The following is a 115,343-nucleotide window of genomic DNA, read 5'->3' on the forward strand; positions in this document are numbered from 1 at the left end:
GTCGGAGAGGGGTTGGGGAGAGGTTCATCGAACTCACGTTAATTTAGTGATCTAACGACACAAGTTAGTGATCTAACAACACAAGTTAGTGATCTAACAACACAAGTTAGTGATCTAACAACACAAGTTAGTGATCTAACAACACAAGTTTTTTTGTAGCGATCGCAAGTCAATTCCTTACCACAACATCAAAATGTCCATTTAAAGATTGACTAGGGTCAATTACTCTACCATTTTTTTATACTAAATCGTAGTCATCTAGGTGAGTATTCATAAAACCTCACGGGGCTGGAATAGCCCCGTTGCTGAAAAGTTTCACTCATCAGGAAGCAATGCGATTTCATGCAATATATGCAACAACTGATGAATTTCTTCGACAGTGTTGTAGTGTGCTAGTCCAATACGAAGTAAGCCGCCACTAGCTGCTACATCTAACTTCTCTATTAAACTGATCGCATAAAAATGTCCATGCCAAGTAAATATACCGCGATCGCCTAATGCTTTAGCCACACTCTCAGGAGTTTTCCCAGCCAGCCGAATTCCGACTGTGGGTGTTCGCCAAGCAAAGCGAGTTGGGTCAGTTATGCCATAAAAGCTGATTCCCGGAATTTCTAAAAGTCCAGGAATTAATTTGTGGCTGAGTTCCCGTTCGTATTGTTGAATGGCAGACATCGCAGTAACTAATGCTGCCCGGCGGCTGTGATAAGCCGAGGTAATGCTTGATGGCTCTGGTGATTTCAGAAACCGGGGACAGCTAAACGTTTGCAACCCTTCTTTGTCGGCTTCAATTAAAGCTGCAACTAACTCGTTATCAATTGAAGGTGAAACATGACAACCGAGTTTAGTTAAATAGTTAATTGCGGCAACTACTCCTGCTAACCCTTCATGATTAAGAGTACCTGTTTCCCAGCGCGAGGGAACTTCATCAGGTGCAGGTTTAACTTTATATGGTTGCAAACGTGCAAGAAGCTCTCGTTTACCATACAAAATACCGACATGGGGGCCAAAGAACTTATAAGCAGAACAGGCGAGAAAGTCGCAACCTAAAGCGTGTACATTAATCGGTGCGTGAGGTACATAGTGAACTGCATCAACAAATACCCAAGCACCTACAGCATGAGCTAAACGCACAATCGCTGCAACATCGCTAATTGTCCCTACAGCGTTGGAAGCATAACCGACAGCAACCAACTTTGTGCGGGGATTAATTAACTTTTCTAGTTCGCTCATGTCTAAGGTGCAATCATCAACATGAATGTCAACAACGCGGATAGTTACACCTTTTTCTTCTAAGGCATACCAAGAGGAAACATTAGCGTAATGATCAAGCCGCGTCACAATAATTTCATCACCTGGTTGCAGTTCTCGACCAATAGCACGACTCAACGCAAAGGTGAGGGTGGTCATATTCGCACCAAATACCACCTCATCACTACTGCATCCCAAAAAATCAGCGATCGCAGCACGTGCCGAGGCGATCGTCGCATCTGTTCGATTACTTGTTACAAAAGCACCATGAGCATTAGCATTTGACCTCACCAGATAATCACTCATCGCATCCAGTACTGCCCCCGGTACTTGAGTACCACCTGGCCCATCAAAGAAAATCGCCTGTTGACCGTTAACTTTTTGTGTCAATGCAGGAAACTGACCACGTATCCATTTTAGGTCGAGACGTTCCATAGCAGACTCCTAGGTTGATAATGTTTTACCTATATTTTGAGCCGCAGCAAAAGATTAAATTTGGTATTTTCTGAAAAGCAAAGGGTGGCTAAATATACAAAATTTATTAACAAATGCACCTTATCTTTACTTAAAGAATACCTAATATATCTCTGCCAGCTTTCAGCAAGCTAGCAGGTCATAACTAAAAAATATACTTCGCTGTCAGATTCAAGATAACTATTAATTCAACAAAAAGTGTTTCTTGTTAAATCTAGTTAATAATATTTAATTCTTAGATATAGATTTAGCAATAATTACTTGCTAGTAAAAATACTCAATTTTATCTATGTTTCACTGTATATTCATTGAAGAATCGACAATATAAGACTCTTTAGCCAAGTATTTTAGTATGGGATCAATTCACCACTAAAAATATAAACTTGTTTAACATCTCCAGAATGAAGGGTATTGTTCAGAGATTGCAAATATTCTTTGCATTTCATTTGATTTAAAAATTGACTATTAATGCAGTTCGTTAGAATGACTATAGTTCTTGCTCATAACTTTTGAAGCAATCTAATATTAGGTATCGTTATGCGTTTTACTAAAATTGCAGCTATCGTCATGGCTGCCAGTGTTGGTATCGGTACAATTTTTGGTGTTGCAACTCCTGCCTCAGCACAAGAAGTAATAACTTGTTCCAGCCAGAATAATCGCAGAAATACTTGTTCAGTACCTACAAGCGGCAGAGTCAGATTGATTAGGCAATTGTCTGATGCCAGTTGTAGAGGAAATTGGGGCTACAGAAGAAATCGTATCTGGGTGAGAAATGGTTGCCGCGCTGAGTTTGCAGTTGGCAATAACAGAAACGATAGGTATGACAGAAGAGACAGATATGACAGAAACGGTAGGTATGACAGAAACGATAGGTACAACAGAAACGATAGGTACGACAGAAACAATAGATATAACAGAAGAGACAGGTATGACAGAGAGGATAGTTATTACAGGAACGATAGATATGACAGACCAGATAACTGGATATATATACGCCGTCGCTAGAAGTTAACATACAGCCATCCCACGGCTTATGGCGATCGAGTTATCAGTTATCAGTTATCAATAAAGAATGAGGTGTTTATATGAAGGTGAAACACCTCACCATCCGCCGTGATCACTGTTTACTGTTTACTGTTCACTGTTTTCAGCGATCGCCATATCTTATGAAAATAATAATTATTATCATTTTGATTGTAGAAACTCTACAAGTTTTTATTTAGTTTTACCTCCTATTAAACCTTATTTACTCAAGCGTTAACCTTGAGATTGGTACATTAGGCACGAGAATGTACTGCTACTCAGGTATTTAAGAATGGTGCTTTCTGCACGCCAGCATCTGACTAAAGAGATATCTTTGGATATAAATTCCAGCAGATACATTACGTCAGACTTGATGCAATCAAGCCAAGTAAAGCAAAAATCTCAGGCTTTGTGGACAGCCTTAGTGTTACTCAGTGTCTTCTTTTGTGTGGAATTGAGTGTCGGAATTTGGAGTCACAGTCTATCACTACTGGCAGATGCAGAACATCTTCTCTCTGATGTGGCCGCTTTAGGTTTAGCAATTATTGCTTCTTGGCTATCTCAATCAATATCTAAACAAACTATCTTCAGCCGTTATCGCCCAGAAATTTTAGCAGCTTTGATTAACGGCATTAGTCTAGCTTGTATCGCAGGTTGGATTGTCAAAGAAGCGGTTGTGAGACTGCAATCTCCAGATGTCGAGATTCTGGGGATACCGATGTTAACAACTGCCTTGATGGGCTTGGGAATTAACAGCTTTAACGCTTTGTATTTGCATGGATGTAGCCATCATGACCTGAATATTCGGGGTGTGTTTTTGCATATCGTGGCAGATATCGCCAGTTCCATCGGTGCGGTGTTAGCTGCGATCGCCGTGCTGTGGTTAAACTGGACATGGGCGGATGGAGTCATTAGTTTATTAGTCGCAGCAGTCATCACTTTTTTTGCGGCTTATTTAGTAATTGAGAGTGTGAAATCGCTGCGGGGTCAAATTAGCGATATTACTAGCGGTACTTGTATGTGTAATTTACCACCAGAAATTTGTGGCGATCGCGATTTGGCAGAAAAAGCTTTATTCCCATCTTTGGAGGAACTGATCCGATGATTTCATTAGTGCAGAAATACTGGCTCCAGAAATACTGGCTCTTATTATGTTGGTTCGTAACTGGCATAGTACTGGCAACTTTAGTATCTTGGGGAACGGCAGAACCACCACTAGTTACTTCCCAACTAAACTATACAACCTTGCCAAACAACCCACCAGAATTTTTATCTAGCCACACGGAACCCAATTTCTACCAATAGTTAACTGCAAACACTTACTTAAATAACAAATCAAAGGCGCACTGCAATGATTTCATTTTTGGAAAAATATAGGCGAGTGCTTGGCTTTGCTATGGCTTGCCTTTTTTCTAGCACACTGCTGACATTTGCTAATCCTAGTTCTGCCTTAGCATCAGGCAACGGAATTAACGTCATCATCATGATTGGCGATGGTATGGGTTGGGAAATGGCGAGAGCCGCAGCATTAGCTAAAGGCACTCCCATGTATACTAGTGGTAAAGGCTCTGGTCTGAGCTTTCAAAACTTAACTGGATATGGGTTGGTCAGTACTTACGGCACAACAATTCAGGGCAATACACCAACTAATCCGACTCAAATACATTTAACAGGTAACTCTGCCCTAGATGGCTCTAATCCCTTGACTGGTAAAAGTCCGGAGCGACCAGACTTTTCATTCAAACCTACCCCCTTCAATCCAGGTATTTATTTTGATGGTGGTACTGAAGATCCTGGTAATATCACAGGTTACGACGTTAACAGAGGTGGCCCTGCTCCTTGGATTCCTCTCACACCTGCGAATCCTGGTAAATATGACAAAGAGTACATCAAGTATAGCTATCCCGACTCTGCTAATACTGCCACCACTTTATACACGGGTGTAAAGAGCTATAACAATGCGATGGGGGTAGACGTTTACGAGCAGAAGTTAAAAACCATCTTGGAAATTGGAAAAGAAAATAGCAAATCTACAGGTCTAGTTACCTCAGTACCTGTCAGTCATGCGACTCCCGGTGCTGCTGCTTCTTTTGTTAATCGTCGTAGCAAGTATGATAGTGTCTACGACCCTACTAAAACTAACCAAGACAGCATTCTGCAACAGATATTACTCAACTTCCAGCCCAATGTCTTGTTAGGTGGTGGACACCCCTTAGATTTTGAAAATAAAACTAATGTAGGCCCAACCTACAATTACAACTACATTACCCAAGATACTTACGAGCATTTACACAATAACCCCACTCCCACAACTAATCGCTACGGTTACACATTTGTCGAACGCGGCCCAAATGCTGCTCAGAAATTGCTAGACACAGCTAAAAAAATTGATCCTAATAAGGGAGGTAAGTTATTTGGCCTCTATGGCGCTCGTGGGCAAAATGGTAATCTTCCTACAAGTTCATCTAAAGGTGATTACAGTACCACAGGTTTAGATAACTTCTCGCTCTACACCTCTGTTGTTAGAGGCGCAAGTGGGACTCCTCCGGTTTGTCCATCTGGAAAGATCATTCCTGGTACTTATAAAGATTGTGTACCTGTGGTTGATAAAAAAGGCAATCCAATTGAACCAAACTTGCCCGCGCCTGATACAGTTCGTCCTCTGTCGCCTGGTGAAACAGACGCTAGCTTTATCGCTAGAGAAGTAAATGAAAACCCGACTTTGGCTGATTTGACAAAAGCTGCTCTGACTGTGCTTGGAAAAGACCAAGATGGCTTTTGGTTAATGGTGGAAGGCGGCGATATTGACTGGGCAGCGCATGACGATAACATAGATAACCTGATTGGTGCTGTGAACGACTTTGATAAAGCAGTCCAAGAGGTTATTACCTGGATTAATGGTCATGGTGGTTGGAGTAAAAATCTTTTACTAGTGACTGCTGACCACGACCATTATTTAACTTTGAATAATGACTTCGTATCAAGGCTTCAGCGTAATTCTAATCCTAATCAAGCCAGAGGATTGAAATATAACGCCAAGGAAATCACATACAACAAGCACAATCCTAAAGATGCTGGTCACTTCTGGGGTTCTGACCCAAGATACAAATATCTTTGGGGTAGCCACAGCCGTCGATTAGTACCTGTCTACTATCAAGGTGCTTATTCTTCAGCGCTAACTAAACTTTTGGGGCAGAATGTCCAGTTTACAGATAGCTCTGGTACTTATACTATCCCTGGCATTCGAGGTGTAGTAGACCAAAGCCATATCTTCCGAACAATGAAAGCTGCTCTGACAGGCTCCGCAGCTTAAGAGCTTTAACGCTTTTGATTGCAGAGATGTGTACCACAAAAACAGGGTGTGGGGTGTAGGGTGTAGGGGATGGAGAAAAAACTTTAGTTCTGGGTCTAAAGCCCAGTTAAAAAAAGATGTATTTCGACACACGAAGTGCGATGAAATGAGTGCATCCTTGTTTTCAATCCCATATTTTTAAACTTGGGTCACTACACCCCACACCCTTCCCCCTACACCCTTTTGAACGCATCTCTGCCTCTGCAAATTATTAAGGTAAAAATCATGTTCAGAAGATCAGCTGTTGCAACAATAGGAACTGTTTTAACTTTTGCTGTTGGGCAAACATTACCTGCCCAAGCTGCAATCATTAGATATGATTTCTCTAATACTGATAAAACTCTTGTCGGTAATTTTTCATTCGATCAAGCAGCTACAAAAGACCAATTAGTTACAGTTGCCGAAGGACTAAAGATTTTTGCTTCCTATGGTGGAAAGACATATACCGAAGCTAATGATTCTTTGGCATCAGTTTTTACCAACTTACAGGGGAAAATTCCCCCAAATCAGGGTTTGGGATTGCAATTTGTAGTGCCTGATGTTTTCACAGTCAACGCTGAAAATTTTATTGATGTCGCCACTGTTCAAACTGTTGCTTACACTGCCCATTCCATCCCAGAGCCAAGCGCCATGCTAGGGTTATCTATTGTTGGATTAGGTTTTTTGGTGGCTAAAAAGAAACACTTTGCTAAAAAGACGAAAGTTAGCTAAAGGCGTTGGCATAGTGATCGCTCAATAACATAAAATTGCACAATCAAGCAATCATTTTTGTAAGGTGGGCATTTGACCCACCTTATATGCTGTTAATAGATGAGTATGTAACCTAATGATTTAGGATTAAAGTTGAAACTCAGTAAGTAATTTAGGTCAGACTTGATGCAATCAAGCCAAGTAAAGCAAAAATCTCAGGCTTTGTGGACAGCCTTAGTGTTACTCAGTGTCTTCTTTTGTGTGGAATTGAGTGTCGGAATTTGGAGTCACAGTCTATCACTACTGGCAGATGCCGAACATCTTCTGTCTGATGTCGCCGCTTTAGGTTTAGCAATTATTGCATCCTGGCTATCTCAATCAATATCTAAACAAACTATCTTCAGCCGTTATCGCCCAGAAATTTTAGCAGCTTTGATTAACGGCATTAGTCTAGCTTGTATTGCAGGTTGGATTGTCAAAGAAGCTTTGGTGAGACTGCAATCTCCAGATGTCGAGATTCTGGGGATACCGATGTTAACAACTGCTTTGATGGGCTTGGGAATTAACAGCTTTAACGCTTTGTATTTGCATGGATGTAGCCATCATGACCTGAATATTCGGGGTGTGTTTCTGCATATCGTGGCAGATATCGCCAGTTCCATCGGTGCGGTGTTAGCTGCGATCGCCGTGCTGTGGTTAAACTGGACATGGGCGGATGGAGTCATCAGTTTGTTAGTCGCAGCAGTCATCACTTTTTTTGCGGCTTATTTAGTAATTGAGAGTGTGAAATCGCTGCGGGGTCAAATTAGCGATATTACTAACGGTGCTTGTATGTGTAATTTACCACCGGAAATTTGTGGCGATCGCGATTTGGCAGAAAAAGCTTTGTTTCCAACTTTGGAGGAACTAATTAAATGAACTCTTTAATTAGTCAACAGTTGAGCAATTACAGTAACTAAATCATCTGGTTCTACAGGCTTAGAAATATGCTTTTGAAAACCTGCTGTTATCGCCTGCTTTTCATTAATTTCTCCAGCATAGGCTGTTAATGCGATCGCTGGGATATTTCCGCCTTTTTCTGGTGGTAGCTTTCTCACTTGCTGCAATAACATATAGCCATCTATTTGTGGCATTCCAATATCACTTAACAAGATATTTGGTTGAAACTGGCTCAAAGCTGCAAGTGCTTCAATTGCGGAACCTGCCATTGCTACGTTTGCGCCTTCTTGTTCCAACACAAAAGCCACAAACTCACGGCTATCAGCATCATCATCTACTACTAAAACTTTGATGCCATTTAAGTCTAAAGCTTGCTCCATCTTTCTACCATCCTGATTTGTTGGAGATTGAGTCAGCATTAGTGGTAATCTCACTGTAAAGGTTGCTCCTCTTCCTTCTCCTGGGCTGTCAGCAAATACTGTACCACCATGCAACTCCACTAAATTGCGGACAATTGCCAGCCCTAAGCCTAAACCACCGAACTTTCTGGTTGTTGTACTATCAGCCTGACGGAAGTAATCAAAAACATAAGGGAGAAACTCTAAAGAAATGCCTTTGCCAGTATCGCTAACTTTAATTTGCGCCATAGAGTCAAAGCGTTCTAGTTTAATTTCTACTTGCCCTCCTGTTGGCGTAAACTTAATCGCATTCGAGAGTAAATTCCAAACAACTTGTTGTAAGCGGCTGGAATCGCCAGCAACTTCTCCTACATTCGAGGCCAGCATCGTTTGTATTTTTATTGACTTAGCTTCAGCCGCCAGTAGTACCGTTTCCATCGCGCCGCTAATTACCGAGGTCAAATCGACAGGGGTAACATTCAGATTCAATTTGCCTTGAAGAATTCGAGACACATCTAACAAATCTTCAATCAGTTGGGCTTGTAATTTGGCATTACGCTCGATAGTGTTTAAAGCTTCAGTTATCTTTGCTGGGTTTAATTTTTGGGTCTGGAGTAACCGCGACCATCCAAGGATGGGGTTGAGGGGTGTACGCAACTCATGGGACAGCACTGCTAAAAATTCATCTTTGATGCGGTTTGCCTGTTCTGCTTCTGCCCGTGCTGCTTGTTCTTGTTGCAATAAACGCTCTCGTTCAGCTTCTGCTTGCTTGCGATCAGTTACATCTAATATCAGCGATAATACTGAATTCATTCGCCCAAATTCGTCTTTCAAGCTGGAATTATACCACTCACAATGAACTATCGAACCATCCTTTCTGTAATTGCGGTTGTAGGAAAACACTTGCGTTTCTTCCCCAATTACAAGGCGTTCACAAGCTTTACCGACTGCCTCGGCATCTTCCTCAAAAACAAATCGTAACTCTGTTAACAGCTTGCCAACAGCTTCGTCTGCTGTCCATCCCAAGATGCGTTCTGCTGCCTCAGACCAACGAATCACGCGAAAGTCTCGATCCCACTCAATTACTCCCATTGGCGTGTTATCAACATGGAAATTTAACCTTTGTAGGGCTTGCCGCAGTTTTTCCTCAGCCTGTTTTCGTTCAGTAATATCCCGCCAAGCAATTACACCACCCCTTCTCTGTCCATCCTGATTCAGAATTGGCCCAGCATTGCAGAGGATGCTGATTTTTTCACCATTGGGACGCTGTATTACCCACTCCTCATCTGTGACAACTTCGCCATGTTTCACTGCACGGGTTAAGGGTAATTCCTCTGGTGTAGGGCGGGTAATGCCGTCAGCGCAGAAAAAACCCCACTTCTCTGGATGTTGGCTTGCCGGAATTCCTTCGATTATGTCAGGCGATCGCCCAATTAACTCCTGCCCATACTTACTCACACGGCGAATGGTGACATCTGGTGCATCGGCAATGGTAATACCTTCAGGAATGTATTCCATAATCGCATCGAGAATTTGCCTTCCTTCTCGCCATCCTACTTCTGCTTGCTTACGTTGGGTTAAATCTAAAAAGAAACCAATAATTTCTTGTTGTTGATCGTAGGGTTCTTGTAGTAAGACTGACCCAATCAGAATTGGTACGCGGGTACCATCTTTGCGGATGTATTCTTTCTCAAACGGCGTAGCAATGCCTGTGGTTCTCAGTTCTTCTATTGCTTTGGCATCCAAGGGCAAAAATTCTGGTGGAGTCATTTGCATCCATTGGATATTACCTGAGAGCAAATCTTCTCGGTTATAGCCAACCATATTGAGGAAATAATCATTGGCGTAGTGAATTCCTCCGGTAAAGTTACCGAAGGCCACACCAAACATATTAGATTCCACAAGGCGGCGGAACCGCTTTTCGCTAATACTTTCTAATGCTGCTACTAGCTTACTCTCGGCTTCTGGTGTTGTTTCTCTGTGATCTTTATGGGTTACAGTTGGTTGAGCAAAGCTACGGGCAACCTGTTCAACCAATTCTGAACGCGAAATTCCTTGCTTTTGAGCCTCTTGTTCTAGCAACTGCCAGGCAGTAGCGGTAAGTGTCACACTAAATCGCTGTTTGGCTTCAGATTCCCAATTACTAACAAATTTACCTGTGCTATCCCGCTTCATGAGGTACTTCCCGTATATATACACGGTCAATTCCATTCAATCTTATACCAATTTGAAAAAAGAATGCGACAGATGGAACCAAGGAAAGTCTTGCTAACTCTGAGTTTTTCAACTGCGAATTGCGAATTGCGAATTGGTATTACTTTTAGCTAAACAAAAATCTGTCTTGAGGCGGAGTAAGTTTAAATACTTAGGTAAGAGGTTTAGTTGTTGATATTTTGCTAGCATTAACCCCTAAATTATTTGTCTAAACTTAAACCTGAAACCTTGAAAATAACCAATAATCAGGCTTTTTCAGTTTTCTCGTCTTGACTTTTACTAAAAAATCCTGACAAAATTAGCGGATTGACCCTTACTATTGCGCTGTAAACTACTTTTACAGGAGTTCAATAGGTAAAAGCGGTCTTGGAAAAATTATTAAAAATATCGAGAATTATTGATACTTTTACAGAACGGATTGGTCGATATGCCAGTTGGTTAGTATTAGTAATGGTCATCCTAGGCGTATGGAATGTTATCGGGCGATATTTAGGGCGGATTACTGGTAACAATCTAACTTCCAACGCTTATATAGAAACTCAATGGTATATTTTTGATTTAATTTTTTTCTTAGGGGCAGCTTATACTCTCAAACATAATGAACACGTCCGCGTTGATATTTTTTATAGTAATTGGCCACGTCGGCGTAAAGCAATTGCAGACTTATTAGGAACTCTATTTTTCTTAATTCCTTTCTGCATTATGGTGATTATTTTTTCTTGGGATACTATTGTTGCATCATGGCAGATTCAGGAAGCCTCATCTGATCCGGGTGGATTGCCCCGCTACCCAATTAAAGCCATGATTATCGTTGGCTTTGTATTGGTAATTATCCAAGGAATTTCGCAAGCAATTAAAAATTTAGCAATTATTCAAGGCAGACTAGAACCCCAGGAGGAAAACCATGACACTGGATTATGAATGGCTGGGGCCACTGATGTTTGCTGGTGCTTTGGTTTTATTATCTTCAGGATATCCCGTAGCTTTTGCATTGGGTGGGGTAGCCATTTTATTCGGATTGTTGGGAATTGGGTTAGGTGTATTTGACCCGATATTTCTGACGGCGATGCCACAGAGAATTTTTGGCATTATGGCTAACTATACCCTGTTAGCAATTCCCTATTTTATTTTTATGGGAGCAATGTTAGAAAAGTCTGGCATTGCTGAAAGACTTCTAGAAACGATGGGGATTTTGTTAGGACGCTTGCGTGGTGGACTAGCGTTAGCCGTCGTGTTGGTAGGTGCATTATTAGCAGCAACCACTGGTGTAGTAGCCGCCACAGTTGTCGCAATGGGTTTAATTTCTCTACCAATCATGCTGCGCTATGGATACAACAAAGAATTAGCTACTGGTGTAATTGCTGCATCAGGAACCTTGGGACAAATTATTCCGCCGAGTGTGGTGTTGGTAGTATTGGGCGATCAACTGGGTGTATCGGTAGGGGATTTATTTATTGGTTCTGTGATTCCCGGTTTGATGATGGCTAGTGCTTTTGCGCTTCATGTATTAATTGTGGCTTTTCTCAGACCAGATGTAGCACCTGCTTTACCTAAAGAAGTTAGAGAAATTGGCGGTAAAGCCTTGGGTAAAAGGGTGATTCAAGTGATGATACCGCCCTTAATCCTGATTTTATTAGTATTGGGAAGTATATTTTTTGGCTTTGCCACACCCACAGAAGCAGGTGCAGTTGGTTGTGCAGGTGCGATCGCACTGGCATTGGCTAATCGTCAACTCAGTTTAGAATCTTTACGGCAAGTCTGCGATACTACCTTGCGAATCACCAGTATGGTGGTTTTTATCCTCTTTGGTTCCACAGCATTTAGCTTAGTTTTCCGGGGATTGAACGGCGATCAATTTATGTTTGATGTTTTATCCAACCTCCCTGGCGGAAAAGTCGGCTTTTTGCTGGTTAGCATGACCGTAGTATTTATCCTTGGCTTCTTCATCGACTTTTTCGAGATTGCGTTTATCGTAATTCCTTTATTTGTCCCAGTTGCCCAAAAGTTAGGAATTGACTTAGTTTGGTACGGTGTAGTTTTGGGTGCAAATTTGCAAACATCATTCCTCACACCTCCCTTTGGCTTTGCCTTATTTTACCTACGAGGTGTAGCACCACCAGAAGTCACAACCTCAGATATTTATCGCGGTGTAGTACCATTTATTTTGCTGCAACTTCTAGTGCTGGTACTCATCATAATTTTCCCTGGAATTGTCAGTTTCTTACCCTCATTAGGAGGATAAAATAAACTCTTAATTAACCCGAACTCAAGTTAATTACTCTCTGCGTAACTTTGCGTTAAAAATACTCCTGCTATAGAACTCTTGCAAAAGTGTTTTGTGGTATGATTAAGGGTTTGACAATTTGTAATTAATAAATTCGATTAGCAGTGAAATTTGGGAGAGCTAAACAGCTGACTTCAAAGAAATTTAAGCGCATGAGTGGAGTAAGCCGTCAAACCTTTGAATTAATGGTTGATGTAGTTAAAGCTGAGACTCAAAAGAAAAAGAAACCAGGTCGTACTCCGAAATTAATTATTGAAGACCAAGTTTTGATGGTTCTACAATATTGGAGAGAGTACCGCACCTATTACCATATCGGATTGGATTGGGGGCTTTCAGAATCCGCAGTATGTCGAACAGTGTATAAAATTGAAAACATTTTGATTAGTTCAAGAAAGTTTAGCTTACCAGGAAAGAAAGAACTATTAAAGATGTCTTCTCAAGAAGATTTGGTTGTGATGGATGTGACTGAAAGTCCAATTGAAAGACCAAAAAGAGGTCAAAAGAAATTTTTTAGCGGTAAAACTGGAGAACATACTTTAAAAACCCAATTAGTTATTCACCAAAAAACAAGCCAAATCATCTGTTTAGGGCATGGTAAAGGAAGAATTCATGATTTTCGATTATTTAAAACCAGTGGTGTAAGGTTTTGTGAATTACTAAAAGTTATAGCGGACAAAGGATATCAAGGCATTGCCAAAATTCATAAATTAAGTGAAACACCGATTAAGAAACCGAAAGGAAAAAAGTTAGCTAAAGAACAGAAAGAATTTAATCGAGAACTGAACCGATTAAGAATTGTTGTTGAACACGTTAATCGTCGTCTGAAGATTTTCAATATTTTATCTAACCAATATCGTAATCGTCATCGCAGATTTGGTTTAAGGTCTAATTTAATTGCCGGAATCTACAATTTTGAATTAGCTTTAAAAGCTTAAATAAAACTTCATTAATCCTGAAAATTCAGTCAATAAATAATTGCTGAATCAGGTTGTTATGTCAATTTTTTAGTTCGTTATTTTCTAGCAATAGATAATATTAGGAATTTTGTAAATTTTGGCTATTTGAACTTCTCTAACGTGCAGAAAAATAACCCTTTATTATACCAGAAAATATTTATGCAAGAGTTCTAGTAAAGATATTGGTACTGTGTACAGCAAATGACAATCTAAAGCTTGCAGTTGTTCGCTACGGTCGAGAAAAATTTGGTCGTGGTTTGTGCGTCCATCTTCTTGCGGTATGGGTACAATTCGGTCTAAGTTATCAGCAATTAATACTAGTTGAGAATATCCTGAAGGTAAGTTATTTTTAGCATCTTGAATAAACTCATTTAACGCTGCAATCAAAGTAACTGTATGGGGATTAATGCGTTCTCGAATTTTTTGGCGTTGAGTCGGTTCTGCTCGCAAATTTGCTGTTAATTTGGCGAATTGTGAAATCTGAGTTTCTATACTTAAGCTTTCTAAAGAAACTTCAGTTAATGCTACATCTTTTAAATCTTGCCAACGGTCTTTTAACCAATTCAATAAACTAGTCGGGGAAGTCTGTTTTTTTAATGCTTCTACTAAGTGGCGGGTACAAGCTAAAAGAATATCAGTATATTGAGCATCTTCTGGATCGATATCTTCTTCATCGGCGGGAAAATAAACTACAAAGCAACCTTGCTCATCTAAAAATTTCTGAAGCCGCAGCAATTCTGTAGATTTACCAGCACCGCGATGACCTGCATAAAGTTGCGAGGTCATTCTGTCTGAGTATAAAATCTCTCTGCCGATTTCTACTAATATGTCCCCGTCTCCCCGCACTTTTGTACAATCAACATAAGCGGGATCGCCTGCGGGTAAAGGGCGAAATGGGTCAAAAACATTGTATATCCGCTTTAAAAGCGCAAAATTCGAGGTCATAAATATGATCAGCTGAATTTAGCGTCATATTATCGCAAACTTACGGATATAGGTAGACAATTGAACGGTTGGAATTGTAAATCATCTTTGCAAATAAAGAATGACAAATGACGAACTGAACAGAGTATTGATGTATAGGACTCATATTTGATTTATGAAACACACGTAGGGTGTCTTATTGACGAGAGTACGGCACCAAGACCTGAAAGACGGTGCGTTAGGCTAAAGCCATAACACACCATACATATACTTAGATTTTTTCGATAATCAAATCGGATTTTTATATGCTTACAGGAACTTTCAGCAGCTATCAGAGTCTATAAGGTATTGTCTTTTGAGGGTTAAGCGTCTAACAATACATACTACAAGTTTTTAGCTAAATAGCGTTGTTATATTTATTTATATTTTCACGGCGAATGGTAGAGGATTAGTGGCTAAATTTCAATTTAAAATTCAAAGTTACCAATTACTCTGTTGGAAATTTGTGTATAGTTTATGCTTTCAATCAAGTGGAAGTTTTTTATAATTTTGGTACTCAGTATCTTTGCTACTGCTGGTACTAGTCTGTATATTACTTACCATCAAACTCCGGCAAATCTTGTAAGTACAGCAGATGAAGAGAAACCTCAATTTTCAGTCATGCATAATTCTGAAAATAGTGAGGTTTACCCTGAACGAGTTGATTATCAAACTATACCTTTAGATAGTCTAAATTCTGTGCTTCAAGGCAGTAATCCTACAAACTTGGCACTAAGTGTAATTGAAGATGTAGAGCCAGAAAAAGGAACTCATAAGATAGAGGTAGTTTATCCACAACACAACCAGGCTTTGGTAACAATTACGCATATCCCTGCCAAGCGCAAATCAGCCAAGTTTATTAAATATAGAGTAGAGATGAATACCTTTGGGCGATCGCTGTTAATTAGTTCTCCACCTGTTTGGCAAATTATTTGGGCTGGCTCCCAGATACAATGTAAAACTGGGAGTCGCCTTAACAAACAATGTAATTAGTCATTCGTCATTGGTCATTGGTCAAAGGACAAATGACAAAGGACAAATTTAGAGATCGCCGCGAATATCTTCGATAACTCCATCGCGTAGCACGATTTCGACTTGCATTTTGCTAATCAAGTTATCGCCACGTTCAACACGGAAAAAGCCTTCCATCTGAAATTGATTGACTTCTTGATCCAACTCCAGCAACTGTACTTGCTGAAGATTTTGCAGCATTTGATTTTTCTGTTCTAGAAATTCACTTTTCTTTTGGTTGACTTGCAGCTGGATATTGTCAATTTGTTGGAGGGTTTGGGGGCTGGGTGGTTGTATACTCTGCTTTTGAATGGCGGAGATCGCTCTTTGCCCTTCCATGTCAAGTTGTTGCAATTGCTGATCTAGTTGGTTGATTTGTGATTGCAATTGCTGCTGTACTTCCTCTTTCCACAAGGGAGTAACAATCACTTTGACATTAACGATGCGCTTTAAAAGCAGATTGGGGTTGGAGACATCCATATTTCACGTTCACTCTATAAAGTGTGTATTTGTAATTATCGGAACATACTGTTAATCAGGTCGTTGTAGCGATCTGCAACAATGTGTCGCCGGATTTTTAGAGTTTGGGTCATCAAGCCATTTTCAATAGAAAACGGTTCTAAAATCAGGCGGAATGGCCCAATGCGGTCATCTATACGATAACCAGGACGGTTCTGCACTTCCCGATTCAATTCTTGCCGATACAAATCCTGGATTATTTTACTCTCCAGGTTAATTTTTTCACCTGATGAACAGGTAATATTCTCATTTGGTATATCCAAGGATAGATTTTGGCTTTCGGCCCATTTTGCTAAGGCTTCGAGATTGGGGACAATTAAAGCACCGAGACTGCGCTGATCTTGCCCTACAAGCATGATTTGGTCAATATAAGGCGATCGCAAACAGGCATCTTCAATTGGCTGTGGCTCGATGTTTTCCCCGTTGGTCAAAACAATTGTATCTTTTGCCCTGCCAGTCAGCACTAAGTCATTGTCTGGTGTTAACCAACCCAAGTCGCCACTATCAAACCATCCTTCAGGATCAATGGCTTTTGCTGTTGCTTCGGGGTTTTGGTAATAACCCTGCATGATTTGCGGCCCCTTCAACAACACCAAACCTCGTTGTCCTGTTGGTAGAGGCTGGCGGTTTTCAGGATCTACAATTTTTACTTCTGTACCAGGAATTGGTTGACCGGATGAACCACGAAAATTCCGCCAAGGACGACGGGCATTAGTCACGGGAGAAGTTTCTGTTAAACCGTAACCTTGTAAAATTTCTACACCAATAATTTCAAAAAAGTTATCAATATGCCTTGGCAATGCACCACCACCACTAATAACTTGTTTGATGCGTCCACCTGTGGCTTCTCTCACCTTGGCATAAACTAGCTTTTCGCCTAAAAGATGAAACGGCAACAAAGTTAATGCTTGGGCTTTAGCTGCGGCTCGTTCAATGGCTGAAGCATTGACATGATCTAAACATAATCCTTGGGCAATGCGCTGCGCTTTGATATACTTTTCGCTCATGCCCAATAAAAAATTAATCAGGCGTTGCTTGCTTTGCGGTTGTTCACGAAACTGCTTTTGTACTCCTTCATAGATCGATTCCCACAGCCGAGGCACACCAATCATGAAATGAGGCTTAAATTCTTTTAAATCGCGTTTTACAGAACGCAAGTTAGTGTAAATTTGGGTGCAGCCTTGAGCGAGTAAAAAGTATTCACCACTACGTTCATAACTGTGCCAAGTAGGGAGAATACTTAAAACAATGTCGCCTGGTTCTGGTTGAACTATTGCCCGGAGGCTTTTCACTTGATGCATTAAATTGCTGTGCGACAACATTACACCTTTAGGTTTACCTGTAGTACCAGATGTATAAATTAAGGTTGCCAAGGAACTAGGATCTTGTTTGACTCGCACTAGGGTATGATTCCCACCAATTTCTTGTAACTGGGAAAAATTGAGGATTTTCAGAGAGTCGTCGGTTGGTGGGGTTTCATCAGAAAGCAAGATAACTACCCGAATTGGTAAATCATCTAAGCGATCGCGCAGTCTATTAAAGGTTTTTAAATCTTCAACTACTAAAACTGTACTGCCACTGTTGGCAATGATAAACAACAGTTCCTCTTTTTCGGCTTGGGAACTCCGTACTGCGTCAACTCCGCCAGCAGTCATGATGCCTTGGTCGGCAATGAACCAGCGAGGACTGTTATCAGCAATTAAAGAAATGCGATCGCCTACTTTGACTTCTAACGCTTGCAACCCAGCCGCAAATTGTTGAATTTGATCTGCTAAGTGGGCATAAGTAATTACTGTTTCTGGCTTAGAGTGCGGATTCTTCAACGCCACAATATTACCAAATTTTCTGGCGGCTAAAGGCCAAATCTCCGATAGTAAATTTACTTTTGAGTAATCTATCGCACTTTGTAATGCCTGACTTTCTCTGGGGCTGATGTTAGATAATATGGACGGCGCAGTTTCGGTGTTTGTCATACAACATTACCTAAAGTGTAGTAATTATTTGCCAGTTTATTCTGCTCTTAAGCTACGATATCCTTCCTTATTATTTACATCGCGGATTGTGTCAGCTATTTCACAAAATCCCCGGTTGTATTGATAAAAATTTATGTTAAAGTGAATTTATATAAACTGGAAGCAATGCATTCTCTAATCTCTGCTGAGACTGATGTTTGCCACGCAAAATAGTGACCACCTAAATATTCAATGGGGGTGATTACCTATAACTTTCCAAGATGCTGTGTTCTTAACCCTGATCAGTTCCGCCGCCTGTGTAGCCTTCCCTAAACTTCTTTCTACAATTCTGGCTAAGACAAAATCTCCTAAAGCATCTACAATTACGAATTCAGAAAACGCCAGAATAGAAATTACTGCTTTTCCCTACTGCACGGTTTATTCATTGACAGGTAGCCAATTTTGCAAATTCAGTCCGCGTTTTTGTTCTAGATGTTCTAGCTAATAATAGACAAAGACTTAGATCCCCGATTTCTTAAAGAAGTTGGGGATCTTGTTGTTCACTAAAAGTTTGTATCTAAGGAGACTGATTAAAAAGGGATAATTTTTTGCTTTTTATTCGCTATTAGTATCATAAAAATTCCACTCCCTATCAGCAGGAAATTCAGCAGTGTTTAACAATACGAGAATTTGATGCGATCGCTTTTAGATCTCCGACTTCTTTGAAAAGTCAAGGAGCTTGTGGTTTACAAAACTAAACATTGAACTAGCTTATAGATACCAAAAGAAAATCAAAATCGCTTATGTAACTCATTTGACTAATTATGTTTCACACTAGATAAATAACAAACAGATTTTTGAAGGAGAGCGTTTATATGAGTCTGATAGATGGGCTATTGCTGACGCTGCTGAATACTGTTGCTTGTCTGATGTTGCCAAAAATGTTGTCGGTAATTTTGGGAAACAAAACTAAATCAGAATCTCAATCAGTTATTGAATTACCAGCGTCGAGTTCTGAAATGCCTAATTTGATAGATGCAGTTTAAAAAAGCTAATTAATTGATTCAGGCGATCGCTAGGGGAATAATTACCTAAAAAGAAACTCAAGTTGATTTGATGATAATTATTTAATTTGTGTGATCGCCTTGTCATCTCAACTCATTTTATTTGCGCTTGTCCCGTCGCCACTTCTCTTTTACTAAACGAATTTCTTCAAAAGAATAGGCAGTGCCAAGTTGTTCTTTAAGTGGAGTCAAGGGAATATCGCCAAGAACTTCTAAAATCTGCCAAATTTTTTGATGACGTTCTAAAGGCACAATCTGGTTTATATCTACAGGCTGATTTTTTTCGATTAATTTGGCTAGATGACTCACAATGGTAGCTGGGCTAAGTTTTCGTTTTTTGGCAATTTCGCTAACACTTAAACCTTGTTGATGTAGCTGTAATGTTTGTAATTCTGTACCAGAAATTAAACTGACTGAGGGTATATCTTCAGCAGCTTGATTAACCGCATTTTTAGCATTACGATAAGCACGAATTTCTGCTAAAAACTTATCACCATATTGGGCAAGTTTATGACTCCCTACACCCGATAACTTGCCAAACTCAACTAAAGTTTTAGGTTGTACCTGTGCCATCAACTTTAATGTAGAGTCATGAAAGATAACGTAGGGCGGTACAGATTGTTCATCAGCTAATTGCTTACGCAGCGATCGCAATCTATATAATAGTTCTTCTGCCTCAGCCAACTTGGGATTATCTTCGATTAAAGTTAGTTTTGGCGTTGCAGAGATAGCGATTTCAACTTTGCGTTGTCGTCGCATGACTTCCCAACTGTGGGCATTTAATTTTAAAACAGAGTAACCATCATTAGTTTGTTCTAGCAAACCTTGATGTAAAAGCGATCGCCCTAACATTCGCCATTCATCAACGCTTCTATCTTTACCGATACCATAGGTAGAAAGCTTGTCATGTTCGTATTGCGTAATCTTTTGATTTTTTGCCCCGCGCAACACATCAATAATATGCAGCATCCCAAATCTTTCTTTGCAACGCGCCACACAAGATAAAAACTTCATGGCTTCAATTGTCCAATCTTCTACAGGTTTGGGATGACGACAATTATCACAATTGTTGCAATTTCCCAGAAACCTTTCGCCAAAATAACCTAGTTGAATTGTACGACGGCAATCTGTCCCTTCAGCGTAGTCTATCATTTGCCGCAGTTGTTGTTTAGCAATCAACTGTTCTTGGGCATCAGTTTTTTGGTTAATACTCCATTCAATAGTTTTGATATCACCAAAGCTGAAAAAGATAGTACAACGTGATGCTTCGCCATCTCTACCAGCCCTGCCAGATTCTTGATAGTAACTTTCTAAATTACGCGGAATATCATAATGAATTACTAAGCGGACATCTGGTTTATTAATTCCCATGCCAAAGGCGATAGTTGCCACCATCACCCGCGCATCATCTCGAATAAATCGCGTTTGATTATTGCTGCGTTCTTCGTCACTTAATCCGGCATGATAAGGAAGAACGGAAACTTTATCATTTTGCAGTTTAAAAGTTAATTCATCAACTTTTTTGCGAGTTAGACAATAAATAATAGCTGAACCGTCAATTTCTCGAATCAGTTCTAATAATTCAGCGTAAGCATATTTAGTTTTAGGACGGACTTCGTAATAAAGATTTTGGCGATTAAAACTAGCAATGTGAATACTAGGCTGCTTTAACCCGATTTGTTGAATGATATCCGAACGGACGCGTTCAGTAGCCGTTGCTGTTAATGCAATTGTTGGAACATTCGGATAACGCGATCGCAATGAGCGCAACTGGCGATATTCTGGACGAAAATCATGTCCCCACTCAGAAACACAGTGCGCTTCATCAATTGCAAAAGTAGAAATGCCAACTTGGTGATGTACTAAATCCAGAAACGGCAAAAACCTTTCACTCATCAGCCGTTCTGGGGCGACGTAGAGTAATCTTACCTTGCCATTGAGGATGGCATCTTCCCGCGATCGCACTTGATAAGGATTCAAACTACTATTAAGAAACGTCGCACTAATATTATTATTTCGCAGTGCTTCAACTTGGTCTTGCATCAACGCAATTAACGGCGATACCACTACTGTTAATCCCTTTTTGATTAACGCTGGTAGTTGAAAGCACAAAGATTTTCCCCCACCCGTTGGCATCACTACCAGCAAATCTCGATTTTGTAGCGCATCTTCGATAATTTTTCGCTGTCCCGGACGGAACTGATCGTAACCGAAGTGATATTTTAACGCTTGTTCGAGATTGGGATACTGAAGCATGGCGATGTCTACGACGGGCTACGCCTACGCATTTTTGGTGCTTTTTGCGTAGGTAGTGGATACCAAGATTATAAAAGCACAAAATCCTTTCTGTGCTTGGGTGTGAATTAAAATATGTGCAGGCATGACCCCAGCAAAACTTTACTAGGAGAAATAAAACAATGGTCAGCAGCCTGAAAGAACTGCTAAACGACACAGAATTATCACAAACTGACGACCCAGAGGAAAAATTTGTCACTACTGGCGTAAGCTGGCAAATGTATGAAGCCTTACTCGCCAAACTAGAAGATAACTCTCATTACCGCGTCAATTATATAGATGGAATATTAGAAATTGTGTCACCGTCTATCAGGCATGAAAATATTAAAAAACGTTTAGCTATTTTAATAGAACGCTATCTCTACTTAAAACGAATTCGATTCAACCCAATGGGAAGTTCCACTGTTAAAAAACAACTCAAACAAGCTGGAGTCGAACCCGATGAATGCTACGCCATTGGAGAGAAAAAAAATATCCCAGATTTAGCTATAGAGGTAATTATTACTAGTGGTAGCCTGGAAAAACTAAAAATTTACCAACGCTTGGGAGTATCTGAGGTGTGGGTTTGGCAAATCAATCAACTCAAACTTTATCATTTACGCGAAGAAACACCATCCCAGTTTTTAGATACTCATGGTTATGAACAGATTACTTTAAGTGAAATATTATCTGAACTGAATATTGCCTTATTAAAACAATGCGTTCAAATTTCTGATGATATTGAAGCGATTGACCAATTTGAACAAAATGTGTAAGTTCTAGGAATTTATGAATACAGGTTTTTAACAACGCCAAAAACTTTCATTCAATAATGTTTCAATATCATTAGGAAAAATTTTACTTAAATAGTGCTAATAAAAATGTGATCATTGCCACTAGCACTTTAACATTGATAAGTTTTGCTTTAGCATTACTAACAAAGGTATAAGGCTTTGCTGCTAACGTTCAAGCTGTTGTCACAAATGCTTTAACATTGATAAGTTTTGCTTTAGCATTACTAACAAAGGTATAAGGGTTTTCTGCTAACGTTCAAGCTGTTGTGACAAATGTTTTAACATTAATAAGTTTCGCTTTAGCATTCCAAACAAAGGTATAAGAATTTGCTGCTAACGTTCAAGTAGTTGTTACAAATGCTTCTGTTTTAATCACAGATAACAAAGCTGTTGTTGCTAACATACAAGCATTAGTAAAATATGCTTGTATGTTCATAACGCATACACGAGATATTTTTATCTATAGCTTTGCTACTACAAAAGTACTTAAATTATTCTTTTCAAGATAATTTTATTTAAGCTTCGCATTGCACGAGTAGCAAAATTAGACAGCAAATACAACAAGTACAACAGCAAGCAGAACGTTTTGCTGCAAAACTACGGGAGTTAAATATCGATCCAGATACTATCTAAAAATAGAATCAATTTAAGTTTTTGACCAATTTCCAGATCCCCGACTTCTCAAAGAAGTCGGGGATCTAATTATGGTTAAATCTACGTCGTCCATACTTGCAACAACAAATAAACGCAGACTTAGGTTATTTCCGTCACGGTTCAGAATTGTTGAGCAAAGCCATAGACTCAATTCGTGGCATAGTAGAAATAGAGTAAGCAGAACTCGATAGAGAACAAGCAGAACGCGATCGCTCTCTAGAAAACACCATCCCAATATTAGGTATCGGCTTTGGTGGTGGTGCAATTGTTTCTGGCGTAGTTGTTCAAAATATTGATAAAATCAACCAACCCCTAGCAACCATATCTCCAGATAATCAACCCCATCCTCTTTTTGCATCTTTACTTTTGAGTATCCTTGCTACTTTCTTGTGTACCGCCTTGGGTTGGTGGTGGATAAACAGACACAAAGACTATCCTAGAAATAACAAGTAAATTTACTAAATATTTATGACAACTATCTCAATTACCGATTCTCTAGTTCCTAATCCTGTACCAAAATCAGCAATAATTCGTTTAGAAAATATCTTTAAAATCTACGGCAGTGGAGAAACCGAAGTCAAAGCACTTAACGATGTAAACTTGACTATTACAGAAGGCGAGTATTGTTCAATTATGGGGCCTTCTGGTTCAGGTAAATCAACAGCCATGAATATTATCGGCTGTTTAGATCGTCCCACATCTGGACATTATTATTTAGATAACCTTGATGTTGCTCATATGGATGATAAAGCCTTGGCACACATCCGCAATAAAAAATTGGGGTTTGTCTTCCAACAATTTCACCTGTTACCCCAACTTACAGCCCTAGAAAATGTCATGTTGCCAATGGCATACGCTAATGTTAACCCGACAGAAAGACGCGATCGCGCAGTTGTCGCACTTACAAGAGTTGGTTTAGAAAAACGCCTCAACAACAAACCCACTCAACTTTCAGGTGGACAACAACAAAGAGTAGCGATCGCCCGTGCAATTGTCAATCGTCCTGTCGTGCTTCTCGCCGATGAACCCACAGGCGCACTTGACTCCCGCACAACTGGGGAAGTATTAGATATTTTTGGTGAATTAAATGCTAGCGGTATCACCGTCGTGATGGTGACTCACGAACCAGAAGTAGCGCGCCAAACCCAGCGCATAGTTTGGTTCCGTGATGGTCAAGTAGTACACTCTAACCTCACACCAGCCGATTTAACTCAAGTAGCTGGTTAGAGACTAGAGACTAGAGGTTAGAGGCTAGGAAAGATATACCTTCTATAATTCAGGACAGACTTTTAACCCTGTCACCTGTTTCCTGCTATATTAACTAGCCCCTAGCCCCTCTAAAGGCTTGATGTTTTGCCAGTTTCGGCTTGTGTTTCTATTGGTTTGACATCAGTGTAGCCCATTTCGCCAGCGATCGTTCTAAAAACTGACATTTGCTCTTCAAAATCTAATTCTTCTATTTGAGCGATCAAATCATTAATTGCATTATTTGGCTCATAATTATCTGGCAAGTCAACCACTGTCTTACCCATAGCTACTGCCCAAACATACCAAACTAACAGCTGATTATTTTCTTTGATTGCACCGTAAGCACGAGAATATTCTGTATCTTTGCGTTCAACAATATCCCGCATTACATTGAGTTGTTCTTCATCTGATAATTCCAAAAAATTGTTTAATAAAAGTGGTGCTAATTCAGGTTCAGCAGCAGCTGGCGCAGCAGGAGTAATGGATTCACCCATCTCTTCATAAACGAGATAAAACCATGCTAATTTAGCATCAGTATTTAAACTATTAAATGCTTGTACAACATTTTGAGTTTCATTGCTCAATGCTTGAGACGCTTTATTTTCGTAACTAGCTGTCATAATTTATCTCCGGGAAATTAACATATCAAACTAAGAGTTACCAGACTTTGATCATTATGATCTCCCTCCCAGAGAAAGAGTTATTTATATTGAAAATTAAAACTTATATCTATCTTGTAATAGAGGAATAATCTCTCCGCAGATGGCAGAAATACCTAAAGTTACCTGAGTATAATCGCCTCAGCATTTAATAAAATTACTCAAGGTGTTAAATTATGCCAGAAGATACAATAAAACCAAACCCAAATGAAGCTACTACTCATGATGCACAATTAGCCGCAGAACAAATGGCTAGTGGCGAAGAAAAAGTACAAAAAGTAGATTTTGATGCTGATTATGCAGCAGCACAGCAGTTCAGCGTTAGCGATGTAGATCGGACTCCCGAAGGCGCAGCAGCAGCCGAAGCTGCAACCGCAAACAAATTTGAAGTTCCAGAAGCAGAAGAGAGAAAAACAGAAGCGCAATCAACAGGAAATCCTGATGATTATTTAGAGTTAGCTAAAGAAGTTGGTGGTTCTCGCAGCGAAGGCGTATCAAATGTAAGTGATGATTTAATACAACAAGCTATAGAAAAGGGTCAACCTAAAAAATAAGCAACTGAAGTGTGAAGTATGAAGTCTGAATTATGATCTTTTAGGTTTCATTCTTCATACTTTATTTCTTGGGATTTGGCTATTCCTCTTTGACTTTGTATTTAACAACAGTTTTTCAGAATATCTAGCAGTTCGCTTGGGTGATGAATTAAATAATCTGGCTTTTGCTTAGATAATACTTCGGTAGAGTTAAATCCCCAAGTAACGGCAACAACTCTAATGTTAGCTTTTTTTGATGCTTCTATATCCCTAGTTTCATCACCAACGTAGATAACTGCTTGAGTAGGAATTTGCCTTTGCTTTAATACATTATTGATTATTGTAGTTTTGCCAAAAATAGTTACTCCAGAGTAAATAAAATCAAACAGATTATCTAAGTCATGGTTGTTAAGGAAAGCCGTCACATTTTCCTTAGAGTTAGAAGTGATAATTCCTAACTGATAACCTTGACTTTTGAGTTCTGTTAAAGCTTCTCGAATTCCTGGAATTGGGTGAAACTCGTGAATTTTATTTTTGAGTTCTGATTTAACTTTTTTGAGTAGAAAAGGAATTTTTAATAGAGAAACGCCTGAGTATTTAATAATTTCTCTAGAGGTCAAATTCCTTAAGTAAGCAAGTTGGTCAGGAGTTATTTGTTTGTAGCCAAACTCTGTAGCTAAACGATTGGCAATACCTATAAGAGCATCTACTGTATCCGCGATCGTGCCATCAAAATCAAAAACAATTACTTTCTGAGTCATTATTTCGCCTAGATGCGTCAAGATTAGCACGGGCATTCCGTCTGAGCATTTCTGGCTTAATCCGCCGCAAAGCTGATGCCGGAAATTGTCTGTCCCACTCCTCATCTGAGATTTTTGCTAATTCTACCAGCTTGGGTGCAATATTCCCAGGATAAGGTTGAAAGTCTGCCACGTCAGTTGTGCGGGCAAATCGCTGATTCCAAGGACAAACGTCTTGGCAAATATCACAACCAGCTACCCAGCCTTGTAGGTGTGGTGCGATCACTTCTGGTATTTCCCCGCGATTCTCAATTGTATGATATGCAATACAGCTATTGGCATCTACTACAAATGGTTGCGTGATCGCACCTGTAGGACAAGCTTCTAAACAACGTGTACAGCTACCACAATGTTGGCTATGGGGGCGATCGCATTCTAATTCTAAATTAGTCACAACTTCCCCCAAAAATACCCAAGAGCCATACTCTCTAGTAATCACATTCCCATTTTTGGCAATCCAACCAATTCCAGCTTTTTGCGCCCAAGCTTTATCTTGCACAGGGCCAGTGTCTGCATAATATCTAGCTTTAACTCCCTCACCCAGTGATTCTAACCAGGTAGTAAGTAGTTTTAGTTTCTTGTGCATCACCTTGTGGTAATCTCGCCCCCAGCCATAGCGGGAGATTTTAGCGTATTCTTCACCTTCCGGGCGTTGATGTGGAGTGTAGTAATTAAGCGCAACACACACAAGCGATCGCGCCTCTGGCATAACTAAACGAATATCTTGCCGCTTTGGGTTATCCATCCAGTTCATGTCAGCATGATAACCCAACGCTATCCAAGCTTGCAGCCTTTCAACTTCCGTATTATCACCCTCATCTACAGCAGCAATGCCCACTTTGTGAAAGCCTAACTCCAAAGCTTTTTCTTTGACTGCATCGCTGCTGGTAACTGAACACTGATTCATTTTTTTGAGCTAAATGCTGCCCATACTTGAGCGGTGTAACTCTACCTTACATAGTCAATGTTGCCAGAAAACATTTTACACCTCATCCATTTGTAAATTTTATTTGCAATTTATTAAGAAATAATGCAATATCGGAAAGCGAGACAAGGTTTAGGGAGGTTAGGATGCAAGAGTTTTGAATACATACACCCTTCCCCAAAACCTTGATTTGTCGTTGTTCGTACCAACCTCAATGAATTGCCAAAAGCTGTTTCTAGGAACAAATTCTTTCTTAAGAAGTACTTGAGCTTGGTAATTTACCTCAACAGCTGCTTTTTTTATAAATACTTTTATATTCCAATTAATTTCAGTTAACCTGATACAGGTAATTTTATGAAAGCTGCTGAATATCTAGAAAAGATTGAGATTGAAGGAATTACAGAACCCTGCATTCTAAATTACTTCACGACCTTAAATGCTGGAGAATTTATAGCAACAGCTGCACTGTTTGCCGAAGACGGAATAATGCGTCCACCGTTTGAGTCTGATATTGTCGGCCCAGATGCGATCGTATCCTACTTACAACAAGAAGCCCAAGGCGTTAAAGCTTACCCCAGCCAAGGAATAATCGAGAATTTAGAAAATCACCAAATCCAAGTTCAAGTGACAGGTAAAGCTCAAACTTATTGGTGTGGCGTGAATGCGATGTGGCTGTTTATCTTAAACGAACAACGACAAATTGTATACACCAGAATTAAACTCCTGGCTTCTCCTCAAGAGTTACTGGCTTTGCGTCCAGAAAATAGAGATTAGGGACTAGGGGCTAGAGGTTAGGAAATAAATCTTTTCATCTTTAGTTGTGAAATTTCTCATGAGTAGCTAGCTTGCAAAATTTCTGAGTGAAAGTCAAAAATACTACTTTTCCCTCTCTAAATCTAGCCTCCAGCCCCTAACCTCATTTCTCTTATTTCATCAATTCTGGAATCGTCACTTCTAGCTTTAAACAGTTAGCACCATCAACTTGTAACTGATACTCTACCTTATCCATTAACCGATTCATAATTAGCCATCCATAGCCTCCTTCTTGTTTGTCTAGAGGGTTGGGTTCTAAGTAGGTAGACATATCATAGCCTTCGCCGTAATCCCAAACTTCTAAAGCAATATCTCGTTCTTTCAGTTCTAACCGTAGTAATACTGGCAAATTTGCCTGCTCTTTGTGGGCATGACGAACTACGTTAGAGTAGGCTTCTACCAAAGCCAATCGTAAACGGCTTGATTGACGAGTCCAATCAACAGACTCGCCTAACTGGACTTTTAAGCATCCTAACAACCAGCTTTCGACGATATTTAAATAATTTAAATCACTTGGTACATGAAGCTCACTTTTCATTACTTATATAACCTCCAATGAAAGTATAGTTTGATCATCTTCTTGAACTTGGTTATCCGCTTGGATGCGAGCTAATAAATGATTCAGCGAAAGTGGTTGTGGCTCCATTTGTAGAAGTTGCCAAAGTCCTTGTTGATTTAACATAAAGTGGCTAACTGCCGGAACATTAGTATCAGCTTTGTTACCGTATTTTAGTATCTCATTTGATACTGTTGCTTCAGTAATCCCATCACTAGCTAGCAGTAAGGTATCACCTGAAGCTAAATGTAATCTGCCTGATTGGGCTTTCCAAGTTGGCAAAATACCTAAAGGAATACCCCGTTCTTTAAGATAGTTAGGTTGTTCAGATGAGATTGCTAGGTGTGACCAAAGTAGAGGGTAGATATGTCCAGCATTGGCATAGACTAGTTGCCTAGTACTAGGGGTATAACAAGCTAAGACAAGGGTAATGAAGCAATTATTGCTGGTTAAGTCATTACATAAAGCATGGTTGAGATTTTGGACGATTATATGGGGTTCGGCTGGTGTTTCTTGAGATAATTCGCGGCGTAGTACAGAAATTGCACTAGCCATAAATAAAGCCGCAGGTACACCTTTTCCAGAAACATCACCTACCGCCAACCATAAATCGCCTTTAGGATGGACAAATACTTCAAAAAAGTCGCCTCCTACCTCGCGTGCAGGATAACAGCAAGCTTGTAATCTGGCTCCTGGAATTTCAGGTAAAGTTTGACGGAGTAGATTATGTTGAATTTGGCGAGCAACTTCCAACTCGGCTCTAATTTGCTCTTGCTTTTCTTGCAGCCGTTGATAAAGTTTTGCCTGGAAAAGGGCTATGGCTGCTTGGTCAGCCACACCTGTGATTAACTGGATATCTTCTGCTGTCCAAGGGCTATCACATCCCCATTGGTCAAGGGCAAGTACAGCCAAGAGTTGTTGTTGGTAAGTAAGCGGTACAACTAAATGATTACAAGAGTTGCCTTCAAAGGTATCTTGACTAAGTTGGTAATCACGAGTTTCCAGAACCTTATCGAAAAGGCTTTTGTCAAACGCACAATTTACCAAAGAGGATTTTGAAGATTGGTATGAAAATTTATCATTTGTCAAGCGATCGCCTTCTACTGGGATCAATAGACAACAAGTAGCATCAAATGTTTGTCCAATAGTGGCGACAATTTTCTGCAACATATTGCCATAATCTAGGGACTCCCGAATGGCTGTTGTCACCTCATTAAATAAAGATTCTCGCCTTAAAGAACGACGTAACTCTTGGGTGCGTTTCTTGACTAGGCGATATGTTTCGGTAGCTTGTTCTACTAATACTTTTAGCCGTTCCGGATTCCAAGGTTTGGTGATGTATTTGAAAACTTGACCAGAGTTAATCGCATCTACCAAATCCTCAACATCAGTAAAACCAGTCAGTAAAATCCTGATTGTATCGGGAAAGCGTTCTACCGTATGACTGAGAAATTCAGTCCCATTCATTTCCGGCATTCTTTGATCTGAGATGATCACGGCCATCTCACCTTCTGTCTCTAATATTTCCAACGCACTTAGGGCATGATTTGCTTTAAATACTTGAAAATCTCGCCTAAAAGTGCGGTAGAGTAAATCTAAGTTATCTAGCTCATCATCAACAATCATGAGCTTCAGCTTTTCTACCTCTATTTCAGTCATACTTGACTTTTATTTCCAATACTTGTGTTGCGGGATAATGCAATTTTTATCCCGCCTAATTACAACCTACAAACAACTAAAAAGCCAGCCTTAATTATAGAATTTACCCACTTTGAACGTATAAATTTACTCAATGTAAGGTAATTATTAAAAACCAATTTCAGGGTGTAATCACCCTGAAACCTATTTATCCGACCAAGCCAGAACGCAAAGCACGTACTGCTGCTTGAGTGCGGTCATCAGCGCATAGCTTGTTTAAAATATTGCGGACGTGAGTTTTGACAGTTCCAACAGTAATATATAGTCGTTCGGCAATAACAGCATTGCTACAACCTTCGACAATCAACTGTAACACTTCTAACTCTCTTTCTGTCAGGGTATAAGGGTCAATTACCTCCTCATTTTCCCCAATGTCTTGGCTTTGGGGAGTATTTTTATTATCTGGAGAAATCGTTTCCTGTTTAGGTGAATTCTGTTGTGCCTGTTGTAACACAATTCTGGCGATCGCAGGATCAATCCAAGCGTTGCCATTGTAAGTGACTCTTACGGCTTCTAGCAAATTATCAAACTTAATATCCTTCATACAGTAAGAATCAGCCCCGGCAGCAAAGGCTGCTAATACTGCTTCTTTATTATCTCGAAGTGTTAAAATCAACACTCTGGTTACATCTTCACCAGTGGCAATAGCTTTAATTTCTCGTGTTAGGGCAATACCATCTTTATCTGGTAAACCAATATCAACGATCGCAATGTCTGGTTGTACTGTTTTTAACAACTTTATGCCATCCGCAGCATTGGCAGCTTCTCCTAGCACTTCAATCTCTTCTTTCTGCTGTAGTGCTGTCCGAATACCGACACGGGTGAGATCATGATCTTCAATTAAAACAATACGGATTTTATTCATTGTCAACTTCTGCGCGCTACACTAACTGAACTGTCAAACCAAGCTAATTAAAAAATCTTCATAGATATAGTTAAAAAACATTTATAAAAATAAATATATTTATAATATATCTATATAAATGTATTACCTAAGTAAGCCTATTGTTGATAACGCTGCCTTCTGGGTAGACCCACCTGGGATTGTCAAGACAGCCCGGCTTTATCTTAGATACAAGCACTGAACCTCAACGAATTTGATGACGTTTTCTATTTTGACAGGTGAGCAAACTCAAATTTTAGGATGATATTAGCTACCTCCAATGGTGGCGGAGAAATGCTGTACCTTGTAGGAGACATTTAAAGTCAAGTTAGTCTGAGGTTAGTGAAAAGCCAACCTACTTTTTTATGAGTATACTGGTTGAATTACAACAGAATTATATTTGTTAAATACTCAATGTAATCAAAACGATGCGATCGCTTGTAGAAATTGCGTTCGCATAGTTAGCGGTGCAACATTAGAGATAAATAATAGGTCTTTTTATAAGAAAAAGTTATTGTAATAAAAACTGGTATCCTGTCTTACTTTAATTGCTCACATCCTCTCAAAGAAATAACTAGCAGGCTTTTAAACCAAAATTTTGTTAACTATGACTTGCTTAAAATTCTCCAGGCGACTTATTAAAAAATTTGATAAACTATCGTTCTAGACAATTTGGTGTGAGGCTAATCATAGAGTAGGCTATGTCTAAACCGCCTAAAGTATTTTCCGTACTAGGAATGCCCGTCCATGTCATGAGTAACTATCCAGGCTGGTTGCTAGAATGCCTGCAACACAGCAGAGGCACTCATGTGGTAACACTGAATGCAGAAATGACCATGCAGGCAGAACGAAACAACGCTTTAGCAAAAGTAATTCGCGATGCGGAGTTAGTAATTCCCGATGGTGCGGGAGTAGTTCTTTATTTGCAATGGCTTTTTTGGCAAAAAGTTCAACGCTGTCCAGGGATTGAACTAGCAGAGACATTGCTGCAAGAAGTGGGACAGAAGCAAAAAGATAAAAAAGTATTTTTTTACGGTGGCGCACCAACAATAGCAGCAAAAGCAGCAGAGTATTGGCAGCAGCAAGTTCCAGATTTAAATATAGTAGGTACCCATTCTGGCTATCATTCACCAGAAGAAGAAGAACAATTACGCCAAACCCTTGTACAATTACAGCCTCAAGTAATATTTGTAGGTTTGGGAGTACCACGTCAAGAATTATGGATTGCCCAAAACCGTCATTTATGCCCTCAAGCAATTTGGATTGGTGTTGGCGGCAGTTTTGATATTTGGTCAGGTACAAAAACCCGCGCTCCCGCTTGGTTGGGTAATAATCATTTGGAATGGCTGTATCGCTTGTATCAAGAACCTTGGCGTTGGCGACGGATGTTAGCTTTACCAGAGTTTGCACTGAAAGCCTTTGTTTATCGGTTAACTGCGAAAGGTGCAATATAGGGAACAGGCCAATACTATTCGGTTAAGCATTTTTAACTTGTAATCTGGTTTTGGGAAAAGGTTAAAGGGGAAGGGTTAAAGGTTTTCTTCTACTTTTTCCCCTTCCCCTTTCCCCATTAACCGAAAGGTATTGGGGAACAGGCAACAGTGAAGAAGTTCCTATTCCCTTTTTTTATCGTGGTAAGTACTGAAAACTTCAAAAATTCTTAATTTTTGCTCTTGAACTTGAGATTCCTAGGCGATGCCTGGGAATCCTTATTTTTAAGGGAATCTTAAATTGAAATTTTTAAGGTGTTTAGCTCTCATCAAGTTTATATATTCTTCCCATGAGAACCGTGGTAAAAACTCCAGTTAAAACGGATACAACTTTTGCAGCAAAGGATACGACATCTCAACAGCAAAGTAATAGTAATAATCCAATCGTACAATTGCGTTCTGTCACAAAAACCTATGACAACGGTTGTCATGGTTTATTAGATGTAAGTTTAGAAGTTAAACAGAAAGAATTTTTGTTTATCACCGGGCCAAGCGGTTCTGGGAAATCAACCCTTTTAAAACTTTTATACGGTGAAGAGTTTCCTACCCAAGGTGAAGTCATTGTCTATGACTGTAATGTTACAGCTTTGAAAGGCGATCGCTTGTCACTGTTGCGGCGGCGTATTGGAGTTGTGTTTCAAGATTACAAACTTATCCCGCAAAGAACTGTCGCGGAAAATGTGACATTTGTCCTCCAAGCCCAAGGTTACACTCGCAAAGAAATTCAAAGGCGTTTAGAACCAACTTTGAAACTAGTAGGTTTGTTGTCTAAAGCTGACTGTTTTCCTGATCAGCTTTCGGGAGGAGAACAACAACGGGTGAGCGTTGCCAGAGCGATAGTTGGAACGCCACCACTGATTTTAGCTGATGAACCCACAGGAAACCTTGACCCCGATAATTCCTGGCAAGTGATCCAAATTCTCCAAAAGTTAAACTCTTTTGGCGCAACCGTGATTGTTACTACTCATGATGAACAACTGGTGCGTCGATGTAATCATCCTGTGGTGCAAGTCCGCAATGGCAGACTTTATCGGAAATAAGTATAAAGTAGGACATTGCCCCAGAGTTTGGTTAATAGTTCAAAACTTGAGATTTTTGGGTTTGAATTTTTAACTTGGCTGGTTTTAGGGGAGTAGCTGTGCTGGATGAGCGATTCTGTAGCCGATCTAAGATTTGTAAACTTTCAAATGCTGCGTCTCGAATTATCGCTTCTTCCTCTTTTGTGAGCAGAAGTTGTAAGCATTGGATACCTTCTTGCTGTAGTCCAGGATTAACTGGCTGACGAGAAATAAATTTAGTCAATTGACGCACAGCAATCAAACGTTTCAATGGATCTTGTTCGGTTAAATTGAGTAATAACTTCTCAAACAAGTCTGCTTCTTGATTGGTGTAACGGCTGACAATTTGCCACAGCAGCAAAACTAAAGTTAATAGCGTTCCCAAACCTTGCACAATTGCAGCAGTTGCAATCCAAGGGCTGTGAGAGTCAACCCAGATGGCAGCTGCCATATAAGTGCTAACAGTAGCAATACCACCACTACTAACAGCTAAGACTAACTGACGATTAGGGCCATTGAGAAATTTTTGGATTTCTGACCAACGCAATTGCCAGTTCCACGGCTGTAATGTGTAAGTGAATAGCATGACCCCTATCCCAACTACAAGGGACAAAAGCAGTTTCCAGTTCCAAAACAGCATAGCAATGACTACTGCCACAAGGCTCAGAACGCTGCCTGGCCCGGAAAAAGGCTTGAAATTTTGCTGCTTTGGACTTCCAACATTAAAAGCAGGAAGCGACCAGTTAGGGATCTGGTTAATTAGTTGCTGCAAAGAATACGAAGCCTTTGCCACGGTTTTTACCTAATTGTTGACGAGATTTTCTAATATATAACTTTTACCAGGGTTTAAGCACAGGTTGACAACTCCCCACCGGAGAACGGCAGGGATTCTTCCTTCATCCAACAATTAAATACAAAAATGAAAGTCATCCAGGGTGAATTGCCCATCAAATGCACAGAATGTGACAGAATGAATGTTCTTTGCTGTGACTGACAATAAAGTATTAGGAGGCACTGCTGAGTCAGAGTTAGCTAGATTCGCGCCAGGGAGTACGGTTTGAACTAAGAGTTGTCGATCGCGATCGTAAGCAGACATTACTAGACGCTGCGAACTAGTAACATAAGCACTAACAAAGTTCACAGGTTGTAAAAAACTAGCTTCGATATATCCGCTTCTGGGCGAACCCATCAATACTATCAGCCCTGAATGAGTAGGAAACGCAGGATTTGAAGGTTGGATGGCGATCGAATTTTGGAAAATTACTCCCCAATGCTCATACTGACGCTCTACGGGTTCAAAACATTTTAATTCTTCTAAGTTTAAACACACACAGGTTGGGACACCTACTCTAGCGGTCTCTAGAGTCTCTGCCAATTGTCCCTTCCAAGCTGAAGCTATATGCACATCGCAGTTTTCTAGTGCATATTTAGAATCTGCAAATTTTATTAATGTATCCGATTTAAGAGTAGCCTGCTGTACCACAACGCCCCGCCTTACCATTACCTAGAGAACACTTAGATAAGTAATTATATCTAAAGCTATTTTTGTTAAGCGCAGAATAGTTGTTAATCTTAAGTACTTTAACAATTCTGTAAGCTTACAATTATCGGTGAGTTTTCTGATAGATTACCACAAAAAACTGCTAGACCATTCTAACTAAAGTGATATAGGCTACTTATGCAAATGCTTTCCTAATCATATTTCCAGGCAAATATACCGCTAATTAGTGACAAAAAAAACACTGAATCTTTATAGGTAAACTAGTAATTTTACATCTACTTAATCTCACGGAGGCTAGAGGTTTGAGCGCAGAGAGTTAGCTAATAATAGAAATATGAAATGTCAAAGCTTGAGAGTCTAGTGTTTTGAGTTGAGCAAATAATTCGCAGCACTCAGTAATTAAATTTATTAAGTAAATGGCAAATACAATATATGTTTCAACCACAGGGATTTGAGCAACGCTCTATCATGTCATCGCTAGGGAGAATGGTGTACTATACCCAAACTGGCGCACTTTGGGAGAACAATAAGATCGCCACACCAGAAGCAGAAACTCTAGTATTTCTGCATGGCTTTGGCGGTGGATCTTCTGCCTATGAGTGGTCGAAAGTTTACCCGGCTTTTGCTAGTGAGTATAGAATTTTGGCCCCAGACTTAATTGGTTGGGGTAGATCAGAGCATCCAGTCCGGAATTATCAGATAGAAGACTATTTAACAACGATTCGGGAATTTTTTCAGCAAACTTGCACAGGCCCAGTGACGGCGATCGCCTCTTCGTTGACCGCCGCGTTTACAATTAGAGTAGCGATCGCTCATCCTGAATTATTTAAGTCTTTAATTCTAACTACACCTGCTGGACTTGCTGATTTTGGCGAAGACTACTCCCGCAGCTTTTTTGCCCAGGTAGTCAGCATACCTGTACTTGACCGATTACTTTACAGTACAGGCGTGGCAACCGAAGCTGGAATACGCAGTTTTTTAGAACAACGACAATTTGCCCAAGCTAATCGAGTTTATCAAGAAATTGTCGAGGCTTATCTTCAATCTGCCCAGCAGCCCAATGCTGAGTATGCGGCACTGTCTTTTGTTCGGGGTGACTTATGTTTCGACTTAGGCCTTCATATTCAACAATTGACAACGCCTACAGCGATTATCTGGGGGCAAAAATCCCAATTTACTGGGCCGGAAATTGGTCACCGTTTAGCTGATAAAAATCCTCAAGCTATTCGAGTGTTTCAACAGTTAGATGATGTCGGTTTAACACCGCAGTTGGAACTACCAGCAGTCACTATTGGATTAATTAGACAGTTTTTACCTTTATTAAATTAGTCAATGGTCAATGGTCAATGGACTATTGACCAAAAAAGGATGAAGTATAAAGAATGAAGACTTGCAGTAAGTACCGCCGATGATCATCCAATAATAGATAATTTCATACTTCATACTTCAGTTGACTATTACTTATCTTGTATTCTCACATCAATGACAGTGGCATTGAAATTGTAGTTATAGCCTTCTAACTCAAAAGGCATACCAATTTTGACCTTGCTGTTACCTAAAACTGGGCCATCAGGAGTGGCTTGAGCTTTACCTTCTAAAGTCAACAGCATATCTGTACTGAAGTTGTTGCTTCTAGGATCTGGTAATTCCTTAACAGAACCATCTGGTTGGGTAGCTGTGACTGTTCTCGGTAAAAGTTGAATAGATTTAATCCCAATCTGTCCATAAGGTTGATTGCGGATAATTACATTCGTTTTACCGCCTTTTTTAAATCCGTTGTCAAATAGCCTTTCGGGGTCGCGGACATTCAAACCACGAACTGCTAAATCTACCTCAATAGGTACTGTTTTTGTCCCAACTTGGGCAACAGAACCAGAGGTTCCAGGAAAAAAGAAGATACCAACTATGACTAGTAAAATTACGAGTGCAGCACCTAAGTCAAGAATATTAAGTTTGCCAAACAAGCGACCTTTGGAATCAAAAATAGCCATAAAAAATTTTCCTAAATTCAAACGAAGTAATTGATTGTTGTACCCAGGTTTATGAGAGACACGGCAATTTTTCCTACTGAGTTGAGACTTAAAAGTGGCAGGGTGTAGCAGTCTTGCGACAGTGTATCATACCAATTTTGAATTTTAGATTTTAGGGTAAAGGGGTTTAAGGGTGAAAGGGTAGAGGGGAAAACTAAGATTTATTACGTAGCTGCACGCCGTTATATCCAATTTCAACAACTAACCTTGATTCATAAGTACTTGATCTGGGTTAACACAGGCGATCGCAAATCGCATCGGTAGCTTAGGGTTGAAAATGCAACTTAAGCAAATCTAGATTCGTCTGGTTTTTTGTCAGATATATTCTGTTGTTGCGAAATTATCATCAGAAGGGAATTATGATGGCTTGGAAAGGTTTTTTGGCAAATTATCGTCAATGGCGGCGTAGTTGGTTATATCCATTTATTTCTGTGGTAGTCGCCATGAGTTTGTGCTTGACTACACCTGCACCAGGACGCGCTATAGATCTCTTACCTTTGTTGTTCCAAGGAGCGCAAATACTTCAGCTTTCTAATATATCCAGTCGCCAGGAAGTGGAACTGGGCAAGCAGATGAATGATCAACTGCGGAGTAGTGAAATTAGACTTTACCGCAATGCAGAGGTTAATCGTTATGTACAACAAATTGGTCAACGTTTAGCTGCAAAAAGCGATCGCCCCGATCTACCCTATACCTTCCAGGTAGTAGAAGACAACTCAGTTAACGCTTTTGCCACTTTGGGAGGTTTTGTTTATGTCAACACTGGTTTATTAAAAACTGCTGATAATGAAGCGGAACTAGCTAGTGTTATCGCTCATGAAATTGGTCACATTGGTGGTAAACACCTAGTTAAACAGATGCGACAAAGGGCGCTGGCTAGTGGTGTAGCCACAGCCGCAGGTTTAGACCGCAATCAGGCTGTAGCAATTGGTGTAGACTTAGCACTCAACCGTCCTCGCAGCCGCCAAGATGAGTTTGATGCTGATAAAAGAGGTTTAAGAACTTTAACCCGCGCTGGCTATGCTCAGTCTGCTATGGTTTCTTTTATGCAAAAGCTGCTCAAGGGCGGTTCTAGCTTGACTTTCTTGAGTACCCACCCAGCAACTAGCGATCGCATTACTAATCTCAGACGCGCGATTAAAGCCCAACCTAGCAAAGCGGGTTATGGATTGGATGAGTCTGCTTATCGAGCCAATATTCGACCGTTACTTTAATTGTGAATATCGCCAAACAAAGTGGAACCAACAATTATGCTCGCTGCTTATTGCGGCGAGCGGTAATTTGAGAAGGCTCAACATTAATTACCCCTTCGGCTAAGGGTAAGGTACGTAAGCAATTTTGAAAAACATTAACTTGATAAATGAGCTTATTTGTAATATCTAATCCCGTTAACCAACCACTACGAGGATGATAAGCACCAGTATCTATATCTAGCCATCCTCTTCCTTGGGCAAGTTTACCAGGTGTAACTCCTGGTAAAGTAAAGGTAATTGTATGACCAATAATAATTAACTTATCGGGAAAATAAGGCTCCTTCATACTGTGAAATTCGTCTCTAATCCAGCAGAACTGCTCGCTAGTTTGTTCTGCTAGAGTCAAAGAAGGGTCTAAACCTGCATGAGTTAACCAATAATCACCTAAATCTAAATAAGTGGGCAGAGCCTTAAACCAATCCAAATGGTCTTGGGGAATATTAGATGATTGGTAGCTGGTTAGGGTTGCTTGTCCACCACTGTACAGCCACGCTTGCAAGATTGGTGTAGGAACACTTTTCTGGGTGTAGATGTTTAATAACATCTGCTCGTGATTTCCTAGCAGACAGGGATAATTATTCTGTCGGACAAAATTTACTACATGGTAACTGTGAGGCCCACGATCAATTAAGTCGCCCAGAAAATAAACTTGATCCTCTGATGTCGGCGCGATCGCCTCTAAAAGCGTCATCAAGCCTTCATAATATCCATGCACGTCTCCAATAACTATTCGGCGTGGACTAGTGTCGCTCATCGGCTCTTAGCTAAATAATTTTGTTTAAGATTTTTGCTACAGTCTCAGATGTTGAGATTCCGCAAATAATAGGTAAAAACTACTTGACAAATTTAACTTTATTTTACTCATTTTCAGTAAAATACGCTCGCTCAGAAAAAGTTAGAGGGCAGTAAGTTATTAAACACTTAATTTGCAGTTTAGACCGCTCTTGTGCAGGGGAGAGGGTTTGAGTCTTTTATTCACAATTTCAATAGTGCAACTTGTAGGTGCAATAGCTTAGGAAAGAATTTAGCTGCGGCAAATTTGTTTCAAGTTAGCCTAGAATCTAGGGTGTTGTCCTATGTATTTACACAATGTCCGATCAGTTCTCTGCTGAAATTAGCGATCGCATCTGTAATCACATGAACGAAGATCATGCTGATGCGATATTGGTTTATGCACAGGTTTTTGCTGAGTTACAACAGGCAACGTCTGCTCAAATGCTGTCGATAGATGCTGAAGGTATGAATTTAACAGCCCAAGTCAATGGGGAACCTCAGCCAGTACGTATCACATTTGACCATGTTTTAGCTGATGCAGAAGATGCTCACCATACTTTGATTGCGATGGTAAAGCAGGCGCGGGTACAAGCTAAGTAGGACTTCTGTTTCCTACCTACACAGTATATTCACTACTCAACACATACTCTTATACAAGTAAGTCGGTGAGAAAAAACCTAACTATGTTACGAAAGAGTAACTAAGCTAAAAGCCTCTTCCCTCCTGACTTCTGCCTCCTGCCTTATCCTGACGATAAATATTCACGACGACCTACTTAGATAGTCAATTACTTACTACTAATGGTAGAAAACAATTAGCGATTTGCTATTAGCTATATGACAAATTTTCTCCAGCCGCCAAGATTACGCATTGGTGAAGACACCGAAGAAGAAAGACGCGCTACTTGGCTAGAACTGTTTTATGATTTGGTGTTTGTGGTCGCAGTCTCACAGGTAGCACACAATCTGAAAGAAGATATTTCATTATCAGGATTCCTCGGATTTGTCGTTTTATTTATCCCTCTTTGGTGGTCATGGATTGGCACCACTTTTTACGCCAACCGCTTTGACAGCGATGACATAATACATCGGCTGTTGATTGGCGTACAAATGTTAACGGCGGCGGCTATGGCTGTGAATATCCACCACGGCTTAGACGAAAGTTCTCCTGGCTTTGCTTTAGCTTATGCACTTGGTCGGGCTGTGCTGGTAGTAGAATACATCCGTGCGGGTATACATATTCCTTCGGCGCGTCCTTTGACAACTCGCTACGCCATTGGTTTTGCGATCGCATCTTCTCTCTGGTTAATCTCAGCATTTGTCCCCATCCCCTGGCGATTTGCACTTTGGGGATTGGGAATCATCATAGATTTTGCCACACCATTAACCGGACGCAAGTTTCAGATGGGGTTACTTCCTCACGCTTCTCATTTACCTGAACGTTTTGGACTGTTCACAATTATTGTGTTAGGAGAAGCGATTATTGCGGTTGTCGAAGGTGTTTCTCAGCAAAAATGGGATACGATCACCGTAATTTCTGCCATTTTTGGTTTAGCTATTGCATTTTCTTGGTGGTGGGTTTATTTCGATAACTTAGGTGGTACACCAATCGAAACAGCACGGAAACAGGGAAAAGTTGGTAGTGTTAATATCTGGCTTTACACCCATTTTCCATTAGTCATCGGGATTGCTGCGACTGGAGTTGGTGTTGAACAAATTTTGTTAAGTCAACCAACGGTAGCTTTACCAGATAACCAACGATGGCTGATTTGCGGCGCAGTAGCATTATGCTCCTTCGCCGTTGGTATTCTGCACAGATATGGAGTCATCCGCTATTGTAAAATCCGTTCTCTATATCGCTTTAGTGGCGCAGTTGTGCTGATTGCAATCGCTATTCTTGGCAAAGGTTTGCTACCTATTGCTGTTATCACCCTTGTCGCCCTAGTTTCTGCTGCTCAAGTCATTCAAGATTTGTATCAAAGTCGCCCAACTACTCGCCGAGCCGACCCTGAAATTTAATTTCCCCCCTGCTCCCCTGCGGCCTAAACATACTGTCTTGATTACTTAACAGTTTACTAATCTGCGATCGCCCACCGCACATAAGGCCGAGAAGCAACTACACTTTTATAAGTAATTAGCTGTCCAGGTGCGTTAATTTTACGTAAATCTACACGGAAATATGCTTTTTTATTCTTAAATTGCACGTTGTAGAAAGGATATTCTTGCCCTTGAGTTTGCCCAACACAAGAAGCATAATTACTGCGTAAAGGTGACACAAACTCGACAAACAATTTATTGTTAGATTTCACCAAATCGGTTGAATCTGCAAAGGCTGTAGTATCTGCCACTACAGTATGTTCTGCACCGCCTTCGTAAGGTAACGCCAACCACCACAGCCCAACTGTTTGGGGGCAATTTCCACTGGTGCGTTGTACCTTCAGCTGCACATTAGGTGCAGCCAAAGGGCCTGGTGCGGATTGTGCTTTTGCTGTAGAGGCGATCGCACCTGCTAAAAATAGGGGACATAAAATCCCACCAACATGAATTAATTTCATACTTCATATTTCAGACTTCATACTTTATTTGACTATAAAACTGTATCAAAAGTGTCTAATTAATTTTATTTAAAACTAACGTGTTTTCAGTTACAGTTAAGCTTCAGAAAACAGCGCAAGAATATTGTTAACTACCAATACATATTTCCTGCTGTTTCATGAAACCTCGAATTATTGTTTGCGGCTTAGGACGTACTGGATATAAAATCTTTCGTCTGCTGAGACAGCAGGGAGCATTGGTTGTGGGTGTTCATCACAAACCCATCCCTGGCGAATGTTCATCAGACATAATCATTGGTAATTTACACGCGGCGGCTACCTTAACAGCCGCAGGAATTCACCAAGCACAGACTTTAGTAATTACTGGTTCAGATGATGCTTTAAATTTAACAATTATGATGCAAGCACGGGTGTTAAATCCCAGAATTCGCATCATCAATCGCTTGTATAATACAAATTTGGGCGAACGTTTAGATCAAGCGTTACCAGACCACTTAAGTATGAGTGTTGTCGGTTTAGCTGCACCTTTATTTACTTTTGCCGCCCTCGGAAATCAAGCTATCGGACAAATCAAAATATTTGACCAAACTTGGCCTGTCCAAGAAGAATATATTGATGAAAACCATCCTTGGCTAGGATGCAATTTGAGTGAGTTGTGGGAAGAATCCGCACGGATGCCGATTTATTATCTGCCTGTAAAAGGAGAAATGAATTTAATCTATGGGGTGCTTTCTGGGGAAGAATTAGAAGTAGGCGATCGCTTAATTATTGCTATTCAACCGCGCATCCGTTCGATTCGCAGATCGTTAATTAAAAAATTTCTGAAAGTTTTTACTAGTTTGCGCCAGTTTCAGCAACATGGAAAATCGGTAGTAGCAGGTGCAGTTGTGCTGTTAGCAATTATAGCGATCGCCACCATCACCTATATGTCTACCGAACTGAGTTTATCTGTAGTCGATGCTGTATATTTTTCTGTGGGCATGATTACTGGCGCAGGCGGTAACGATAAAGTTGTCGAAAATGCCCCTAACAGTGTGAAATTATTCACTATCATTATTATGCTAATTGGGGCAGTAGCGATCGGTCTTTGGTACGCTATGCTGACCGATTTTGTCTTAGGTAGCCGCTTCAAGCAATTCTGGGATGTAGCGCGAATTCCCCAGCGTCATCATTATATTGTTTGTGGTTTAAGTGGTATTGGCAGCAAAATTGTCCAGCAACTCCATACCAGTGGCAATGAAGTAGTTGTCATAGAAACTGACTCGAATAATAAATACGTCAACTCTGTACGCGGCTTGGGTATTCCTGTCATTCAAGGTGATGCTAGTTTCCGTACTATCCTGCAAACTAGTAATGTTACTTCTGCGGCTGCTGTTTTGGCTGTAACTAGCAACGATGCTACTAATTTAGAAATTGCCCTCAAAGCTAAAGGTTTAGCACCGAAAATCCCCGTCATTGTCCATTATGCTGACCCTGATTTTGCCGGAATGGCACAACAAGTATTTGATTTTGAAGCCGTTCTCAGTCCCGCAGAACTAGCCGCCCCAGCCTTTGCTGCTGCTGCTTTGGGTGGACGTATTTTAGGAAATGGCATTACAGCCGATAAACTTTGGGTAGCCTTTGCCACGTTAATTACGCCCTCACATCCTTTTTGCAACCAGCTAGTCCAAGAGATAGCGGTACTAGCTGACTTTGTGCCTTTGTATGTAGAAACCAACGGACAGAAAGTTCGCGGCTGGGATTTACTGAAAACTAATCTGGGCGAAGGAGATGTTTTATATTTAACAATGCCAGCAAATCGTTTATATCAATTGTGGCGTGAAGAGAGAGTTTCCCCAATGTCAGGGTTAGGCGATCGCTGATAATAATGAGTTAAGTCATATTTAAGTTACTGGGTTAAATTAGTGAAACAATTCAGTATTTGACCTGTGATTTTAATAAATATGACGGAATCAATACCAATTAGAGGAAGACGTGGGTTTGAGTTTTCAGGAATTTACCCAAACTCTATAGGCATTCTTCTGGTAAAAGAATCTATTGAGGTAGTTAGCCCTGCAATTGCCAAAGTATTTGGTGGAGTTTTAGAAACTAATGTGTTAGGCAAAGAATATCCTTGGAGTCAGGAGCGATTCAAGCGAATTGTACTTCAATATCAAGGTCATGCATGGACAATCATTTATCCTTTAGGCCCCTGCATAGAAGCTGAAGTATGTGAAGTATCTAATATACTTAAAACTCACTGTATTTATATTGCTCATGAAGATACATCAGGATGGTTAATTTATAAACTATTTGACCAAGGAAAATGTATAGAAGAATATGGAACAGGTACTGATTATACTCAAGAAGTTTTGGAGATAGAACCAGAAAACCTTTTAGAACTAGTTTTAGAAAAAGAAGCCCAAGGGACACCTTTAGCATCTGGTTGGGATCCCAGACAATGGGATATTTATTTTGTAGAGGGTTATTCTTGCTATAAGTTTCGTAGTGAAGAATATACAACCACAAAAGAACAACTTTTAGACACTTTTAAATTTTTGGATACACTTCTGCGTAATCAAGATGCATGGCTACCTGATTGGGATTACTTACCTTGGTCAGAAGTATTGAATGCTGAGAAGGCTAACGCCGATGATTTTGTGCGTGTAGATGCATTACACTATTACATAAATCTAAATCAAGTATCTAATTAGAAATATTAACTATGACTGAAATAGTATTTTTAGTTGAAGATGCTCCCGATGGCGGTTATACAACTAGAGCTTTATGTGAGTCAATTTTCAGTCAAGCTGATGATCTGAAAACATGATAAGAAATAGTACGCGATACTGTTCATTGCCATTTTCCTGATGAGCAAATTCATCCAAAAATTATTCATTTTATAAATTAGGAAATGTCTCATTCATAGCGATTCCCATTCCTCTCTCGTAATATTAGCTTGACGTAATATTCTATTTAATAAACTTTGGCTTATATCTCCTGAATGTGGATTTGGGATTGTTAGCTTCAATTCATCTCTGACCATGTATTGATGTTTACCTCCTGAGTAGGGGCCATCAAAACCTAAGTCTCTCAAACAACGAATCAAATCTCGCCGATTAATCGGCCCAAAAGGTGGCATTAGGCAACCTCTTGATGTAAATTTAGGTCAACACCATTCAGTATTGGTAGAGTATGACCTAAACGCAATCCTAAAATAATCCATCCTTCGAGAGCGTCTTGCAAATCTTCTCGGCAAGCTTCTAATGTTGCAGCGTTAGCCCAAACACCTTGACAGTCTGGAATTTCGCCATAAAAAGTACCATCTTCCAGCAATTCATAAGTTGCTTTGTGCATTGCTGCTTGGATATAATTTGTCAACATTTGCTGCTGTTTAATTTTAGATAGCGATCGCAAATCAAAAGATAAAATAAAGTTCTTTATTTGTATTCTATCTTCAAAGGCTTTCCATCAACTCAATACACTTTTGTAATTGCAGCCGCATCGTATCAACATCAGCATGAAATCTCCGTCCATGTCCTGGTAATACCCACTCAAAAGTGTAATTAGCCAAGTTTCGCATTGATTTAATTTGGTCTGACCAAGAATACCAACAATAATCTCTAAATGCAGTTAATTGGTGCAAATCTTCTGACCAGTCGAGATGGTCGCCCGTAAACAGAAACTTATTTTTGTAGAGTAATACTGTGTGTCCTTTTGTATGTCCAGGGACAGGAATAATTAATAAATCTGGTGATAGGTTAAACGGTTCCAAACCTGTTAGCTGAATTTCCACATTGCGAGTGTTGCCGGAAATATCGTCAGCATGAAGGATGCGATCGCATCCAAAATGATCAGCATACTTTTGATGATCTGCGACATCATCTTTATGAGTCAAATACATATATCTAATTCCTCCCATTTCCTCCAACCTCTTCACTAAAGGAGGAGTAAATCGAGGAGAATCTACTAAAACATTACCTTCTGGTAACTGAATGAAATAACTAGCAGCAGCATAAGATTTTTCCGAATGATAGCCACAGTGGTAAACATTTTCGTCTACCAAAATTGGAAAAGATTTTTGAGCATCTTTGATATATTGTGGCTTTTCCATTGTACCAATGGAACTTGTAGGGCAAGCTAAAAGTGCTTGCAAGGCTGCTAATCTTTCTACTTCATTTGAAGGTTGATGATGTACTGCTGATTGTTCATCAACACGATAAAAAACTTCGGGAGTCATCCAGCGACAAGTATCACAATCAATACAACTAGTATCTACATAAAAATCGCCGTTAACATTTTGTGGGCGACGCAGATCTAAATGAGCCATGTTAAACCTCTTTTACCTAGCTTGTTGCTAGGGAGTAATCAACCCTAATGTCATCAAGCTAGCAAAAGCGGCTGTCAACTGAGAGTTACCGCAAGATGTAAATCTTTAGTTGTAGGGTGGGCGATGCCCACCTAACGAAATAATATTTACGCACCAATACCTGGAATTAAACGCTTTAAGGCACGTCCAGCAACGTCAGCATAGCGCAGTTCACCACAAAGTACTTTACCCATAACTTGAGTGCTAGAAGGACGTTTAATACCCATCTTATAGCCAACTCCAGGAAAGCGATAAAACGCACCAGCTAATTTTTGCGCCCAAGCCATTTCACTACCCCATTGTTCGTTCATGGCTTCGCTGTATTTTTCTAAAGCGTTAACCTCACCAGCAATTGCCCGACTGACGAATTCTGCTGCCATTAACCCACTAAAAATTGAGGGACGAATGCCTTCTGCTGTCATTGGGTCAACTACACAAGCGGCTTCACCAGCTAAAACAGCATTTTGGGTATGCAGTTTTTGATTACCATCCCACAGAGATAAGGGATGACCATATTGTTTACTAGTTTTGATGTCTACGTTAAAAGATTTGGCGTACTCATCCAAAATCTTTTTGAAGTCTTGGGGTTGACCGCCAATGAATGTACCTACACCAAAAGAATAGCCATCAGCTTTCGGAAAGTTCCAGATATAGCCGTTTTTGACTAAACCAAATTCAAAGTGAATTGTGGAATCAGTAACATTTGCTGGAACTTCTGCTTCTAATGCCCCTGCGAGGCGGCGTTTACGTTCTTTGAAGCCTAGCCATTTTGCCATCGGGCCTTTAGCACCATCAGCAGCAATTAGATAGCGACCTGTCACTGGGCCATCGGCTGTGTTTACTTGCCAATAGTCGCCTTTCAATTCAATTCCTGTTACTTCTGTATTGTCTTGCAATTCTGCCCCTTGCTTTTGGGCTTGCTGCACTAGGAAATGGTCAAAAACATCTCGCCGCACCATCCAAACAGGTTCTTTGGTGGCAATTTTTGCTTCTACAGGGTCGCCTAATTTCCAGGTAAAGCGGAAAGAATCAGCTTTGAGAGAAATTGCTGGGCTAAAATCAAAGTCAAACCATTGCGAGATCGCGGGTGATACACCACCACCGCAGGGCTTATATCTAGGTAGAATTTCTTTGTCTAAAACTAATACTGAGCTACCTTTCTTGGCTAAATGATATGCTGCTGTGCCACCCGCAGGCCCAGCACCGACGATAATCGTGTCATACATAAGGCTGAATGTTTGCTCCTGAATTAGTTGTTAGAGGTTAGAAACGAAAGATTTTTCTGTTGCGCTGCAATATCCCCGGCTTCTTGAAGAAGTCGGGGATATGACCACCCTGTATAAAAATGTAGCAGAGACGCGAAATTTCGCATCTCTACAACTTTCAGACTTTAAACAGTTGTGATGTCTTTCTCTTTTTCTGCCAATAATTCGTTGATTCTGGCAGTGTATTTGTCTGTAAGTTTTTGTAGTTTATCTTGTAGGTCTTTAGCTTCGTCCTCAGAGACTTCTGAGGCTTTTTCTTGTTTGCGAATTGAGTCAATCGCATCACGCCGAATGTTACGAATGCCTACGCGACCTTCTTCAGCATACTTGGCTGCCAGTTTAACGAATTCTTTACGGCGATCGCTTGTTAGAGGTGGAATGTTCAACCGAATTACAGAACCATCGTTACTGGGTGTTAAACCTATATCTGAAAGAGAAATTGCTTTCTCAATTAGGTTTAAGCTGCTTTTGTCGTAAGGCTGAATCAAAATCGTTGTTGCATCTGGCGTAGTGATATTTGCCAGTGATTTTAGGTGTGTTGGTGTACCGTAGTACTCAACTAACACTTTATCTAAGAGACTGGAATTAGCGCGACCAGTCCGAATAGTGTTAAAAGCTTGTTGAGTTGACTCAACAGTTTTTTGCATTTTACTTTGAGCTTCATCTAATTTCACAAGAACCTCCCACAAGGGTACCGATAGATTCTCCTAAAACTGCGCGGCGAATGTTGCCTCGCACTGTTAGGTCAAATACAAGAATTGGGATATTATTTTCCTTACATAAGGCAATCGCAGTACTATCCATTACCCTTAAATCTTGCGCCAAAACATGAGCATATGTGAGGCTGGTATAACGTTTGGCAGTAGGATGAAGTTGCGGGTCTGCATCATACACTCCGTCTACCTTAGTGGCTTTAAAAATCACTTCAGCATCAATTTCTGCGGCTCTGAGTGCCGCAGTGGTGTCAGTAGTAAAGAAGGGATTTCCAGAACCTGCGCCAAAAATTACCACCCGCCCTTTTTCAAGATGGCGGATGGCGCGGCGACGAATGTACGGTTCTGCTAACTCTTGCATCGCGATCGCAGTTTGGACGCGTGTCTGTACCCCTATTCGTTCTAACGAATCTTGCAGCGTCATGGCATTCATTACCGTGGCAATCATGCCGATGTAGTCAGCGGTTGCCCTATCCATTCCCGCCGATGCCGCTTTCACGCCTCGAAAAATATTGCCGCCGCCAACGACTATGGCGATCTGAACACCAGTGGCTATCACCTCTGCTACTTCTTGTGCTATCTCTTTGACCACTTCTGGATCAATTCCATAGCCCATGTTGCCCATTAAGGCTTCACCGCTCAGTTTAAGTAAAACCCGTCGGTAATTCGTTCCCATGAAGTTACGCTTTGTCGAAAAAGTTGCAATTGCCTCCAATTTAAGATAACAGTACAGTGACTACCTCTGTCTAGTTTCGCCAAATCAATGAAGTTCCGACTGGCTCTGTTTCTGGCAAGCTAACTGCTTGATTTTTAAATAAATAGGCGATCGCATTTCGCAAATATTCTTCCATAACAAATGATTGCGCTTGTAGATAACTGTCAATTTGCCCTTTGTAGCGCAGCACACCATTACTATCTATCAAAAACGCCATTGGTGTTTTAATTGCACCAAAACTTCGGGTCACGTCTTGAGTAGAATCCCATAGGTAAGGAAAGTTCAGCTGATGATGCTTGGCGAAAGCTTTCATCTGTTCAAAGCTTTCTGTAGGGTATTTGTTAGCATCACAGCCATTTATCCCAATTAGTGTAAAACCACTACCAGCAAACTCCGCCTGAATTTTTTTAAGCTTGTCTAAATACAAACTCACATAAGGACAGTGGTTGCACATAAAAACAACGCCAATTGCACTGTACATCTCTAAATAACGACTGAGATGATGCACCCGCTCGTCAATTCCTGGCAGTTCAAAATCCGGGGCGTAGTCGCCAATTGGAGTATAAATTCTTTCTAGAATATTCATCTTCGCCACCAGAAGGAACTAGAAAAATCTAGGTGAAATTTAGCGTCATTTTTTTTGTGCCAACCACCTGAGCGCCAATGCGCGATACCAAATGATTGTAGAGACCTACGGAGAAACAGTAAATTGTAATACTACTGAATATTACTTTGATGTCAATTTTGTTACTTAATATATTTATTAAGTAATTTTTGCATATACTTAATAGGTTGATGCTACATGATTTATCAAGAATTCTAAAATAGTTTTAATACTTATAATTTAAGTAAATAGAGTGACTAAGTTTGCTTCTCTATCTAGGGAATCTTTGTATAGTCTTTACAATATGCTTCTACAATTTAAAATAGATTGTCAAAATAGTTAATATTTATTAAGATTTATTACTAAATTTAAATGCTATGAAAACTTCTACAACTACATTGACAGCAGAAACTTGGATTTGGCAAGGATTCCCAATTTCTTATCACGCTCAAGGAACTGCTGGGCCAGCGGTTGTTCTAGTGCATGGTTTTGGAGCCTCATGGTGGCATTGGCGTAAAAATATACCTGTTTTAGCGGAAAAATTTCGTGTTTATGCAATAGATTTGATTGGCTTTGGTGGTTCTGCTAAACCTCAACCAGGCGAAAAAATTGTTTACACCTTAGAAACTTGGGGACAGCAAGTAGCAGATTTTTGCCGCGAAGTAGTGGGTGGGCCAGCTTTTTTAATTGGAAATTCTATAGGCTGTATTGTGGCGATGCAAGCCGCAGTCGTTGCGCCAGACATTGCTTTAGGAGTTGCGTTGCTTAATTGCTCTTTAAGATTATTGCACGATCGCAAACGCGCAACCCTGCCTTGGTCTCGTCGTGCTGGCGCACCGATTTTACAGCGTGTACTATCTGTCAAACCGATTGGGCAATTCTTTTTTAACCAACTTGCCAAACCAAAAACCGTGCGGAAAATTTTGCTGCAAGCCTACGCTAATTCAGAGACAGTGACAGACGAGTTAGTAGATATTCTGACATCGCCAGCAAAAGACCCTGGTGCGGTGGCTGTGTTCTTGGCGTTTACATCTTACTCTACAGGGCCTTTACCGGAAGACTTGCTGCCAATACTACCTTGTCCGGCAATTATTTTATGGGGAACAGCCGACCCTTGGGAACCAGTGCAACTAGGTCGAGAGTTAGCTAATTATCCTATAGTAGAAAAGTTTATTCCCCTTGAAGGAGTGGGACATTGCCCTCAAGATGAAGCACCTGAGTTAGTCAATCCAATTTTAAAAGATTGGATTCAGGAGCGATCAGCGATAGTTGGATAATATAGGCGATCGCACTTATGATTTTTGAATTACGAATTACGAATTACGAATTATCCCCACAATCTTCTACCAACTTTGCCTTTTAATCTTTCATGTGCATCTTCTAATAAAGCTGGAATATTTAATTTTTCAGGACAACGAGGCAAACAATCACCACATTCTGTGCAGCGATTAGCCTTCATTCCGGGAAACCAATGTCCAGCATTTTCAAACATTCCATAACGATATTGCCCGTAGTCTGTCATATCGTATGCTACAGCAAGATTACGCAAGCGTAATACTTCTGGAATATTGATATTTTCTGGACAAGGTAAACAAGCATAACATTGGCTACAATTTTCAGTTTCCAGAATTATTTTTTGATGATTTTCTAATCGCTGAAAAACAGAAATTTCTGTTGATGTTAACTCACCATCACTATCAGCAACTTGTAAAGGTTCAATTAATTCTTCTGGTTTAGCTGGCCCAATACTCAAAGTAGTAATGCGACTATCACTCAGCAAAAATCGATAGTTTAATTCCAAAGGCGAATAGGGCTGACATAAGTCTTTTAAGGTTTGAGGCGGGGTATAGAGTTGCCCTCCCTTATCTGCGGGGGAAATGATAAACACGCCCATATCTTTTTGGGCTGCTAATTGAATTGCTGGCGCGTTTCTTTGAAAGAAATAGTAATAATGCAGATTGATAAATTCAAAAAAATCTGTATTGATCGCTGCCAGAATAACTTCTAATGGGCCGTGAGTAGAAAAGCCAACGTGTCGCACTCGACCGTCTGCAAGGGCTTCCTGTACAGCTTGCATACAGCCGCCTTTGGCCTGCACCCAATCTAAATGTTCCCAAGTATTTAAACCATGAATTCCCAAACAATCTAAATAATTTAGATGTAGTCTTTCTAGAGATTCATCAATACACCGATGCATACTGTCAGCGTCGGCTGTAGGGGGAATTTTAGTAGTGATATGTAGTTGGGAACGAGGTACAGATAACCCGTTTTTAATCGCTTGACCGAGGTACTCCTCACTTCTGCCGTAACCTCTGGCTGTTTCTATATGATTAATACCTAGTGCTAAGGCTTTAGCGATAGTTAGTTGAGCATTTTTAGCATCAGCTAAATAACGCATTGTTCCCAAAGAAAAAACCGAGAGACGGAGATTTGTTTTTCCAAAACGGCGATATTGCATTGATGCAGAAGACAATTCTCAATCTAGAATTAAGTCCAAAATGGTATGAGATGAAGTGCGAAAAAGAAAGAATAAAAAATTTTTCTTGTTTCATTTTAAAATCTTCCTTGATCAGCACTCCGCACTCATTAGTTAGGAGTTTTTTAGCTATCGCCATTACCGAATCGCTTAATCAAATCCTCAGGACGGAGATTAGAGATAAATTCACGAAAGGCTTCTTGTTCTGCTTCATCAGCATCACGATCTACGGGTATTGAGGCATCAGCAATGACTTCTTCCATTACCCAAATAGGTGTGTTTGTCCGTAAAGCAACTGCGATCGCATCGCTAGGACGTGCATCAATTTCTTTTTTAACCTCGCCTTGCTGAACAATCAAAGCCGCATAAAATGTATCCTTCTGTAAGGAATGAATAATTACCTTTTCTAGAGTCATATTCCACGTCTCCAGAATATTGACAATCAAGTCATGAGTTAATGGTCTGGGTGGCTTTTGATTCTCCAGCGCACCCATTATTGCCCTAGCTTGTTCTTGACCAATGTAAATTGGTAAAGCACGCCGATCTGACGCATCTTTTAAAAGTACAATTGGGCTGCGGGTTATGGCATCTAATGCTATGCCAGCGACTTTCATTTCAATCATTGGCGAAGCCTCTACAATCCTGGGAAAGCTTGAGATAGGAGTAACATTCTATACTCTTTGTTTGTTGAGATGGACAAGGAATAAACATAGGCAGGTTTTCTATAATTGCTTCTATTAAACTCCTAACTTGCTGTGAACACCAGAGTAAGTTAAAGGAGCCTACATAGACAATAACCTTCTTAACCAAGTATGCCTTGAGAAAGAGAAGAATGTGTGATCAACCTTATAATAATAACGGTCAGAAATTATACTCAAAATGTCTTGCATTCTTGGAAGAAATACCAGTTGATTTTCGGCAAAATTAGGCAATAAATAGAGTTAGTTTCAAAGAAAAGCCGTGTTTACAGGATTAGTCCAAAGTTTAGGAACAATAAAACCCTTAGGGGGCGATTCTTGGCAAATTACTTGTTTAAGCCAGCCATCTAATGTAATTATGCAGGATTTAGCTTACGGTGACAGCGTTGCCGTGGATGGGGTTTGCCTAACAGTCGAAGAAATTTTAAAAGACGGGTTTATTGCCACTGCTTCTCCAGAGACTCTACGCCGTACTACTCTGGGGCTGGAGGAAACACAACAAAGATATGTGAACATAGAAGCTTCACTGCGGGTAGGTAGTAAAGTCGGCGGTCATTTTGTCATGGGTCATGTAGACGGCGTAGGTCGATTGCTAACAGCCCAACAAACAGCTACTTCTTGGGAAATGACTTTTACTGCACCTGAAGCGATCGCACGGTACATTGTCCCTAAAGGTAGCATTGCGGTAAATGGCATTAGTCTGACAGTAGCTGCCTATGAGCCAGAACTTTCACAATTTACGGTGGCTGTGATTCCTCTTACCTACGCTGATACCAATCTTCGCTATCTTGTCCCTGGCAGTTGGGTTAACTTAGAAGGGGACATTCTCGGCAAATATGTAGAAAAATTTCTTTACCCTGGTCAGCGACCTTCAACATCCACCGATGATGCTGGATTTCATGAAATTACACCCACATTTTTAGCAGAACACGGATATTCGTAGAAGTGTGAATGATGAAGTATGAAGTCTGAAAGATAAATTTCATACTTCACACTTCACACTTTATACTTATTAACTTCCTGGTTGACCAAGTACTTGGGCTGTACGTAAGGGATTTAACAATTGATTCAAGCCAGCTTGTAATTCTACACCAGAGTCAACTGCAACCCATCCGTCTTGTGTAAGGCGACGTACTTCATAGTGCAAGTGTGGCCCTGTGGAATTTCCGGTACTACCGACTCGTCCAATTACCATTCCTTGTTCTATCACTTGGCCAGGTTGCACAAAGATTTCGGACATATGACCGTAAAGGGTTTGTTGTGCAGAAGCATGATTGAGGATGACGGTTAAACCATATCCACCAACCCAGCCAGCAGTTTCTACTTGACCTTTAGCGGCGGCCAAAATTGGTGTACCCATAGGCGCACCTAAATCTGTACCAGCGTGGAAGCGGCGATTGCCTGTGATTGGATGTACTCGCCAGCCAAATAAGGAAGTAATTGGTGCAGGTATAGCGAGGGGATAAATCATTCCTGAACTATTGCTACGATAAGCGATCGCGGCTCCGCTAAAAGGTATTTGCGGCAGAACTGATGCCAGAGGAATATCGTAAGCTACGGTGCTGACGCGAGGTGCAAGGTTCCCCTCAATCATTGGTGGGGGTAAAGCACCAGCACTCGGTGCAACGGGAGTGGTACTGACTTTTGTACGGGCAAACTCACTAGGACTGGGGATAAAGCGATTAGAACGATAAGCAGTCTTCACTTCACCACCAGAAGCAACACGAGAAGAACGCCAGCTAGTGTTGTTACTAGTGCTAGCCAAGCGCCGGACTGGTGGCAAGTTAGCTAATTGAGTATTTTGACTTCTCTTCAGCCAGTTGGGGGCGGAATTAGTAGCAGAATTAGCTACAGGTTGATTGTATGCAGGGTTGCCGCCTCGGGTGCAAAAACTAGTGGATATTGCTTGTCCAGAGGGCAAAATTGTACGGCAACCACTAGAGCGATTTGTAATAATTACAGAATTGGGTGCTTGATAGGTAGTTGTTGTTGACGCACCGTAATCGTTGGGGTCAATGTAGGCGTTGTTGTAATCTGTGTTTTTCTCGATTGTCACGCCAGCCGTGCTGTTGTTATTTGCTGGTTGAGCAACTTCTGGAAGTTTTTCTGGCGTAATGCGAGGAACAACTGGTTTAGCTATTTCTGGCAGTTTTTCAGTTACAGATGGTTTAGCTATTTCAACTTTTGGTTGTTCTTCTCGAATACTTGCACTTGGCCTAGAGACTTCTAGTTTAGGTTTAGCTGTGCGGATACTGGCTGACCTTTTTTGAGAAGTTTCTACTTGAGTAGTGCGCCGAGGAGTGAAAACTGGCTCAACAGCTGCTTCTAATTTTGGTTGAGACTGTCTGAGTGGCTCTTTTGATTGTGCCACCTGTGGTTTGCGGAGTCTTTGTGATAGGTTAGCGCGGCGTTGAGAAAATTCTGGTTGCGCCTTGGGTGCTTCGGGGATAACAATATCTTTTTTTATGTAAGTTGTTTTACCTGCTGACTGGGAATTTTCAACAGGAACAATGTTATCTATTGATGTTTCTGTTTGAGCAAACACGAAGCCACTACTAAGTAGACTAAAACTACTCAGTAAACAGAGACTCTGTGCTGGCAGGGTAGATACAAAACGTTTTTTTGTCAAACCGTGCTTATTAGAGTCTTGGGAAGGATTATGGGCAGATGGATTGCGCTGCGTCATTGTTTCTCTCAGTTGTTTGAAATTTGGCTAAAGAGATGATGCCAGTGGTTTGTCTTGCCCAAAGAGCGAAATTAATAACAAACCTATAATTTAGATAGAAGATTTACGGTATCCCAGACTGATTGTACCGGGTTCAATATAAAGTTCTGTTGTGTTTATGTCTGTCTTATCATAAGTTTCCATAGAAACACGTAATTTACCCTGAGAAGTAACGCCGACTACAGTGCCTGCCAAGTTATCAATATATACTTTGTCACCTATATTGGAGAGAAGTCCCAGATAGCGAGACAAGAGTATGCTTATTCCTTCTTGAGCAAGGCATTCCATACCGGATTCTATGCCCCGTAAAACGGCCCAAGTGAGCATTTCTAGACAAGAAATCGGTTTGGTAATGTAGGAGGCTTGCCACATTTCTAGATTGATTCCAGTTTCGGGTACTGGGTTTTTCCAGTTAATGCCAACACCAATTACTGCTTGGGTAATATATCCATTATTTATTTTAGTTTCTGTCAAAATACCGCCTAATTTACGGCTATTTATGACTAGATCATTGGGCCATTTAATTCCCACATCCACACCAAGCTGATGCAGATGGGAAGCAATGCCCCAAGCACTGGCAAGAGTTAACTGATAACTGGCACTAGCTTCTAGTTTAGGGGCGATCGCCACCGAAAGGTATAATCCTCCAGTAGGAGAAATCCACTGGCGACCCCATTGTCCTCTACCCGCAGTTTGTTGTTTGGCAATGACTACAGACCAAGGTTTTGCTCCCTCTGCTAGTAAATTCCAAAGGGTTTGGTTAGTGGAAGCAACGCTATCAAATATATGTAGCGAAAATGGATAATTTTCCCCTTTGGTTTCTGTTTTTAGAGCTAATTCAAGTTTTTGGCAATCAAATTCCACTGGCATTCATCGAAATCCCGTTGTTCAAGTTAGCATTAATTGGCTGATTTTGATAAAAGAGACTAGGGGCTAGGAATTAGAGGCTAGAAAATATTTTTTAATGCTTAATTCCTAAAACCCAATATTTATTACCCTCTAATTAGGTTTAGGTTTAAGATGCACACTTGGCACTGGCGCAATTGGGAAGGACTGCCATACCTTACCTGTAGTCTTTTAGAAACTTGGCAACACGGCTTTTTTACTCACCAGTTTTGGCCGCGATCGCCTCAAGATTTAACACAAGTGCTGCACCCAGAAGCGTCAGCTTATCGTTTGAAACAAGTACATGGTAATACAGTTCTCACTCCACAAGAAGTGGACTCACACTTAAGCACAATTGCAGAAGATGAAGAATCTGCTTTTGCCTGTGCTGATGGTTTAATCACTGAGCAACCTTTACAAGCGGTGTGGGTAGCCAGTGCAGATTGTACACCTGTATTGATTGGAGACGTGCGAACTGGACAGGTAGCTGCATTACACGCGGGTTGGCGAGGTACATCTGCCAAAATTGTCCCGCAAGCGATCGCGCGGTTACAAGCACAAGGTAGCCAACTAGAAGACTTGAGAATTGCAATGGGGCCAGCGATCGCTGGTGAAGTGTATCAAGTTTCTGTTGAGGTAGCTGCGGAAATAGGAGCCAGTATCCTACCACATAACGACGCACAAAAAATTGTCCATACGTTACATGAAGTACCCAATTCTCCATTATTAGCCGACCCAGAACCAGGAAAGGTAAGAGTTGATGTGCGGCGAGTTAATGCTTTACAGATGGAAAACTTAGGGGTAAGTACCGAACAAATTGCGATCGCACCTTATTGTACTTACCAAACTCCAGAGCATTTTTTCTCTTACCGCCGCGACCAACAGAAAAAAGTCCAGTGGTCAGGAATTGTCAGTAATTTGTTATAGATTCTCATCAAACGTCAAAATTTTGTTAACAGGTTAAACATGAATTAGATCAATTCACTTCTGAGTTAATCTCCTTGTTTAACCTGTTATGGTTTCATCCTTAAACTTCTCTGTCATCAAGCTTTATTGTAAGCAGCTTCATACTAAATTCATATCGCGCACTCTGCATTCATATATTTGAAATTCTCTTATGAAATAATATGGTTGACTGTGCTTGCAATAAGATGGCTTGTCCATCTATTTTCCTTGCTCTGTTGTAATCGGTAAATAAAGATTATTTAGTACTTAGTTTTTAAAGTTTTAATATCTTGGACATCAAATTGCTACAAATATAGTTATATTACGGATAATTAATATTGAATTTATTACACTATTAAAAAAATAGACAAACTGAGTTTTACGTATAATCATTGTTCTCAGACAAATATAGTAAGGATATAGTTGAGAGAACAATGTTTATTTTAAATCTCATCAAAGCCATATGAAATAATAGAACCACAAATAAAGGCATTAATTGGCTTCATAAATATGTTAATAAGTGCCAATTATATATGCAATTTTAACAAAGAATAATTTGAGTTAATTTCTTAAAAGACCAAACCCAAGGCAATTAAAATAGCATTACTAAAAACGAAATAAAAATGATAAATAAGGAAATTTTATTAATAATTATGTTTAGCAGTTAAGACATTCTATTTTAGCAATCAAGTCATCAATTTATTTATTTCTTTAATGTATTGCTGAAGTTACAGATTAAAAAATGAATTACTAACTCTACTGGCAGAAGATATGCATTTTTTTCTTCCATGTAAAAAAGCAATACATTTTTTAGAAACTAAATAACTTCACTATTAGTGCGTAAGCTGTTATATTTTACTGCTCCGTATAAACGTTTATACGGAAAAATTTTGTTGAATCATAATACTTATTTCATCGAAATTTATCGTAAAAACCATAATTTTAATTTTATATCGAGTAGTGAAATTATATCAAAGCTTACTCAATAGGTGAATAGAAAGATTACGAAAACAATATCTGCAATTTTGAACTCAGGGATGTATCATGGAAAGCTTCATAACTGTAGCAGAAAATTCATATGAAGACAGTTTGCTTTGGAAACAATTTAGCTTACAGGATATAACGACTAATTCCTCCAATGGAGAATTATTAGATGAGTCAAAATTGATTTGTCTCAGTAATACAGACAACGCAACATCAGTAAAAACATCAGCGATTGTTAATAATTATTCTATTAGTTACGAAAGTGCAATTGTCTCTGAGTATCCGAGAGAAAATAGTCTAATAGAAGCAGAAATAATCTCTGTACAGCCGACTGTAAGCAAAACTCAAACTGCTGTGATTCCTGCACAAAAGTTACACCTTTCAGGTTATACTTACTCATTTTGTAAGCTACCGGCAGTAGATAAAAAACAAGCCCAGAAGCAACAGCAAACCCTGGCTGCATCAGGCACCTCATCAACAACTGGCTCAGGTAATTTAGATTTATCCCAAACATTTTTTCTTAATAGTTTAGCAGGGGCTAACCATACAATTTATTTAGATTTTACCGGGCATATTACCTCTGGTACTGGCTGGAATACAGACTTTACTAATGGGGCTAACATAGTCACTTCTGCCTTTGATTTTGACGGCAATACAGCCTCTTTTAGCTCGGCTGAACTTGAAAGAATCCAGTATATCTGGCAGCGAGTGGCTGAAGATTTTAGACCGTTTAATGTTAATGTCTCAACTCAGGCTCCAACAGATATTAATGATTTAATTAAAAGCGGTAGTAACGATACTCGCTGGGGTGTGCGTGTTGTTATTGGTGGTAGTGGTTCCAATTGGTTTGGTTCTATTGCTGGGGGAGTCGCCTATCTTGATTCTTTCAACTCATCTAGTGATACTCCCGCTTTCGTCTTTAGTGACGACCTAGGTGACGGTGAAAAATATACAGCTGAAGCTATCTCTCATGAAGTAGGTCATACTCTAGGACTCAACCATGATGGACGAATTAGTCCATCTGAGGAATATTACAAAGGACAAGGTAGTGGACAGACTGGTTGGGCATCAATTATGGGAGTAGGATACTACCAAAACTTAACCCAGTGGAGTAAAGGTCAGTATGCTTCTGCCGAAAATACTGAAGATGATTTGCAAATTATTACGACCAAAAATGGTTTCAGCTACCGGGCTGATGATGCTGGTAATACAATTGCCACAGCAAAAGCATTGACAAATTCTGGTACAACGCTAAGTGGTAGTGGCATTATCGAGCGCAATACAGATATTGATTACTATAGTTTTTTCACAGCTGCTAGTTCCATTACCATAACAGTCAATCCCTTTACTCGTGGGCCTAACTTAGACATTTGGGCAGGGCTATATAACTCTGGTGGTACATTAGTTGCATCTTCTAATCCAGCAGATTTACTATGTGCAAGCATCACAACCAGTGTCGCTCCTGGAACTTATTATTTAGCTATTGATGGCGTAGGAAATGGAGATCCTCTTTCTACTGGTTACACAGATTATGGCAGCTTGGGGCAATACTTTATTGAAATCATCAGTGATGACATCCTCAATGGTGGCCCTGGGAATGACATCCTTGATGGTGGTGCTGGTAATGATACCCTCAATGGTGGTGGTGGTATTGATATCTTAATTGGTGGTTTAGGCGATGATACTTACATAGTCGATAGCACCACAGATACAATTAGCGAAAATGCCGGAGAAGGCACAGATATAATTTTTAGCAGTGTCACCTTCAGCTTATCTGCCCTGGCAAACATCGAAAAGCTTACCCTAACAGGAACAGCTGGGATTAACGGCACTGGAAATACATCTAATAATGTCATCACTGGTAATAGTGGTAATAACAGCCTTGATGGCGGTGGTGGTAATGACACCTTGATTGGTGGTTTAGGCGATGATACTTACATAGTCGATAGCACCACAGATACAATTATTGAAAATGCCGGAGAAGGCACAGATACAATTTTTAGCAGTGTCACCTTTAGCCTTGCTGCCTTGGCAAACATCGAAAACTTTACTCTGACAGGAACAGGTGGGATTAACGGCACTGGCAATGCAGCTAACAACGTCATCACTGGTAACACTGGTAATAACAGCCTCAACGGTGGCGGTGGTAATGATACCTTGATGGGTAGCTTAGGTAACGATACTTACATAGTCGATAGTGCCACCGATACGATTATTGAAAATGCCGGAGAAGGCACAGATATAATTTCTAGCAGTGTTGCTTTCAGCCTTGCTGGCTTGGCAAATATCGAGAACCTCACCTTGACAGGAACAGCCGCAATTAACGGCACTGGCAATGCAGCTAACAACGTCATCACTGGTAACAGTGGGAATAACAGCCTTGATGGTGGTGCTGGTAATGACACCCTTAATGGTGGTGCTGGTAATGATACCTTGATGGGTAGCTTAGGTAACGATACTTACATAGTCGATAGTGCCACCGATACGATTATTGAAAATGCCGGAGAAGGCACAGATATAATTTCTAGCAGTGTCACCTTCAGCCTTGCTGCCTTGGCAAATATTGAGAACCTCACCTTGACAGGAACAGCCGCAATTAACGGCACTGGCAATGCAGCAAATAACGTCATCACGGGTAACACTGGTAATAACAGCCTTGATGGTGGTAGTGGCAATGATGTATTAACTGGGAAAACTGGAAAAGATACTCTCACTGGAGGACTGGGAGTAGACCGTTTTGACTACCGCAACTTAGGTGATTCCTTATTCAGTAATTTTGATGTAATTACTGATTTCAATGCTAATACTGGTAATGATTTATTACTGATTTCTACTACACGAGCAGGATTTTTTAATGCGGGAACTGTTGCCACTCTTGATACAAATGGCATTGTAGCAAGATTAACTACTGCTAATTTTGCTGCTAACTTTGCTGCTCAATTTACTTTTGGTAGCCGCTCTTTTATTGCCATTAATAATGGTACAGCAGGGTTTGATGAAACGACTGATGCTGTTATTGAAGTGACAGGATTAACTGGCATTCTGGGAATCAATAATTTCACAAAGTCATTGGTGTAGTTTGTTGATAAAGCCGTTATAAAATAATCGTGAACAAAAAGATGCCCGACTTTTTAAAGAAGTCGGGCATCTTAGCAAGTGCGATTTCTGTAAATCAAATATGATTGTTATATAAATTTATAGTTGTTATTACTTATTTAAAGTAATTAAAACTATTAAATTATTTTTTAATATATAAATCTACTATTTTGAGGGTCAAAAATTCGACATTTTAATAGCTCACACAGATTCTCAATTACTTTTAAATCACATATACCAATATGAGGAGAAACCGAAATAAATTTTATTGGTTTATCCTCTTCAAAATGAACTTTCCAGCGAGAGTTATTATCATCCTCACAGCATCCTGGTAAGTAATAATAACATTCATAAAATGAAACTGTAGGATATATTTCAGAAATTATATCGATTACTTTAGCTTTACTAGCAATTTCTAAAATATTATTTTCATTGATATCATCCATTGAGTTTACGTTAGGAGTAACTTTTATTAAAAAATAGCTAATACTCATAAATTGCTGCAATTTAACTCAAGGCTTCACTCAACAATTCACGGTGCATTAAGGCTCTATCTACTAAAGATTGAATTTTCTCTGATGATAACGCTTCGCCATTAGCGTAATGTTCAATCCAAGTTTTACTAATAATATTTGCATCATCTGGCAAACTCACCAAATCCCAGCCAGGCATGGCTAAATCTTCCATTAAATTATTAACTTTGGGATCGTAACTTAAGGCAAAACACCGACAACCTTCAGCAGCAGCCATAATTAAACTGTGCAGGCGCATTCCAATTATCATCTCTACACCGCGATACACGCCTTTTAAAAGTTGTGGATCTTCCAGACATAATATTTGGCTGACTTCGGGTAAATGTGGTTGGATTGTTTGAGCAATGCCTAGATCTTCACTTTTTTGAAATGGCAACAGTAAAATAAATGCCTGGGTAGCTTTTTGAAAGTCAACTAATGCTTTAGTCAGGTTAGCTAGGCGTGCTGGGGTGAGTTGAGGATGCGATCGCAATGTTACAGCAACCCTCGGTGCAGGTAAGTCTGCTAGTCCCGGTACTGGTTTTCCTTGCAACGCCCAAACCGGATCGGGTGCAATGATATGCGGAATTTGCCAATCAGATAATAAAGCAGCACTGGCGCGATCGCGTACACTAACTTTATTACAGCCGGCAAAGTTTCGCCTCGCTAACCAACGCGTTTGCGGACGCACCAATGGCCCAATACCTTGCGCCCAAGCAATGGTTTTCAAATCCATTGTTTGTGCCAATGTCATCAATCCCCCATAATACAGAGGGCTGATTGTACTAGTAACATCTTGAATCAAGCTACCACCGCCCCAAATAAAAGCATCACAGGAACGCAATGCTTTCAGTACAGGTAGCATAGCCATACGGTTGTAAGTTTCCACATTGTAGCGATCGCGCGTTTCTTCTGGATTGCCAGACAGCACAACAGGTGTAACATGAGATGGCAGCATTTGTAGAAGTGTTGCTAGTAAAGCTTCATCACCACCGTTACCTTTGCCGTAATAACCAGATAATAACGCCCGCATAGTTCCCATCTTTAGATTTTGGAATTTAGATTATCAACTTTTTCTCTATAGTTCATCGAATGTCAGCCATCTAGGCAACAAAAGATGAATTTCCTTGTGGGAAGATGAACTGAAGGAAGGATAAGAGGATGATTAACTCTTGACTTTTGACTTTTGAATTTTGACTTATTTATGCACGCCCTATCAATTCCCACTTGGATTATTCATATTTCTAGCGTTATTGAGTGGATTGCCGCGATTTGGTTAATCTGGACTTACGGCGAACTCACTGGTAATCGTAGTTGGTGGGGATTGTCCCTGGCCATGTTACCAGCTTTGGTCAGTGCTATGTGTGCTTGCACCTGGCATTATTTTGACAATGCCGAATCCTTAGAATGGCTTGTAACGCTGCAAGCTACCATGACTTTAGTTGGTAATTTTACGCTTTGGGCAGCTGCGGTGTGGATTTGGCGTTCCACTAAGTCTACTAAAAATGCCAATAATACTATTGCAGTCTCATCTATTAAATCAGAGCGATGATATCAAAAGAAACCCTATTTGCCCTTTCTCTATTTCCCTATTTGGGTTTCTTGTGGTTTATTAGCCGCAGTCCACAAATGCCACGTATAGCACTGTATGGATTTTACGGCACACTTGTGTTTGTTGGCATTACTATCCCGGCTGGTATTTACGCCCAAGTACATTATGGCGAGACTTTGGCAAATGTAGATTGGCTACATGGGGGTGCGGAAGTATTTTTAACTCTCGCCAATATTTTGGTAGTGATTGGTTTTCGCCAAGCTGTGAAGGAATTAAAAGACAGAAGGCAGGAGGCAGAAGGCAGGAGGTAGAAGGCAGGGAAAGAGTAATTTACTTAGCAAGTTTTCAAGTTAGTTTCCTCCCTACACCTTTACCCCCATTCCCGACTCCCCACTCCCTATTTTTTAAAAGGAAAATGAAATGGACGTTATTCCAGCAATTGATTTACTAGAAGGCCGTTGTGTGCGACTGTATCAAGGAGACTATGAGCGATCGCAAGTTTTTAGTGAAAATCCTGTTGATGTTGCGAAACAATGGGTAGATCAAGGTGCAACTAGATTGCACTTAGTTGATTTAGATGGCGCAAAAGCAGGTAAAGTAATAAACTTGAAGGCTATTGAAGCGATCTCTCAAGCAATATCGGTACCGATTGAAGTGGGTGGTGGATTGCGCGATCGTTCTAGTGTGCAACAGGTGTTTAACTTGGGTGTACAATGGGCGATTCTGGGAACTGTCGCCGTTGAACAACCCCAGCTAGTCCAAGAACTCTGTCAAGAATTCCCCCAACAGATTATTATCGGCATTGATGCCCGCAATGGGAAGGTAGCCACTCGTGGTTGGTTAGAAACCTCAGAAGTTTTAGCCACTCAACTGGCTGTACAAATGCAAGAATTAGGTGCAGCCGCCATTATCTACACAGATATTCACCGCGATGGAACTCTCTCCGGCCCTAATATTGATGCGTTGCGCGAACTGGCTAGTGCTATAGATATCCCTGTAATTGCTTCTGGTGGTGTCAGTTCTGTGACTGATTTGTTGAGTTTGTTAGCTTTAGAACCTCAAGGTGTTACAGGTGCAATTGTGGGACGTGCTTTGTATACTGGTGATATTTTACTGGAAGAAGCACTACGAGCGATCGGGCCAGGACGCATTCAAGACATCCCCCCAAACCTTGGCTTTTCTTCCTTTGCCTAAAATTGGGTGTGTTCAAAATCGCGGCTAAATCAACTAATGGGCCTATATTGTAGACATAAAAGGCGGTTTGTCTGAGTTTAGCCGCGTATATTTCCGGAACAGGGATTTACACTGCTGTAGGTAAAGTAGTAAATATTTTACAAACATTACAAACAGTGGGTGTATTCTAATGCGTCGTCCACAACCGCAGCCAAAAGGTAAGCCAATTCAAACAGAACCTGGTGTTGTCCGATCTACTAAAAAAAATGACCAAGCTGATCAAGCACCAATAAAGAAACTAGATGAAATAGAATAGCTAATTTATCTAAGTTTAAATACATTAACAATAATATTTACAAATTTTTTCAAAAATTATAATAATGGGTTTCCTCTGGAGTAGAGGCGCAAACACAATAGCGTCTCTTTTTTATTTGCTACTGTAATTTTTTTAACTAATTTCTGGATTCAATAATATTCTTATTGTATATAAACTTATAGTTAATTGCCGCAGTCTTATGTCTAGCCAGCAACCTAAATCTAAGCAACAAATTAAACAATCTAACCAAACTAGTACAAATCGTAAACAACCTCCTAGCAAAGGTAAACCAACTCAAACAGACAATTAATACTAATACTAAGTGGCGTTCAAAAATAGGATTTCTACTCCCCACTCCCTATTCCCAACCCAAATTAAGATCTTTGATTGCAACTTGGTATAAGCAATAGCATGATATTATGTAGCGGTGTGCTAGATACTCCGATAGTTTGTCAGTGAAATCCCTACCTAACACACCTTACAATGTTTTATTTTCTCCTAATTATTTATTTTTCACCTGGCTTTTTGCCTGTTCTAGTGCTATCTCTTTAATTGCTTGGTATGAGTTCACATTGGCATTACCTTCAATCGCTTTAACTGCTAAATCTTGAACTTGTTGCAATGCCGAATCTAGTTGTTTAGACAGGTTTTGTATCCGAGATTCTTGATTAGTAATAGTCTGTTCTAAAGATTGTAATCTCTGCTCATAAAAACGCTTTTGTCCTTCTACTTCTTTAGCAATTAAATCTGCTTTGACCTTGGCTTGATAATGGGCAATACCTTTGCCTTCTTCTGTAGCTTTTTTGATAGCTGCTTCTTTCTCTTTCGGGAAAGCCTCTACTTTAGCTTTAGCTTCTTCAAATTGCTTTTCTCTTTCCGCAATTAGTTTTTCTCGTTCAGCCCACTGCTTTTCTGTTTCTTCTTGAAATTCTTCTAGTTGTCTATATAATTCTTTCTGTCTTTGCTCATATTCATTAGTTTCTAATTTTCGTTGGAGTTCTAAATCATATTTGTACTCTGCTGTATCTCTTTGACGTGATTTATTGAGATTTTCATTTCGCTCTTTATTTGATTGTTTATATTCTTCTTGTTCTTTTTGCCAAGTAATGCGTTGCTCAAGTATTTCTTGAGATAAAACCTCATAACGTTGGTTATATTCTTCCTGATATGCCTTAGAATTATCTTCATAGGCTGTAATCAGTGTGTCTAATGTATCGTCTGCTATTTCTAAGTTATGTAGTTGCTTTAAGTCAGCAATTTCAGTTTCAACATTTTGCCTAATTTCTGCCAGTTTAGAAGCTTGGGTAGTTAACTGTTCTGATAACTCATTCGCTGCACTACCAAATCCCAATTGAATTTTAGCTAGGCTTTCAATTGTATAATTCATCTTTTGTTGGATAGTAGTTTGCTTGTTCATAGCTGGAGTTTGTTCTACCTTGGGCTTATCTTTATTTACAGTCTGGCTATCTTTTTGAATTTGATTTAGTTGGGTTTTTAATCCTGTGGTTTCTTTCGCTAACTCTTCATACGCTTGCAGAATCTCAGCTTTCGTATTCTTATCCGTGAGTTTTTTACTAGCCACACTCAACCTCCAAATACTCTAAATTTTTACGTTAAAAGTCTATTTAGCAGCAGAATTACCAAAAGCTCTCATTGCCAAATCCTGTGATTGTTTTAAGGTAGTTTGCAATTGTGTTGAGATACTTTCTATTTGCTCTGTTTGTTTCTTAATTGTTTCTTCTAGGCTTTGAATCTTTAATTCGTAACTTTGTTTGGTTGCTTCCCATTCTTTCTCAAACAAGTCAGATTCAACTTTGGCTTTTTGGTTAGTATCTTTAATCGCTTCTTCTCTGGCTTTTTTAACTGCTTCTTCCAACTCAGCAGGAAAAGCTGCAACTTTTTGTTGATATTCTGTAAATAAAGATTGATTCTTCGTTAAAACTTTTTCTCGTTCTGTCCAGTCTTTTTCTTTTTGTTGTGTTTTCTCTTGAATTTCTCTTTGAATGTTGCGTTGCATTTCTTCATAGGCATTTGTATTTAGTTTACGTGTAGTTTCTAGTTTATATTGATATTCTTCTTGTTCTTGTTGCCGTTCTTTAGTTGTTTTATCGTTATAAGATTGTACTGATTCTTCATATTCTGATTGTTCTTTTTGCCATTCTTTGCGTTTTAAAGCAATTTCTTTTTCAATTGCTTCTTTCTTACTAGCTGTATCTTGTTCTATAGTTTTTAATTTTTCTTGATGTTCTTGAGTAAGAATATCTAATGTGTCTGCAACAATTCTGATTCTTTGTAGTTCTTGCAGATGTTGAGTCTCTATTTCTATAGCTCGGTTTAATTCATCTAGCTTCGAGTTTTCTTTAGCTAATTTCTCTGATAGAGAATTAACAATACTCCCAAATTCTAGCTGTAAATCGGCTAAACCTTTAACAATGCTATCAACAGTGTATGTAGAAGCCGCAGTTAAAATTTCTTGGTTCTTTGCTTTTTCTGCTTCTTCTTGTTTGGTCGCAATTTTTGATTCTAATTTTTTGCTTTCAGCTAAAATTTGTTGAAATGCTTGCATTAGTTGCTGTTTACTGTCTTTAACTGCAACTGTGGTCATACTCAAACTCCCTTTATTAGCAATGAATTGATGAGGTAGTAAGCCATACCAATGGCTAGCTTATGCAGACATCAGCGTAACCTTTAAAACAGCAGTTTTTGTTCAGTACATATACTGGAGTGAGGAAATACTAAAGCCTGGGTACGCTGCAAATTCAACGTAATAGTTTCTTAGGCTTTTTGTAGGTATGGTTTGTCAGTGAATTATAGTATTTTTGTACTAATAACTATACCCAAACTGATCTGCCCTTGTCAATAGAGAATTGCTGCTTTCATGAGGATAGCTGTAAGGCGTGATGGTAATCTGGTTTTTATGAGTTATGGAAATGAAAATCCCCTTATAAGCAGCTATAAACAGCAAATATCTAGCATCCAACAGTAAAAAACTAGATTGATGAAAATATGCAACCACTTTGATTTATAATGTAGATGTCGCTGTTATATATGTTACTTTTTGCAAACTAATGTGCTACAGCGCAACCATAAATGCACTGAGAAGTTAGATAATTTACTCAATTCTCATATTGATACAAGCACAGGGCAGACTTTTGTGATATCAATGTACACCAGTGAATCGACCAAGTATTCTGCCAGAGCAGATATCGGACACACAAGCCAGATTCTAGTGGTAGAAGATGAAGAGTTAATCCAAGAGATGCTAGCTGTAGCATTGGAAGAAGAAGGTTATGGGGTGGTAACAGCACCGGATGGCCGGGCGGCGGTTGAGTATCTCAAAAGTTTTGAACCCAACTCAGGCGAATTTCCCTTTGATTTGATTATTCTGGATTTGATGTTGCCGCAAATCAATGGATTAGATATCTGCCGTTTGCTGCGTCATCAAGGCAATCCAGTACCGATTTTGATGCTGAGTGCTAAGGGTAGTGAAACCGATCGCGTTTTAGGTTTAGAAGTCGGTGCAGATGACTATCTCACCAAACCTTTTAGTATGCGGGAACTTGTGGCACGCTGTCGCGCACTGCTGCGTCGTCAACGTTTAAGCACTTTACCGCAGCTACCAGTTCTGAAATATAAAGATGTTACGTTAAATCCTCAAGAGTGTCGCGTGTTAGTGAGGGGTCAAGAAGTTAGCCTTTCCCCGAAAGAATTCCGCCTGTTGGAGTTGTTTATGAGTTATACGCGGCGCGTTTGGTCACGGGAGCAATTGTTGGATCAAGTTTGGGGGCCAGATTTTGTAGGTGATAGCAAAACTGTGGATGTCCACATCCGTTGGTTGCGCGAGAAGTTAGAACTAGACCCCAGCCATCCTGAATATATTGTGACTGTACGAGGATTTGGCTATCGTTTCGGATAATTGGTGAAGATAGTTGTTAGTTTTGATTAAACACGACGCAACTAACAACTCAAACTCACATGGTCTTATTGGGATTTCTTCTAGGTTTGGCAGTAGGTATCGGGTTTTGGATTTGGCAACAAGTTCAACTAAACCGCTACCTAAGTCGAGTGTTGCAACCATATTCTGGCTCTAGTAAGGTAGCTTTGCCACTATTGCCTCGTTTGCGTCAGGAAATCTCAACATTAAAACAGCAAAGTCAAGATTTACAGCAATCCCTGCAAACTTACCAAGACCTGCTGGATTTTGCACCAATAGGGTATTTGCAAGTTGATGAAGAAAATCAATTGTTGTGGTGCAATCAACAAGCGCAGGAAATCTTATATCTGCAAAGATGGCAGCCAGGACAGGTGCGCTTGTTGCTGGAGTTGGTGCGGTCTTATGAATTAGATCGATTAATTGAGCAAACACGCGATCGCCAAAAACCCCAAACTAAAGAATGGGTATTTCATCGCTCATGCGATAATGCCGCAGAATTACCCACAATTAAATCTCTGGCTTTACGCGCCTCTGGTTTACCTTTACTCAACGGACAAGTCGGAGTTTTTCTCGAAAATCGTCAACCACTGCTAGATATGAATCAGGAACGCGATCGCTCGTTTTCTGATTTAGCCCATGAACTCAGAACACCGTTGACTTCGATTCGGTTGGTGGTAGAAACTCTCCAACATCGCCTAGAACCACCCTTAAGTCGCTGGGTTGACCGCCTGATGCAAGAAGTTGACAGACTAATTAGCTTAGTTCAAGGCTGGTTAGAACTGACGCAAATCGAAGCCAACCCCAATATGCAGTTGCAGCTTGAACCAGTGGAAGTGCGATCGCTGATTACATCTGTTTGGGAAAGTTTAGAACCATTAGCCCAACGGCAACGTTTATCTCTTACCTATTCCGGGCCAGAAGACATTTGGGTGAAAGCAGATAAAGCCAGAATCTATCAAGTTTTTCTCAATTTGCTAGACAATAGCATTAAGTACAGTTGTCCTAGCACAAAAATTCAAGTGGAAGCAAAAATTAGATTCTTAGAAGATAATCATAAACATAGTTCTACACCTCCGACTTTAGAAATAAATTTAATTGATTCGGGAACAGGTTTTTCCGAGGCAGATTTACCCCATATTTTTGAGCGATTTTATCGCGGAGATAAAGCACGAACTCATTCTCCCTTGACAGAGACTAATTCCCTAGGGTCAATTGTAGGTAATGGTTTAGGTTTAGCGATCGTGCGCCAAATCCTACTGGCTCATGGTGGTTCCATTAAAGCAATGAACCATCCCCAGACAGGTGGTGCTTGGATGCAACTTATACTTCCAGAAGTTGTGGCAAACTCTCAAAGCCAAGACTATAGTTAATAGTATCTTCACTTTTGAGTATACAAGTGTGGAAGCTGTCTTTTATAATTCCAACCCCGACAGTTCTCAGTTAACACGCGCCATCAGGCGTTTAGAACGGGATGTTTTACGCATGGGTGCTTTGGTAGAACAATCATTTCGCCTCAGCCACCAAGCCTTATTCGCCCGTAATCTAACAGCTGCTGAAGAACTCCCCCGATTAGATAAAAAAATTGATCGCTTTTATAGACAAATCGAATCAGACTGTACAAACATCATGACTCAAGCACCAACAGCCCAAGATTTGCGCTGTTTGAGTGCTTTTATGCAATTGGTGCGAGATTTAGAACGTATTGGTGATTATGCCAAAGATTTAGGCAAAATTTCCGTGAAACTTTTTCCTTATCCGCCTCATGCATCTTTGCCAGAAATTGAAGTTATGTCGCACCATGCACAGGCAATGTTAGCGACTAGCTTAGTAGCTTTGGCAGATTTAGATGAAGCAGGCGGGCGCGGAATTAAGCACCTAGATGATGCTGTAGATAATGCTTATGATCACCTTTATCAAACCTTAGCCCAGCAACGAGATGTCCCAGGAGTAGTAGAGCCAATCATACTGTTAGCTTTAGCGATTCGCTGTCTAGAACGTATGGCAGATCATGCTACTAATATTGGTCAGCGAGTGGCATATATTGTCACTGGTCAACGCGCTTAAAAAAAGAAAAGCAGAGGCAAATCACATTTTTTGCTCTTTGCAATTCATAAGTTTGACAATGAATTTTAGCAAATTTTTTGTAACTAAATACAACATTAAAAAATCGAGAATGGATATGTAAAATTTTTCCATTCTCGATTTTTTATTAATTAATATTTAATTTTAAATAATACGTGAAAAAATAGCTCCCCAACTTATTTGAGAAGTCGAGACTCTGAATTTGGCAAATTAAATATTATGGCTATATCTATAGTTGATAATCAGTAAAATGTCAAAAAGTTAAAAATTGCTTAACTCAGTTAGATTTTACTAATATTTTACCTATTCTTAACCTTAAATAACTAAAGTGTCCCAAGACACAATAAAAACTACTGTACTGGTATATCTGATGTAGGCAGCAAAACTAATGAGTATTAAGCGTCGAGAATTCTTGCTGTTCATGGGAAGTAGCGTTAGTACAATAGCGTTTAGTCATCTCATAGGTTGCGATCAGAATACTACGACGCAAACAACCAGCAAATCATCAGTTGTAAAATCCAAGTTTTCATTTACACCAATTAATGGCCCAATTCCCTTAGAAACAGCAGGACTAAACCTAGAACAGCAGCAAGCTCAATACAATAGCTATGAAGTAGTAGATGACGTAGTATTACCAGAAGGCTTTAAATATCAAGTAATTGCTGCTTGGGGCGATCGCGTCGGTAATTCTCGGTTTGGTTACAACAACGATTATTTATCTTTTATCCCGACGGCAGAAAACGCTGGTTATCTTTCAGTTAACTTTGAGTACATCAGCGCTATTCCTTGGATGGAAACCTATGAGCAAGTAATTGGTAAATCACTGCCGTTTGCTGATGTCAAAGCAGCTTTGCAAGGTAAAAATGAAATTAATGCCTATACTTTGCCAGATAATGAGCCATTAAAACTGAAAATTAGGGAAATTTGTCAAGAAGCATTGTTAGATCAAGGGCTAGGTGTAGTTTCGATTCGTCAGTCAGCCGATGGTAATTGGGAAAGAACTAATTCCGTAGCCGATAGACGAATTAGTGGGATATCTGGTTTAGAAGATGGACGTTATTTGCAAGCGACTGGCCCAGCAGTAGCAGTATTTCGCAAGCAAAAGGGACAGGGTTACATAGATAAATTAGACGATCGCATCATTGGTACTTTCGCTAACTGTGCTGGCGGAACAACACCTTGGGGTACTGTTCTCAGTGCAGAAGAAAACTTTCAAGCACAAGTACCGGAAACTGTCCACGCCGATGGTACAGCTGTTGACCCAGGAGAATTACCTTTTGCGTTGGGTGATGAGGAATTGTTCGGTCAAGGAAATGTGTTTGGGTTGGCGGGAAATAAATATGGTTGGATTGTGGAAATTGATCCAGCTAATCCGAAAGATTATGGGACAAAACACACTTGGTTAGGACGTTACCGCCATGAAGCTGTAGGTGTGCGGGTAGAAGCAGGTAAACCCCTAGCTTTTTATTCAGGATGCGATCGCAGGGGAGGACACATCTACAAATTTGTCAGTAAGGATAAAGTCACAAATCCCCAAGACAAAGCTAATTCTAAGCTATTACAACAGGGAATGCTTTATGCTGCTAAGTTCAATGTTGATGGTACTGGTAGCTGGATACCTTTAAAAGCTGAGACACCTGTCAACCCAGATATTCCCAGTCAGATTGCTGGAAATACCATACTTTTACCATTAGGCGCGAAGGCGGAAAAAGCAGGTTATTTAACAGCTACTAAAGATGAGGCGATCGCCCAATTTAAGCAAAATTATGCCACATTAGGCGATTTATATATAGGTAATGCCGAAGAAAAACAAGGTGCAATTTTAATTGATGCACACTACGCCGCCAATGCTGCTGGTGCTACTTGTACAGCACGTCCCGAAGATACAGAAATAGCTCCCAACGGTGATTTATTCATCAGTTTTACCTCTGGAAGTCCTGACAAACAAGGCGGTTCTGATTTGCGAATCTTCAAAAGTTCCAAAGGTGAAGCACCCTACGAATATGGCTGGGTGATGCGGTTAACTGAAGATCAGAACGACCCCGCAGCCATGACTTTTCGTTGGCAAATGTTAGCTACCGGTGGCGAACCAGCCGCCGGTGGGATGGGTTTTGCTAACCCGGATAATTTATTACTCGATCCTCAAGGTCACGTCTGGATGGTGACAGATATCTCTACATCAAAACTCAATGATGCTATCACAAGCCGTAATCCAGAGTCAGGAAAATCTGTAAGTTTATCTGGTTTATTTGGCAACAACTCTATGTGGTTTTTACCGACCAGTGGTGCAGATGCAGGTAAAGCCTTTTTATTTGCGATCGCACCGATGGAATGTGAAGCCACTGGCCCTTGTTTCACCAACGATCAAAAAAGTTTGTTCCTATCCATACAACACCCAGGAGAAACAAATGGTACAAGAAAAAATCAAGCTACCGAAACTAAACAATTTGTAGTCACCACTACTACAGGCAAAGAGTTTTTGCAAACTCGCAAAGTTCCTATTGGTTCTAATTGGCCTGATAAAACTCCTAATTCACCCCCTAAACCAGCCGTTATTGCGATCGTAAAATCCCAGATATAGCAGGGAACAGGGAATAGGTGACAGGTAACAGAGCAAGAAATATTGTGCTGTCTCAGTTTTATCATTTACCGATGTCTTAACTGCCTTGGCTATGGCTATAAATATAGATTTACTAACAATTAGTCTTCAAAGATTAAATTAACTAGATAACACAAAATCTATTATTCACCTACAAATTATTGTAAATTTAAGCAGCAAATAGCTGTTAAAAAGTAGTAAAAAATTAGTTTATAGGTCAGCAGAATTTCTGCGATCGCTTACAAAACAATTCAAAATTCCACTACATACCATAGAATTTATAATGGCTTCCAGCAGTTTAGCATCAACATTACCTCCCGCATCTGTTAGTGAACAACTACAACCAAAAATATTTGCTCGTAAGGAAACAATTCCTCCTCGTAACGACATACTATGGCGTATAGAGCGGGGTGCAGTTAGGACTATCACTTGGTCTGAAGATGGAACTTATATAACTTTAGGTTATTGGGGGCCGGGAGATGTGGTTGGCTCGGCTTTATCTAAAGTTCAACCCTACCAAATAGAATGCCTGACAAGTGTAGAGGTTAGTATTGTTCCATCTTATATTTGGCATCAGGATATTGATGCTTTATTTACTCATATCCAACACACAGAAGAACTTTTAAGCATAGTTCACCTCAAACCAATTTCATTACGTTTATGGAAATTTTTAGTATGGCTTAGTGACAAGTTTGGTCGTAATATAGAACGAGATAAAGTTATCGACATAAACATTACTCATCAGGAAATAGCAGAAGTTTTAAACACAACTAGAGTTACAATTACAAGACTCTTACAACAGTTTGAAGAAGAAGGCGTATTATTAAGATACAAGCGGCAAATTATTCTGCGATTACCAAATAAATTTACCAAAAACATATAAATAGAAATAGTGATAATTGTCTTGCGTAAATAACTTTAATTGTGATAGATTAATTACTGCATTTATGAGTATATTCCCTTAAAGAAGATTAAAAGAATATATCCATAAGTAGTGTTAATTGGTGTGAGTGAAAGTTAAATCATGAATAAATCATTCTGGAATGTTTTAAAAGTCAGCCCAGTAGTTCTGGCTGCGACATTATTGGCTGCTAACAGTGCCTTAGCAGGTGAAGCGAACGAACAGATAACAAATGTTGCTCAGTTATCCCAAGAATCTGACAGCATGGCTCAGGTTACATCTGTTTCTCAGTTTTCAGATGTACAACCTACAGACTGGGCATTCCAAGCTTTACAGTCATTGGTAGAACGTTACGGTTGTATTGCAGGTTATCCCAACGGCACATACCGTGGTAATCGTGCTTTAACTCGCTATGAGTTTGCTGCTGGTTTGAATGCTTGTTTAGACAGAGTTAACGAACTAATTGCGACAGCTACAGCTGACTTAGTAACCAAGGAAGATTTAGCTACTTTACAGCGTCTACAAGAAGAATTTTCTGCGGAACTGGCAACCCTACGCGGTCGTGTTGACGCTTTAGAAGCTCGGACTGCTGAATTAGAAGCTAATCAATTCTCTACTACCACCAAGTTAGTTGGGGAAGCGATTTTCAACGTTGGTCAAGTTTTTGGTGACACAAGAGTTGGTGGTGCTGATTTAGAAAGCAACACTACTTTTGATGATCGGGTACGTTTAAACTTGTTGAGCAGTTTCACAGGCAAAGATCAGTTACAAATCCGGTTACAGGCAGGCAATATTATCAATAATAGTACCGTAACTGGCACAAATATGACCCGTCTAGGTTATGACGTAAGCAATACTACAAACTCAGTTGAAATCGATAAAATTAACTACGCTTTCAATTTCAGCGATGCAATTCGCGTCAAGATTGATGCTAACAACGCTGAGTTATACGAGAACGTCAACGTCTTCAACCCTGATTTCAGAAGTAGTGGTACAGGTGCAATCTCACGTTACGGACGTTTCAGCCCCATCTATCGTCAAGGTTCTGGCGGTGCTGGTTTAACAGTTACCTTTAATCCTCAAGGTACTTTTAGCTTAACTGGAGCTTATTTAGCACCCAAAGCCAGCGCTCCTAATGAAGGTTTTGGCGTTTTCGATGGTGATTATGCAGCCTTTGGACAATTGGAGTTTAAACCCAGCAAAGCACTTAACATTGGTCTGACCTACGCCCACAGTTATGACGGTGGTAGGACTTCACCTACTGGCGTTGCAAGTAACGAGATTAATTTCACAGGTAGTACAGGTAGTGCCTTCGCCATTCGCCCCTTCGGTAACGGGATTGCGACTACCGGTAATCACTACGGTGTCCAAGCTACTTTCCAACCTAGCTCTAAATTTACTATCGGTGGATGGTTTGGTTACTCCACCGCTATAGCCGAATCTGGCGTTAACAGAGGTAGCAATGCAGATGTCGTATACTGGGCAGCAAGTTTAGGCATCAAAGACCTTGGCAGAGAAGGTAACGTACTAGGTCTTTTGTTTGGTCAGCAGCCTAGAGTTACAGAAAATGATATTGCAGCTCGTGAAGATGACGATACTAGCTATCATCTCGAAGCTCTGTACAAAGTGAAGGTTAGCAGTAACATTCAAGTCACCCCTGGTTTGTTGGTCATCTTCAACCCCGAACACAACGACAACAACGATACTATCTACGTTGGTACACTTCGCACTACTTTCACTTTCTAAAAGCTGTAAGTGAAATGAGATAAATAAAACCCACCAAACAAATGGTGGGTTTTTGTTTATGCGGGATCATCATCTTTTTGATTTGACAAATCTGATGGAGGCCTGTCGCTACTCCATGCCCACCACGCACAACCACATTGGCAGTTGTAGAACTCCTGCCATTTACGACGATGTTCTTCGGAGATTACAGGCGATCGCCGATTGATCCAAACCTGTAATGCTTCTAAACTACTAGCACGGCAGCTAGGACAGCAAAATTTATATGCGTGAATTGCCTTACTTGTCCATTCAGGCGGGATGGGAGCAAAAGCGTCCATGCGTTAGGAGCCTTCCCGGCGAGAGATAAACCCGAATTAATATAGATCTGTTTGGCTAATATTTTTATAAATTCGTCTATTTTTTTACAACTCTTAATTATGGAGCCAAACCTCGAAATTCGGCGGTTATTAGATGTTATGCCTGCTTCTGGCAGAATGACCACCAAGATTGTCAGCAAACCAGAGCAAGCTCAGGTAATTGATGCTGCCTTTCCCTTACCTTGGAATCAAGATAGACCAATATATATTAATTTTGATTTGTGGAGCCGCTTGCCAAAACCACAACGAGATTTACTACTGTTACAGAAAGTTAGCTGGTTAACAGGGGTGAGGTGGTTTAAACCTAATATTTATCAAGGTGTGGTGCTGCTGGGATTATTGGCGGGATTAGTAGAGTCTTCACAGTCTGATGTAGTTGGTGTGGCTGTGGCTGGGGGACTAAGTGCGATCGCTTTCTGGCGCATCTGGCGCAACAACAAATCGACAGAATCAGAGTTAAATGCTGATGCAGCAGCGATTAAAATAGCCCAACGCCGGGGTTATTCCGAAACGGAAGCAGCCCAACATTTATTAGCTGCAATTGAAGCAGTAGCCAAGATACAAGGGAATCGTGGGTTAGAGTTTACCGAGTTAATTCGATGTCAAAATTTACGGGCGATCGCAGGTTTGTCTTCTGTGGGTATACCAGAGTTTTTTAACGCGGAGGAACGCTGAGATTAGCGCAGAGGTACGCTGAGGAGTTATTGACAATGATAAATTTTGTATTCGTAGCCATTAACTGGGGGTAAAGATTGGGTGTCGGTGGTACAGTTTTTAGTTTCTGCTGCTATGGGTGCGTGGAAATTCACTAACCACAGGTCAAAGGGTTTTGGTAGTGTCTTGAGAGTATTGTTAAGGGTAGTGGTTGAAGTATTTGGGTCTTTGTCTTGATGGGCGAGGAGAAACAGAAGCGATGGTGACGGTGAATCTTGGAGTTTCCATTCTCTGGCTATCCCCATCATTTCGCCAATTTGGACATGAGTAATTTGAGTAGTTGCAATCATGACGGGAACTTGGGATGTTTGTTTGACTAGTTGTAAAAATAGGTCAGGGCGGTAGTATTTTTGATAACCTAAATTACAAATAACAGTGATTGCACTACAAAATCCCATTAGCCAAACCAGGGCTACGGCTTTTTTGCCATTATTGTTTTGAGAATGCCAGCTAACTGCTAAACTTGCCGCTAATAAAACTATGACCGCCGGAAAATAAACAAAGTTATAACGTGCGCCTCTGGTTAAATCTATTCCCAGAAAATAAGTAAAGACAAAAAATAGAGCGATCGCACCTAAAACAAATCCACTCAAAACCTGAGTTTCTGGTTGTTGTAGTTGAACTTTTATCCCGCTAATTAATTTAGGTAAAAACCAAATAAAGAAAATTAGCATTACCAGCCCAGACAGAATGACGATTGCTATGTGTGGTGATTCTACTGGTAATAAAAAAAGCATTGTTACCCAAGCCGCAAAAGCCTGAAAAAGTGGGCTTATCCACTCCAAACCCTGACGCGGTTGTTGTATCCAATCGGTTAATTTATCACCATAACTATTCTGTAAAAATGCTGGTAGCCAAACTATACCTGATACGGCAGTACCAACAACAGCAGCATAGATTCGCCGCCACGGAGGAGATAGAAAAGTACGTTTTTGCCAAGCGAGGAAAATTAAAACTAAGGCTTCGCTGCACAGGGTAAGCACAAAAAAGTAATGACTGGCAATTCCGAAGGCGTTAATGACAACCCAACCAAGTGCTGTGGGGATGGGTAACTGTGTACGGTTGTGGATGTGGCGTGTAGCGATGATAAAGCAGGCGAGAGAAGCAATTACCCACAAAATTGCCAAAGTGTAATGACGTGCTTCTTGCGCCAGAAAGATAGCAAAGGGTGATATTGCCATGATGGCAGCAGCTAAATGTGCAATCAAGCGATCGCGAAAAGTTAGCCAACCCAAACCATAAATTGCGGGAATTGATGCCGCACCAAAAATTGCAGAGAGCGATCGCGCCCCCCATAATGAAACTAGACCCGCTTGTGTCGGAAATAACTGCATCCACCAATGCGCTAAGAAAAAATAAAGTGGCGGATGATTAGTTTCATGGCTCAAATGCGCCCAGACATCAGAAATATTAGCAGTTGCTTGTGGTTGTAGCGGTTGTAATAAGATATCAGGTGCGATCGCTTGATCTAAAGGTACTGGTAAAAAACTATTCCCCAAACTAAACACTAAAGTTGAAAATTCATCAGTCCAAGGGGGTTTTGCGGTTAAATTAGTTAAACGCAAGCCAAGACCAATAATTAACCAAACTAGTAACAGCAAAGGATGAAACCAGGGATGATTAACAACAGTCTGCCAATTCTTAGACTTCTGTTGGCGAGTAGAGATTGCATCTGATAAAGGTACGCGGCGGTTCGCCAAAGCAGGCAACAATAGGATCGCATCTTTGCAAAAATTCAATGCACCCCAAAAAAAAACTTTCATAGCCGCGTCATTCACAAGTCAATTTATAGTTATTTTGACTCCAATTGTAGATATATGTTCGCTGGCGAATCAAATTTTGTATTGTCGCTATTTCACATCAGTCACACGCCAACTCAGTTTTAAGTTCACCCAAAAATTCCAGACAGTAGCAACTGCGATCGCAATTAAGTTAGCAATATAACGGTTGGGAATCAAAAAATTAAACACCAAATTTAACACCAAGACGTTTATGAGTAATCCCGCCAAGCAAATAATATTGAACTTCACAAACCGCTTCAAGCGATGATGCCATTCTTGCTGCTGCATCGATACATCAGCGAATGTCCAAGCATCATTCCACAAAAAATTGTTGAAAATTGCAATTTCACCAGCAATTATCTTACTTCGCGTTAGGGGTAAAGCCAGAGTAGTCGGATCACTAAGTAAATAAAGTATTACCATATCCACAAATACACCACTTAGTCCTACAAGGCCAAAGCGGAGGAATCGACCGATGGGGAAATTGATTTGTTTATGGACTCGTCCTAAAATTCCCGTGGACAAGCGCAAACGGATTAAATGGTGGATGTATTCTACATATTGTTTCCATGTAACCTTACTTTCACCTTCTTTACGCTCGCAAAATACATAACCTACTTCGGTGATTTTCCCTACTTCTCCCCGACCAATTACTTCCAAAAGAATTTTGTATCCCACGGGATTGAGCGTTACATTGGCGATCGCACTCCGACGCACCATAAAATAACCACTCATAGGGTCGGAAACTCTACCTAACACATTAGGTAAAATAATCAATCCCAACAATTGCGCGCCACGGGATAAGAAACGCCTAACAACACTCCAACTGCTAACACCCCCGCCTTCTATATTCCGGCTGGCTACTGCTAAATCGGCTCCCTGTTCAATCCCATTTAACAATTGTTGTAAAACTTCTGGTGGATGCTGCAAATCTCCATCAATTACTCCTAAAATACTACCTCTTGCCGCCTGCCATCCACGAATCACCGCCGAAGATAAACCACGTTCTTCTTGACGACGCATCACCCGCAACTGTGGATAGTCTTCCGTCAGCGATTGCGCTACTTCCCAAGTGCGGTCTGGACTATCGTCATCTACTACAATCAGTTCGTAGTCTTCCGGTATATATTCATCTAATAACTGACTTAATATCCGGACAATACGTTGGATGTTGTCACGCTCTTTATAAGTCGGAATCACTAAAGAGAAATAGATTGCTTTACCACTACTGGGCAAAGGTGATTCAGGAATCTGTAATGAACCAGTCGGAACCATTAATAGGGATTGCGTTGAATTAAAGTTCATAGAAGAAATTTAACTTTGCAGTGACAGTCTGTATAAATTGGGTTAAATGTATGTACAATATGACACTATCCCATAAATACAAGCTGTTTTACTAAAAACTCAGCAGTCACAAATTTCTTGATTTATGATATCTCATTTGCTGATTCTGGCCTTTAATCAGCGTCAGTATTTTTTTCTTTATGTTTCTTAACTGGTTTATATGGAAACACCAAAATCATAATGAGAGATTAATTTATTCCCATTCCTTAGTATATATATTAATAATCAACTCATATACAGCAGATGGTTGCAGGGGAATGAGGTACAAATTTTCTTCAAAAAGCAATATCTTATTTGTCTATTTATTGAATGCATTTTAGAATATTTTTTTAGTTTAATACATAATTATATATAGCAGTCCTAAATAATTTGTGAAATTTAGATCACTCTCTTTCTTATTTATCATCTTGGCGTTCTTGGCGGTTCGTTGCTAAAAACTTAGTAGTTTAGAAAAAAACAAAGCCTAGTTTTAAATAATGTTCAATATATTCCAAAGAAAAAATTATTATTGGTTATTATTTTTAGGAGTTATTTTATTATTAGGTATCTTTTTCCGTTTCTTCAACCTCAATGAAAAAGTCTACTGGCACGATGAGGCTTATACTTCATTACGAATTTCAGGATACACTAAAGCAGAATTTGTTCACCAAGTATTTGATGGGCAAGTAATTGGTGTTAATTCTATACAGAAATATCAGCGTCCGAATTCCGAAAAAGGTGTAACTGATACTATCAATTCCTTGGCAGTGGATGATAGTCAGCATCCTCCACTATATTACGTGATGCTTAGATTATGGGTGCAAATTTTTGGCAATTCAATAATTGCAATCAGAAGTTTATCAGCCATTATTAGCTTGCTAGCTTTTCCTTGCATATATTGGCTATGTTTAGAACTATTTGAATCACCAAGAATTGCATTGACAAGCTTAGTAATTTTGGCAGTCTCCCCCTTGCATATTCTATATGCTCAAGAGGCTCGACAGTTCAGTTTATGGACAGTCACAATCTTGCTAGAGAGTGCTGTAATGTTAAGGGCAATAAGGCTTCGTCATCAGCTATGGTGGAGAGTTTATGCAGTTACAGTAGCACTCGGATTATATACATTTTTATTTTCTGGATTAGTGGCGATCGCTCATGGTATTTATATAATTGTTAGAGAACGTTTTCGATTTACCAAAACAATAAAAGCTTATTTAACAGCCACTAGTATTGGCTTAATAGCTTTTATCCCTTGGATTGTAGTTGTTATTAATAACTTAGAGCAAATTGATCAAACCACAGCCAGTGTCCAAACCAGACTATCCATTTCAAGTTTAGTTTCAGCTTGGCTGACTAATATTACTTATTTGTTTGGGGATTTTTGGCGTTATGAACCATTTTTTCCAGATTTGAATTTTCCTGGTTTGCGGCTGGGTAAGTTTTTAACTCCTTTGATCCTAATTTTAGTAATATATTCATTTTTATTTGTTTATCGTCAGGCATCACCAAGAGTTTGGTTATTTATTTTTATACTGAGTGGAGTAACTGGATTAGCACTCATATTGCCTGATGTGATTATTGGGGGTAAGCTCAGTTTTAGACCTAGATACTTTATGCCATCATATATAGGTATACAACTAGCTGTTAGTTACTTGTTAGCAACTCAAATTATGTCTGCTAACTTGATAACCCGGAAATTTTGGCAAATGATTCTAGTTATATTAGTTTGTATAGGAGTTTTATCTTGTAGCGTTAGCTCCCAAGCTGAGACATGGTGGAATAAAGGTAGTCATGCTAATCCCCAAATTGCTCGGATAATTAACAAAACTAATAAACCACTTTTGATTAGTAGCAATAATTCACTTAACATTGGTGATTTAATGTCATTAAGTCATCTGTTAAGTGAAAAAGTGCAAATCCAGTTAGTAATAGAGCCAAAAATGCCTCAAATTCCCAAGGGTTTTAGTCAGATATTTTTATATAACCCTTCTAAAGCATTTCAATCTAAACTTGAGGAAAAATATAAACTCAATCTGGCTGACAAACGCGGTAGACTTTGGCAAATAGAAAATAAAACTGAATGAGCGTCAACTATAACAATAGTATTCAGCACTACTGAAGTATTCTTGCAAAAATAGAAAGAGTAACGTTGTAATTAATGCCCTGTGAAGCTTAAAACTATTGATACTATTCTCAACCGTGTCCTCAGTGGGGATGATTTATCTCCTCAAGAGGGAGTATTTTTGTTAAAACAAACTGACCCAGAAGCGATCGCCGCGATTCGTAGCACAGCTGATCAACTCCGCTACACTCAAGCAGGTGATACTGTCACCTATATAATCAACCGCAATATTAACTTTACTAACATCTGCGAACAGCACTGTAGTTTTTGTGCATTCCGTCGAGATGATGGTGATCAGGATGCTTATTGGTTAAACTGGGGGCAAATTTTAGAAAAGTCCCAAGATGCAGTTAGGCGAGGGGCGACGGAAATCTGTATGCAAGGTGGATTAAACCCCCAAGCGCAAATTGACGGTAAATCTTTGCCATACTACCTCAAGCTAGTAGAAACCATCAAGCAAGAATTTCCGCATCTCCATTTACACGCCTTTTCTCCCCAAGAAGTGCAGTTTATTGCCAGAGTTGACGGACTTGAATATGCTGATGTCATAACTGCGTTGCGAGATGCTGGTGTCGGTTCTATGCCCGGTACAGCCGCCGAAGTGTTAGATGATGAAGTTAGAAAAGTTTTGTGTCCAGAAAAGATTGACACTGCAACTTGGTTAGAAATCGTCAGTACAACCCATAAATTAGGTTTACCCACCACTAGCACTATGTTGTCAGGACATATTGAAACTCCAGAACAGCAAATTGGGCATTTGGAAAAATTGCGATCGCTGCAACAAACTGCCATAGATAAAGGCTATCCAGCACGCATCACAGAGTTTATCTTGTTACCCTTTGTGGGTCAAGAAGCCCCGAAATCCTTACGTCGTCGTGTTGGGCGCGATCAACCAGTCTTAGCTGATGCTTTATTATTAGGGGCTGTAGCCCGAATTTACTTAGGTAATTGGATTCCTAACCATCAGCCCAGTTGGGTAAAGTTAGGGTTAGCTGGGGCGACAGAAGCCCTAACATGGGGATGCAACGATATCGGTGGCACGTTGATGGAAGAACACATTACTACAATGGCTGGTGCTGTGGGTGGTACTTGTATGGAAGTCGAAAGTTTGCAAACAGCGATCGCATCCTTAGGAAGACGTTACCAACAAAGAGATACTCTTTATCAAAAAGTGTGAAGAGTTAAGTACAAAATATAAATTTCTGTGCTGATTGTATCCTTTGTCAATCATCCTTCATCCTTCTCATGATCCCCAAGATACCAATCCAAGATAGGATGGACGTTGATTTACGTGTAGTTTCAGATAATGCATATGAAACGCTATTGGTCGCGTCTGCTTGCTTTGGTTTTGGTTTTAGCCATTGGCTTAATCGGCTGTTCTAGTCCTGATAGTTTAACAGGAGACTATCGCCAAGACACATTGACTGTAGTCAGTACCCTAAGAAAAGCCCTAGAAGTAACTGACGATTCACCAGATAAAGCAGCAATTCAATTAGAAGCGCGTCAAAAGATTAATGATTTTTCAGCCCGCTATCAACGGGCTGGCTCTACTACTGGTTTAAGTTCCTTTACAACCATGCGTACAGCTCTCAATTCCCTAGCGGGACACTACAGTTCTTACCCAAACCGTCCAGTTCCACAAAAACTCAAGACTCGTCTAGAACAGGAGTTTCAGCAGGTAGAGTCAGCACTGAAGCGTGGTGCTTAACTATTGCCTATCTCTTGCTTGGCAATTATAGCAATAGCCACTTTTGTTAGGACACTGGTACATGGATACAATCTGGACAGCAAAAGACTTTTAACTCTGTCACCTGTTACCTGTCCACTGCTATAAGAGTCCAGAGTGACACCTTTGGACTCTTGATTTAGTAATTTTTAACAAATAAAATCTCAGATTCAGATTTAAAATTTTAAATTTCAAAAAATTAAAAATTTAGCAACAGTAATGGGGGTTTGGGAGTCTCTAAAAAATAGGCTTTCCAGCCCCTATTTTTGGACTATATCATTTTATACACCCTGTCCCAATTCTGATTAATTGGGTTGACAATCAACTTGTACATCTACCTTCTAGCATGGCTCACCGTCCTTTAGAACCTGTAAGACCCAAATTATTTTGGCAACGCCTGTTAACTGTTGTTTTTAGCAGTAGCCTTTTAATACCCAACTTTATCAGCCAACCAGCACAGGCGCAGCTCAAAGAATATTGCCATTTATCAACAGCAGAAAGCCAAACAAAAGAAAAGTTGCGTTTGTCGGCACTTAAAGGCAATCAAGAAGCCCAAAAACGCTACCAACAGTTATTAAAACAGCACGCACAAGAATTAAAAGCTTGTCGTAGTCGTAATTGGCCAAACATCCAAGCGATATGGTTACGCCTGTATCCTTGTGACATTCAACCAGGGACAATTGACCAAATTATGGATCGAATGGTCAACCGTGGCTATAACCAAATTTATATAGAAACATTTTACGATGGGCAGGTACTACTACCTGTAAAAGATAACCCCACAGTTTGGCCTTCTGTTGTTCGTACTCCAGGGGCAGAAAACATTGATTTACTCTCTCTAGCAATCCAAAAAGGGCGAGAACGTGGGTTAAAGGTTTATGCCTGGATGTTTACCGCAAATTTTGGCTATACTTACGCTCAACGTCCAGATAGAGAGCCGGCGATCGCTCGCAATGGCAAGGGTCAAACAAGTTTATACGTTGTAGATAACAGTTCTCAAGTATTCATTGACCCCTACAATATGCAAGCCAAACGCGATTACTTCCAAATGGTACAGCAAGTGCTGCGCCGTCGTCCGGATGGTTTGCTATTTGATTATGTACGCTATCCACGGCAAACAGGTAGTAATTCCATTGCCACAAAAGTTTCAGATTTATGGTTATTTACGCCAGCCACTCAACAAGCTTTATTTCGCCGGGCTTTAAATTCTAAAGGGCTAGATTTGATTCGCCGATTTCTGAGTCAGGGATATATAACCGTAGCAGATATAGATCAAGTTGATAAACTTTATCCTCAAGAAGGGGAACCTATGTGGCAAGGACGCATTATACCACCACAACAAAAAGCTCTCCTATCTGCAACTGATAGGCAACCAATTTTGCAGATTGAATTGTGGCAGTTAATGGTTGCCCATGCCATGCAAGGTATTCTTGATTTTGTAGCTGTAGCTAGTTACCCAGCACAACAGTTAAAAATTACCTCTGGTGCGGTGTTTTTTCCAGACGGAAACCAAATGGTAGGGCAAGGATATGATTCCCGCTTGCAACCTTGGGATAGATTTCCCAGTACGATGGAGTGGCATCCGATGGCCTATGCAACTTGCAGTAACACTAACTGTATTGCCGAGCAAGTGCAACGAGTTATCAGTATGGCACAACCAGGCACAAAGATTATTCCAGCTTTAGCAGGCACATGGGGACAATCAGTTAGCAACCGTCCATCACTAGAAGCACAAATGCAGGCATTACGCCCATTTGCTTCTCAATTGAAAGGAGTTAGTCATTTTGCTTATTCTTGGCAATACCCTGAGCATGATGGCGATCGCAAATTCTGTAGAGTTCGTTAAAAAAGTCAGGCAGGGAAATTTTGCCTCATAGATTTATTTCTGTAGGACTTACGCATAAATTGAGCTTTTGGCAATTTATGCGTAAGTCCGGTTCTGTTTAAATTTTGTTGGCTGAACAAATGTTTGCTCACTCTACAAATTGGCTAAATGATTCCATTTGTAACTAGAAGTGTGCGTTATTTAAGCTTGCTTTCGTAGCCTCTCTAAATTCTGTTGATGTAATTGGGGAAAGTTTTCTAAGTCCTCTATCGATTGCGGTGCTGGGAAGATAACAGCGTCTTCCGAGGTAAATCTATCTAGATAAGTTTGAAAAGCTTCATCATCTTCTCTATGGTCGAGAATATACTGCCGTAATTCTGCACGGGACATTGTTGTAAAATCTGGTTTACTCATAAATATCTCCACTTCCCGTTTGGATAAATTATCATCTCGTGTTCTTCACCAGCGATAATCACAATATTTTTTGTTCGTTCATCTATTCTCACCAAAAATACTGGCAGATACATTTTGGTAGCCCAAAAACTTAAGATAAATAGTGTTTTTAATTGTTCTACGGTAGGCATAGCTAAATTATTAGAACTGGTTAGTTACTTCGTCTCCATCCAGTTTTCCCCCGCACGTACATCTACCAGTAACGGCACACTCAAAGAAACTGCCTCTTCCATCACAGATTTAATTTGTGGCTGCAATTCTTCCCATTCTTGGGGAGCCACTTCAAACACCAATTCATCGTGAACTTGCAATAACAAACGTGATTGATATTGTTTTAATACCTCATGCAATCTCACCATTGCGATTTTGATAATATCCGCGCTCGAACCTTGAATTGGCGCATTAGCTGCTGCTCTCAATAACCCTGCATCGTAAGCACCTAAACCTTTCAATTTACTTAAGTCAATGTCTTGAGGTTTGTTACCTTTGAACTTACGTAAACTATTGCTTGTAAAGTCAAAATAACGGCGACGACCGAGAATAGTTTCTACATATCCTTGGGCGATCGCTTGTTTTTTTACTCCCTCTAAATAGGCAAAGACTTTAGAATATCGTTCATTAAATCGCTTAATAAACTCGTTAGCAATATTCTTATCTATCCCGGTTGAGCGCGAAAATCTTACCGACCCCATACCATAAATTACGCCAAAATTAATTGTCTTAGCAATTCTTCTTTCATCGGCTGTAATATCCTCTTTTTCAAATACCAACCGAGCCGTAACTGTATGAATATCTTCATTTTGTTGATACGCTTGCACCAATACAGGTTCTTGGCTCAAATGTGCCAAAATTCTTAACTCAATTTGTGAGTAATCAGCAGCTACCATTAACCAGCCTGTTTCTGGTAAAAATGCCTTGCGAATTTGCCGACTAAAAGCAGTTCTAATGGGTATATTTTGTAAATTAGGATTGGAAGAAGATAATCGACCAGTTGATGTTGCCGTTTGGTTAAAGTCGGTATGCACTCGCTGAGTATCTTGACGTACTAGTGCTGGCAAGGCATCTACATAAGTGGACTTTAATTTTGATAAAGTGCGGTACTCAATTATTGCGTCAATAAACTCATTACCCTCATAAACCTGCTGGAGCTTTTCTAAAGTTGCTGCATCTGTAGAATAACCAGTTTGAATCTTGCGTGAATATTTGGTGTCTAGTCCCAACTTTTCAAACAATATTTGACTTAATTTTTTAGGAGAACCTAAGTTAAATTTTTCTCCTGCTATTTCAGTGGCTTTCTCTTCTAATCGTTTTAAATCTATTTCTAACTGTTGCGAGAGTTCTTTTAGATAATCTGAATTAATCCGAACACCTGTGTATTCCATCTCCGCCAGAACTGCTTCTAACGGTTGTTCCACCGTTGTTAATAACGTAGTTAATTCTGAGTATTTATCCAGTTCTTCGCGCAACTTCGGCACTAATTGCCATGTAGCATTAACTTGTAAACAGCAATAATTTGCTACAGTCGCAATATCTATATCAGCAATAGTTTTGCCTTTAGGAACTAAATCTATATAATTTTGAATCGTTAACCCCAAGTAACGCAACGCCAAATCACTTAAGTTATGACTTGTATCAGGATTTAAAACATAACTGGCCAGCATAGGGTCAAACACAATACCCGCTAAATTAAGTCCTTGACAGCGAAAAACTAAGCGGTCAAATTTGCCATTCTGAAATGACTTAGGATAATCAGCACTTTCTAAAATTGGACGTAGTGCTGCAAGTGCTAATTCTTTATCTAAATTTTCGCCATTCTTATGCGCCAAAGGAATATAAGCTGATTCATCAGGCTGCGTTCCCCAACAACAACCAATCCCTACTAAATCTGCGTCTCGTGGTTCTAAGTCGCTGGTTTCAGTATCCCAAGCCACAGGTGTTGCTGGGTCAGTAAATTTTTTCAACAAACTCACCAACTGGGTAAGTTTGTCTTCGGTATCAATTATTTGTGGTTGAATTTCTAAAACAGGTTGCTGTTGAAATGTGTCTGTTTCATCAGCAGTGAAAAACGATAAATCATTGTCTTCTTGGTCAATGTTAAATGTCTCTGTACTCTCTTCTGTTACAGATGTTTCTTCTACTGTGCCACCAAATTTCTGTTGCAGTTCGTTGATTTTTTTTAAAAAAGTAGTAAATTCTAGTTTCTCTAAAATTGGAGTGAGGATACTTGTATCAAATCCTGTTAATTTACAATTTTCTAAATCAACCTCTAGCGGTACATCTACAACTATTCTTGCCAAATATTGAGATTTTTTAGCATCCTCTTCACCTTCGGCTAATTTTTTTTGAGTTGCACCTTTGATTTTATCTAGTGCAGTATAAATATTTTCTAAAGAACCATAGGTACTCAACAGTTGCACTGCTGTTTTGTCCCCTATGCCTCTAACGCCAGGAATGTTATCTGATTTATCGCCACAAAGAGCCTTATAATCAACAATTTGGGTTGGTAATACGCCTAATTTTTCTTTGACTTGTTCTGTACTAAATTCTGAGATGCTATTTGTAGCACGTTTAAGTGCATCTGGACTAAAGTTTAAAACTGTAATTTCTTTATCTGGGTCAATCAGTTGAAATAAATCGCGATCGCCTGTGAGAATCTTCACTTTATATCCCGCAGCCGTGGCTTTTTGTGCTAAAGTCCCTAACACATCATCGGCTTCGTAACCAGGCGCAGTAAAAATTTTTAAGTTTAAACCTTCAAGTAACTCGTGCAAATTTTTTAAATCAGGGACAAAATCTTCTGGTGTCCCTGGACGGTCAGCCTTATAGGTATCGTCAGCTTCATGGCGAAAAGTTGGTAAACCCAAATCAAACGCGATCGCCATTGCTTGTGGCTGCTGTGTAGCCATGACTTCTAATAAAGACTTCAAGAAGCCAAAACATACACTCGTAGGTATTCCCGCCTGAGTTCGTAATCCCCCGTCTCGTCCTTTGGCGAAAGCAAAGTAAGAACGATAAGCTAAGGAGTGTCCATCTACTAAGATGAACGTGGGACGTGTTGTGGTTATAGAAGCAGAAGTTTCAGACATAGCCATATTGTAGCCAGAAGCTCTCGCCACCGAACGGATGTAATTTCAAATGCTTGTTCAGCATACCAACTATAATTACAACCCACATCAAGCTTATATTGTATAAACAGTCAACAGTATATCAGTATATTTGTATAACCCAGTGCAGATAGATGCTAAATATAAAAAATTAAGTAATTTTTATTTAGACTGCTCTCTAGTGTTATCTAAACTGAACAGCTTAACCTTGATCAAAGTTTATATACACTTTTTAAAATCTGATTTTTTCAGATGTTTTCGTTATCAAAGCTTTAAATAAAATTAAGTAGTTCTATCAAGCCTATCATTGGAATTTCAGAGTTAAAAATAGGTTAGCAATCTTGTGATCATCCAGTTCGATAATTCAATTCCCATGACAACAAAACTACTTCAAACTCTAGCTGCTGCTACAACCTTAGCAGGTATTGTTGCTACCACTGGCGCAGCAAATGCAGCCTCTATTTCATACACTGGTTCTACAAACTATATTCAAACAGACTTTGATGGCGAACTACTCAGCCTCACAAAATTTAACTCGGCTCTTGGCACACTGAAAGGTGTCACATTAGGATTCACTGGTGACATTACTGGAGATGGAAGTTTAAAAAATAAAAACACCAATCCTAATAATACTGCTAATTTAACAGTGCATCTTACTAGTGACCTCGACTTAAAACTTAAGGAAACTGATCAATCTCTCTTAGCACTTAATGTCAGTACCAATACTGGTAGTTACTCCCTCAAAGGGCAACAAACAACAAATATTCAAACTTTAACTGGTACTCAGTCTGCTACACAAAACTACACTCTTGGTAGTAATTTATTCAGCTCTTTCATTGGCAGTGGCGACTTGGATCTTTTATTCTCTGCTACAGCTAAGTCAGTACTGACAGGCTCAGGTAATATCTTGGCAGATATCAATACCTTTGCTAGAGCAAACGTCACAGTCACCTATGACTACGACCCAGCTAAGTCAGTACCCGAACCTTCTACTGTAATTGGTATGGGTTTATTCGCAGGAATTGGCTTATTATCACAACGCAAAAAAAGCTTGTTCAAGGCTTCTAACTAACACGCTTAATACACACTTAGGTAATTTATACAAGGTAATTGCCTAAAAAACTTTTCATAATTTCAACTTACCAAAAGAATAGCTTTTTATTTTTTATGGAGAACTCAGACTGTTAATCTGGGTTTTTTTATTTTGTGTACAAAATTTAGTAATTCTCTCTGCTGTTTAGTAGTATTAAAAACAAAAAGATATGGTATTAAATGTATCCACTGTTTCCTTCAGCCTGTTAACCTCTTATTTACTAGGAGTTGAAACCTTGGGGATTTATGTATCAAGCATCTGCCGCTAACTTAGCATCTACTGAGAATCAAGCTATAGCCACACAAGACATTAAGTTATTGGTTTTAGATATAGATGGCACAATTGCTGGAGAGTCTAATACTTTAAGCACAGCTGTTAAACAAGCGATCGCAGCAGTGCAAGCTAAGGGAATTCAAGTAGCGATCGCTACTGGACGGATGTATCGTTCCGCCTTACGCTTTCACGAGGAAATTGCTTCTAACTTACCTTTAGCAGCTTATCAAGGAGCCTGGATTCAAGACCCAGCCAACCAGACAATACACTGTCATTTGCCTGTTGGTAAAGAAATAGCACACCAATTACTAGACTATTTTGAACAACCACAATGGCGATCGCTTCTCTCTATCCACTTCTACATCAACGATGAGCTTTATGTGCGCGAGTTAACGAGAGAAACCACAATATATGCACAACGTTCAGGAATTACGCCCATTCCTGTAGGAGATTTGCGCCAAGTCTTAACCGACAATGAACCAACAAAGGTTTTAGCTTTGTGCGATGACACAGATGCGATCAACAAACTACTTGGTAATTTACGCCGCCAGTACACACCCGCAGAACTTTATTTAACAACCTCTGTGGCTACATTCTTTGAAGCTACAAATCCCTCTGTCAATAAAGGAGTTGCTGCACGTTATTTTGCTGAAGAACTCCTGGGTTTACAAAGAAATAACGTTATGGCTATTGGTGATAATTTCAATGATTTAGAAATGCTGGAATACGCTGGCATTGGTGTAGCTATGGGGAATGCACCAACAGATGTAAAAGCGATCGCCCAGTGGGTAGCCCCTAGCGTAGAGAAAGATGGAGCCGCAGTAGCGATCAAAAAATTCTTACTATCTTAAAAAGATTCTGTTCAATTTCGTCTGAGCTATGAAATCAGAAAGAGCACCGACGACTGGCCGTGTTTCGTCTCGGTGCTCTTGCTGGTTCGCTCCTCACACAACTGAAAGTATAGTTGAAGCACTTCTATACGTCAATAGTTGTAATAAAAATTGTTATATCTTCCCTCAGAAACACTACTGATGAATAATCTGCAAATAAATTAAAGAGGCTAGGGTCTAAGTGTTAGAGGCTAGAAAGTATTATTTTTTACTAAATATTCAAATAACTAGTAACAAATCTTTTCTAGCCTCTAGTCTCTACCCTAGCCCCTATTTTCAAGCCAATTCATAACTCTAAAGGAGCAAAACTCCCTAGTTTTTCTAATAGTAAAACCTGAAGTAACCGCCCAGTAGCCATTACTAAACCTAGTCTTGCTTGAGCTAATTCTGGCGATGTAGTTTTGATCTCATCCCAAATGCGACATTGAGACCAAAAATTTTCAAAAGCCCGACTCAACCCCAGCGCAGCTTTTTGCCAGTTAATTGTCTCACTTACATCAGAACACACCAAATCATCAACTATTTGCACTAACTGAGCAATTAAATACCCTTCGGTTGGGTGATAGAGACGGAGTTGGTTGTCATTGTTTAGCCAAGGTATTGGCTGGGGAAATTCTAACTGCCAAACTTCTAGGCCATTAATTGGCACTTCCTTAAGTTTGATCAATCCTTCCTGGTGAGCCAGTCGCAGTAATGAAAAGCAGCGCGCATGGGCGTATTGAACAGCAAACAGGTTTAAAAGATTTTGATTTTTAGAGTTTGGTTTCTGGTTGGTATTTTCACTTATCTCCATTTTTTCATCTTGTATTGCACAGGCGATCGCCAAATTTTGTAGCCAAGTTGCCAAGCAAGGATGGGTTAATTCTAAATAAATCAAGCCAGGCGGCACAATTTTGACATTCACAACTTCGCCACTGGTCGCTGATAATTGAGTGCCGATACCATTGGCTATCTCCATAGTCATGGAATTATGAGATTTTGATAAATGTTGGGCCACCCCTGAGATATAGAAAATTTTGCGATTATCTCTACCTTTGTAGAGAAGATTTTTTTTAACTTCTATGCTTTGTTGTTTTGGCTTTTGAGTATAAGTACTTACAGCGTTAAGTAAAATGCTGTATAATAAGCGTTTGATTGATGTGTATTTGCTTACTAGTAGCCAACTATGCACTTAGTCTGATATAAATAGTTTTTTATTACCAAATAAGAAATTATGTGTCATCTTCCTTAAGGAAGAAGTTTAATTTATATAAAGAAAAATGAGAAGAGGATAAAATTTAATGAATATTCAATGAATAGTAAGTAAACTTTACTACCATCATTGTACAGTAAGAAGTATAACAAAAGAGTAGGGGCAAAATTGCTTTACTACTCTTTGGATGGCTGGCGCTGTTAGGCGTTAAGCCTACCCGTCAACACAAAGACACTCCTTGCACCTTGTTTTATAACGTCTTTGTCTTCAGCCGAACGCTCTTTGTTACCTATGCAATCTCCATCCTCCTTTTCTGAGGCATCACGCCCTTTTCTGACTTGGCAACGGATTCTTGATTGGGCTCAAGAACACTACCGCTGCCGCACCTTTAGCAAAGATGAACGCATTCCCGCTAGACCAGGATTGCTTTATTTAGTGCAGAGAGGTGCAATCCGTATGGTAGGCACTGCTCAAGTGAGTGCTACTGCCAGTCAGCTAACATCTCGACGCATTAATAGAACTCCAGAAGAAGCATTCTTGGGTTTTGTTGGCGCGGGACAACCGTTTGAAATTGTTGCTCAGTCACCGTTTACGCTTCAGTCATACGCTCACGTTGATCAAACTGCGGTACTGTGGATGTACTGGCATGATTTAGATAATTGGCCTCACTTCCGCCGTGAAGTTATGGATGCCTTTAGGTACCAGCATCAACGTAAATTACTTTGGCTAAGTGCTTTGGGTCAACGACGCACAATTGACCGTCTTTTAGGATTCCTTACATTGTTGATTGAGGAATATGGCGAACCAGCAATGAGTGAAACTGACCCAGATGTAATTCGTGGCTATTGTCTACCTTTCCCTCTCACTCATGCCCAAATTGGTAGCGCGATCGGTTCAACTCGTGTTACTGTTACTCGCTTAATGGGTAAGTTACGGCAACGTGGCTTAATCTTGACTCAAGGTGATAATCTCATTTGCTTGCCAGCAGAATCGATTAATAGAGCCAGCTAAGGCGCGTTTAGACTGCCTGTAATGGCATCTGTCAGCTCTTGACCCCGATTTATCATCAGTAAGTTGGCGCAGCAACACCTTCTTGCTGTTGGGTTTAACCAATCTGTTTGACCACCACAAACAGATTGTGTGTCATCGGGTATTTTACTTAACGAAAAAGTCTCTGCGTGAAGTTTGTTTTTTTGACAACATATTCACAAAGTAAGGCAAATAGTTCCTGGTTAAGGACTTTTTTGATTGTTCTTGCTTCTCAACAGCAAAAACTAATTTGAAAATTGTAGAGGGGTAATTTTGAGGCAAAAGCGTGGGTAGATGCCACGGTAAAGTTTGGTTAGTTTAGGATACAAACTCAAAATCAGAGTCAAACAATTTGAGATGTTGAATTTTGGATTGGATAATTACTCAATCTAAAATTTAGGATTCAGTGAACCATAAACCAAAAAAACCTAAAGTCAGCAATCTCAAACCTAAAATTGGCACGGTTAAAAGTATTGGTTGCCTAAGCTCGAAATCGTCTGTTTTGTGGTTGTCAGGGGTGTACTAAAATATACATTATGAAATTGGAGCCAACCATCAGGCTCCAATTGTCAATTTTGCCAGTCTAAAAGCTTGAATTTAGTTAACGAAGTCTGACAAATCCAGCTTTTGCAATTAATTCCTGACCTTGATCTGTGAGTAAGAGGTTAGCATAGGCTTCTCCCGCTTGCTGGTCACTTTCTCGATTTTGCTTAACAATCACAAATAAGCGTCGGGTGATAGGATATTCACCGCTTTGGAACACATCTGTATTAATTTGGTTACGTTGTTGCGGACATTTTTCTAAGGGAACATAAGGTTCTTTGTAAGGCACTACCTGGTTTTGAGTTTTCCGCCCCAGACCTAAAGGTTTTACACTACACTGTCCAATAATTTCTGGGGCTGAGGCGTAGTAAATGCCACCGGGATTTTTTGCTAATTCTTTTAAGGCTTGTGTGGTTGTTGGGATAAATTGCACATTAGTACCAAATTTTTCTCCCGTTAACACGTTATCTTCAAAAAACTCGATTGTGCCGCTATCTTCTAAGCGACGAGAGTACGGTGTTATAGGTAATTTTGGGCCGCCTAACTGTTCCCAGTTAGTTATTTTGCCTGTATAAATGTCTTTAAGCTGGGTAACAGTTAATCCCGAAATTTTCAGACTGGGGTTAACTGCGATCGCAATTCCATCAATTGCCACTGGAATTGCTTTCAGTGTAAATCCCAATTGTTTTGCTTGTTCGTTTTCTTCTGGTTTAATAGCTCTAGAAGACTGAGAAAAAGCTAGCTGATTATCTAGCAGCATCTTAATTCCAGTACTAGAACCAGGCGTGTCCTTAATAGGATTAGTGTAACGTAGTTGAAATCTAGGCCAAACAATTTGTATTGCTGAATCAACTTCATTCCGGATGGGAGCCCAAGTGGTACTACCGCCATAACTAAATAATCCTGAAGGGATGTTTGCCACTTGCGAAAAGTTATCAGTATTTGGTCTTTCTACACGCTCCCTCGTCAAAGGATCACCTTTGAGGCGATACTTGTTAAAAAACCACCACAACAAACCACCGGCTAGCCCTATGGTAATGAAGAGCGTTAGAACCAAGACCTTAGTTTCATTAGTTCTATTTTGTTCTGACATAACTAGTTCGGTGTAAATATTTGTATTTGGGTTAAGGAGGCAGGAGAGAATAGAAATTGAGGCTAGTTCATCTTGATTTAGCTAGTTTGGTCTGATTGTGCCGACTTTCCTCAGTATTTATCTATGGTTTGCTATTAAAAGCAATTTCTCATTTTGTGGCTAACTAAAGGTTAAATATTGGTTAAGCTTTCATTTACCAGTATCCTTTGCAGGATTAAATCAAAAACATAACGAGTATGAAAAATAATTTAGCTTTAGTTAGAATACTAAGGATAAAAATTTATATATCAGACGAAATAGTGCTGTAAACGCAATAGCTATTAAGCTGGCTGTAACAGCTAAAAACACCAGTTGTAAAATACCTAGACCTGCCTGTAGAAACGGGAATAAAACAACTAACACTAATGTAATACTTGCAATCAATAATAATACTTTCTTGTCAATCCAGCGTTTAGTTTGGGCAAAAATCATGAAGCCTAAAATCCCCAATGTGATGATGAATGTGAGCGTTGGTGATGTAACTAAGCTCAAACTTGCGATCGCAATCAATGCACCTTCAAACCCGCTAAATGCTGCCCCTAGCAGTAAATCCCAGATAGAAAAATTAGAATATGCCTGTCTTAGCTGTGAGGGGGGTTGCGTGTATGGTGATGCTGTTGGAGGTATTAAGTTGCGAAAAAGTTCTAAAAGTACCTGATCGGCAGATTGAAAGCGTTGATTGACAGCAGGTAGAAGCATTCTTTCTAAAATGTCAGCTAAAGAAGGGTTAATATTCACCTGCGATCGCCATATCCACTGGTTGCTGAGAGGATCGATTAACTGGGTTGCTGGTTTACCTGTAAGCAAGGTAAGAACAGTTACAGCTAAAGCGTATAAATCTGTACAGGGAAATACGCGATTTCCATTTACTTGTTCGGGTGGGGCAAATCCCATTGAATAAATTCCCGTAGAGGAGTTAGTTCCACCTGATGCTGCATTTGTTACCTGTTTAACTGCACCAAAATCTAAGAGAAAGAGGTTACCATCCCGACGGCGCATGATATTAGATGGTTTAATGTCTCTATGAATAATGCCTTTGTCATGGACAAACTTGAGGATCTTGAGGATTTCTTGCAATACATATAAAGCTTCTAGTTCTGAAAACTTACCTTTTTGAGATAATTCTTCCTCAAGGTTCTGTCCATCAATATGTTCTTGTACCAAGTAAAAAAACTGGTCTTCGTGATTTAAATGGTTAAAGCTGGGAACTGTAACCGGGAAAAAAGCGTATAAGTCTGGTATTTGATCGTGTTGGCTGCCGATTTGTGCTAAAACTTCTGCTTCTCTCTCAAACAACTGTTGTGCTATCTGCAATTGATTATGACTGAGATTTCCGGCTGGTTGAAACTGCTTCACCACACATGAACGCATTCCCGGAATGCGGCGATCGCGTGCGAGAAAGGCGGCGGCGAATCCGCCTCGACCCAACAATTTGACGGGCAGATATCGTCCATCAAGTATTAAGGGCATTCCACAGGTAGCACAATATTTCTGCTGCGTTGTTGAGAGTGCTGTAACATCATCCAAGTCCGCAAAATAGTTTTTTGGACGCGGACAACGTGGACGAGTGCAATAAACTTCCATTTTAATTTTTAGTCATTAGTCATTAGTCATTAGTCATTAGTAAAACACCAAGGACAAAGGACAAAGGACTAATGACTATAGTATTAGCCTTCGTCAGAGGAGTTGGTTGCTGCTACATCTAATGTATTTATTACTAGCTTTTTTTGCGACAATTTTAACAGGTCTTGATTCCATCCTGGAGTAGCAAACTGCGGTAAAATTTCTTGACTAAATGCTTCTGCGGCTTTGGAACGATAACGATTAGGATTAAAAATCAGCCACAGCGTTCGTTTGACAATCACACCTTCAATGGGAGAGCAGTGTAGTACACCCATTTGTAATTCTTTGGCGATCGCCGATGTTGAGACAAAGGCAGCACCTAAACCTGATTGCACAGCATTTTTGATTGCTTCTATGGAATTTAATTCCATTTCAATTTTGAAGCGTCTGGTATCAATCTCGCAGCGTGCTAGCACTTGATCGATGACCTTGCGAATCGTTGACTGCGAATCTAACGCGATAAATTGTAATTTATATAGGTCTTCTTTTTGAATTGTTTCTAGTTTGGCAAAGGGATGAAAAACCGGGAGAATTAGTGCCAGTTCATCTTCAGCGTAAGGAATAATTTCCAAAGATTCTGCTAGTTCTCCGGGAATTTCCCCTCCAATAATTGCCAAATCTACTTGCCCATTAGCAACACTCCAAGCAGTCCGGCGAGTCGAGTGAACGTGCAGTTGCACTGCGACATCGGGATATTTTTGGCGAAACATCCCAATCATTCTGGGCAACAGATAAGTTCCGGTGGTTTGCGAAGCACCAACAATCAATGTCCCGCCTTGAAGATTTTGCAAGTCTTCTATGGCGCGACAGGTTTCTTGACACAAACTCAGGATTTTTTCACCGTAACTGAGAAGTAGATGCCCTGCTTCGGTTAGTTGTGCGCGACGGCCACCACGGTCGAACAGGGGAACATCCAGCTGCCGTTCCAGGTTCTGCACTTGCAAACTGACGGCAGGTTGGGAGACGTATAGACTATCAGCAGCGCGCTTGAAGCTCCCTTCTACAGCGATCGCTTTCAGGATACGTAACTGATCTAAAGTGAAAGGAAGGTCAGACATAAGGCTCAACCCACAAACAAGAAAGGAGCGGCTTTAGCAATAAATCTGGTTTCACCACTAGGACGTGAGAAATGATTTATTGCATCTTAAACTTGGAGACTGTCATCGAAAAAGTCAGTAAGACAACATCGTTAATCAAGTCCCCTGTTGAATACTTTGTGTTATTGGTTGTACTGGATTAATTTTTCTTTAAATAACTTCACCCATGTATACGATGCCGAATCCTTGGTTTACTTCCAGTCATTTTGTCATGTTGGGGTTACAATTTGTGTTTGCGATCGCCCACAGTGGTGGGGCTGCGTTACGTCCGTGGGCTGAGAAGCGCATCGGAGCAAGGCTTTATCGCATTTTGTTTGCATTAGTTAGTTTACCTTTAGCTGTAATCCTAATTGCTTACTTTTTTAATCACCGCTATGATGGCTGGCAAATTTGGCAAGTACAAGGGTTGCCTGGGGTGAAAGCGATAGTTTGGGTGTTGTCAGCTATTTCATTTTTGTTTTTGTATCCAGCCACCTTCAATCTACTAGAAATTGCTGCTATTCAAAAGCCCCAAGTACATTTGTACGAAACGGGAATTATACGGATTACTCGTCATCCCCAAATGGTAGGTCAAATTATGTGGTGTATAGCGCATACTCTTTGGTTAGGCACTAGCTTTACTTTAGTGACTTCCATTGGATTAGTTTTACATCACTTATTTGGAGTTTGGCATGGCGATCGCCGATTGTCTCAACGCTATGGAGAAGCTTTTGCAGAAGTTAAACAAAGAACTTCCATCATTCCCTTTAAAGCAATTATTGATGGTCGTCAATCTATCAAATGGCAGGAATTTATGCGTCCGGCTTATTTAGGAGTAGCAATTTTTGTGGCTCTGCTTTGGTGGTCTCATCCCCTGTTAATTATGGGAACTAGTAAGCTAGGATTGTAATTTTTATCGATCCCCACTATCAACAAAAAATCTAAGTAGTTGGAAATTTAAGCTTATCAATTGCTGCCGAATCAATGTAGGATCAAATCAATTAGTTTGTCAGCAGGAGTACACTCAGCCAGTTAAATATTTTTATAGTTGTAAATCGCTGGTCAAATGCCTTGGTTGGGGAGTTAATGGCACAGCATTTTCAACGCTTTCTATAGCAGCGACAATCAGGATTAAAAAAATAAAAAAGCCACCGTGATAGTCGCGCAGGCTTTTTTGTCAGAGTTAAAATCAAAACCCAATCGTGTAATAATCTTAATCCTGAACGCTTCTATAGGCACTCGCTGGGTTGCCAATTCTCCTTGCTGATAGCTAGTTTGATATTAAAACCCTATAATTTTCGAGGCATCATGGTGTTGTCGGTTAGTGAGCGGACATTTACTCAAGAAGTTTTAGAATCTCCAATACCTGTTTTAGTTAATTTTGAAGCGCCTTGGTGTGGCTTGTGCCGCATTATTCACCCTTTATTACTGCAATTTAAATCTCAGTGTGGGGATCAAATTAAATTAGTTGGAGTTAATGCTGACGAAAATTTTAAACTTTCTAATACTTATCGGCTAAAGTCACTACCCACGTTACTTTTAGTAGAAAACGGCATAGTCCGCCATCGCCTGGAAGGTTTTCGTGGTAGAGACGATTTACGAATGGCTTTAGAAGAAATCAAACTTACCTATACCAATCATTCAAAAATATACAGTCAAACGGCAGATTTAGAATGTCGTACTGCATAAAATAAGTCAATAGTCAAGGGTAAATAGTCCAAAGTAATTACACTTGACCATCGACTTTTGACTATGGACTTGCCGAAATAATTAACAAATCTAAAACCATGCTTAATTACCCTGCCCAATTACCCTTGGGTGGGGTATTTTATCCTCAAGGGTGTGTGTCACAATTATTAACAGTTCCGAACTGGACAGTTGCCTGCGGAGGACAGCCGCCGCAAAACTGTCCTAAGCTAGTCAAGAATTCTAAAAGTACGCGTCAGTGATGGAAGCAATCTATGAATATGCCTGGCTGATTCCGGTTTTGCCGCTTTTAGGGGCAATGCTGGTCGGTTTGGGATTAATTTCGATCAATCAGGTGACTAATCGCCTGCGGCAACTCAACGCTGTGTTGATTATCTCCTTGATGGGAGCAGCGATGGGCTTGTCGTTTGCCTTGCTGTGGAGCCAAATTCAAGGACACCCGACTTACCTGAGAACTTTGGAGTGGGCCGCAGCAGGGAATTTTCACCTACGTATGGGCTACACTATTGACCACCTGACAGCCCTGATGCTGGTAATTGTGACAACTGTAGCCTTTTTAGTCATGGTCTACACTGATGGCTACATGGCTCATGACCCTGGATATGTAAGGTTTTACGCCTATTTGAGCTTGTTTGGCTCCTCTATGTTGGGTCTGGTGGTCAGTCCCAATTTAGTGCAAGTTTATATATTCTGGGAACTGGTGGGTATGTGTTCCTACTTGCTGGTCGGCTTTTGGTACGATCGCAAGTCAGCAGCAGATGCTTGTCAAAAAGCGTTTGTGACCAACCGCGTCGGTGACTTTGGCTTGTTACTGGGCATTTTGGGGCTGTTCTGGGCAACAGGCAGCTTCGAGTTTGATATTATGGGCGATCGCCTCGCTCAACTAGTGCAAGCAGGTACAGTGAGCAATTTCCTTGCCATTCTGTTTGCAATTTTAGTCTTCTTAGGCCCCGTTGCGAAATCTGCACAATTTCCCCTCCATGTCTGGCTACCAGACGCGATGGAAGGCCCCACACCCATTTCTGCCTTAATTCACGCCGCAACAATGGTGGCAGCAGGTGTGTTTCTGGTTGCCCGGATGTACCCGGTTTTTGAACACGTCCCAGCAGCGATGAACGTGATTGCCTTTACAGGGGCATTTACAGCGTTTTTAGGGGCAACCATTGCGATTACGCAAAACGACATCAAAAAGGGCTTGGCATACTCCACCATCTCCCAATTAGGTTACATGGTGATGGCAATGGGAGTAGGCGCATACAGTGCTGGTTTATTTCACCTGATGACTCACGCTTATTTCAAAGCGATGCTGTTCTTGGGTTCTGGTTCTGTTATTCACGGGATGGAAGGAGTGGTGGGTCATGACCCTGCTTTAGCCCAAGATATGCGCTTAATGGGCAAACTACGGAAATATATGCCGATTACAGCCATTACCTTCTTGATTGGTTGTTTGGCCATTTCCGGTATGCCTCCTTTTGCTGGTTTCTGGTCAAAAGATGAAATTCTCGGCAAGGCATTTGAGGCGAATCCATTTTTGTGGATCATTGGCTGGCTAACTGCTGGGATTACAGCTTTCTATATGTTCAGAATGTATTTCATGACATTTGAAGGCAAATTCCGGGGTACTGATGAGAAAATCAAAGACAAGCTCAAAAAAGCAGCAAACATCATTCTGGAATTAGAAGCCGCAGAACCAGCCCCAAATTTTGGACCTGGGGCAATGAAACAAGGTGAACTAGCTGCGACAGGAGATCATCATGATTCTCATGGTCATCACAGCGATTCTCCCCATGAGTCACCTTGGACAATGACCTTGCCATTAGTAGTGCTGGCTGTGCCTTCGATTTTGATTGGGTTGCTGGGGACTCCCTTTGCCAACTACTTCGAGGAATTTATTTACTCACCTAACGAAACCCTCACCGAAGTTCTAGAAAAAGCCGCCGAGTTTGAACCGACGGAATTTTATATTATGGCGGGGGCTTCCGTGGGCATTTCCTTGATTGGGATTACCTTAGCTTCCTTGATGTATTTGCAAAGGAAAATTGACCCAGCTGCGATCGCTGCTAAAATCAAACCCTTGTACGAGCTATCTCTCAACAAGTGGTACTTTGATGACATTTACCATCGTGTCTTCGTCCTTGGCTTGCGTCGTGTAGCTAGACAAGTCATGGAAGTTGACTTCCGTGTTGTTGATGGTGCTGTCAACCTTACAGGATTTTTCACCCTGGTTAGCGGCGAAGGGCTGAAATATTTAGAAAATGGTCGCGTTCAATTCTATGCCTTAATTGTGTTTGGTGCAGTTTTAGGCTTGGTGATCGTTTTTGGTATCACCTGATTCTTATAGGGGTGGGCGACTGTCCGCCCTTAATTTTTTTAGTTTTGAGAGTCTAATTTAGACTCTTTTTTTTGACTAATCCCAGACATAGAGAAATTCAAGAGCAACTTGCAAAACATATTATTAAAATGCTTAATGATGAAGCAGGCTAACACTGCATTAGTGTTAACTGTTTAGGTTGTATGATGTTTACTTCTAGTAAAATAAGAACTACTTTATTAGAGAATAACTATGACTCTTTAACAGCTTGAAGCCGAAGTTCTGGCACTTCCAAAAGATGCTCAAGTTATTTTATTGGCACGATTACTTGAAAGATTGGGTCAAGAAAGTGAAATAGATCAAGACATCGCAGCTAGTTGGGCTGAAGAGGCTCAGAAGCGTGATGAAGCTATGAACACCAATCAAATTACTGGTATTCCTGCTGAAGAAGTGTTTCGACGAGTTCGCGCATCTTTACGCTGTTGCTAAAGTTCTATAGGGACGAGTACATCTGTTGTTTCACTGCCTAGATTAGTAACATAACGAATCTGACTGTCAATTTGTTCTATGGTCATGGACTTATATCTCCTGTCACGAAACAGCATTGTGTATTGTTTGCGACTTGAGTTAGGCTAGGCGATCGCACCTCTATAATTCTAGTTCAGTGGCTATTTTAGGGTAAATTTTTGGCTTAACGAGGGGTATTGTAACCGTTACTCAGTAGCCCTGAAAATCAAAATATACTGCCCAGTGAAAAAATAGAGATAGGCAATTTAATTAAATCAACCTAACAAGGAATGCCAAATCCTCAAAAAGCTGCTAATTAATAGCTAGGGCTTCCTTGATAAACATGGTTTTGATTTCAGATAAATTGTGATGAATACAGCTAATTTTCCGTGGCTGACAACGATTATCCTCTTGCCGATTGCGGCAGCACTTCTGATTCCGATCATCCCGGATAAAGACGGTAAAACAGTGCGCTGGTATTCCCTGATTGTGGGGTTGATAGACTTTGCACTGATTGTCTATGCCTTTTATACCGGGTATGACTTCTCCAATCCAGATTTGCAGCTGTTTGAAAGTTATGCTTGGGTTCCACAACTAGATTTGAAGTGGTCAGTAGGGGCGGATGGTTTATCTATGCCCCTAATTATTTTGACTGGGTTTATTACCACCCTGGCGACTTTGGCAGCGTGGCCTGTAACCCTCAAACCCAGGCTATTTTACTTTTTGCTGCTGGCGATGTATGGCGGTCAGATTGCCGTCTTCGCTGTGCAGGATATGCTGCTGTTTTTCTTAGTGTGGGAACTGGAATTGATTCCGGTTTACCTACTGCTGGCGATTTGGGGCGGTAAAAAGCGGCAATACGCAGCGACAAAGTTTATTTTGTACACCGCAGGCGGTTCGCTGTTTATTTTGGTTGGCGCGTTGACGATGGCCTTTTATGGCGATACAGTCACCTTTGATATGCACTCGCTTGCTCTCAAAGATTACGCCCTCAATTTCCAACTGTTACTCTATGGCGGCTTTTTGATTGCCTACGCCGTCAAATTACCCATCATTCCCTTACATACCTGGCTACCTGATGCCCACGGTGAAGCGACAGCACCCGTGCATATGTTACTGGCAGGTATTCTCTTGAAAATGGGCGGTTATGCCTTGATTCGGATGAATGCCCAAATGTTGCCAGATGCCCATGCTTATTTTGCACCTGTGCTGGTAATTTTAGGGGTAGTTAACATCATCTACGCCGCCTTGACATCCTTTGCCCAGCGCAACCTCAAGCGAAAAATTGCCTACTCCTCAATTTCGCACATGGGCTTTGTGACCATCGGTATCGCCTCCTTCACTGATTTGGGCTTGAGTGGCGCAGTTTTACAAATGGTGTCGCACGGCTTAATTGGGGCGAGTTTGTTCTTCCTTGTCGGTGCAACTTACGATCGCACACACACCCTGATGTTGGATGAAATGGGTGGTGTTGGTAAGCGAATGCAGAAAATTTTCGCTATGTTTACAACTTGTTCAATGGCTTCTTTAGCATTGCCAGGAATGAGTGGTTTCGTAGCAGAATTGATGATATTTGTTGGCTTTGCCACTAGCGATGCTTATAGCTCTACCTTTAAAGTCATCGTAGTATTTTTGATGGCAGTTGGTGTAATTTTAACGCCAATTTATTTGCTATCAATGTTGCGGGAAATCTTCTACGGTAAAGAAAATGAAGAGTTAGTTTCTCACCAGAAACTGATCGATGCTGAACCCCGCGAAGTCTTTATCATTGCTTGTTTGCTAGTGCCAATTATTGGTATTGGTTTCTATCCCAAATTGCTGACTCAAATTTACGACGCTACAACCGTACAGATGACAGCAAGATTGCGCGATTCTGTACCAACCCTGGCACAGAAAAAAGAAGAAGCACCACAGCTTTCATTGAATGCGCCAACAATTGGTAATTAGTCAGCAATTGATAAATACAATTCAGATTTTTGCAGGGCGGGTTTTATACTCGCCTTTTTTGTTGGAATTTGAAGCGATCGCCCAACCTAATTCCCACATTAAATTGTCATAATACTCTTATCTTGTCCTACAGCTAAAAAATTCTTGATCTTGATAAACAATTTATATACTAAATTGACTATATGACAATTGACAAAATTCTCTAAACTAAATTTAATTGTTATCTAGATTTTATCTAAAATCAGAGTATTAATTTAGATATTAAAACTTAGTAATATCTACACACATCAAAATTACTTTATTTTCTAAGATATTTCTAGACTTTGCATCTACCAACACCACTCATGTTAAACTACAACCCGTTACACTGTTTGCCATCTTCCGAAGAGCTACCAGACTCAGAGGATATACCTGTGGATAATGAACTACAAGATTTAATTCCCAGCTTGCTGAAAGCGACACTGGCTTTTACATGGTCAGAGCGTTGGGATTGGTTTTTTGGGGTTAAAATGGGTATCTATTACGATCCTAAAAAACCTGCGATCGCTCCTGATGGTTTTCTAAGCGTAGGAGTTAAGCGATTTATTGATGGCGATTTACGCCTCAGTTATGTCATGTGGGAAGAAAAGCAGCCACCAGTATTAGCACTAGAGGTGGTTTCTCAAATTAGTCATGGGGAGTACAGTACTAAAAAAGAATTTTACGCTAAAGAATTAGGAGTTTTGTACTACGTTATTTACAAACCTCTGCGAAGAAAAAAGCCACCTCTTGAGGTGTATCAATTAGTAGATGGAGAATATTCCTTGATGTCAGGTAATCCTATTTGGTTACCAGAAATTGGTTTAGGAATTGGACGAGAACGGGGAATTTATCAAGGTATTGCGAGAGAATGGTTGTACTGGTATAACGAGCCAGGACAAAGGTTGCTTACGCCAGAAGAACGTGTTCAGGAAATGCAAGAACATTTAAATTTTGAGCGACAGCTACGTATACAAACAGAACAAAAAATGCAACTACTTGCAGAACAGTTAAAAGCTTTAGGTGTAGAACCTGAAAGTTTAATTTGAAGTGGCTCATTTACAGCGTTTTTCGGTTAAGTACAAGTAGATAGGGGCTAGAGGAATGTGCCTCATTGGCATGAAAACTGCTGTACTATACTTAAAAAAAAGCTAGTTTGCATACTCCTTTCCGGAAATAAGCTAGATTATCTTTTCATTGGGCTGTGATTAAATCTCACGTAAACTACAAGCGACTCTCCCAAGCAGAGTTGTTGAGGAGAGCCGCTTGCAATATTTTTATGTAAAGTTGTTAATTAACTTACCTGCTAGGGAATTATATATGTAAATACACTAGTTGTCGGCGACTCAATCTGTAATTATTGTTGCCACATCAATTTATTTACATAAATATTCTCACACAATATGGATGTTAAATTAGGGTTCGGCTCTATTCCAAAGCCTCAGTATATCTTTGTTAGTAAAGAGAATGATCACTGTTGGTATATGCTCTCAGATGATGGAAAACAAATACCAATTTATGACAGAGCATTCACTGGAATTATTACAGACATAGAAGTTAATAAAATAGTGGAAACTTCCCAAGGGGAAGCTAAAAAAACAGATTTACATATTTTGGCAGATAAGCCATATATTATTCGCTCAGGTAGTGACTCTTACTTCTCAAAAAGTTTGTTACTTTCGCTTGATACCTTGAGTTATGTACAATTGCTTGAGCCTCTAACTATCGCTGTTAGTCCGGGAGAGAAAAAAATTGTATTTTGTACTATTTATCATCCCGTAACTTACCGTTCTGTTGGTGTTAGCTGGGATGGGCATAAGGAAATAGACTGGCAAGCATTAGGACAAAAAGTGAGCTTGAAAATTAATGGTACTAAAACTGTAAATTCACAGCCAGTAGAAATGCAAACTAATACAATTGCATCAGAAATTCGTGCTGCTTTTATTGCTCAAAGTGACACATATTTAGCACAATTAAAGTGGACTCCACAGCAGGGAAGAGAATATTTAAGGCAGAAATATGGCAAGCGATCGCGTCACCATCTTTCTGAAAAAGAACTTCTAGATTTTATTGATTATCTCAAGTTACAACTTAGCCAAAACTATTAAAATTAACAAAGCAAATTTTTACTTATCTGCTACAGCACTTCCCGGTGTTATGAGGTACAATAACAGCAATTAGTAAACCAGTTTTTTAAATGTTGAGGATTCATTAAGTTGAGTGCAACTGAGATGACTTTATCAACCATTGCTTTCATAAAAAGATAATATTTTTATTCTTACTAACTGTACCCCATAACAGCAGGAAGTGCTGTATCATCAGCAAATTTTCATCCAAAACCAACTCTGAGAGCGATCGCATATCTATTAGGATGAAATGTTATGGCTCAAATTACTTTTCATTAAAGCAAATTATCCATAAGTTCAAAGGCTGATTTATATCGCTCAAACGCCTATTCAATACGGTGTTGTTCTTGCGTTATTTCGTGCAATTAGAATTCGTCTAAGCGAAATCTTATCAATTTAGGTTGCAAATGTGAGCGATTTCGGCTATTGAGGACTGAGAGTTATAGTAATAGATTTAGTGGTATAGGTTCCTGAGGCTGGAGTTTTTTCTACTAATTTCTCTAACTCTAAGCTGTTGCTTCCTGGATGTAAAGTTGTACTGGTATCGCTAGTATGACTATCAACAACAAGATTAGATTCTTCTATTAGCTGAGATTGGGTAATATTTATGTTTGTATTGGTACTACTTTCAATTACGATTTGAGCAGGAATTACTGTATTTAAATTGCTCTTACTATTGTTGAAGCTACTAGATATTTGTGCAGTAGAGCTTTCAAATATGGCAGTGCTAATAGAGGCATGATCTGGCACAACTGCACTAAACGAAACATCAACACTTTCAGCTATTGCTGCTTGAGAAAAAGTAATTGCGTTTGCTAGTATCAAGCTTGAAGTTAATGCCAGACGATAAATCATGAGTAGTTAATAATTATATGTTTTGTGCAGAAATCTAAAAAAACAAGAGGTAAGCACACTCTTTGTTGTTTCGAGGAAGTTTCTATTACTTGGAGAATAGCATACCCTCAGCCATGTTCTTGATAGAACTGACTATCTCAACACAAAATTAATTAACTTTTATGTAAAAACAACTTTTTATAAAGTGATAATTTATTAGTTACAAAAACTTTAGTAAAGCTTCAAGTCTATAAAGTTAAAGTAAATAATCTTTTCTATACTTGTTAGTAAAGCACCAGTTTTGAAGCAAAGATGAATGCGAAGAGAACTTTTATAAATTATTTGCTATTGCAGATGAAGCGTAGAAGCACATAAGCAGAACTCTCCAGCCTGTTGCTGTGTGATATTATAAGCTTAATACTAGTGACACCTGAAAAATCAACTGTAACTATATCATCAGGATTAAATGTCACTAAACTATCTCCTCACTATCATCAAAGAAAGAAGCGGTATTTTGTAAGGAGAAGGCTACTAAATCTAGCTTATCTTCTTCATTCCAAGTATCACTTTCATCAATAATCGATATATTTTGCTGAATTAGCTCATTTAAAATTAGGTTGGTTAAACGTAGCCTTTCAGTTGGCGGCAAGTTAAGAACAACTTGACTGTAGATTTCTTGGGCAGTATTAGACATAATCAAATCTCCTGCACCTATTTTAAACACAATTTAGATGAGCGACTTGATGCAATTGCCGCCGGGATAAATCGCGATCGCAATTACATAACAAATGCAGCAATAGATGCTTATCTAGAGACATATCAGTGGCAAATCGAAGAAACTCAATCAGGAATTGCTGAAGCTGACGCAGAAGATTTTGCTAATGATGAGGAAGTAAAAGCGATTTTTGTAAAGCACATCAAAGCCAACTAATTTATCTGCGGTTAATTTATCCCTCAAAAATCCTCATCATCAACGAAAAACTCGGCATCATCTTCAAACCGATTATTTTTCCCAGAATCAGCCAATCCCCAAAGAGGTTGCAGCACAGCTATACCAATTACTCCAATCGCTGCACTAAAAGCTAGCACTAAACCTACTGGTATTTGAATTGATTGAAAACTCAAAAATCTTAACGATACTGGTGTGGCATTTTGGACTGAGATAATTGCGATCGCTACTATCCAAACAGCCACAATCACAGATATTAACAAATTACCAATAGTCTTCATCAGAAAACGCTACCACTGATTAATGCAGATGAACGCGCATATTGATTTACGTTCATCTGCGGTTTAAACTCTTATCCTAACTTAGCAATTTCGCTCTCCATTTCTTGAGCGATTTGGGAGAGTTTTTCGGGGGTGTTGGTTTCCATATAAACGCGTACCAGTGGTTCTGTACCAGAAGGACGCAACAGTACCCAGCTACCTTCTTCTAAGTAAAGCTTAATACCATCTTTCCGTCCGGCTTCTTTAACCTTTATACCAGCCACTTCTGAGGGTGGGTTTTTAGTATAGGAGTCGATGACAGCGTTTTTGTGAGCGTCAGTTAAGTGTAAATCAAGACGTTTGTTATACAAGGGGCCATCAGCTTCGGCGATCGCTTCTTTGACAAGTTGACTTAGGGGTTTGCCTTCGTAAGCGATCGCTTCTGCTACTAACATATCGGCTAAAATGCCATCTTTTTCGGGAATATGTCCAATTACACTTAAACCGCCTGATTCTTCACCGCCAATCAGGACGGTAGTTTCCCGCATTTTTTCACCGATGTATTTAAAACCTACTGCTGTTTCATAAATTGTTAGACCATATTTAGCTGCCAGATTATCCAGTAGGTGAGTTGTGGCTACAGTGCGGACGATTGCACCGCTTTTGCCTTTATTTTTGATTAAATGCCTTGCTAAGACTAAAAGCACTGTGTTAGGCGTGAGGACGTTGCCTTGCTCATCTACGATACCAAAGCGATCGCTATCACCATCTGTCGCCAAACCTAAATCAGCTTGGTCGCGACGCACAGCTTCAACTAACTCTTCTAGTTGTTCGCCTTTGGGTTCTGGCATTCCCCCACCAAATAGCACATCCCGCCAAGTGTGGAAGCTTTCTAATTGAGTACCACTGTGTTGCAAAACTTCATCTAAATAACCGCGAGATGTGGAATATAACGCATCATATTTAACTTTTAAATGGGCGCTTTTAATGCGTTCTACATCGAGCAATGTGTAGATAAATTGCAAATAAGCGGGTTTAGGATCAAAAATAGAAATTGACCCGCTAGGGTTGTTACTAGGCAGATCATCCGAGGCAGTTTCAATATTTGCCACAATAGTATCAGTGATTTCTGGAGTGGCAGGCCCGGCATAATCAGGGATATATTTAATTCCACAATATGGTGCAGGGTTATGGCTAGCTGTAAACATCAACGCCCCCGCCGAATTTAAGTGACGGGCGTTGTAGGCAATTACTGGTGTGGGGCAATCCCGATCGGTAATTTTGACCGTCCAACCCAAGTCTGCTAAGACTTGAGCAGCTGTACGGGCAAACTCATCAGCTAAAAACCGCGTATCGTAAGCAATTAGAACTGGTCTGTCTTTAGAGTAGGCTGTTTCGAGGTAACTTGCGATCGCTCTAGTTACTTTCCGCACATTGGGGAAAGTAAAGTCATCGGCTATAATTCCTCGCCAACCATCAGTCCCAAATTTTATTTTGCTGGAATTGCTACTCGCGCTCATTGTTGCCACGTTCTCCCGTCCATCTTCAGTACTCTATTAGGAAGCTTGCCGCAAAGCGTGCGTAGCTGCAACTATCAAAAGAAATTATGAGCAGTAAAAATTAATGCTCAACTTTCTCTCCACTGTATTTTTTCTCACTGCTTGTTAGCGATGTCAACCCCCGACAGCCCATTTGTCAGTTACCACCTTTGGTCTTTAATTGCCCCAGCGACAGGGCAAGAACGCTGGCATTGTCAGATGCGTCGTGGGTTTATCAAAGCGCGTCAACATGAGCCAAAAGTAAAAGAGCTATTAAACCAAGCTACGCCACCCCAACGGATTGGTATACTCGCCCAAAAAGGCGTTTATGAGTTTCATCATAATAGACATTTGTTAAACAAATCTGATGGGGTAGAAAAAGTTGCACAGTTATTAAAACTAAGTAATACCAGCTATCAAGTGCAACAGCGTGTTATTCAAATTTTGAAAAGATATCAAAATGCACCTTTATTAAGGGGAAAAAACATTCTGCAATTAACCCCTGGTGATGAAGGCTTTCCTAAACCGATTTTAATTGGTCAAGGCGATGCTGTTTTTCGCTTATATGCGGCTATGGACTGCATTTTTATTGATGGCGATCGCACTTTACATATTTTAGATTTCAAAACTGGGAAATCTGCATTTGACCAGAGGCAAGCTTTAGTTTATTTGCTGGCTGCTCGTTATCTTTATCCTGGCCGACAAGCAGTAGCATCATTTTATAATTTAGAACTAGGTAAAAAATCTGATTTAATTAAAATTACGAATCACGAATTTGAAAATTTAAAATATGAGTTAGCCAATATTGCTCACAAACATCAAGATGATTTGCAAAAATATCATCAACGGAATAGTGATTTTAGTAAAATTTTTCCACCAAACCCTGGCTATCACTGTCGATTTTGTCCATTTAATTCTATTTGTGAATTTGCTAACTTGACTACTTCTCCTCACCCAGTATTACCAGTGTAAAGGCAGCAGTAAATTTATTTTTTATGTAAGCACATATTAATCCAAAATTAGTATTAGCAAATCTCTTTAAAATAAGAGATATCAATATTGCCAAAATAAATAGTTATAGCAATGTTAACCTGTTCTAAAACCTGAACTAGCCAATTATTACTGTTGGTAGGAGCCGATTCATAGTGATAAAATAAAGTTGCTAAACGCTTTTCGAGAGATGGTTTAACTTTAGGACAAATTAGTAATATTTTTAGTAATAATCCTGTGGTAATTGTAGTGCCTTGGTTACTAATCAGGTCTATTAAATTAAAATGCTGAATCGAGCAGTGACTTTCAACTATTAAAAAATTTAATAACTGACTACAAGTTCTCAGGATTAAAAATTCATCTAGTTTTTGCTCATCAGCTTGTGGGAGTATATTTTGTAATTGTGTATGTAATTTTTGTTGAAATTGACGTTTTCCTGAACCTCCAGCGACAGCAGACATGAGATATTTAGATAAATCTTGTTTAAAATCACGAAAACAAGCAGCCTGCTGACTAGAATTTAAAAATTTTTGTGCTAACTCTTGGTATGTGCAGTTACCTTCGAGTTTACCCATAAAATGTTTGAGGGTGTCATGGAGTTGGCGATCGCTTAATAATGTAGGATTATTCACAGGCCGCAAAATTCGGTCTGCTTCATCTACCGATACTTTTTTTAATATTTGAGAGCGGCGTACTTGATAAGTTACATATTTAGATAAATCAACTTCAAATTGTCTTTGCACCTGTGCTTGCATTTGCTTAACACGCCACTGGTGTTCAAATGTGGAATCATCACTAGTTAAACAATTTTCGTATAAATAAGGATAACGCCGAATTAGTATGATTAAAGACTGATTGTCATAGCTACTATTTACCTCTGAATTTTTTGTCAACACCTGCCCAAATCGGCGTAACATCAAGTATTGTTCACTGGTGATAAATATCTGTACTAATTCACGTAAAAATCTAATATTACGATAACGAAAACTCGTAGCTCTTGACCTCGTAGGTGATGATTCAAATAATTGGATTAATGTTGGAATCGCATGATGCAGTTGTGGTTGCATATGCCAACGATTAATTAAAATATGACAGCAGCGATTAAGAAAAAACATAAACTCATGTTTAGCATTTTTAGCTGCTGTGATTTTATCTAAAATTAATAATATTTCTGGTTCAGGATAATCTGCACCTTCAATAAATAAAGCTCGACATCGCTCAATCATCTCATGAGTAGATTTAATTTGCACTAAATGGAGCAAGTGTTTATATATTTGTTCTTCTTCAGCAGTAGCTTGTTGAGAAGTTTTTCTTAAGTATGAAGGCTCGTAAGTTGTTTTGCTAGTAACTAGTGTATTAGTAGCAGTTATTAGCTGTTTAGGACTTTTTTGAGATTTAGATTTCATCCAATTAGTCACTTTATAATTACCCCTTTAAAATTGGGTTGCTGAATTTTAAGAAATTAAGATTGCGGTCTTTAAAACTTTAGGAATCTAATCTCTCTATTTACTGATGTGCCTAGTAAGTTTCAGGAAAATGTATATAAATACTTATGATGGCTTGAGAAAACGCTGCGCTAACTATATACAGGAAGATTATCTTAATTAGACGAAGCTGTCTTGAGGGTGTCTACGGGTTTTTCTGTGTAGTCACCTTAGAGTCAAGGTATCCATATTAATACGAATGAAAGTGATAAATTTCCTGTAAGGCAGCAAAATAAACAGTAGTTTTCAGTAACAGCCTCAGTGATGCGTCAAGTTTACTCTAAGTTTATTTATACCCAATAGCCTGATTCAAGATAATATTTAAAAAATTAGTATGTTAATACCATTTCACGAAATAATTGCTCCTCTGCTCTCCTGCGATCTAAACTGCAAATTAGGTGTTTAATAGCTTATTAGTGGGTCATTTTCCTCTGTGAGCAAAATTTAGAGTAGATGACCCAACTAACGAGGTGAAAATTAAAAAGGCGGTAATTCTTTAAGAATCGTAAACCGAATATGGTTAATTGCTAAATCACCTATGGCAATATCTTCTTTTGTCAGTCTATTACCTTGACTAGTTAAAGTCTCAAAAGAGATGCCTTTACCAATTTCAATGTGATACCAACACAAGCCCATAAAAAAGCGCGTGGGATAAGGGCCATAATTTCCAATATCATCAGGGTTCGATTCCATTGGCAACCAACCGAAATTTGGGATGTAAAATTCTAACCAAACGTGATTAAAATCTGGCTGTAATGGCACTCCTTGGTGTTCGCTATAGGGTGGACATTTATATCTGCCGACTGTGCGACAGGGGATGCCATTCAAACGGCATAAAGCCAGTAAAACGCCCACATATTCACCACAGGAACCAACTCCGCGTTCTAAAACGATATCTGGGGTGTCAATGTAGGGTTTAATGCCATAGGATAGTTCATCGTAGACGTAGTTACGGATACTATACATTTTCCGTAGTAAGTTGCTTTCGGAACCGATCGCATCATCGGCAGCACGACGGACAATGGGAGTATCCATTGCTAAATCATCGTCATCTACCAAGTAGCGACTTTGAAACTCTGCTGGTAGTTGGGGCAGATTTTCTACATCTTTTGGTGTCAGACGATATTTAATCCCTCGGACTTCTAACAATGCTTTCCAGCCAAATATCTGGCGTTCACCAGGAGTTAGGGTATCAAATTTAAACACTGCCACGCGTTGCCCATCAATGACTTCTTCAGTAAAGGGGACACCAATAGGTTCTACGTGTTTGAGTTTTTGGCGTTCTGTTTCTGAGGGTAGGGCAATGCGCCATTCTACATCTTGTAAATACACCTCTTCTAAAGGCGAAATTTCCTCAGCATAGGACATTTCTATGAGATAGCCATTAGAAAGGGCGCAGCGTTTCTCAGGGTTGTAATGATAATACAATGGGTGAATAAAAGTGCGATCGCGGTAAGTTAACTCATGATTCGGGTCAGCATTCGGATTATCTCGAATGTAAGGTTCTTCCGAAGCATAGGCAACATATAAAGTTTCTTTGCCATCAGCATCTTTATGTACTGCAATACCTGTCGGCGAATCAAACGGTGTCAGGACACTGAAATTCAATTCCCCTGTTGCCCGATCCATCGAGTAAACTGTTTGTTCAGTGCGATCGCAAATCCACAAAGTTTCTTGTGTCACCGTCAAATTTTCTACACCGACCCCAGGCGCATAAAATTTGGTAATCTCTTTACGCGTATTGCGGTCAAAAATCAAAATGTAACCTAGCTTTTGACAGCTAACATAAACAGTTGATTCCCAAACAGCCACACCATTAGCGGTATAGGGCAAGGTAGCAAAATGTTCTAGTCCTAACGAACCAATCTTAGATACATAAACACTATTGCCACGAGTCACCCAGAGGGTATCTTCCCAAACTGCTAAACCAGTGACATCAGTAAATTCTTTAATCTGATGCGGATTGATAATTTTGCTGTTGTCAGATTCAGGATCAATCTCTAGTAGATGCCCTTTGATACTGTCAATTGCAATGAGTGTATCGTCAATGAAAGCAATGCCACATAGAGTGGCAGCCGTAAGCGGTCGAATTGTCCTTTGCCCAAACATCTGGCTAGCAGTCTAACTAGGGAGTGCAAAACTTATATTCATACATATTCAACGGTTTAGCACGCATTGCATTAATTTTGCTATGACCTCTAGACGTAACTGCGAATTCTCCTAGCTCGAAATTTTTCAAATTTGTTATTAGAAATACTATGATTTACATAAAAATACAGAGAATGCCAACTAAATAAAAATTAGCAAATAATTAAAAACACATTTAAACTTGTACAAGTTGGCAATAGCCCTAATATAACTTTAGTTGATGGTTTTCCTGCCATCACTAAGATTATGATCGAATTTTGTAACCTTTTTCTGTAACCTATACAATGTCTGCTAATTCTCTGCCTGACAGTGCCGCAAATTGGCACACTTTGGAAGTTGATAAAGCTCTAGGCCTGCTTGATAGTAAGGCAGACAGTGGCTTAACACCCCAAGAAGTTGAACAACGGTTGCAAAAA

General features: G+C 40.0%; 103 protein-coding genes and 1 pseudogene (1 of these 104 running past the window's edge). 56 read left to right on the forward strand and 48 right to left on the reverse strand.

Going from position 1 to position 115,343, the window contains the following annotated elements:
- Positions 1–315: 315 nt before the first annotated feature.
- Positions 316–1,683: a cysteine desulfurase-like protein gene (locus H6G76_RS08465; RefSeq protein ID WP_190698360.1), complete on the reverse strand. Its 1,368-nt coding sequence runs from the start codon at positions 1,681–1,683 to the stop codon at positions 316–318.
- Between the two features lie 576 nt (positions 1,684–2,259).
- Between H6G76_RS08465 and H6G76_RS08470 the strand changes: the two genes are divergently transcribed.
- The 6 genes from H6G76_RS08470 (at position 2,260) to H6G76_RS08495 (ending at position 7,705) form a co-directional block, all read left to right on the forward strand.
- Positions 2,260–2,727: a DUF3011 domain-containing protein gene (locus H6G76_RS08470; RefSeq protein WP_190698363.1), complete on the forward strand. Its 468-nt coding sequence runs from the start codon at positions 2,260–2,262 to the stop codon at positions 2,725–2,727.
- 310 nt (positions 2,728–3,037) lie between these two features.
- Positions 3,038–3,850, forward strand: a complete 813-nt coding sequence (locus H6G76_RS08475) for a cation diffusion facilitator family transporter (RefSeq protein WP_190698366.1) — start codon at positions 3,038–3,040, stop codon at positions 3,848–3,850.
- Complete coding sequence (locus H6G76_RS08480; protein WP_190698369.1) at positions 3,847–4,050, forward strand: hypothetical protein; 204 nt, start codon at positions 3,847–3,849, stop codon at positions 4,048–4,050. The genes H6G76_RS08475 and H6G76_RS08480 overlap by 4 nt, the downstream gene beginning before the upstream one ends.
- Before the next feature lie 46 nt (positions 4,051–4,096).
- Entirely contained in the window at positions 4,097–6,058 is a 1,962-nt protein-coding gene (locus tag H6G76_RS08485; RefSeq protein WP_190698371.1) for an alkaline phosphatase, read from the forward strand.
- Between the two features lie 264 nt (positions 6,059–6,322).
- Positions 6,323–6,808, forward strand: coding sequence for a PEP-CTERM sorting domain-containing protein (locus H6G76_RS08490; RefSeq protein WP_190698374.1), 486 nt, complete (start codon positions 6,323–6,325; stop codon positions 6,806–6,808).
- Positions 6,809–6,973: 165 nt separating this feature from the next.
- Positions 6,974–7,705 (forward strand): cation diffusion facilitator family transporter, encoded by a 732-nt coding sequence (locus H6G76_RS08495; RefSeq protein WP_190698377.1) that lies wholly within the window; start codon positions 6,974–6,976, stop codon positions 7,703–7,705.
- Between the two features lie 5 nt (positions 7,706–7,710).
- Here H6G76_RS08495 and H6G76_RS08500 read toward each other — a convergent pair whose 3' ends face one another.
- Positions 7,711–10,299, reverse strand: a complete 2,589-nt coding sequence (locus tag H6G76_RS08500) for a PAS domain S-box protein (RefSeq protein ID WP_190698380.1) — start codon at positions 10,297–10,299, stop codon at positions 7,711–7,713.
- Positions 10,300–10,704: 405 nt separating this feature from the next.
- On the opposite strand from H6G76_RS08500, the gene H6G76_RS08505 reads away from it, so the two are divergent.
- From H6G76_RS08505 to H6G76_RS08515, 3 genes are all read left to right on the forward strand, one after another.
- On the forward strand, positions 10,705–11,259 hold the full coding sequence (locus H6G76_RS08505) for a TRAP transporter small permease subunit (RefSeq protein WP_190698382.1): 555 nt from the start codon (positions 10,705–10,707) through the stop codon (positions 11,257–11,259).
- Positions 11,243–12,580 (forward strand): TRAP transporter large permease subunit, encoded by a 1,338-nt coding sequence (locus H6G76_RS08510; RefSeq protein ID WP_190698385.1) that lies wholly within the window; start codon positions 11,243–11,245, stop codon positions 12,578–12,580. The genes H6G76_RS08505 and H6G76_RS08510 overlap by 17 nt, the downstream gene beginning before the upstream one ends.
- A 146-nt stretch (positions 12,581–12,726) precedes the next feature.
- Positions 12,727–13,557, forward strand: coding sequence for an IS5 family transposase (locus H6G76_RS08515; RefSeq protein ID WP_313934756.1), 831 nt, complete (start codon positions 12,727–12,729; stop codon positions 13,555–13,557).
- 192 nt (positions 13,558–13,749) lie between these two features.
- Here the strand turns inward: H6G76_RS08515 and H6G76_RS08520 are convergent.
- Positions 13,750–14,523 (reverse strand): annotated as a pseudogene (locus H6G76_RS08520) (ATP-binding protein); the annotation flags it as partial.
- Positions 14,524–15,018: 495 nt separating this feature from the next.
- Here H6G76_RS08520 and H6G76_RS08525 point away from each other — a divergent pair.
- Positions 15,019–15,534, forward strand: coding sequence for a hypothetical protein (locus H6G76_RS08525; protein ID WP_190698392.1), 516 nt, complete (start codon positions 15,019–15,021; stop codon positions 15,532–15,534).
- 48 nt (positions 15,535–15,582) lie between these two features.
- Here H6G76_RS08525 and H6G76_RS08530 read toward each other — a convergent pair whose 3' ends face one another.
- Positions 15,583–16,032, reverse strand: a complete 450-nt coding sequence (locus H6G76_RS08530; protein ID WP_190698394.1) for a YlqD family protein — start codon at positions 16,030–16,032, stop codon at positions 15,583–15,585.
- 35 nt (positions 16,033–16,067) lie between these two features.
- A complete protein-coding gene (locus H6G76_RS08535; RefSeq protein ID WP_190698397.1) occupies positions 16,068–18,044 on the reverse strand; it encodes a long-chain fatty acid--CoA ligase in 1,977 nt (658 codons plus the stop codon).
- An 854-nt stretch (positions 18,045–18,898) separates the two neighbouring features.
- Here H6G76_RS08535 and H6G76_RS08540 point away from each other — a divergent pair.
- Entirely contained in the window at positions 18,899–19,069 is a 171-nt protein-coding gene (locus tag H6G76_RS08540; RefSeq protein ID WP_190698400.1) for a hypothetical protein, read from the forward strand.
- Between the two features lie 117 nt (positions 19,070–19,186).
- Here the strand turns inward: H6G76_RS08540 and recQ are convergent, their stop codons facing one another.
- Positions 19,187–21,343, reverse strand: coding sequence for a DNA helicase RecQ (gene recQ / locus H6G76_RS08545; protein WP_190698403.1), 2,157 nt, complete (start codon positions 21,341–21,343; stop codon positions 19,187–19,189).
- 161 nt (positions 21,344–21,504) lie between these two features.
- On the opposite strand from recQ, the gene H6G76_RS08550 reads away from it, so the two are divergent.
- Both H6G76_RS08550 and H6G76_RS08555 read left to right on the forward strand, forming a co-directional pair.
- Entirely contained in the window at positions 21,505–22,137 is a 633-nt protein-coding gene (locus H6G76_RS08550) for a Uma2 family endonuclease (protein WP_190698406.1), read from the forward strand.
- 1,140 nt (positions 22,138–23,277) lie between these two features.
- On the forward strand, positions 23,278–24,036 hold the full coding sequence (locus tag H6G76_RS08555) for an ABC transporter ATP-binding protein (RefSeq protein WP_199337298.1): 759 nt from the start codon (positions 23,278–23,280) through the stop codon (positions 24,034–24,036).
- Between the two features lie 110 nt (positions 24,037–24,146).
- Here the strand turns inward: H6G76_RS08555 and H6G76_RS08560 are convergent, their stop codons facing one another.
- Positions 24,147–24,677, reverse strand: a complete 531-nt coding sequence (locus H6G76_RS08560; RefSeq protein WP_190698410.1) for an orange carotenoid protein N-terminal domain-containing protein — start codon at positions 24,675–24,677, stop codon at positions 24,147–24,149.
- Positions 24,678–24,892: 215 nt separating this feature from the next.
- Between H6G76_RS08560 and H6G76_RS08565 the strand changes: the two genes are divergently transcribed.
- Positions 24,893–25,270 (forward strand): hypothetical protein, encoded by a 378-nt coding sequence (locus H6G76_RS08565; protein ID WP_190698413.1) that lies wholly within the window; start codon positions 24,893–24,895, stop codon positions 25,268–25,270.
- A 101-nt stretch (positions 25,271–25,371) separates the two neighbouring features.
- On the opposite strand, the gene H6G76_RS08570 is transcribed toward H6G76_RS08565, so the two are convergent.
- A complete protein-coding gene (locus H6G76_RS08570) occupies positions 25,372–26,010 on the reverse strand; it encodes an HAD-IA family hydrolase (RefSeq protein ID WP_190698416.1) in 639 nt (212 codons plus the stop codon).
- Positions 25,985–26,956 carry a tRNA epoxyqueuosine(34) reductase QueG gene (queG, locus tag H6G76_RS08575; RefSeq protein WP_190698419.1) on the reverse strand — a complete coding sequence of 324 codons (972 nt, stop codon included), beginning with the start codon at positions 26,954–26,956 and terminating at the stop codon, positions 25,985–25,987. The genes H6G76_RS08570 and queG overlap by 26 nt, the downstream gene beginning before the upstream one ends.
- A 372-nt stretch (positions 26,957–27,328) precedes the next feature.
- On the opposite strand from queG, the gene H6G76_RS08580 reads away from it, so the two are divergent.
- Positions 27,329–27,748 (forward strand): nuclear transport factor 2 family protein, encoded by a 420-nt coding sequence (locus H6G76_RS08580; RefSeq protein ID WP_190698422.1) that lies wholly within the window; start codon positions 27,329–27,331, stop codon positions 27,746–27,748.
- 151 nt (positions 27,749–27,899) lie between these two features.
- Here H6G76_RS08580 and H6G76_RS08585 read toward each other — a convergent pair whose 3' ends face one another.
- From H6G76_RS08585 to H6G76_RS08595, 3 genes are all read right to left on the reverse strand, one after another.
- Complete coding sequence (locus H6G76_RS08585; RefSeq protein ID WP_190698426.1) at positions 27,900–28,325, reverse strand: anti-sigma regulatory factor; 426 nt, start codon at positions 28,323–28,325, stop codon at positions 27,900–27,902.
- Between the two features lie 3 nt (positions 28,326–28,328).
- Entirely contained in the window at positions 28,329–30,002 is a 1,674-nt protein-coding gene (locus H6G76_RS08590; protein WP_190698429.1) for a SpoIIE family protein phosphatase, read from the reverse strand.
- Between the two features lie 187 nt (positions 30,003–30,189).
- Positions 30,190–30,906 (reverse strand): response regulator transcription factor, encoded by a 717-nt coding sequence (locus H6G76_RS08595; protein ID WP_190698432.1) that lies wholly within the window; start codon positions 30,904–30,906, stop codon positions 30,190–30,192.
- Positions 30,907–31,625: 719 nt separating this feature from the next.
- Here H6G76_RS08595 and H6G76_RS08600 point away from each other — a divergent pair.
- Positions 31,626–32,378, forward strand: coding sequence for a WecB/TagA/CpsF family glycosyltransferase (locus H6G76_RS08600; RefSeq protein WP_190698434.1), 753 nt, complete (start codon positions 31,626–31,628; stop codon positions 32,376–32,378).
- 326 nt (positions 32,379–32,704) lie between these two features.
- On the forward strand, positions 32,705–33,454 hold the full coding sequence (gene ftsE, locus H6G76_RS08605) for a cell division ATP-binding protein FtsE (protein WP_190698437.1): 750 nt from the start codon (positions 32,705–32,707) through the stop codon (positions 33,452–33,454).
- 31 nt (positions 33,455–33,485) lie between these two features.
- Here the strand turns inward: ftsE and H6G76_RS08610 are convergent, their stop codons facing one another.
- Together H6G76_RS08610 and H6G76_RS08615 are read right to left on the reverse strand one after the other, a co-directional pair.
- Positions 33,486–34,265, reverse strand: coding sequence for a hypothetical protein (locus H6G76_RS08610; RefSeq protein WP_190698440.1), 780 nt, complete (start codon positions 34,263–34,265; stop codon positions 33,486–33,488).
- A gap of 114 nt (positions 34,266–34,379) precedes the next feature.
- Positions 34,380–34,973: a hypothetical protein gene (locus H6G76_RS08615; RefSeq protein WP_190698442.1), complete on the reverse strand. Its 594-nt coding sequence runs from the start codon at positions 34,971–34,973 to the stop codon at positions 34,380–34,382.
- A gap of 432 nt (positions 34,974–35,405) precedes the next feature.
- Here H6G76_RS08615 and H6G76_RS08620 point away from each other — a divergent pair, with 432 nt between their 5' ends.
- The gene (locus H6G76_RS08620; protein WP_190698445.1) at positions 35,406–36,302 is read left to right on the forward strand and encodes an alpha/beta fold hydrolase; all 897 of its coding nucleotides are present in this window, start codon (positions 35,406–35,408) and stop codon (positions 36,300–36,302) included.
- Between the two features lie 128 nt (positions 36,303–36,430).
- Here H6G76_RS08620 and H6G76_RS08625 read toward each other — a convergent pair whose 3' ends face one another.
- Positions 36,431–36,964 carry a DUF4330 domain-containing protein gene (locus H6G76_RS08625; RefSeq protein ID WP_190698448.1) on the reverse strand — a complete coding sequence of 178 codons (534 nt, stop codon included), beginning with the start codon at positions 36,962–36,964 and terminating at the stop codon, positions 36,431–36,433.
- 398 nt (positions 36,965–37,362) lie between these two features.
- Between H6G76_RS08625 and H6G76_RS08630 the strand changes: the two genes are divergently transcribed.
- A complete protein-coding gene (locus tag H6G76_RS08630) occupies positions 37,363–38,217 on the forward strand; it encodes a M48 family metallopeptidase (protein ID WP_190698451.1) in 855 nt (284 codons plus the stop codon).
- A 34-nt stretch (positions 38,218–38,251) separates the two neighbouring features.
- Here the strand turns inward: H6G76_RS08630 and H6G76_RS08635 are convergent, their stop codons facing one another.
- A complete protein-coding gene (locus H6G76_RS08635; RefSeq protein ID WP_190698454.1) occupies positions 38,252–39,010 on the reverse strand; it encodes a metallophosphoesterase family protein in 759 nt (252 codons plus the stop codon).
- A 335-nt stretch (positions 39,011–39,345) separates the two neighbouring features.
- Between H6G76_RS08635 and H6G76_RS08640 the strand changes: the two genes are divergently transcribed.
- Entirely contained in the window at positions 39,346–39,630 is a 285-nt protein-coding gene (locus tag H6G76_RS08640; RefSeq protein ID WP_190698457.1) for a DUF2470 domain-containing protein, read from the forward strand.
- Between the two features lie 236 nt (positions 39,631–39,866).
- Entirely contained in the window at positions 39,867–41,048 is a 1,182-nt protein-coding gene (locus H6G76_RS08645; protein ID WP_190698460.1) for a low temperature requirement protein A, read from the forward strand.
- A gap of 56 nt (positions 41,049–41,104) precedes the next feature.
- Here the strand turns inward: H6G76_RS08645 and H6G76_RS08650 are convergent, their stop codons facing one another.
- Entirely contained in the window at positions 41,105–41,584 is a 480-nt protein-coding gene (locus tag H6G76_RS08650) for a hypothetical protein (RefSeq protein ID WP_190698463.1), read from the reverse strand.
- Positions 41,585–41,742: 158 nt separating this feature from the next.
- Here H6G76_RS08650 and H6G76_RS08655 point away from each other — a divergent pair, with 158 nt between their 5' ends.
- Both H6G76_RS08655 and H6G76_RS08660 read left to right on the forward strand, forming a co-directional pair.
- Positions 41,743–43,446: an NAD-binding protein gene (locus tag H6G76_RS08655; RefSeq protein ID WP_190698466.1), complete on the forward strand. Its 1,704-nt coding sequence runs from the start codon at positions 41,743–41,745 to the stop codon at positions 43,444–43,446.
- 81 nt (positions 43,447–43,527) lie between these two features.
- Positions 43,528–44,277, forward strand: coding sequence for a hypothetical protein (locus H6G76_RS08660; protein WP_190698469.1), 750 nt, complete (start codon positions 43,528–43,530; stop codon positions 44,275–44,277).
- Positions 44,278–44,486: 209 nt separating this feature from the next.
- Here H6G76_RS08660 and H6G76_RS08670 read toward each other — a convergent pair whose 3' ends face one another.
- The 7 genes from H6G76_RS08670 to H6G76_RS08700 form a co-directional block, all read right to left on the reverse strand.
- Positions 44,487–44,705: a type II toxin-antitoxin system HicA family toxin gene (locus tag H6G76_RS08670; protein ID WP_190698472.1), complete on the reverse strand. Its 219-nt coding sequence runs from the start codon at positions 44,703–44,705 to the stop codon at positions 44,487–44,489.
- Positions 44,705–44,947, reverse strand: a complete 243-nt coding sequence (locus tag H6G76_RS08675; RefSeq protein WP_190698474.1) for a type II toxin-antitoxin system HicB family antitoxin — start codon at positions 44,945–44,947, stop codon at positions 44,705–44,707. Before H6G76_RS08675 ends, H6G76_RS08670 begins: the two co-directional genes overlap by 1 nt.
- A gap of 73 nt (positions 44,948–45,020) precedes the next feature.
- Complete coding sequence (locus H6G76_RS08680) at positions 45,021–45,893, reverse strand: MBL fold metallo-hydrolase (protein ID WP_190698477.1); 873 nt, start codon at positions 45,891–45,893, stop codon at positions 45,021–45,023.
- A gap of 146 nt (positions 45,894–46,039) precedes the next feature.
- The gene (locus H6G76_RS08685; RefSeq protein WP_190698480.1) at positions 46,040–47,158 is read right to left on the reverse strand and encodes a geranylgeranyl reductase family protein; all 1,119 of its coding nucleotides are present in this window, start codon (positions 47,156–47,158) and stop codon (positions 46,040–46,042) included.
- A gap of 164 nt (positions 47,159–47,322) precedes the next feature.
- Positions 47,323–47,871: a ribosome recycling factor gene (frr, locus tag H6G76_RS08690; protein ID WP_190698483.1), complete on the reverse strand. Its 549-nt coding sequence runs from the start codon at positions 47,869–47,871 to the stop codon at positions 47,323–47,325.
- Positions 47,858–48,586: a UMP kinase gene (pyrH, locus tag H6G76_RS08695; RefSeq protein ID WP_190698486.1), complete on the reverse strand. Its 729-nt coding sequence runs from the start codon at positions 48,584–48,586 to the stop codon at positions 47,858–47,860. Before pyrH ends, frr begins: the two co-directional genes overlap by 14 nt.
- A gap of 70 nt (positions 48,587–48,656) precedes the next feature.
- A complete protein-coding gene (locus H6G76_RS08700) occupies positions 48,657–49,211 on the reverse strand; it encodes a thioredoxin family protein (RefSeq protein WP_190698488.1) in 555 nt (184 codons plus the stop codon).
- Positions 49,212–49,606: 395 nt separating this feature from the next.
- Between H6G76_RS08700 and H6G76_RS08705 the strand changes: the two genes are divergently transcribed.
- Complete coding sequence (locus tag H6G76_RS08705) at positions 49,607–50,506, forward strand: alpha/beta fold hydrolase (RefSeq protein WP_190698491.1); 900 nt, start codon at positions 49,607–49,609, stop codon at positions 50,504–50,506.
- 50 nt (positions 50,507–50,556) lie between these two features.
- Here H6G76_RS08705 and H6G76_RS08710 read toward each other — a convergent pair whose 3' ends face one another.
- Together H6G76_RS08710 and H6G76_RS08715 are read right to left on the reverse strand one after the other, a co-directional pair.
- Positions 50,557–51,687 (reverse strand): aldo/keto reductase, encoded by a 1,131-nt coding sequence (locus H6G76_RS08710; RefSeq protein ID WP_190698846.1) that lies wholly within the window; start codon positions 51,685–51,687, stop codon positions 50,557–50,559.
- Positions 51,688–51,830: 143 nt separating this feature from the next.
- On the reverse strand, positions 51,831–52,328 hold the full coding sequence (locus H6G76_RS08715; RefSeq protein ID WP_190698494.1) for a bifunctional nuclease family protein: 498 nt from the start codon (positions 52,326–52,328) through the stop codon (positions 51,831–51,833).
- Between the two features lie 337 nt (positions 52,329–52,665).
- On the opposite strand from H6G76_RS08715, the gene H6G76_RS08720 reads away from it, so the two are divergent.
- Positions 52,666–53,346 (forward strand): riboflavin synthase, encoded by a 681-nt coding sequence (locus H6G76_RS08720; RefSeq protein ID WP_190698496.1) that lies wholly within the window; start codon positions 52,666–52,668, stop codon positions 53,344–53,346.
- Between the two features lie 69 nt (positions 53,347–53,415).
- Here H6G76_RS08720 and H6G76_RS08725 read toward each other — a convergent pair whose 3' ends face one another.
- Together H6G76_RS08725 and H6G76_RS08730 are read right to left on the reverse strand one after the other, a co-directional pair.
- Complete coding sequence (locus H6G76_RS08725; protein WP_190698499.1) at positions 53,416–55,089, reverse strand: M23 family metallopeptidase; 1,674 nt, start codon at positions 55,087–55,089, stop codon at positions 53,416–53,418.
- Between the two features lie 90 nt (positions 55,090–55,179).
- On the reverse strand, positions 55,180–55,998 hold the full coding sequence (locus H6G76_RS08730) for a biotin--[acetyl-CoA-carboxylase] ligase (RefSeq protein ID WP_190698502.1): 819 nt from the start codon (positions 55,996–55,998) through the stop codon (positions 55,180–55,182).
- Between the two features lie 150 nt (positions 55,999–56,148).
- Here H6G76_RS08730 and pgeF point away from each other — a divergent pair, with 150 nt between their 5' ends.
- Together pgeF and H6G76_RS08740 are read left to right on the forward strand one after the other, a co-directional pair.
- Positions 56,149–56,940, forward strand: a complete 792-nt coding sequence (gene pgeF, locus H6G76_RS08735) for a peptidoglycan editing factor PgeF (protein WP_190698505.1) — start codon at positions 56,149–56,151, stop codon at positions 56,938–56,940.
- 1,062 nt (positions 56,941–58,002) lie between these two features.
- Positions 58,003–61,020: a calcium-binding protein gene (locus H6G76_RS08740; protein WP_190698507.1), complete on the forward strand. Its 3,018-nt coding sequence runs from the start codon at positions 58,003–58,005 to the stop codon at positions 61,018–61,020.
- A gap of 167 nt (positions 61,021–61,187) precedes the next feature.
- On the opposite strand, the gene H6G76_RS08745 is transcribed toward H6G76_RS08740, so the two are convergent.
- Both H6G76_RS08745 and csaB read right to left on the reverse strand, forming a co-directional pair.
- A complete protein-coding gene (locus H6G76_RS08745; RefSeq protein WP_190698510.1) occupies positions 61,188–61,532 on the reverse strand; it encodes a hypothetical protein in 345 nt (114 codons plus the stop codon).
- Between the two features lie 13 nt (positions 61,533–61,545).
- Complete coding sequence (csaB, locus tag H6G76_RS08750; protein WP_190698849.1) at positions 61,546–62,583, reverse strand: polysaccharide pyruvyl transferase CsaB; 1,038 nt, start codon at positions 62,581–62,583, stop codon at positions 61,546–61,548.
- A 171-nt stretch (positions 62,584–62,754) separates the two neighbouring features.
- On the opposite strand from csaB, the gene H6G76_RS08755 reads away from it, so the two are divergent.
- From H6G76_RS08755 to H6G76_RS37640, 4 genes are all read left to right on the forward strand, one after another.
- Positions 62,755–63,102, forward strand: coding sequence for a DUF2499 domain-containing protein (locus H6G76_RS08755; protein WP_190698852.1), 348 nt, complete (start codon positions 62,755–62,757; stop codon positions 63,100–63,102).
- Complete coding sequence (locus tag H6G76_RS08760) at positions 63,099–63,413, forward strand: DUF3593 domain-containing protein (RefSeq protein WP_190698513.1); 315 nt, start codon at positions 63,099–63,101, stop codon at positions 63,411–63,413. Before H6G76_RS08755 ends, H6G76_RS08760 begins: the two co-directional genes overlap by 4 nt.
- Positions 63,414–63,522: 109 nt before the next feature.
- Positions 63,523–64,296, forward strand: coding sequence for a 1-(5-phosphoribosyl)-5-[(5-phosphoribosylamino)methylideneamino]imidazole-4-carboxamide isomerase (gene hisA / locus H6G76_RS08765; protein WP_190698515.1), 774 nt, complete (start codon positions 63,523–63,525; stop codon positions 64,294–64,296).
- 169 nt (positions 64,297–64,465) lie between these two features.
- Positions 64,466–64,591 carry a hypothetical protein gene (locus H6G76_RS37640; protein WP_277883079.1) on the forward strand — a complete coding sequence of 42 codons (126 nt, stop codon included), beginning with the start codon at positions 64,466–64,468 and terminating at the stop codon, positions 64,589–64,591.
- A gap of 502 nt (positions 64,592–65,093) precedes the next feature.
- On the opposite strand, the gene H6G76_RS08770 is transcribed toward H6G76_RS37640, so the two are convergent.
- A complete protein-coding gene (locus H6G76_RS08770) occupies positions 65,094–66,173 on the reverse strand; it encodes a hypothetical protein (protein ID WP_190698517.1) in 1,080 nt (359 codons plus the stop codon).
- Between the two features lie 39 nt (positions 66,174–66,212).
- Positions 66,213–67,196, reverse strand: a complete 984-nt coding sequence (locus H6G76_RS08775) for a hypothetical protein (RefSeq protein WP_190698519.1) — start codon at positions 67,194–67,196, stop codon at positions 66,213–66,215.
- A gap of 558 nt (positions 67,197–67,754) precedes the next feature.
- Between H6G76_RS08775 and H6G76_RS08780 the strand changes: the two genes are divergently transcribed.
- From H6G76_RS08780 to H6G76_RS08805, 6 genes are all read left to right on the forward strand, one after another.
- Positions 67,755–68,507, forward strand: a complete 753-nt coding sequence (locus H6G76_RS08780) for a winged helix-turn-helix domain-containing protein (RefSeq protein WP_190698855.1) — start codon at positions 67,755–67,757, stop codon at positions 68,505–68,507.
- Between the two features lie 59 nt (positions 68,508–68,566).
- Positions 68,567–69,895, forward strand: a complete 1,329-nt coding sequence (locus tag H6G76_RS08785; RefSeq protein WP_190698522.1) for a PAS domain-containing sensor histidine kinase — start codon at positions 68,567–68,569, stop codon at positions 69,893–69,895.
- 28 nt (positions 69,896–69,923) lie between these two features.
- Complete coding sequence (gene phoU / locus H6G76_RS08790) at positions 69,924–70,589, forward strand: phosphate signaling complex protein PhoU (RefSeq protein ID WP_190698526.1); 666 nt, start codon at positions 69,924–69,926, stop codon at positions 70,587–70,589.
- Positions 70,590–70,995: 406 nt separating this feature from the next.
- Positions 70,996–73,188 carry a PhoX family phosphatase gene (locus tag H6G76_RS08795; protein ID WP_190698529.1) on the forward strand — a complete coding sequence of 731 codons (2,193 nt, stop codon included), beginning with the start codon at positions 70,996–70,998 and terminating at the stop codon, positions 73,186–73,188.
- A 301-nt stretch (positions 73,189–73,489) separates the two neighbouring features.
- Positions 73,490–74,089, forward strand: coding sequence for a Crp/Fnr family transcriptional regulator (locus H6G76_RS08800; protein WP_190698532.1), 600 nt, complete (start codon positions 73,490–73,492; stop codon positions 74,087–74,089).
- A 141-nt stretch (positions 74,090–74,230) separates the two neighbouring features.
- Positions 74,231–75,853, forward strand: a complete 1,623-nt coding sequence (locus tag H6G76_RS08805; RefSeq protein WP_190698535.1) for an iron uptake porin — start codon at positions 74,231–74,233, stop codon at positions 75,851–75,853.
- A gap of 56 nt (positions 75,854–75,909) precedes the next feature.
- Here H6G76_RS08805 and H6G76_RS08810 read toward each other — a convergent pair whose 3' ends face one another.
- Positions 75,910–76,170, reverse strand: a complete 261-nt coding sequence (locus H6G76_RS08810; protein ID WP_190698538.1) for a hypothetical protein — start codon at positions 76,168–76,170, stop codon at positions 75,910–75,912.
- A 99-nt stretch (positions 76,171–76,269) separates the two neighbouring features.
- Here H6G76_RS08810 and H6G76_RS08815 point away from each other — a divergent pair, with 99 nt between their 5' ends.
- Positions 76,270–76,884 (forward strand): DUF3318 domain-containing protein, encoded by a 615-nt coding sequence (locus tag H6G76_RS08815; protein ID WP_190698540.1) that lies wholly within the window; start codon positions 76,270–76,272, stop codon positions 76,882–76,884.
- 26 nt (positions 76,885–76,910) lie between these two features.
- Here H6G76_RS08815 and H6G76_RS08820 read toward each other — a convergent pair whose 3' ends face one another.
- The gene (locus tag H6G76_RS08820; RefSeq protein WP_242056350.1) at positions 76,911–78,686 is read right to left on the reverse strand and encodes a glycosyltransferase; all 1,776 of its coding nucleotides are present in this window, start codon (positions 78,684–78,686) and stop codon (positions 76,911–76,913) included.
- An 87-nt stretch (positions 78,687–78,773) separates the two neighbouring features.
- Complete coding sequence (locus H6G76_RS08825; protein WP_190698543.1) at positions 78,774–80,009, reverse strand: glycosyltransferase; 1,236 nt, start codon at positions 80,007–80,009, stop codon at positions 78,774–78,776.
- A 515-nt stretch (positions 80,010–80,524) separates the two neighbouring features.
- Here H6G76_RS08825 and H6G76_RS08830 point away from each other — a divergent pair.
- The 4 genes from H6G76_RS08830 to H6G76_RS08845 all read left to right on the forward strand — a co-directional run bounded on the left by H6G76_RS08830 (position 80,525) and on the right by H6G76_RS08845 (position 85,721).
- Positions 80,525–82,111 (forward strand): glycosyltransferase family 39 protein, encoded by a 1,587-nt coding sequence (locus H6G76_RS08830; protein WP_190698546.1) that lies wholly within the window; start codon positions 80,525–80,527, stop codon positions 82,109–82,111.
- Between the two features lie 81 nt (positions 82,112–82,192).
- The gene (gene cofH, locus H6G76_RS08835; RefSeq protein ID WP_190698549.1) at positions 82,193–83,326 is read left to right on the forward strand and encodes a 7,8-didemethyl-8-hydroxy-5-deazariboflavin synthase subunit CofH; all 1,134 of its coding nucleotides are present in this window, start codon (positions 82,193–82,195) and stop codon (positions 83,324–83,326) included.
- A 135-nt stretch (positions 83,327–83,461) separates the two neighbouring features.
- Positions 83,462–83,857, forward strand: a complete 396-nt coding sequence (psb27, locus tag H6G76_RS08840; protein WP_190698552.1) for a photosystem II protein Psb27 — start codon at positions 83,462–83,464, stop codon at positions 83,855–83,857.
- A 364-nt stretch (positions 83,858–84,221) separates the two neighbouring features.
- Complete coding sequence (locus tag H6G76_RS08845) at positions 84,222–85,721, forward strand: family 10 glycosylhydrolase (protein ID WP_190698555.1); 1,500 nt, start codon at positions 84,222–84,224, stop codon at positions 85,719–85,721.
- Between the two features lie 180 nt (positions 85,722–85,901).
- Here the strand turns inward: H6G76_RS08845 and H6G76_RS08850 are convergent, their stop codons facing one another.
- From H6G76_RS08850 to polA, 3 genes are read right to left on the reverse strand one after another with little or no spacing between them, the layout of a single operon-like run.
- Positions 85,902–86,114, reverse strand: a complete 213-nt coding sequence (locus H6G76_RS08850) for a DUF6887 family protein (RefSeq protein ID WP_190698559.1) — start codon at positions 86,112–86,114, stop codon at positions 85,902–85,904.
- Complete coding sequence (locus H6G76_RS08855) at positions 86,111–86,284, reverse strand: DUF6888 family protein (protein WP_190698886.1); 174 nt, start codon at positions 86,282–86,284, stop codon at positions 86,111–86,113. The genes H6G76_RS08850 and H6G76_RS08855 overlap by 4 nt, the downstream gene beginning before the upstream one ends.
- A gap of 24 nt (positions 86,285–86,308) precedes the next feature.
- Positions 86,309–89,239 carry a DNA polymerase I gene (gene polA, locus H6G76_RS08860; RefSeq protein WP_190698561.1) on the reverse strand — a complete coding sequence of 977 codons (2,931 nt, stop codon included), beginning with the start codon at positions 89,237–89,239 and terminating at the stop codon, positions 86,309–86,311.
- Between the two features lie 391 nt (positions 89,240–89,630).
- Between polA and H6G76_RS08865 the strand changes: the two genes are divergently transcribed.
- Complete coding sequence (locus H6G76_RS08865; RefSeq protein ID WP_190698564.1) at positions 89,631–90,329, forward strand: choice-of-anchor E domain-containing protein; 699 nt, start codon at positions 89,631–89,633, stop codon at positions 90,327–90,329.
- 266 nt (positions 90,330–90,595) lie between these two features.
- Positions 90,596–91,474 carry a Cof-type HAD-IIB family hydrolase gene (locus H6G76_RS08870; RefSeq protein ID WP_190698567.1) on the forward strand — a complete coding sequence of 293 codons (879 nt, stop codon included), beginning with the start codon at positions 90,596–90,598 and terminating at the stop codon, positions 91,472–91,474.
- 325 nt (positions 91,475–91,799) lie between these two features.
- Here H6G76_RS08870 and H6G76_RS08875 read toward each other — a convergent pair whose 3' ends face one another.
- Positions 91,800–92,477: a DALR anticodon-binding domain-containing protein gene (locus H6G76_RS08875; RefSeq protein WP_313934757.1), complete on the reverse strand. Its 678-nt coding sequence runs from the start codon at positions 92,475–92,477 to the stop codon at positions 91,800–91,802.
- Positions 92,478–92,996: 519 nt separating this feature from the next.
- On the opposite strand from H6G76_RS08875, the gene H6G76_RS08880 reads away from it, so the two are divergent.
- Complete coding sequence (locus H6G76_RS08880) at positions 92,997–93,716, forward strand: Crp/Fnr family transcriptional regulator (RefSeq protein ID WP_011318554.1); 720 nt, start codon at positions 92,997–92,999, stop codon at positions 93,714–93,716.
- Between the two features lie 619 nt (positions 93,717–94,335).
- Here the strand turns inward: H6G76_RS08880 and H6G76_RS08885 are convergent.
- The 3 genes from H6G76_RS08885 to H6G76_RS08895 form a co-directional block, all read right to left on the reverse strand.
- Positions 94,336–95,370: a PstS family phosphate ABC transporter substrate-binding protein gene (locus H6G76_RS08885; RefSeq protein WP_190698573.1), complete on the reverse strand. Its 1,035-nt coding sequence runs from the start codon at positions 95,368–95,370 to the stop codon at positions 94,336–94,338.
- Positions 95,371–95,628: 258 nt separating this feature from the next.
- On the reverse strand, positions 95,629–96,993 hold the full coding sequence (locus tag H6G76_RS08890; protein ID WP_190698575.1) for a protein kinase domain-containing protein: 1,365 nt from the start codon (positions 96,991–96,993) through the stop codon (positions 95,629–95,631).
- Positions 96,994–97,076: 83 nt separating this feature from the next.
- The gene (locus H6G76_RS08895) at positions 97,077–98,090 is read right to left on the reverse strand and encodes a LysR family transcriptional regulator (RefSeq protein WP_190698578.1); all 1,014 of its coding nucleotides are present in this window, start codon (positions 98,088–98,090) and stop codon (positions 97,077–97,079) included.
- Positions 98,091–98,295: 205 nt separating this feature from the next.
- On the opposite strand from H6G76_RS08895, the gene H6G76_RS08900 reads away from it, so the two are divergent.
- From H6G76_RS08900 to H6G76_RS08935, 8 genes are all read left to right on the forward strand, one after another.
- Positions 98,296–99,018: an NnrU family protein gene (locus tag H6G76_RS08900; RefSeq protein ID WP_397333658.1), complete on the forward strand. Its 723-nt coding sequence runs from the start codon at positions 98,296–98,298 to the stop codon at positions 99,016–99,018.
- Between the two features lie 398 nt (positions 99,019–99,416).
- Positions 99,417–99,797 (forward strand): co-chaperone YbbN, encoded by a 381-nt coding sequence (locus tag H6G76_RS08905; RefSeq protein ID WP_190698582.1) that lies wholly within the window; start codon positions 99,417–99,419, stop codon positions 99,795–99,797.
- A gap of 98 nt (positions 99,798–99,895) precedes the next feature.
- Entirely contained in the window at positions 99,896–100,057 is a 162-nt protein-coding gene (locus H6G76_RS08910) for a hypothetical protein (RefSeq protein ID WP_190698585.1), read from the forward strand.
- Positions 100,057–102,147, forward strand: a complete 2,091-nt coding sequence (locus tag H6G76_RS08915) for an NAD(P)H-quinone oxidoreductase subunit 5 (RefSeq protein ID WP_190698588.1) — start codon at positions 100,057–100,059, stop codon at positions 102,145–102,147. The genes H6G76_RS08910 and H6G76_RS08915 overlap by 1 nt, the downstream gene beginning before the upstream one ends.
- A 261-nt stretch (positions 102,148–102,408) precedes the next feature.
- Complete coding sequence (locus H6G76_RS08920; protein WP_277883080.1) at positions 102,409–102,615, forward strand: addiction module protein; 207 nt, start codon at positions 102,409–102,411, stop codon at positions 102,613–102,615.
- A gap of 387 nt (positions 102,616–103,002) precedes the next feature.
- Positions 103,003–104,580, forward strand: a complete 1,578-nt coding sequence (gene ndhD1, locus H6G76_RS08925) for a photosynthetic/respiratory NAD(P)H-quinone oxidoreductase subunit D1 (protein ID WP_190698590.1) — start codon at positions 103,003–103,005, stop codon at positions 104,578–104,580.
- 344 nt (positions 104,581–104,924) lie between these two features.
- Positions 104,925–105,647, forward strand: a complete 723-nt coding sequence (locus tag H6G76_RS08930) for a Uma2 family endonuclease (protein ID WP_190698593.1) — start codon at positions 104,925–104,927, stop codon at positions 105,645–105,647.
- 354 nt (positions 105,648–106,001) lie between these two features.
- On the forward strand, positions 106,002–106,706 hold the full coding sequence (locus H6G76_RS08935; protein WP_190698596.1) for a hypothetical protein: 705 nt from the start codon (positions 106,002–106,004) through the stop codon (positions 106,704–106,706).
- A 441-nt stretch (positions 106,707–107,147) separates the two neighbouring features.
- Here H6G76_RS08935 and H6G76_RS08940 read toward each other — a convergent pair whose 3' ends face one another.
- Positions 107,148–107,579: a hypothetical protein gene (locus H6G76_RS08940; protein ID WP_190698598.1), complete on the reverse strand. Its 432-nt coding sequence runs from the start codon at positions 107,577–107,579 to the stop codon at positions 107,148–107,150.
- Positions 107,580–108,030: 451 nt separating this feature from the next.
- Entirely contained in the window at positions 108,031–108,252 is a 222-nt protein-coding gene (locus tag H6G76_RS08945) for a hypothetical protein (protein ID WP_190698600.1), read from the reverse strand.
- Between H6G76_RS08945 and H6G76_RS08950 the strand changes: the two genes are divergently transcribed.
- Positions 108,235–108,489 carry a CopG family ribbon-helix-helix protein gene (locus tag H6G76_RS08950; RefSeq protein ID WP_199337303.1) on the forward strand — a complete coding sequence of 85 codons (255 nt, stop codon included), beginning with the start codon at positions 108,235–108,237 and terminating at the stop codon, positions 108,487–108,489. The genes H6G76_RS08945 and H6G76_RS08950 overlap by 18 nt on opposite strands.
- A 23-nt stretch (positions 108,490–108,512) precedes the next feature.
- On the opposite strand, the gene H6G76_RS08955 is transcribed toward H6G76_RS08950, so the two are convergent.
- Complete coding sequence (locus tag H6G76_RS08955) at positions 108,513–108,788, reverse strand: LapA family protein (RefSeq protein ID WP_190698603.1); 276 nt, start codon at positions 108,786–108,788, stop codon at positions 108,513–108,515.
- 71 nt (positions 108,789–108,859) lie between these two features.
- Entirely contained in the window at positions 108,860–110,287 is a 1,428-nt protein-coding gene (locus H6G76_RS08960; RefSeq protein ID WP_190698605.1) for a phosphoglucomutase/phosphomannomutase family protein, read from the reverse strand.
- A 150-nt stretch (positions 110,288–110,437) separates the two neighbouring features.
- On the opposite strand from H6G76_RS08960, the gene H6G76_RS08965 reads away from it, so the two are divergent.
- Positions 110,438–111,277 carry a PD-(D/E)XK nuclease family protein gene (locus H6G76_RS08965; RefSeq protein WP_190698608.1) on the forward strand — a complete coding sequence of 280 codons (840 nt, stop codon included), beginning with the start codon at positions 110,438–110,440 and terminating at the stop codon, positions 111,275–111,277.
- 53 nt (positions 111,278–111,330) lie between these two features.
- Here the strand turns inward: H6G76_RS08965 and H6G76_RS08970 are convergent, their stop codons facing one another.
- Complete coding sequence (locus H6G76_RS08970; RefSeq protein WP_190698618.1) at positions 111,331–112,701, reverse strand: hypothetical protein; 1,371 nt, start codon at positions 112,699–112,701, stop codon at positions 111,331–111,333.
- Between the two features lie 555 nt (positions 112,702–113,256).
- A complete protein-coding gene (locus tag H6G76_RS08975) occupies positions 113,257–114,888 on the reverse strand; it encodes a transglutaminase domain-containing protein (RefSeq protein WP_190698620.1) in 1,632 nt (543 codons plus the stop codon).
- Positions 114,889–115,211: 323 nt separating this feature from the next.
- On the opposite strand from H6G76_RS08975, the gene H6G76_RS08980 reads away from it, so the two are divergent.
- Positions 115,212–115,343, forward strand: partial view of a cation-translocating P-type ATPase gene (locus H6G76_RS08980; protein ID WP_190698622.1) — the 5' portion only. 2,730 nt of this gene lie beyond the right edge of the window; only the first 132 of its 2,862 coding nucleotides appear in the window; the start codon lies at positions 115,212–115,214; its stop codon lies off the right edge, out of view.

The sequence above is a fragment of the Nostoc sp. FACHB-152 genome (assembly GCF_014697475.1).
GTDB lineage: Bacteria > Cyanobacteriota > Cyanobacteriia > Cyanobacteriales > Nostocaceae > Nostoc_B.

What these genes read in the sequence shown, in the direction of transcription:
- H6G76_RS08465 (WP_190698360.1), bottom strand. Translation starts at nt 1,683, where the DNA reads ATGGAACGTCTCGACCTAAAATGGATACGTGGTCAGTTTCCTGCATTG.
- H6G76_RS08470 (WP_190698363.1), top strand. Translation starts at nt 2,260, where the DNA reads ATGCGTTTTACTAAAATTGCAGCTATCGTCATGGCTGCCAGTGTTGGT.
- H6G76_RS08475 (WP_190698366.1), top strand. Translation starts at nt 3,038, where the DNA reads ATGGTGCTTTCTGCACGCCAGCATCTGACTAAAGAGATATCTTTGGAT.
- H6G76_RS08480 (WP_190698369.1), top strand. Translation starts at nt 3,847, where the DNA reads ATGATTTCATTAGTGCAGAAATACTGGCTCCAGAAATACTGGCTCTTA.
- H6G76_RS08485 (WP_190698371.1), top strand. Translation starts at nt 4,097, where the DNA reads ATGATTTCATTTTTGGAAAAATATAGGCGAGTGCTTGGCTTTGCTATG.
- H6G76_RS08490 (WP_190698374.1), top strand. Translation starts at nt 6,323, where the DNA reads ATGTTCAGAAGATCAGCTGTTGCAACAATAGGAACTGTTTTAACTTTT.
- H6G76_RS08495 (WP_190698377.1), top strand. Translation starts at nt 6,974, where the DNA reads ATGCAATCAAGCCAAGTAAAGCAAAAATCTCAGGCTTTGTGGACAGCC.
- H6G76_RS08500 (WP_190698380.1), bottom strand. Translation starts at nt 10,299, where the DNA reads ATGAAGCGGGATAGCACAGGTAAATTTGTTAGTAATTGGGAATCTGAA.
- H6G76_RS08510 (WP_190698385.1), top strand. Translation starts at nt 11,243, where the DNA reads ATGACACTGGATTATGAATGGCTGGGGCCACTGATGTTTGCTGGTGCT.
- H6G76_RS08525 (WP_190698392.1), top strand. Translation starts at nt 15,019, where the DNA reads ATGCTTTCAATCAAGTGGAAGTTTTTTATAATTTTGGTACTCAGTATC.
- H6G76_RS08530 (WP_190698394.1), bottom strand. Translation starts at nt 16,032, where the DNA reads ATGGATGTCTCCAACCCCAATCTGCTTTTAAAGCGCATCGTTAATGTC.
- H6G76_RS08535 (WP_190698397.1), bottom strand. Translation starts at nt 18,044, where the DNA reads ATGACAAACACCGAAACTGCGCCGTCCATATTATCTAACATCAGCCCC.
- H6G76_RS08540 (WP_190698400.1), top strand. Translation starts at nt 18,899, where the DNA reads ATGAGTCTGATAGATGGGCTATTGCTGACGCTGCTGAATACTGTTGCT.
- recQ (WP_190698403.1), bottom strand. Translation starts at nt 21,343, where the DNA reads ATGCTTCAGTATCCCAATCTCGAACAAGCGTTAAAATATCACTTCGGT.
- H6G76_RS08550 (WP_190698406.1), top strand. Translation starts at nt 21,505, where the DNA reads ATGGTCAGCAGCCTGAAAGAACTGCTAAACGACACAGAATTATCACAA.
- H6G76_RS08555 (WP_199337298.1), top strand. Translation starts at nt 23,278, where the DNA reads ATGACAACTATCTCAATTACCGATTCTCTAGTTCCTAATCCTGTACCA.
- H6G76_RS08560 (WP_190698410.1), bottom strand. Translation starts at nt 24,677, where the DNA reads ATGACAGCTAGTTACGAAAATAAAGCGTCTCAAGCATTGAGCAATGAA.
- H6G76_RS08565 (WP_190698413.1), top strand. Translation starts at nt 24,893, where the DNA reads ATGCCAGAAGATACAATAAAACCAAACCCAAATGAAGCTACTACTCAT.
- H6G76_RS08570 (WP_190698416.1), bottom strand. Translation starts at nt 26,010, where the DNA reads ATGACTCAGAAAGTAATTGTTTTTGATTTTGATGGCACGATCGCGGAT.
- queG (WP_190698419.1), bottom strand. Translation starts at nt 26,956, where the DNA reads ATGAATCAGTGTTCAGTTACCAGCAGCGATGCAGTCAAAGAAAAAGCT.
- H6G76_RS08580 (WP_190698422.1), top strand. Translation starts at nt 27,329, where the DNA reads ATGAAAGCTGCTGAATATCTAGAAAAGATTGAGATTGAAGGAATTACA.
- H6G76_RS08585 (WP_190698426.1), bottom strand. Translation starts at nt 28,325, where the DNA reads ATGAAAAGTGAGCTTCATGTACCAAGTGATTTAAATTATTTAAATATC.
- H6G76_RS08590 (WP_190698429.1), bottom strand. Translation starts at nt 30,002, where the DNA reads ATGACTGAAATAGAGGTAGAAAAGCTGAAGCTCATGATTGTTGATGAT.
- H6G76_RS08595 (WP_190698432.1), bottom strand. Translation starts at nt 30,906, where the DNA reads ATGAATAAAATCCGTATTGTTTTAATTGAAGATCATGATCTCACCCGT.
- H6G76_RS08600 (WP_190698434.1), top strand. Translation starts at nt 31,626, where the DNA reads ATGTCTAAACCGCCTAAAGTATTTTCCGTACTAGGAATGCCCGTCCAT.
- ftsE (WP_190698437.1), top strand. Translation starts at nt 32,705, where the DNA reads ATGAGAACCGTGGTAAAAACTCCAGTTAAAACGGATACAACTTTTGCA.
- H6G76_RS08615 (WP_190698442.1), bottom strand. Translation starts at nt 34,973, where the DNA reads ATGGTAAGGCGGGGCGTTGTGGTACAGCAGGCTACTCTTAAATCGGAT.
- H6G76_RS08620 (WP_190698445.1), top strand. Translation starts at nt 35,406, where the DNA reads ATGTTTCAACCACAGGGATTTGAGCAACGCTCTATCATGTCATCGCTA.
- H6G76_RS08625 (WP_190698448.1), bottom strand. Translation starts at nt 36,964, where the DNA reads ATGGCTATTTTTGATTCCAAAGGTCGCTTGTTTGGCAAACTTAATATT.
- H6G76_RS08630 (WP_190698451.1), top strand. Translation starts at nt 37,363, where the DNA reads ATGATGGCTTGGAAAGGTTTTTTGGCAAATTATCGTCAATGGCGGCGT.
- H6G76_RS08635 (WP_190698454.1), bottom strand. Translation starts at nt 39,010, where the DNA reads ATGAGCGACACTAGTCCACGCCGAATAGTTATTGGAGACGTGCATGGA.
- H6G76_RS08640 (WP_190698457.1), top strand. Translation starts at nt 39,346, where the DNA reads ATGTCCGATCAGTTCTCTGCTGAAATTAGCGATCGCATCTGTAATCAC.
- H6G76_RS08645 (WP_190698460.1), top strand. Translation starts at nt 39,867, where the DNA reads ATGACAAATTTTCTCCAGCCGCCAAGATTACGCATTGGTGAAGACACC.
- H6G76_RS08650 (WP_190698463.1), bottom strand. Translation starts at nt 41,584, where the DNA reads ATGAAATTAATTCATGTTGGTGGGATTTTATGTCCCCTATTTTTAGCA.
- H6G76_RS08655 (WP_190698466.1), top strand. Translation starts at nt 41,743, where the DNA reads ATGAAACCTCGAATTATTGTTTGCGGCTTAGGACGTACTGGATATAAA.
- H6G76_RS08660 (WP_190698469.1), top strand. Translation starts at nt 43,528, where the DNA reads ATGACGGAATCAATACCAATTAGAGGAAGACGTGGGTTTGAGTTTTCA.
- H6G76_RS08670 (WP_190698472.1), bottom strand. Translation starts at nt 44,705, where the DNA reads ATGCCACCTTTTGGGCCGATTAATCGGCGAGATTTGATTCGTTGTTTG.
- H6G76_RS08675 (WP_190698474.1), bottom strand. Translation starts at nt 44,947, where the DNA reads ATGTTGACAAATTATATCCAAGCAGCAATGCACAAAGCAACTTATGAA.
- H6G76_RS08680 (WP_190698477.1), bottom strand. Translation starts at nt 45,893, where the DNA reads ATGGCTCATTTAGATCTGCGTCGCCCACAAAATGTTAACGGCGATTTT.
- H6G76_RS08685 (WP_190698480.1), bottom strand. Translation starts at nt 47,158, where the DNA reads ATGTATGACACGATTATCGTCGGTGCTGGGCCTGCGGGTGGCACAGCA.
- pyrH (WP_190698486.1), bottom strand. Translation starts at nt 48,586, where the DNA reads ATGGGAACGAATTACCGACGGGTTTTACTTAAACTGAGCGGTGAAGCC.
- H6G76_RS08700 (WP_190698488.1), bottom strand. Translation starts at nt 49,211, where the DNA reads ATGAATATTCTAGAAAGAATTTATACTCCAATTGGCGACTACGCCCCG.
- H6G76_RS08705 (WP_190698491.1), top strand. Translation starts at nt 49,607, where the DNA reads ATGAAAACTTCTACAACTACATTGACAGCAGAAACTTGGATTTGGCAA.
- H6G76_RS08710 (WP_190698846.1), bottom strand. Translation starts at nt 51,687, where the DNA reads ATGCAATATCGCCGTTTTGGAAAAACAAATCTCCGTCTCTCGGTTTTT.
- H6G76_RS08715 (WP_190698494.1), bottom strand. Translation starts at nt 52,328, where the DNA reads ATGATTGAAATGAAAGTCGCTGGCATAGCATTAGATGCCATAACCCGC.
- H6G76_RS08725 (WP_190698499.1), bottom strand. Translation starts at nt 55,089, where the DNA reads ATGACGCAGCGCAATCCATCTGCCCATAATCCTTCCCAAGACTCTAAT.
- H6G76_RS08730 (WP_190698502.1), bottom strand. Translation starts at nt 55,998, where the DNA reads ATGCCAGTGGAATTTGATTGCCAAAAACTTGAATTAGCTCTAAAAACA.
- pgeF (WP_190698505.1), top strand. Translation starts at nt 56,149, where the DNA reads ATGCACACTTGGCACTGGCGCAATTGGGAAGGACTGCCATACCTTACC.
- H6G76_RS08740 (WP_190698507.1), top strand. Translation starts at nt 58,003, where the DNA reads ATGGAAAGCTTCATAACTGTAGCAGAAAATTCATATGAAGACAGTTTG.
- H6G76_RS08745 (WP_190698510.1), bottom strand. Translation starts at nt 61,532, where the DNA reads ATGAGTATTAGCTATTTTTTAATAAAAGTTACTCCTAACGTAAACTCA.
- csaB (WP_190698849.1), bottom strand. Translation starts at nt 62,583, where the DNA reads ATGCGGGCGTTATTATCTGGTTATTACGGCAAAGGTAACGGTGGTGAT.
- H6G76_RS08755 (WP_190698852.1), top strand. Translation starts at nt 62,755, where the DNA reads ATGCACGCCCTATCAATTCCCACTTGGATTATTCATATTTCTAGCGTT.
- H6G76_RS08760 (WP_190698513.1), top strand. Translation starts at nt 63,099, where the DNA reads ATGATATCAAAAGAAACCCTATTTGCCCTTTCTCTATTTCCCTATTTG.
- hisA (WP_190698515.1), top strand. Translation starts at nt 63,523, where the DNA reads ATGGACGTTATTCCAGCAATTGATTTACTAGAAGGCCGTTGTGTGCGA.
- H6G76_RS37640 (WP_277883079.1), top strand. Translation starts at nt 64,466, where the DNA reads ATGCGTCGTCCACAACCGCAGCCAAAAGGTAAGCCAATTCAAACAGAA.
- H6G76_RS08775 (WP_190698519.1), bottom strand. Translation starts at nt 67,196, where the DNA reads ATGACCACAGTTGCAGTTAAAGACAGTAAACAGCAACTAATGCAAGCA.
- H6G76_RS08780 (WP_190698855.1), top strand. Translation starts at nt 67,755, where the DNA reads ATGTACACCAGTGAATCGACCAAGTATTCTGCCAGAGCAGATATCGGA.
- H6G76_RS08785 (WP_190698522.1), top strand. Translation starts at nt 68,567, where the DNA reads ATGGTCTTATTGGGATTTCTTCTAGGTTTGGCAGTAGGTATCGGGTTT.
- H6G76_RS08795 (WP_190698529.1), top strand. Translation starts at nt 70,996, where the DNA reads ATGAGTATTAAGCGTCGAGAATTCTTGCTGTTCATGGGAAGTAGCGTT.
- H6G76_RS08800 (WP_190698532.1), top strand. Translation starts at nt 73,490, where the DNA reads ATGGCTTCCAGCAGTTTAGCATCAACATTACCTCCCGCATCTGTTAGT.
- H6G76_RS08805 (WP_190698535.1), top strand. Translation starts at nt 74,231, where the DNA reads ATGAATAAATCATTCTGGAATGTTTTAAAAGTCAGCCCAGTAGTTCTG.
- H6G76_RS08810 (WP_190698538.1), bottom strand. Translation starts at nt 76,170, where the DNA reads ATGGACGCTTTTGCTCCCATCCCGCCTGAATGGACAAGTAAGGCAATT.
- H6G76_RS08815 (WP_190698540.1), top strand. Translation starts at nt 76,270, where the DNA reads ATGGAGCCAAACCTCGAAATTCGGCGGTTATTAGATGTTATGCCTGCT.
- H6G76_RS08820 (WP_242056350.1), bottom strand. Translation starts at nt 78,686, where the DNA reads ATGAAAGTTTTTTTTTGGGGTGCATTGAATTTTTGCAAAGATGCGATC.
- H6G76_RS08825 (WP_190698543.1), bottom strand. Translation starts at nt 80,009, where the DNA reads ATGAACTTTAATTCAACGCAATCCCTATTAATGGTTCCGACTGGTTCA.
- H6G76_RS08830 (WP_190698546.1), top strand. Translation starts at nt 80,525, where the DNA reads ATGTTCAATATATTCCAAAGAAAAAATTATTATTGGTTATTATTTTTA.
- psb27 (WP_190698552.1), top strand. Translation starts at nt 83,462, where the DNA reads ATGAAACGCTATTGGTCGCGTCTGCTTGCTTTGGTTTTGGTTTTAGCC.
- H6G76_RS08845 (WP_190698555.1), top strand. Translation starts at nt 84,222, where the DNA reads ATGGCTCACCGTCCTTTAGAACCTGTAAGACCCAAATTATTTTGGCAA.
- H6G76_RS08850 (WP_190698559.1), bottom strand. Translation starts at nt 86,114, where the DNA reads ATGAGTAAACCAGATTTTACAACAATGTCCCGTGCAGAATTACGGCAG.
- H6G76_RS08855 (WP_190698886.1), bottom strand. Translation starts at nt 86,284, where the DNA reads ATGCCTACCGTAGAACAATTAAAAACACTATTTATCTTAAGTTTTTGG.
- polA (WP_190698561.1), bottom strand. Translation starts at nt 89,239, where the DNA reads ATGTCTGAAACTTCTGCTTCTATAACCACAACACGTCCCACGTTCATC.
- H6G76_RS08865 (WP_190698564.1), top strand. Translation starts at nt 89,631, where the DNA reads ATGACAACAAAACTACTTCAAACTCTAGCTGCTGCTACAACCTTAGCA.
- H6G76_RS08870 (WP_190698567.1), top strand. Translation starts at nt 90,596, where the DNA reads ATGTATCAAGCATCTGCCGCTAACTTAGCATCTACTGAGAATCAAGCT.
- H6G76_RS08875 (WP_313934757.1), bottom strand. Translation starts at nt 92,477, where the DNA reads ATGACTATGGAGATAGCCAATGGTATCGGCACTCAATTATCAGCGACC.
- H6G76_RS08880 (WP_011318554.1), top strand. Translation starts at nt 92,997, where the DNA reads ATGCAATCTCCATCCTCCTTTTCTGAGGCATCACGCCCTTTTCTGACT.
- H6G76_RS08885 (WP_190698573.1), bottom strand. Translation starts at nt 95,370, where the DNA reads ATGTCAGAACAAAATAGAACTAATGAAACTAAGGTCTTGGTTCTAACG.
- H6G76_RS08890 (WP_190698575.1), bottom strand. Translation starts at nt 96,993, where the DNA reads ATGGAAGTTTATTGCACTCGTCCACGTTGTCCGCGTCCAAAAAACTAT.
- H6G76_RS08895 (WP_190698578.1), bottom strand. Translation starts at nt 98,090, where the DNA reads ATGTCTGACCTTCCTTTCACTTTAGATCAGTTACGTATCCTGAAAGCG.
- H6G76_RS08900 (WP_397333658.1), top strand. Translation starts at nt 98,296, where the DNA reads ATGTATACGATGCCGAATCCTTGGTTTACTTCCAGTCATTTTGTCATG.
- H6G76_RS08905 (WP_190698582.1), top strand. Translation starts at nt 99,417, where the DNA reads ATGGTGTTGTCGGTTAGTGAGCGGACATTTACTCAAGAAGTTTTAGAA.
- H6G76_RS08910 (WP_190698585.1), top strand. Translation starts at nt 99,896, where the DNA reads ATGCTTAATTACCCTGCCCAATTACCCTTGGGTGGGGTATTTTATCCT.
- H6G76_RS08915 (WP_190698588.1), top strand. Translation starts at nt 100,057, where the DNA reads ATGGAAGCAATCTATGAATATGCCTGGCTGATTCCGGTTTTGCCGCTT.
- ndhD1 (WP_190698590.1), top strand. Translation starts at nt 103,003, where the DNA reads ATGAATACAGCTAATTTTCCGTGGCTGACAACGATTATCCTCTTGCCG.
- H6G76_RS08930 (WP_190698593.1), top strand. Translation starts at nt 104,925, where the DNA reads ATGTTAAACTACAACCCGTTACACTGTTTGCCATCTTCCGAAGAGCTA.
- H6G76_RS08935 (WP_190698596.1), top strand. Translation starts at nt 106,002, where the DNA reads ATGGATGTTAAATTAGGGTTCGGCTCTATTCCAAAGCCTCAGTATATC.
- H6G76_RS08940 (WP_190698598.1), bottom strand. Translation starts at nt 107,579, where the DNA reads ATGATTTATCGTCTGGCATTAACTTCAAGCTTGATACTAGCAAACGCA.
- H6G76_RS08945 (WP_190698600.1), bottom strand. Translation starts at nt 108,252, where the DNA reads ATGTCTAATACTGCCCAAGAAATCTACAGTCAAGTTGTTCTTAACTTG.
- H6G76_RS08955 (WP_190698603.1), bottom strand. Translation starts at nt 108,788, where the DNA reads ATGAAGACTATTGGTAATTTGTTAATATCTGTGATTGTGGCTGTTTGG.
- H6G76_RS08960 (WP_190698605.1), bottom strand. Translation starts at nt 110,287, where the DNA reads ATGAGCGCGAGTAGCAATTCCAGCAAAATAAAATTTGGGACTGATGGT.
- H6G76_RS08965 (WP_190698608.1), top strand. Translation starts at nt 110,438, where the DNA reads ATGTCAACCCCCGACAGCCCATTTGTCAGTTACCACCTTTGGTCTTTA.
- H6G76_RS08970 (WP_190698618.1), bottom strand. Translation starts at nt 112,701, where the DNA reads ATGAAATCTAAATCTCAAAAAAGTCCTAAACAGCTAATAACTGCTACT.
- H6G76_RS08975 (WP_190698620.1), bottom strand. Translation starts at nt 114,888, where the DNA reads ATGTTTGGGCAAAGGACAATTCGACCGCTTACGGCTGCCACTCTATGT.